The 115343-nt window shown below is 33.0% G+C and carries 78 protein-coding genes (1 of these 78 running past the window's edge); 54 read left to right on the forward strand and 24 right to left on the reverse strand.

Features of this window, described 5'->3' with window-relative positions; genetic code table 11:
• Nucleotides 1-347 precede the first annotated feature (347 nt).
• Both NH26_RS14405 and NH26_RS14410 read right to left on the reverse strand, forming a co-directional pair.
• A complete protein-coding gene (locus NH26_RS14405) occupies nucleotides 348-1925 on the reverse strand; it encodes a hypothetical protein (protein ID WP_044227258.1) in 1578 nt (525 codons plus the stop codon).
• Nucleotides 1926-2195: 270 nt separating this feature from the next.
• Nucleotides 2196-3146, reverse strand: coding sequence for a succinylglutamate desuccinylase/aspartoacylase family protein (locus NH26_RS14410; protein WP_044227260.1), 951 nt, complete (start codon nucleotides 3144-3146; stop codon nucleotides 2196-2198).
• 211 nt (nucleotides 3147-3357) lie between these two features.
• Between NH26_RS14410 and NH26_RS14415 the strand changes: the two genes are divergently transcribed.
• The 8 genes from NH26_RS14415 (at nucleotide 3358) to NH26_RS14450 (ending at nucleotide 11451) form a co-directional block, all read left to right on the forward strand.
• Nucleotides 3358-3678: a hypothetical protein gene (locus NH26_RS14415; protein WP_044227263.1), complete on the forward strand. Its 321-nt coding sequence runs from the start codon at nucleotides 3358-3360 to the stop codon at nucleotides 3676-3678.
• Entirely contained in the window at nucleotides 3675-5246 is a 1572-nt protein-coding gene (locus NH26_RS14420; RefSeq protein WP_044227266.1) for a tannase/feruloyl esterase family alpha/beta hydrolase, read from the forward strand. Before NH26_RS14415 ends, NH26_RS14420 begins: the two co-directional genes overlap by 4 nt.
• A gap of 11 nt (nucleotides 5247-5257) precedes the next feature.
• Nucleotides 5258-5935: a MarC family NAAT transporter gene (locus NH26_RS14425; protein WP_044227270.1), complete on the forward strand. Its 678-nt coding sequence runs from the start codon at nucleotides 5258-5260 to the stop codon at nucleotides 5933-5935.
• 189 nt (nucleotides 5936-6124) lie between these two features.
• Complete coding sequence (locus tag NH26_RS14430) at nucleotides 6125-6931, forward strand: hypothetical protein (protein ID WP_139263079.1); 807 nt, start codon at nucleotides 6125-6127, stop codon at nucleotides 6929-6931.
• Between the two features lie 26 nt (nucleotides 6932-6957).
• Nucleotides 6958-8226, forward strand: a complete 1269-nt coding sequence (locus tag NH26_RS14435; protein ID WP_044227272.1) for a DUF1254 domain-containing protein — start codon at nucleotides 6958-6960, stop codon at nucleotides 8224-8226.
• A 44-nt stretch (nucleotides 8227-8270) separates the two neighbouring features.
• On the forward strand, nucleotides 8271-9710 hold the full coding sequence (locus NH26_RS14440) for a DUF1214 domain-containing protein (protein WP_084812187.1): 1440 nt from the start codon (nucleotides 8271-8273) through the stop codon (nucleotides 9708-9710).
• 65 nt (nucleotides 9711-9775) lie between these two features.
• Nucleotides 9776-10915 carry a hypothetical protein gene (locus NH26_RS14445; RefSeq protein WP_044227278.1) on the forward strand — a complete coding sequence of 380 codons (1140 nt, stop codon included), beginning with the start codon at nucleotides 9776-9778 and terminating at the stop codon, nucleotides 10913-10915.
• Between the two features lie 11 nt (nucleotides 10916-10926).
• The gene (locus NH26_RS14450; RefSeq protein ID WP_044227280.1) at nucleotides 10927-11451 is read left to right on the forward strand and encodes a mechanosensitive ion channel domain-containing protein; all 525 of its coding nucleotides are present in this window, start codon (nucleotides 10927-10929) and stop codon (nucleotides 11449-11451) included.
• Nucleotides 11452-11576: 125 nt separating this feature from the next.
• On the opposite strand, the gene NH26_RS14455 is transcribed toward NH26_RS14450, so the two are convergent.
• Nucleotides 11577-13337 carry an AMP-dependent synthetase/ligase gene (locus NH26_RS14455; RefSeq protein ID WP_044227283.1) on the reverse strand — a complete coding sequence of 587 codons (1761 nt, stop codon included), beginning with the start codon at nucleotides 13335-13337 and terminating at the stop codon, nucleotides 11577-11579.
• Nucleotides 13338-13624: 287 nt separating this feature from the next.
• Here NH26_RS14455 and NH26_RS14460 point away from each other — a divergent pair, with 287 nt between their 5' ends.
• Nucleotides 13625-14245, forward strand: a complete 621-nt coding sequence (locus NH26_RS14460; RefSeq protein WP_044227380.1) for a class I SAM-dependent methyltransferase — start codon at nucleotides 13625-13627, stop codon at nucleotides 14243-14245.
• 42 nt (nucleotides 14246-14287) lie between these two features.
• Here the strand turns inward: NH26_RS14460 and NH26_RS14465 are convergent, their stop codons facing one another.
• Nucleotides 14288-14728, reverse strand: a complete 441-nt coding sequence (locus NH26_RS14465; RefSeq protein WP_052432214.1) for a BLUF domain-containing protein — start codon at nucleotides 14726-14728, stop codon at nucleotides 14288-14290.
• Between the two features lie 120 nt (nucleotides 14729-14848).
• Nucleotides 14849-15847, reverse strand: a complete 999-nt coding sequence (locus tag NH26_RS14470) for a helix-turn-helix domain-containing protein (RefSeq protein ID WP_044227286.1) — start codon at nucleotides 15845-15847, stop codon at nucleotides 14849-14851.
• A gap of 160 nt (nucleotides 15848-16007) precedes the next feature.
• On the opposite strand from NH26_RS14470, the gene NH26_RS14475 reads away from it, so the two are divergent.
• Nucleotides 16008-17516, forward strand: coding sequence for a DUF1254 domain-containing protein (locus tag NH26_RS14475; RefSeq protein WP_044227290.1), 1509 nt, complete (start codon nucleotides 16008-16010; stop codon nucleotides 17514-17516).
• A gap of 79 nt (nucleotides 17517-17595) precedes the next feature.
• Here the strand turns inward: NH26_RS14475 and NH26_RS14480 are convergent, their stop codons facing one another.
• Nucleotides 17596-18675 carry an LA_2272 family surface repeat-containing protein gene (locus NH26_RS14480; protein ID WP_052432215.1) on the reverse strand — a complete coding sequence of 360 codons (1080 nt, stop codon included), beginning with the start codon at nucleotides 18673-18675 and terminating at the stop codon, nucleotides 17596-17598.
• Nucleotides 18676-18991: 316 nt separating this feature from the next.
• Here NH26_RS14480 and NH26_RS14485 point away from each other — a divergent pair, with 316 nt between their 5' ends.
• Nucleotides 18992-19405, forward strand: coding sequence for a hypothetical protein (locus NH26_RS14485; RefSeq protein ID WP_044227293.1), 414 nt, complete (start codon nucleotides 18992-18994; stop codon nucleotides 19403-19405).
• A 125-nt stretch (nucleotides 19406-19530) separates the two neighbouring features.
• Here NH26_RS14485 and NH26_RS14490 read toward each other — a convergent pair whose 3' ends face one another.
• Entirely contained in the window at nucleotides 19531-19887 is a 357-nt protein-coding gene (locus tag NH26_RS14490; RefSeq protein WP_044227296.1) for a winged helix-turn-helix transcriptional regulator, read from the reverse strand.
• A 292-nt stretch (nucleotides 19888-20179) separates the two neighbouring features.
• Between NH26_RS14490 and NH26_RS14495 the strand changes: the two genes are divergently transcribed.
• The 5 genes from NH26_RS14495 (at nucleotide 20180) to NH26_RS14515 (ending at nucleotide 29839) form a co-directional block, all read left to right on the forward strand.
• Entirely contained in the window at nucleotides 20180-20779 is a 600-nt protein-coding gene (locus NH26_RS14495; RefSeq protein ID WP_044227299.1) for an NAD(P)H-dependent oxidoreductase, read from the forward strand.
• A 141-nt stretch (nucleotides 20780-20920) separates the two neighbouring features.
• On the forward strand, nucleotides 20921-21832 hold the full coding sequence (gene cysK, locus NH26_RS14500) for a cysteine synthase A (RefSeq protein WP_044227302.1): 912 nt from the start codon (nucleotides 20921-20923) through the stop codon (nucleotides 21830-21832).
• 122 nt (nucleotides 21833-21954) lie between these two features.
• Nucleotides 21955-22395 carry a GNAT family N-acetyltransferase gene (locus tag NH26_RS14505; RefSeq protein WP_044227305.1) on the forward strand — a complete coding sequence of 147 codons (441 nt, stop codon included), beginning with the start codon at nucleotides 21955-21957 and terminating at the stop codon, nucleotides 22393-22395.
• Nucleotides 22396-22438: 43 nt separating this feature from the next.
• Nucleotides 22439-28390 (forward strand): alpha-2-macroglobulin family protein, encoded by a 5952-nt coding sequence (locus tag NH26_RS14510; RefSeq protein WP_044227308.1) that lies wholly within the window; start codon nucleotides 22439-22441, stop codon nucleotides 28388-28390.
• A 276-nt stretch (nucleotides 28391-28666) separates the two neighbouring features.
• Entirely contained in the window at nucleotides 28667-29839 is a 1173-nt protein-coding gene (locus tag NH26_RS14515) for an MFS transporter (RefSeq protein ID WP_044227310.1), read from the forward strand.
• A gap of 76 nt (nucleotides 29840-29915) precedes the next feature.
• On the opposite strand, the gene alaS is transcribed toward NH26_RS14515, so the two are convergent.
• Together alaS and NH26_RS14525 are read right to left on the reverse strand one after the other, a co-directional pair.
• Nucleotides 29916-32522: an alanine--tRNA ligase gene (alaS, locus tag NH26_RS14520; protein ID WP_044227313.1), complete on the reverse strand. Its 2607-nt coding sequence runs from the start codon at nucleotides 32520-32522 to the stop codon at nucleotides 29916-29918.
• 184 nt (nucleotides 32523-32706) lie between these two features.
• Nucleotides 32707-32889, reverse strand: a complete 183-nt coding sequence (locus NH26_RS14525; RefSeq protein WP_044227316.1) for a hypothetical protein — start codon at nucleotides 32887-32889, stop codon at nucleotides 32707-32709.
• A gap of 425 nt (nucleotides 32890-33314) precedes the next feature.
• Between NH26_RS14525 and NH26_RS14530 the strand changes: the two genes are divergently transcribed.
• The 5 genes from NH26_RS14530 to NH26_RS14550 all read left to right on the forward strand — a co-directional run bounded on the left by NH26_RS14530 (nucleotide 33315) and on the right by NH26_RS14550 (nucleotide 39879).
• Entirely contained in the window at nucleotides 33315-36026 is a 2712-nt protein-coding gene (locus tag NH26_RS14530; RefSeq protein ID WP_052432216.1) for a family 14 glycosylhydrolase, read from the forward strand.
• A gap of 232 nt (nucleotides 36027-36258) precedes the next feature.
• The gene (locus NH26_RS14535; RefSeq protein WP_084812188.1) at nucleotides 36259-36912 is read left to right on the forward strand and encodes a DUF4136 domain-containing protein; all 654 of its coding nucleotides are present in this window, start codon (nucleotides 36259-36261) and stop codon (nucleotides 36910-36912) included.
• A gap of 4 nt (nucleotides 36913-36916) precedes the next feature.
• On the forward strand, nucleotides 36917-37522 hold the full coding sequence (locus NH26_RS14540) for an outer membrane beta-barrel protein (protein WP_044227318.1): 606 nt from the start codon (nucleotides 36917-36919) through the stop codon (nucleotides 37520-37522).
• Between the two features lie 605 nt (nucleotides 37523-38127).
• Nucleotides 38128-38889, forward strand: a complete 762-nt coding sequence (tpiA, locus tag NH26_RS14545; protein ID WP_044227395.1) for a triose-phosphate isomerase — start codon at nucleotides 38128-38130, stop codon at nucleotides 38887-38889.
• Between the two features lie 162 nt (nucleotides 38890-39051).
• Entirely contained in the window at nucleotides 39052-39879 is an 828-nt protein-coding gene (locus NH26_RS14550) for a hypothetical protein (RefSeq protein ID WP_044227321.1), read from the forward strand.
• Nucleotides 39880-39911: 32 nt separating this feature from the next.
• On the opposite strand, the gene NH26_RS14555 is transcribed toward NH26_RS14550, so the two are convergent.
• From NH26_RS14555 to NH26_RS14570, 4 genes are all read right to left on the reverse strand, one after another.
• Nucleotides 39912-40694 carry an alpha/beta hydrolase gene (locus NH26_RS14555; RefSeq protein WP_044227323.1) on the reverse strand — a complete coding sequence of 261 codons (783 nt, stop codon included), beginning with the start codon at nucleotides 40692-40694 and terminating at the stop codon, nucleotides 39912-39914.
• Nucleotides 40695-40731: 37 nt separating this feature from the next.
• Nucleotides 40732-40944, reverse strand: a complete 213-nt coding sequence (locus NH26_RS14560) for a hypothetical protein (RefSeq protein ID WP_044227325.1) — start codon at nucleotides 40942-40944, stop codon at nucleotides 40732-40734.
• A 247-nt stretch (nucleotides 40945-41191) separates the two neighbouring features.
• Nucleotides 41192-42475 carry an amidohydrolase family protein gene (locus tag NH26_RS14565; RefSeq protein ID WP_394331096.1) on the reverse strand — a complete coding sequence of 428 codons (1284 nt, stop codon included), beginning with the start codon at nucleotides 42473-42475 and terminating at the stop codon, nucleotides 41192-41194.
• A gap of 12 nt (nucleotides 42476-42487) precedes the next feature.
• The gene (locus NH26_RS14570) at nucleotides 42488-45481 is read right to left on the reverse strand and encodes an amidohydrolase family protein (RefSeq protein WP_044227332.1); all 2994 of its coding nucleotides are present in this window, start codon (nucleotides 45479-45481) and stop codon (nucleotides 42488-42490) included.
• Between the two features lie 136 nt (nucleotides 45482-45617).
• Here NH26_RS14570 and NH26_RS14575 point away from each other — a divergent pair, with 136 nt between their 5' ends.
• From NH26_RS14575 to NH26_RS14670, 20 genes are all read left to right on the forward strand, one after another.
• The gene (locus NH26_RS14575) at nucleotides 45618-46499 is read left to right on the forward strand and encodes a TIGR01777 family oxidoreductase (RefSeq protein ID WP_044227334.1); all 882 of its coding nucleotides are present in this window, start codon (nucleotides 45618-45620) and stop codon (nucleotides 46497-46499) included.
• A 523-nt stretch (nucleotides 46500-47022) separates the two neighbouring features.
• Nucleotides 47023-50202 (forward strand): SusC/RagA family TonB-linked outer membrane protein, encoded by a 3180-nt coding sequence (locus NH26_RS14580; protein WP_044227338.1) that lies wholly within the window; start codon nucleotides 47023-47025, stop codon nucleotides 50200-50202.
• Between the two features lie 9 nt (nucleotides 50203-50211).
• On the forward strand, nucleotides 50212-51690 hold the full coding sequence (locus NH26_RS14585; RefSeq protein WP_044227342.1) for a SusD/RagB family nutrient-binding outer membrane lipoprotein: 1479 nt from the start codon (nucleotides 50212-50214) through the stop codon (nucleotides 51688-51690).
• A 700-nt stretch (nucleotides 51691-52390) separates the two neighbouring features.
• Nucleotides 52391-55519 carry a SusC/RagA family TonB-linked outer membrane protein gene (locus NH26_RS14590; protein ID WP_052432220.1) on the forward strand — a complete coding sequence of 1043 codons (3129 nt, stop codon included), beginning with the start codon at nucleotides 52391-52393 and terminating at the stop codon, nucleotides 55517-55519.
• 12 nt (nucleotides 55520-55531) lie between these two features.
• On the forward strand, nucleotides 55532-57007 hold the full coding sequence (locus tag NH26_RS14595) for a RagB/SusD family nutrient uptake outer membrane protein (RefSeq protein ID WP_044227344.1): 1476 nt from the start codon (nucleotides 55532-55534) through the stop codon (nucleotides 57005-57007).
• A gap of 529 nt (nucleotides 57008-57536) precedes the next feature.
• Nucleotides 57537-60635: a SusC/RagA family TonB-linked outer membrane protein gene (locus NH26_RS14600; protein ID WP_084812189.1), complete on the forward strand. Its 3099-nt coding sequence runs from the start codon at nucleotides 57537-57539 to the stop codon at nucleotides 60633-60635.
• A 5-nt stretch (nucleotides 60636-60640) separates the two neighbouring features.
• Entirely contained in the window at nucleotides 60641-62137 is a 1497-nt protein-coding gene (locus NH26_RS14605) for a RagB/SusD family nutrient uptake outer membrane protein (protein WP_084812190.1), read from the forward strand.
• A gap of 142 nt (nucleotides 62138-62279) precedes the next feature.
• The gene (gene guaA, locus NH26_RS14610) at nucleotides 62280-63812 is read left to right on the forward strand and encodes a glutamine-hydrolyzing GMP synthase (RefSeq protein WP_044227352.1); all 1533 of its coding nucleotides are present in this window, start codon (nucleotides 62280-62282) and stop codon (nucleotides 63810-63812) included.
• A 313-nt stretch (nucleotides 63813-64125) separates the two neighbouring features.
• Nucleotides 64126-71838 carry a T9SS type A sorting domain-containing protein gene (locus NH26_RS14615; protein ID WP_044227355.1) on the forward strand — a complete coding sequence of 2571 codons (7713 nt, stop codon included), beginning with the start codon at nucleotides 64126-64128 and terminating at the stop codon, nucleotides 71836-71838.
• Between the two features lie 12 nt (nucleotides 71839-71850).
• Nucleotides 71851-75495, forward strand: a complete 3645-nt coding sequence (locus tag NH26_RS14620; RefSeq protein ID WP_084812191.1) for an FG-GAP-like repeat-containing protein — start codon at nucleotides 71851-71853, stop codon at nucleotides 75493-75495.
• Nucleotides 75496-75500: 5 nt separating this feature from the next.
• Complete coding sequence (locus NH26_RS14625; RefSeq protein ID WP_084812192.1) at nucleotides 75501-77027, forward strand: OmpA family protein; 1527 nt, start codon at nucleotides 75501-75503, stop codon at nucleotides 77025-77027.
• Nucleotides 77028-77041: 14 nt separating this feature from the next.
• Nucleotides 77042-77527: a hypothetical protein gene (locus tag NH26_RS14630; RefSeq protein WP_139263081.1), complete on the forward strand. Its 486-nt coding sequence runs from the start codon at nucleotides 77042-77044 to the stop codon at nucleotides 77525-77527.
• A gap of 25 nt (nucleotides 77528-77552) precedes the next feature.
• Nucleotides 77553-79283, forward strand: coding sequence for a TonB-dependent receptor (locus tag NH26_RS14635; protein ID WP_044227364.1), 1731 nt, complete (start codon nucleotides 77553-77555; stop codon nucleotides 79281-79283).
• Between the two features lie 29 nt (nucleotides 79284-79312).
• Nucleotides 79313-84034 (forward strand): hypothetical protein, encoded by a 4722-nt coding sequence (locus NH26_RS14640; RefSeq protein ID WP_044227366.1) that lies wholly within the window; start codon nucleotides 79313-79315, stop codon nucleotides 84032-84034.
• A gap of 4 nt (nucleotides 84035-84038) precedes the next feature.
• Complete coding sequence (locus NH26_RS14645; protein WP_139263083.1) at nucleotides 84039-86129, forward strand: fibronectin type III domain-containing protein; 2091 nt, start codon at nucleotides 84039-84041, stop codon at nucleotides 86127-86129.
• Nucleotides 86130-86157: 28 nt separating this feature from the next.
• Nucleotides 86158-86862, forward strand: a complete 705-nt coding sequence (locus tag NH26_RS14650) for a hypothetical protein (RefSeq protein WP_044227371.1) — start codon at nucleotides 86158-86160, stop codon at nucleotides 86860-86862.
• 74 nt (nucleotides 86863-86936) lie between these two features.
• On the forward strand, nucleotides 86937-87647 hold the full coding sequence (locus NH26_RS14655) for a hypothetical protein (protein ID WP_044227373.1): 711 nt from the start codon (nucleotides 86937-86939) through the stop codon (nucleotides 87645-87647).
• 40 nt (nucleotides 87648-87687) lie between these two features.
• On the forward strand, nucleotides 87688-93591 hold the full coding sequence (locus NH26_RS14660) for a polymorphic toxin-type HINT domain-containing protein (RefSeq protein WP_052432221.1): 5904 nt from the start codon (nucleotides 87688-87690) through the stop codon (nucleotides 93589-93591).
• 17 nt (nucleotides 93592-93608) lie between these two features.
• Nucleotides 93609-94310, forward strand: coding sequence for an imm11 family protein (locus tag NH26_RS14665; RefSeq protein ID WP_139263085.1), 702 nt, complete (start codon nucleotides 93609-93611; stop codon nucleotides 94308-94310).
• Nucleotides 94303-94695 carry a hypothetical protein gene (locus NH26_RS14670; protein WP_139263087.1) on the forward strand — a complete coding sequence of 131 codons (393 nt, stop codon included), beginning with the start codon at nucleotides 94303-94305 and terminating at the stop codon, nucleotides 94693-94695. Before NH26_RS14665 ends, NH26_RS14670 begins: the two co-directional genes overlap by 8 nt.
• Before the next feature lie 510 nt (nucleotides 94696-95205).
• Here NH26_RS14670 and NH26_RS14675 read toward each other — a convergent pair.
• The 5 genes from NH26_RS14675 to hemC all read right to left on the reverse strand — a co-directional run bounded on the left by NH26_RS14675 (nucleotide 95206) and on the right by hemC (nucleotide 98499).
• A complete protein-coding gene (locus tag NH26_RS14675; protein WP_044229612.1) occupies nucleotides 95206-95520 on the reverse strand; it encodes a YbjQ family protein in 315 nt (104 codons plus the stop codon).
• Nucleotides 95521-95585: 65 nt separating this feature from the next.
• The gene (locus NH26_RS14680) at nucleotides 95586-96380 is read right to left on the reverse strand and encodes an RDD family protein (RefSeq protein ID WP_052432315.1); all 795 of its coding nucleotides are present in this window, start codon (nucleotides 96378-96380) and stop codon (nucleotides 95586-95588) included.
• Nucleotides 96381-96417: 37 nt separating this feature from the next.
• A complete protein-coding gene (locus NH26_RS14685; protein WP_044229615.1) occupies nucleotides 96418-96906 on the reverse strand; it encodes an NADH-quinone oxidoreductase subunit C in 489 nt (162 codons plus the stop codon).
• Nucleotides 96907-96911: 5 nt separating this feature from the next.
• The gene (gene nuoB / locus NH26_RS14690) at nucleotides 96912-97436 is read right to left on the reverse strand and encodes an NADH-quinone oxidoreductase subunit NuoB (RefSeq protein WP_044229617.1); all 525 of its coding nucleotides are present in this window, start codon (nucleotides 97434-97436) and stop codon (nucleotides 96912-96914) included.
• A gap of 136 nt (nucleotides 97437-97572) precedes the next feature.
• Nucleotides 97573-98499, reverse strand: coding sequence for a hydroxymethylbilane synthase (gene hemC / locus NH26_RS14695; RefSeq protein ID WP_044229620.1), 927 nt, complete (start codon nucleotides 98497-98499; stop codon nucleotides 97573-97575).
• A gap of 400 nt (nucleotides 98500-98899) precedes the next feature.
• Here hemC and NH26_RS14700 point away from each other — a divergent pair, with 400 nt between their 5' ends.
• Nucleotides 98900-99301, forward strand: a complete 402-nt coding sequence (locus NH26_RS14700; RefSeq protein ID WP_044229622.1) for an ArsR/SmtB family transcription factor — start codon at nucleotides 98900-98902, stop codon at nucleotides 99299-99301.
• 22 nt (nucleotides 99302-99323) lie between these two features.
• Nucleotides 99324-99851: an RNA methyltransferase gene (locus NH26_RS14705; protein ID WP_044229624.1), complete on the forward strand. Its 528-nt coding sequence runs from the start codon at nucleotides 99324-99326 to the stop codon at nucleotides 99849-99851.
• A 68-nt stretch (nucleotides 99852-99919) separates the two neighbouring features.
• Here the strand turns inward: NH26_RS14705 and NH26_RS14710 are convergent, their stop codons facing one another.
• The 3 genes from NH26_RS14710 to NH26_RS14720 form a co-directional block, all read right to left on the reverse strand.
• Nucleotides 99920-100864 (reverse strand): hypothetical protein, encoded by a 945-nt coding sequence (locus NH26_RS14710; protein WP_044229626.1) that lies wholly within the window; start codon nucleotides 100862-100864, stop codon nucleotides 99920-99922.
• 114 nt (nucleotides 100865-100978) lie between these two features.
• Nucleotides 100979-101557, reverse strand: coding sequence for a non-canonical purine NTP diphosphatase (locus tag NH26_RS14715; RefSeq protein WP_044229630.1), 579 nt, complete (start codon nucleotides 101555-101557; stop codon nucleotides 100979-100981).
• On the reverse strand, nucleotides 101550-102062 hold the full coding sequence (locus NH26_RS14720; protein WP_199880243.1) for a GNAT family N-acetyltransferase: 513 nt from the start codon (nucleotides 102060-102062) through the stop codon (nucleotides 101550-101552). The genes NH26_RS14715 and NH26_RS14720 overlap by 8 nt, the downstream gene beginning before the upstream one ends.
• A gap of 160 nt (nucleotides 102063-102222) precedes the next feature.
• Here NH26_RS14720 and NH26_RS14725 point away from each other — a divergent pair, with 160 nt between their 5' ends.
• The 9 genes from NH26_RS14725 to NH26_RS14765 all read left to right on the forward strand — a co-directional run bounded on the left by NH26_RS14725 (nucleotide 102223) and on the right by NH26_RS14765 (nucleotide 109948).
• Entirely contained in the window at nucleotides 102223-102849 is a 627-nt protein-coding gene (locus NH26_RS14725) for an L-threonylcarbamoyladenylate synthase (protein ID WP_044229633.1), read from the forward strand.
• A gap of 24 nt (nucleotides 102850-102873) precedes the next feature.
• Nucleotides 102874-103809 (forward strand): UDP-glucuronic acid decarboxylase family protein, encoded by a 936-nt coding sequence (locus NH26_RS14730; protein ID WP_044229636.1) that lies wholly within the window; start codon nucleotides 102874-102876, stop codon nucleotides 103807-103809.
• Nucleotides 103810-104037: 228 nt separating this feature from the next.
• Entirely contained in the window at nucleotides 104038-104409 is a 372-nt protein-coding gene (locus tag NH26_RS14735; RefSeq protein ID WP_044229638.1) for a hypothetical protein, read from the forward strand.
• A gap of 130 nt (nucleotides 104410-104539) precedes the next feature.
• On the forward strand, nucleotides 104540-105265 hold the full coding sequence (lipB, locus tag NH26_RS14740) for a lipoyl(octanoyl) transferase LipB (RefSeq protein ID WP_242427332.1): 726 nt from the start codon (nucleotides 104540-104542) through the stop codon (nucleotides 105263-105265).
• Between the two features lie 11 nt (nucleotides 105266-105276).
• Nucleotides 105277-106485 (forward strand): 3-phosphoshikimate 1-carboxyvinyltransferase, encoded by a 1209-nt coding sequence (locus NH26_RS14745; protein WP_044229643.1) that lies wholly within the window; start codon nucleotides 105277-105279, stop codon nucleotides 106483-106485.
• Nucleotides 106486-106494: 9 nt separating this feature from the next.
• A complete protein-coding gene (locus NH26_RS14750; protein WP_071397177.1) occupies nucleotides 106495-107073 on the forward strand; it encodes a MarC family protein in 579 nt (192 codons plus the stop codon).
• A 220-nt stretch (nucleotides 107074-107293) separates the two neighbouring features.
• Nucleotides 107294-108121 (forward strand): GWxTD domain-containing protein, encoded by an 828-nt coding sequence (locus NH26_RS14755; protein WP_084812193.1) that lies wholly within the window; start codon nucleotides 107294-107296, stop codon nucleotides 108119-108121.
• A gap of 69 nt (nucleotides 108122-108190) precedes the next feature.
• Nucleotides 108191-109303 (forward strand): bifunctional histidinol-phosphatase/imidazoleglycerol-phosphate dehydratase HisB, encoded by a 1113-nt coding sequence (gene hisB, locus NH26_RS14760; RefSeq protein WP_044229695.1) that lies wholly within the window; start codon nucleotides 108191-108193, stop codon nucleotides 109301-109303.
• Nucleotides 109304-109405: 102 nt separating this feature from the next.
• Nucleotides 109406-109948, forward strand: a complete 543-nt coding sequence (locus tag NH26_RS14765; RefSeq protein ID WP_052432323.1) for a DUF2911 domain-containing protein — start codon at nucleotides 109406-109408, stop codon at nucleotides 109946-109948.
• A 1-nt stretch (nucleotide 109949) separates the two neighbouring features.
• On the opposite strand, the gene NH26_RS14770 is transcribed toward NH26_RS14765, so the two are convergent.
• Complete coding sequence (locus NH26_RS14770; protein ID WP_052432322.1) at nucleotides 109950-110579, reverse strand: transglycosylase domain-containing protein; 630 nt, start codon at nucleotides 110577-110579, stop codon at nucleotides 109950-109952.
• A gap of 344 nt (nucleotides 110580-110923) precedes the next feature.
• On the opposite strand from NH26_RS14770, the gene uvrC reads away from it, so the two are divergent.
• Entirely contained in the window at nucleotides 110924-112732 is a 1809-nt protein-coding gene (uvrC, locus tag NH26_RS14775) for an excinuclease ABC subunit UvrC (protein WP_044229691.1), read from the forward strand.
• Between the two features lie 18 nt (nucleotides 112733-112750).
• On the opposite strand, the gene NH26_RS14780 is transcribed toward uvrC, so the two are convergent.
• Together NH26_RS14780 and NH26_RS14785 are read right to left on the reverse strand one after the other, a co-directional pair.
• Complete coding sequence (locus NH26_RS14780) at nucleotides 112751-113713, reverse strand: ion channel (RefSeq protein ID WP_052432321.1); 963 nt, start codon at nucleotides 113711-113713, stop codon at nucleotides 112751-112753.
• A gap of 17 nt (nucleotides 113714-113730) precedes the next feature.
• Nucleotides 113731-114588, reverse strand: coding sequence for an aldo/keto reductase (locus tag NH26_RS14785; RefSeq protein ID WP_052432320.1), 858 nt, complete (start codon nucleotides 114586-114588; stop codon nucleotides 113731-113733).
• Between the two features lie 121 nt (nucleotides 114589-114709).
• Here NH26_RS14785 and NH26_RS14790 point away from each other — a divergent pair, with 121 nt between their 5' ends.
• On the forward strand, nucleotides 114710-115343 hold the 5' end (the start) of the coding sequence (locus NH26_RS14790; RefSeq protein ID WP_071397179.1) for a PAS domain S-box protein. It continues 2276 nt past the right edge of the window; only the first 634 of its 2910 coding nucleotides appear in the window; its start codon is at nucleotides 114710-114712; the stop codon falls past the right edge of the window.

The following is a 115343-nucleotide window of genomic DNA, read 5'->3' on the forward strand; positions in this document are numbered from 1 at the left end:
TATTGATGATTACCCTATCAATAAACTAGAGGAACTACTGCCTGTTAAATAGTTGGTGTAGACAAGTGCGGGTTTGCCGACTGCTTACCTCTAATTAGTTCTTTGGGTAGTAGCATTATTTAATGAAATTTGCTTTAAAGTAAATTATTTTTTGAAGCACAAATCTTAATACTTTTTTTTAAAAAAGAAAAAGTCACCTTAAATAGAATTGTATACTTATATTATTTCATGAAAAAATCACATTTAGTTTATAAATGTGATTTTGAATTATATTACTTTTAACGAAACTTATATCCAGAATTTATTTATCATATTGAATAATGAAAAGAACCTCTGGAGATAGATAATCATTTATTATTTTTAAAACCTGCTTTTTCCAAGCCTTCCATTATATGTTTTGCTAGTGCTTCTTCTTTTACAAACCTTCTGATAATCTGACCACTATTTTGAGCAAAATCTGGTCTAAGTTTTAAAAGTTCTTCTAGATTTTGTTGTGCTTCTTTCATTTTACCAAGCTGTGCATAACATATTGTTCTCAAAAAAGGACCCCAAAAAAATGATGGGACATGATAATTATTGGCTTCTATTAGTGCCTTTTCATAATCCAATTTTCTATAATGCCCTAGACTTTTCACACCACAAAGCCAAACAGGAAAATCTATATTGTTTTGGTAGATCCTATCGAACAATTCAATTCCTTTATCCCATTCACCATAAAGACATAAATATTGAGCAAGAATACCCAAACGAAGTGGTGTATTGGTGGCTGTTTTTAAGCTATTATTGACGATATGAAAAAAACGTTCTTTTTCATCGAAAATAAATGTTTTATAAGCCATCATGATTTGAACTATTTGACTTTTAGGATTGAGAATATATGCTTTTTCAATTAACCTTTCGCATTCTTTTTTATCGTGTTCAGTACCAAGTGCATTAAGGTATATAGCTCCATGTATGTTCTCTAATAAAGCGTTGATAATTGCTGAATCTGGATCTTCTTTAAGTGATGCTTGTAAAGTGGCTAAAAACTGTTTGTGTGTTTCATTTGTAAAACGTGATAAGTAGAAATACCACATCAATAACACCTGATCTTCTTGATAAGTAGTAGGTTTACTAGCAATTAATTCTTTATATCTTTTTTCATTGATATGCCCCGTTTCTGACCCTAAATGAGTAGCAATTTGAGCGGTAATATTTTCTTGAATATCAAAAAGATCATCATCTTGAAGATTAAACTTATAATGTTCTCCCCATGAATGCGAGTTATCACTAAGGTCTGTCATATGAATAGAGATTTTGGCTTGATTCCCCATCACTTTCATATCGCCTTGTATGGCAAAACGAACATTTTGTTTTTTTAGATTATCAATAAATTTTTGATCGTAATTGATGTTATCAAAAGGCAATGTTGACCCCATGATTTTTATATCATCATATTTTGATAACTGAATCGATAACTCCTGAGAAAATCCAAAACAGAAGTATTCTAGATCTGTATTATTAGATAAGTTTTTAAAAGGTAAGATAGTAACACATGCTTTATCCTCTAATTTAATATTAGCGGTTTTAATGGTTGTTTTTTCCTCTTCCTTTTGCTCTTCAATCACTGTAACTAATGGAATATATTTCCCTTTTGGAATTTCAATCTTTAAGGGATCATTTTTTCCGTCCTCCAAATAGTACAACTTTAGTAATCTCCTTAATCTTCCTACATTTATTCTTACTAAAGCATTTTGATCTGGATCAAAGTTATCTCCTTGATCAAATACATCAATACCAATATTATATCCTTTTAATTGATCACCTCTTTCTTCCACAAATTCAGTAATGATATATTCTAAGAGTTTTTTCATCTTGGGTTTATTGATAAACTCTTCACTTTTAATGATTTTTTGAAGTTGTTCAAGGATTTGAGTATTGATCATATAAAAAGATTTTGGTGTGTTGTAATTTTTAGTTGTTTTATTAGTAAAACGGTAAAAATAGAATAGAGTTGAGGACTTCTATTTCATATTCATTATTGGATGATGTTAAACAAAATGAAAGATTGTTTAACTGTTTGATAAAAAGTAAATTACTTGAATGTTGTTACGGAATCAAGTTGTATGAGTATAAATTTTAATGAAAGTGAATAAAAAAACCTTAAACTTGAAGTAATCTCTGTTTAAGGCTATATAATAAAAAACAGTAGTAGCTTATTTATTTACACTAACATGAAATAGTGCATCACCTTTGTAAACATTGGGAGCTGTATTTAATCCAAAAATATGGCAATCGAAAGGCGCATATATTTTCTTTTCAAACTCTCCAAAAGGATCAGAAACTCTTCCTATCAAAGTCTTTTTTGTGACGTATTCACCATTGGAAATCATCGCTTCAAAAATACCCGAATAAGGAGCTCTTAACCATTTACTTTTTTGAATTAAAATAGGTTTTTGGCTGCTATTTAGGTCGCCTTCTTGCATATTAAGGTACTTCATCACATTTAATGCACCATTTACACCACATTCAATAACATCTTTATCTAATGATAGAGATTTACCACCTTCAAATAATATGATTGGTTTACCCATTTTATGAATGGTTTCTCTAATTGAATGATGAATATAAGTAGAGTGCATCATAAACGGCGCATTGAAAGCTTTGGCTAAAGCCACTTCTCTTTCTTCTTTAAAATTGCATCTAATGTTAGGGAAGTTACTTCTATCGCTTCCTCCAGTATGGAAATCCAAAACATAGTCTACAAGAGGGGCAATTTCTTTTGTAGACTTATAAGCAAACTGACTGGCTAATGAACCTCCTTTATTTCCAGGGAAAATTCTATTTAGATCTCTACCATCAGGAAATGCCCTTGATAGATTGAGGTAGCCAAACATGTTAAAAATAGGAATACAAATTACTGTACCCTTTTTAGGTTTATGGTATTTTTTACGAATGATATCTCGCACAATAGCAACTCCATTAGATTCATCGCCGTGGACACCTCCAAGCAATAATAATACAGGACCATCTTTTTTACCTCTTTCTACTATTACAGGTACTTTTAGGCTATTACGGGTATGTAATTTAGCTACTTCTAATTCTAAGACAGCGCCTTTTCCTTTTTTAATTTCGGTACCCAAAAGGATAAATTTTTCACTAGACATCTTATTTACTAATCATAAATAATAACAGATAAGTTTCAATTTTGAGACTTCTCAAAACTCTATCGAGATCTAGTATTACGGGATTTAAAATCAGAGAGTTGCAAGTATTCAATAAATAAGCACAAAATATTCATCTTCTCTTTTTACCAATGATTCAAGCAGACCAATATTCCCTTTCGGACTTAACCGTAACATACGGTTATTAACTAACATGGGACGGTTTTACTTCTCAAATTTGTCTCAAGATAAAACGAAAAAAATGGAAGAAGTTGTTGAGACCTTCTGGAAAAATGAACTGAAAAAAGATTTCCCAGAACACGAGAAAACATTAAACCATCTCTTCGAAACGCTTGATCATATTTTGGATCTAGCAAGAGACTATTATCTGTGTAAACATCAGATCAGAATTCTTGAAAGAAGAGAGAAAGAAGAATTATGTAATCAATATCAAGAGACTCTTGATGAATTGCATAATGAGTTAAGCTACTTCATAAAAAAATATAGTAATCAAATAAATTATAAGTCAAAATGAACAAGGGAAGATTATTTCTTATGAAAGCCTTAATGCTTGCAATAGCTGTAACAGCATTAGTAGGTTTTAAATATGCATCAGAAGATAAAAAGAATAGAAATGTTGATAATATTCCAGATCTACCAGATGTAAATATTACTTCAGTTACAAAAGAAGACGCCATGGCTCCCCATTACAAAGTGGCAGGAATTATTGGAGAAAAAGTGAAATTTGAATTATTACTTCCAGACGATTGGAACGGCAAGTTTGTCTTCGGCGGCGGCGGCGGATATGTAGGTTCTGTTGTCAATGTAGCATTAGGTTATAAAGCTTTAGAAAAAGGATATGCTACGGTAGGAACAGATACAGGGCATGAAGGCGCCAATGCAATTGACGGTAGATGGGCTCAAGGAGATTTGGAAGCCATTGTCAACTTTGGCCATATGGCTGTGCATAGAACAACAGTAGTTTCTAAAGCAATTATTGAGGCTTTTTATGCTCAAAAAATTGATTATAGCTATTTTGTTGGCTGTTCAAGAGGTGGTGGTCAAGCCATGATGGAAGCACAAAGATATCCAGATGATTTTGATGGAATTGCTGCGGGTGCACCTGCTTATGATTGGACAATGGGATTAGGAATGGGTATGGTACACAATATGATTAACATGTACCCAGATCCAAATAATTTAGATGAACCATTAGTGAGTGTAGATGATTTAAAATTAATAGAAGATGCTTACTTAGAAATGTGTGATGAACTTGACGGTATTAAAGATGGAATTCTGAATGATCCAAGACTATGTGATTTCGATGTCGCTTCTTTATTATGTGATGGAGAGAAAAAAGAAGACTGCTTATCTCAAGAACAAATAAATGCTTTAAAAGCCATTTATGAAGGACCAAAAGATAAGGACGGTAGTATGTTTTATGGTTTTCCTTTTGGAGGAGAAACACATAAAGACGGTTGGTTTAAATGGATTACAGGAGGTTTAAACAATGTAGATGCACAAGCTACTTTTCACCAAGGAATTGAGAATGATTCATCAGATGAGTTTCCACTTCCTCCTAACTTCCAACATGCTTTTGGTACTCATTTCATGAAGTTCTTTGTTTACCAAGATTCTACATGGACTTATGAAGACTTTAACTATGATACATTCAGAGATGATGCTTTGTTGGTTGGAAAAACATTGAACGCAACGAGTCCTGATTTATCAAAATTTAGAGCCAATGGAGGCAAACTATTAATGTACTCAGGGTGGTCTGATACTGCTATTACCTCTTTAGGAACTATAGGTTACTATGAAGATGTCATCAATTTTGATGAAACAGCAGCGGATGATGTAAAATTATTTATGATGCCGGGTGTATTGCACTGTGCAGGTGGTGATGGCCCTTGGTATGTAAACTGGATTGATGAAATAGACAATTGGGTAGCGAATGATAAAGACCCAGATCAAATCACAGTTTACTTTATAGATGAGCAAATGAAACCGGCAGGTTCTAGGTTATTATGTCCATACCCAGAAGCAGCACAGTATGATGGTGAAGGTGATACACGTGATGTCAAATCTTTTGGATGTAATTAAATAAAGAAATTATGATAGGTATAATAGAAATTGCACTAATCACCTTTTTAGCATTACTGCCCATATCTAACCCTTTTAGTTCAGTGCCTTTGTTTTTATCATTAACAAAGGGGCATACTAGAGAGTGGTCGAATAAGCAAGCCTTAATGGCCAGTATTTTTATGGCAGGGATTCTCCTTACTTTCTTATGGTCGGGAGCGATAATTATAGAGTTTTTCGGTATCTCTATTCCAGCCATTCGAGTAGCAGGTGGATTGATCATTATGAAAGTGGGCTTTGGTATGTTAAATCCCAAAGAAACAGAAGAACTTTCTGATGAGATCAAAGAAGAATCTAAAACGAAAAGTGATATATCTTTCACACCCTTGGCCATGCCTTCATTGGCTGGCCCAGGGTCGATATCAGTAGTCATCAGTATGGCAGCCGGGTCTGATAATTTACCAGGTTACATCGCCATTTCATTAGGTGTTTTAATGGTAGTATTAGTGGCCTACTTATCTATGAGAGGAGCACCATTTATATCAAAAATATTAGGAGTAACGGGATTAGATGCCCTTACAAGAATTATGGGATTCATATTAATCTGTGTCGCCTTCCAGTTTGTACTTGATGGTATAGGCGGATACATTGAAAGTAAAGATTTTCTAGAACCTATAATTAAAATGATTAAATCAATAACAACATCGTAGTAGTTTTTTGTGGTATTATATGAATGATTCATAGTCGCTTCTGATTTTATTGGGAGCGACTTTTTATTTGATAATCAGTTTTTTAGGGGTACTAATGTTACCGTTACATACGGTTTTTAACTTACATAAGACCTCTGTTATTATGACATTTGTAGAGTAATAAAAATAAAGAAAACAAATAGATACAAAATGAAAATAATAACAAAAAGACTCACTTTTCTAATGTTACTAGCAGTGAGTGCACTGGCTTACAGTCAAAACAAAGCGGATGAAATTGCACAAAAATTACAGAATCCACTATCAAATATCTCAGCTCTTCCAATCCAAAGTAATTTTGGAATGAACCCAGATAATACAATGAGTTATGGTTTGTCTTTCCAGCCAATTCACGCTACAAGCTATGACAAATTTAATATCATTCATAGAGCAGTAATTGGTGTAAACTATATGCCAGGAATGGATGCGGGTCCTGAATTAGGAAAAATTGATGGACAGTGGGGATTAACGGATATCAATTATTCATTCTTATTCTCCCCTAAGACAGTTAAAAAAGTAGCTTGGGGTGTTGGACCATCAATTAACCTTCCAACTGCCACAAATGATTTCTTAGGCTCAGGACAATGGAGTGGTGGTTTATCTGCCGTAGTAGTTTATCAAACAGGTAAATGGACTTTTGACGGTGTTGTTCGTCAAACATGGTCTTTTGCAGGAGACAATAGTAGAATAGGAGTTAATCAAATGGTTTTACAGCCACTTATTGCTTACAGTTTAGGTAATGGTTGGGTTGTAAATACTTTCCCTACAATCATGGCTAACTGGGATCATGAGAAAGGACAACAATGGACGGTTCCAGTGGGTGCAGGTTTAACAAAAGTGGTATTTATGGGTAAAATGCCTGTAGCAGTAGGTGCTCAATATTACAAATATGTAGTGAGACCAGACCTTGCTCCAACACAAGAATTTAGGCTAATGGCCAACTTTATTTTCTCTAAATAATTATCAAAAAAAATCTACATACGAACATGAAAACTATAAGTTATATCATCGCATTTACTACGCTACTATTTAGCTTTAGCTGTCAACAAAAGACAACTAAAGAGGAAAATTTAAAAGAGGTTGCCTATGAGGCATTCATCTATGCTCACCCTATGATGGAACAGGTAAAAACCCTGAATGGAATGTTTGATTTTATGGGTATGAAACCAAACGTTCCAGCCATGAACGATAAATTCCCCATGGACAATATTGGCTTGCCTATAGTAGCTCCTAACTTCACATCAATGACCGGTGGCGTATTTATAGATATCTCTGAAGGCCCTGTAACCGTTGAAATTCCAGAGGTTAAAGACCGATACATTGTTTACCAATGTGTAGATGTATTTACCCATAATTTCTATTACATGGGAACTAGAGCCAATCAAGGGGAAGGAGGTCAATTCACATTCTACAATAAACACCAGGTTGTATCTAATGATGGTTCTACTCCAGTATTGATGGAGGGAGATCACGCACTGATAATAAACCGTATTGACATTAAAGACCGCAGTGAATTAGAGCGAGTAAGAGAAATCCAAAATGCTATTAAGGTAGTAGCTGCTCCTGAAAAGACAAAAGCTTATCCTGCTTACGACAAGGAAAAAGCTTTCTCGCCTCGTTTTGTGGAGTATGTAAACGATTTGCTGATTACAGTGCCAGAACCTGAAGTAGACCTATTCGATCGATTCAAAGCCATAGGTATTAAGAATGAGGTAGCATTAAGTAAAGAACAACTAAGCGAAGTGCAAGCGGGAATTGATTCAGCTTATCAGGCTATTAAGAATGAAAACAAAAACCTAGAGATTGGTAATGGTTATTTTACGAGTAATGACATCTTCGGAACACGTGAGTTTTTGGATGGCTACTATATAGGAAGAGCAGCTGGTGCAGACTTTGGTTTGTGGGGAAATTCAAAAGAAGAAGCTAACTATTTCATGTTGTATACTGAAGGTGAGGGCGAAATCAATTTCAAATCTGACGAATTACCTCCTTTAACTAAAATAGGATTCTGGTCAATTGCTGTACATGATGAAAACGTATTGGTAGCTAAAAATAAATACGATTCTTATGTACTAACCATGGATCAGATGCAATTTGAAGAGGACGGGTCTTTAACGCTCAAAATATCTTCTAAACCAGAAGAAGGCAACTGGCTTTACACCCCAGGAGGCAAAATGGTTATCGGTATTCGTGCTTATCAGGCTGATCCAGAAAAAATTGGAGATTACGTACCACCAGCATTCATCAAAGGGTAAAACTCTATAAATCAAATCACAGAAATATAAACTGTACTAAAGTGATGAAAAATATTAAAGTAATTTATACCGTTTTCCTAAGCCTATTTGTGTCAAGTGTTTTTGCAAATGATATCAATAAAAAAACGGTTGAAATAGATAAAAACGGCTATGCTATTTTAACAGATAGTCAAATTAAAAACATTGTAGAACGCTCCTACCAATATGTAGCGATGTACAATGTGAATAATAAATACACAGCTTCACCAAAGTCCAATTTTACTACAGGTGGTTGGAACAAAGCATTTACCAATACCGAATTGTATGATCATCATGTTAATTTAGTGGCTAGACCAAATAATGATGCCTTGTATCAAGTAGCTATGTTAGACTTACAGGATGATGCTATTGTAATTGAATTTCCATCATTTAACTCGAAGTATATTTCTCTGATGGTTTCTGGTTACGATCATTACGTGGATATGCCTTTATCAACTGTAAGTGGTGACTTTGATAAGCCAACCAAAATACTTTTCCATTCTGAGAGAACCAAGGGTTATAATGGAGAGCCAATAGAAGGTATTGATCATGTCTATGAAGCTTCTGGTGATTTTATTATCGCTGCCCTACGTATCATGCCGCATGCAAATGAGACAGAAAGGTATAATCAAATTGTAGAGGAGATTGAGTCTATAAAAGGAATGTCTTTATCCGAGTATAAAGGAGGAGCCCCTACATCTACTCCAGAAATGGACTTTCCTGCTACAGGAGAGACTGATGAAGATGTATTTGAAAACAACCTCTTGGAGGTGATGCAATTTGTATTCAATCATACTTCGTTCGATGAAAATAATGAGATGGATCAAGAAGTATTAGCGGCATACAAACCTCTAGGTATTGCACCTGGTAAAACGTATAACCCCAATACAGATGTAAAAATTGATGGTGAAAAATTCAGGGACATTGCAGACAAAGTAAAGGCCGAAAACTTGGCTAAAATGCTAGATCCAGAACTTGTTAAAAAGATAGGTGCGAAAATCTTTCAACCTAAAGGCAAGACTGACCTTGATGCCATCCTTGCTGTTTCTATTATTGGTCCTATTGGAATACCAATGGATCAAGCCATGTATTTTCCAGTAAATGCCTCAGATGGATCGGTAATGAATGCTCAAAACGATTATGTGATCAAAATGACAAAGGAAGATTTACCACCGGCAAATGCCTTTTGGTCATTGACATTGTATGATCAAGACAGAGGGTTCTTTATTCCGAATGATAATAAGAAATACAGTGTAGGTGAAAATGCAGGTTTCAAATTAAATGAAGACGGTGGTATAGACATCTATGTATCTGTAGAAAAACCTGACGGTGTACCAGAAGAGAACTGGCTGCCCATTAACCTTCAAGATCAGAATTTAGATATCCTTTGTCGTCTTTATGCACCGAACCTTGAAAAGATAAAAACATGGACAGTGCCAAAAGCAGAAAAAATAAATCGAAAATAGTTTGATCGAAAAGACTTTGTACTAGAATAGCAATATTCTAGTACACTACTTCAACCAATTTAAAAATGATGAAGTTCACTCAAGTTCTCCTTGCTATTTTATACTTATTTCTTTTTGAAAGTGAAATGTTATTGGCTTCTGAAGTACCAGATTCCACGGAGGTCGTAACTCCTCAAAAAGAAATGAATGTTCCGAAATTCACCTATCAATTTTCAGGTCGAATTCATAAGTCATTGATGATGGTGAATGATGGAGGAGGGAGTTTAGAAGGTCCATATGTAATGGATTCTGATCAATCTCCTTCAAGACTAAAGCTTTTAGTTCAAAATAAAGATTCCTCACCATTTTTTCTAGGGGCAAATATAGAAGTAGGGTTGCACAGTAAAAGGCCATCCCACATTTCTCAAGAGCAAACCAACCCAGAACCTGTCATTAGAATTATGGCAAGCGAGCTGACTTTTGGACATGAAAAGTATGGTTACATCGACATAGGAATAGGGTTAACGTCCTCTACTATGTTTTTGGAAACAGATTTAAGTGGTATAGCGAATAGCAATCTTCTGATTGTAGGTTTAGCCTCACAAGGGCTCTACTTTAGAGATCGGGAGACGGGAGAACTGAGTGATACTCAAATTGTAGATTATTATTATACAACGGGCAGAATGCTCATTACGGATAGAGTCAGATACAGAAGCCCCATTTTATTTGATGGTTTTCAAATTCAAGGTGGAGTGGCTACAGACGGAAAATGGGATGCAGCAGCAAGGTATTTTAAAACGTATGAAAAATGGGATTTTAGATCATATATCTCTTATGAACATGCACCATCTCCAGCCTTTACTGGAAGAATGGTTGTGGGTGTATCAGGAAAGCATCATGCTTCAGGAGTGAGTGTTTCCTCTTTATTTTCAAATGGAGGCGTTACAGAAAATTATAGAAAACCATACGCATATACAATAAGGTTAGGTATAGAGAAGAATTGGTGGAAATATGGCTCAACATCTTTTGCTTTTGATTATAGTGACGGTAGAAATATTAGAAATGCTTACGATAAAGCAGAGAGTATTGGAGCATTTGTCCAACAAAAAGTCACCTCATTAAATTTTGATGTGTATGCTGGTCTTAGAACATATAAAGTTTACAGTCCGCAAGAAAAATTAATGCCTATTCAGACAGCTACTTTAGGCATGGTGTTCGTTTTTTAAATAATAAAAATATGAATCAATATTTCCATAATATCAGTCTTGACATAGGGAACATATTATCTACCCTACTCATCATTGTGCTTGCCATAGGGTTAAAGTTGGGTTTTCTAAGATTACTAGAGAAGAATAATAAAGGACAATCTGGATTTCATTCAAGAAGAAAAATCTTGATTTCTAAGATTGTTAATGTAGGAATAGTTGCTTTTTGTATACTCTTGGTACTAGGTGTGTGGGAGGTGAAACCTGAAGATTTGGCAATATATTTTACATCAATTTTTACCATTATTGGTGTAGCCTTTTTTGCTCAGTGGTCTCACTTATCCAACATAACAGCAGGCGTTATTTTATTCATGACAAGTCCTTTAAAAATAGGGGACAATATAGTGGTGTACGAAGGAGAAAAATTAAGAGGTGTGATTACAGATCTAGGATTGTTTTTTATTACAATCATTACAGAAGAAAATCAAAAATTAATGTTGACAAACACTTTCTTTTTACAGAAGATGTGGTCTGTAAAATTAACCAATGTGAAATAATCGATCAGTTATTTTTCAGTTGAATCGAGATAGTAAAGTTAGTAGAAATTATAAGCATCGGATTTTGTCTGATGCTTATTTGTTTAAAAAAAGCCTGAGATTTCTCACAGGCTTTTTGATTTGAATTAAGAATAGATTTTCTCAATCTCTTTTTCATATTTTTGATGTATGATTTTACGCTTTGGTTTTAACGTTGGCGTAACTTCACCAGTATCTACAGTCCACTCATTTTCGAGCAAACTAAACTTTTGTACTTTTTCGTATCGAGCAAATGATTTATTTGCAGCAGCAATTTCCTTCTTAAACATTTTAACCACAACAGGATTACCGATTAAGTTCTGAGGATTTTCTTCGAAAATATTATTGTCTTCACACCAATTTGAAAGTGCATCAAAGTTAGGAACTATAAGTGCGGCAGGGAATTTTTGATTACTACCAACAACAGCTACCTGTTCTATATAGAAAGATTCCTTCAATTTATTTTCTAAGAATTGCGGAGAAATGTATTTACCAGCAGATGTCTTAAATAATTCTTTTTTACGATCAGTGATTTTTAAGAATTTACCATCAATTAATTCTCCAATATCTCCGGAGTGCAACCAGCCATCTATGACAGTTTCATCTGTTAATTCAGGTTGTTTGTAATAGCCCATCATTACATTGGGTCCTTTGATTAAAATTTCACCATCACTGGCAATCTTCACATCAATTCCTTCTAAAACAGGCCCAACAGTTCCGATCATCATATCTTCAGGGTCGACTCTATTTACACACACCACAGGTGCTGCTTCAGACATACCATATCCTTCGCAGACTTTAATACCTGCTGCCCAAAAAGAACGGATTAAACGAGGTTGAAGAGCCGCAGCTCCAACATTCATATTTCTTATCTCACCACCTAACGCCGCTCTCCATTTTTTGAAAACTAGCTTATCGGCTATAAAATGCTGTACTTTTTGCCATAAAGACTGTTTTTCTCTTGGGTTATAGCGTAAGCCTAAATTTAACGACCAGAAGAAAATAATCTTAGTCAAACCTTTTGTGGCCATTCCTTTATTAAGAATAGTATCGTATACTTTTTCTAAAAGACGAGGAACGGTACAAAATACATGTGGCTTTACCTCTTTTAGGTTATCAGCTACTTTGGCCACATTTTCTGCAAAATAGACAGAAACACCTCCACAGAGATAAGAAAATAAACTTGTTCTTTCGTAAACATGAGAAAGAGGCAAGAAACTTAACGCTCTTGCATTGCCTTTATCTACAGGTAAGGTAGCCGATGCAGCAATAGCATCTGTTACCACATTTCTGTGAGATAACATGACCCCTTTTGGATTTCCTGTAGTTCCAGAAGTATATACAATTGTATAGAGGTCTTCCTCTTTTACATCGTCTCTTAATGTATTGATATGGTCAATTTCATCTTGAGTAGCACTAAGTAAGCTTGTCCAAGATGTTTCTTCTTCCACATCATTAAATGTGTAGATCTTTTCTAATTCTGGTAGTCGATCACCAACTTTTCGGATCTTATTTACCAAAGCTTTTGTCTCTAGAAAAGCTACTTTAATTTCTGCGTGATTAAAGATGTATAGATAATCTTCTTCAGTAATTGTAGGATAAATAGGCACAACAGTTACTCCAATCTGAGCACAGGCCAAATCTACAAAACTCCATTCCGGACGGTTATCCGATACAATAGCTACTTTATCGCCTTTTTTAAGGCCGTAACGAAGTAAACCACTACCTAATTGATAGAGAATTTCAGAGGTCTTATCTGTAGAATAAGTCTCCCATTCTTCGTTTACTTTATTAGCAAAACACACATTTAAACCACCGTAAAGTGATTTCTGTTGGTCAATAAAATCAAATACTCGTTTTGGTTCCATGAAACGATTGATAAATATGCTTATATGCTGAGTAATACTCAGGTTTTAATATGTTTTCTAGTTGTAATTACTGTGACGGTGTAAGCACAGTTACTACAAATTAAGAAGTTTTTGTAGTAATACAAGGTGATTTATGTTAAGATTTTCATCCTTAAAAGGGTTATTTTTCTGATTTTCAGTTTTATAATAATGAGTGAATAGTCATTTAATATAATATATTAACCGAATAGAGCTAAATAGAACTAATAGATAAGTATCTTTGCCTTACCGATTTTTTAAACATGGTTATGGAAGTATTTGACAAGAAAGAACATTGGGAAAATATTTATCAGAATAAAGCGATAACAGAAGTAAGTTGGTATCAAAAAGTACCGGAGACTTCTTTAGACTTTATCGAGCGTTCTGTTTTACCCAAAAGATCTTCAATTATAGATGTTGGAGGAGGAGATAGTTTATTGGTTGATCACCTTTTAAAAAAGGGGTATACCAATCTCTCTGTATTAGATATTTCTTCAAAAGCATTACAACGTGCTCAAGAAAGATTAGGTGATGCCTCAGAGCAAATTCAATGGATAGAAAGCGATGCAAGCCAATTAGAAATAGACCAAAAATTTGATCTATGGCACGACAGGGCTGCTTTCCATTTTTTAACGGAGGACAAAGATATTGAGAACTATAAACGTGTGGTGTCTCAATATATAAAAACAGATGGTATTTTAATTATTGGTACATTTTCAGAGAATGGACCCAAGAAATGTAGTGGAATACCCATCAAACAATATTCTGTAAAAAAACTAGCAAAGGTATTTGAAGATAATTTTGAATTGATCAACACTCTAAAAGTGGATCATACAACACCTTTTGATACCGTACAAAATTTCTCATTTTGTTGCTTAAGGAAAAAATAAAAAAATGGCTGTCTTGAAATATTTTAAGGCAGCCTTTTTATATTATGAAGGTATATTGAGCTTTAACTTATTTATACCATTCAACGATTTAAGGTATTCAATAACATAGTGATTTTTACCTTTAAGGTAGTTTTCTAAACTACTGCCTTTATTATAAGTTGTGACCAACCCAACTTCTTCGAGATCATCCCAATGGATTTCATGAAATGCCATATCCCAAGAGACAAAATTTCTTTGATCTATTTCTCCTGAGTATATTTTTTGAATTGTATTGTGTCGGGTATCATTAGATATTATCTTGTAAAGATCATTGACTACTTTTTCATCACCTTCAAGTATTTGAATAAATTTATTATCGAGTAATAATAATAGTCCTGTAAGCTCTTTTTCTTTATTTTTCTTACGACTATGTACTAAAATTTCTTTTAAAATATCATCATCTAATAATTCCTTCCTTGTACTGATATAGCATAGACAATACATATTGATATTACTTTAATGGTTTTCGTTAATGTCATGATAATCAATTAGTTTTTGACTTTTATTAGATTGATGGTTTTTTATTTGATAGTTAATAATAGATCTTTAAAACTGAAAATTGATTTATTTTTTTTGATGTAACGCAGAGATATCCTTTGGAGAGATTTGATACTTTTCTTTAAAATTTTCAGAAAAATTAGAAATACTCTTAAATCCAAATTGTCTACTTACCTCAGTCACTGATATATTATTTTGAGATAATGCCTTGTAAGCTAATTCTAATCGATAATTTAAATGAAAACGCGGTATTGTAGTACCAAAAGCACTTTCAAAATCTCTCTTTAATTTTGATAAAGAGACTCCATATTTATCAGCAAAGAAATTTAAGGATGGAGTTTTATCCATGAGCATTATCAATTCATGATTAATTTTTTGCATCCTTTGAATATCATCAATATGTAAATTGGTATTTCGAACCATTCCTTGGTTACGCTTAATGATGATATCCAAAAAGAAACCTAAAGATTCCACAGATCTGGCTAATACAATTCCATTTTTATAAGGAGGAGTCCATTCAGGATCTATATAAAAAAGGTCTTTTAATAAAAGCTGAATTTTGGTAGGAATTATAGCATAAAACACCCATGGATTTTTTATATCAAACACTTTACCTATGTACGTTTCCATATGAGACATATATTCATGAAAATAGTCTTTTGATATCCTAACAGACACCCATTTACTTTCTTCATTTACTTTGGCTTGTGACTCTAAGTTGATCATGGTGCTTTGCATACTCATTAACCTACCTGAAGTGTTGATTAATTCCGATGCATCAGAAGTTGATTTAGGAGCAATATTATTTGTAAAATCAAATTGAAAATAAATAAAAGCTTCGGTTCCTTCTTCTTTTAAAACCTTAATATTCATCTCTTCTAGAAAGGTCACCTCATGAATTCCTATTTCAATTCCATTAAAGGGACTATACCATTGAAAATTGAGATAAAGACTGCTGTCTTCAATAATTAATTGATTCTTTTCTTTTGATTGATTAGTGTAAAGCTGTTCTAATTGTTGGATTGTACTCTTTACCGAACCTGTTTTTAATACAACTTCTTTCATATAAGAATGATGATTACTTTATACATCAATTAAACCTTTAATATTTTACTAAATTCTTCAATTTGATCTTTTGAATATAAGAGTTGAGCTAATTGATATAATCTAATATAAGCGATAAGTGGTATACTATACTATCATTTAAAAATAAAAAACAAAGAAAATGAAATCTAGTATAATACCCTTTATTGGTGCTACATTTTTAGCTTACTCTAGTATTTATTCAGTAAATGCTCAATCTACTTTATCTGATGCAAAACTTGAAGGAAACGAACATATATCTACTGTATATGGAGACGTAGAATTAGAACATAGTTTTGTAAATAAAGGGTCGGAAGAATTATTTTATGCAATGGATTTCCAAAGAGCTTCTCAAGCTTATATTTGGTCTACACCTATTGTATCTATGAAAACTTGGGGCGATAATGAAGATGCTGCATTTGATGTTGCAGGGTTAGAAAATTTTGTCATCCTTAAATCATTAAAAGAGAAAAGAGGGATAGTCACTGGTAATTTAACTACTCCATATATTTTCACTTTCTCTAATCTTAAAGATGGGGCTGTAAAATTAGATTATCCTAAAGGAATGACTGCGGGAGCGTTTCTTGATTTATGGCAAAGACCAGTAGTTGATTTAGGATTAACAGGTCCTGATAAAGGGCAAGGAGGTACTTATATTATTTGTGGTCCTAATGATGATCCTAAAAATTATGAAGGTCAAGCAGACTTTGTAGTACAATCAGAAACAAATAATTTCTTTATCGGATTAAGAATTTTAGAAGAAGACCCTAAAGCGGTTGATAAGTTTAAATCAAAATTAAAATTAGGAAAAGTAGAAGGAGCATTAAAAGATGCCACTTTTGCTGAAGATAAAGATATCGAATGGTCTGCTACAGCACCAAGAGATATGGATTACTGGAGAAAGTTACATACGCTTATTCATGAAGAACCAGTTAGAGAACAAGATAAGGTATGGATTGCTATGTTAAAACCACTTGGTTTAGAAATTGGTAAGCCATTCAACCCAACAAAACAACAAGAAAAAGTTTTAATAGAAGGTTTAAAAATGGGAGAGTTGATGTTGAGAAACTTACAAACAAACCCAAGATTTACAGAACCATATTGGACAGGAACAAATTGGTTCAAATCATTTGACTTTAATATTCCTCAGATAAACGAAACAATGGTCTACCTAGACGAAAGAGCTGTCTGGTATTATGAAGCAGTAAGTTCGACAAAAGGAATGGTAGAGCCTACACCTGGATATGGTCAAATTTATATGACCTCTAAAAGAGACAGTAAAGGTGATTTATTAAGAGCAGATCAAACTTATAAATTGACAGTTCCTGCAGATGTTCCGGTAGAACAATTCTGGTCAGTAACTCTTTACAGCGAAAACACAAGAAGACCATACGATAATGGTGGTGATAAAATTTCTGATGTGGGTATTAATTCTAGAAGAAAGGATGTGACCTATAACAGCGATGGAACAATAGATATTTATATAGGATCAGAATGTCCAAAGGGTGTAAACCCTGCTAATTATCTAAAGACAGTTGGTAACGATGGTTGGTTTATTTATTTCAGGTTATATGCACCTAAACAAGCGTTTTTTGATAAAACGTTTCAACTACCTGATTGGGAAAAAGTAATTGTTGGATTAAGTAAATAATTCTTTACCCCAATAAAAAGTCGAAGGCAATTGTATCTGATAGATGTCAATTGCCTTCTTTTTTTATGACAATATTTTTTTAAAAATTGATATTGATACCTGCTTGTCCACCAATCCATAATGTAGTTCTAATTTCTTGATTATTAGTTTCATCATAGAAAGCATGCTCTGGAATCTGTAATGAACCTGCTTGCTCATTACCATTTACTTTTTGATCGACTGTATAGACATTAAATGAAGGACCAGCGAAGATGCTTAAGTTTTTTGTGATGTGAAATTGAACGTTTAAATCAGCTTTGCTTAGAATATTTAGGCTATTGGTATCAAAGTTATTATCGTATATAATTTGATTGGCAGAGAGGTCTAAAGCAAGACTAACATGCTTACTTAAATCATGCATAGTACCAAAACCAAGACCAAAAGTATTTACATTCTTATTTTCAAATTGACTGTATCCGCCTTTAAAAATAGTATAGAATTTCTTTGTACCCATTTTGAAGCTTACATTGCCCCATACTGTTTCTCCGGCACCCACTTCAATAGCATAATAACCATTTTTTACTACGTTAATTAATCCAATAGGTGTGCCATCAGCATTTGCAGAAACAACATTAATTAAACCAATTTGAGTACCTACTAACGAATCTGCATGGTTAATTAGTCCAATTTGTGCACCTGTTATTTTATTTCTAGTTGTATTGGTTAAACCAATTTGTGCCCCATTCATATTTTGATTAACCACATTAGATATACCTGAAATTTGAGCACCACTAGCATCTTCTTTTACAAAGTTGTTGATACCGGCTATTTGCATACCATCTAAGCTTTTATGAGTAAAGTTGGTAATACCCGCAATGATAAAACCATTATTCTCACCAGTAGTAACATTAGTAATACCAGCTATTTGAAAACCGTTAACGTCTCCTTTATTTACATTGGCAATACCCCCTAGTTCAAAATAATTTACCCCAGAGTTTATTCCCCAAAGAATATTGAATGATACATCGTTATTCATATTCGTATTTAAACCATTTGTTCCTAAGGGATAAAGGAAGGAAACTTGTCCTTTAAATTGATTGGTTTGTGTGGAATCTGATTGTGCTATTGAATATTGTAAGCCAAGGATAAATACTGCGATATATATTAATAATTTTTTCATGATCTTTTTTGAATTTGTCTCTTATTTAATTGAAAAGCCTTAGACGTCTTTACTGCTTTTCATATAAGAGACCCCTCAAGATTTAATTACCCCTATTGAATGATTAAAAAAAATCAGTTTTTTTTAATCATTTGATTTTCAGAAGTAAAATGAATACAACATTAACTTTATCTTCCTGTTTATCAGGTATTTACGTTCACTTTTTGATTGTTTTTCAATTTTTGTTTAAACAAATATTGTCTATCACTTGTTTGTAGGGTATAAATTATATAAATTTGTTTAAACAAATAAAGTTGTAACAATTCAAAATACAAATATGTCATCACAATCAATCTCTAGTTCAGAAGTAAAAAGTACAGAAGAATCAAAAGTAACAATGGTAATAAGATATTTATTGGCATTTATGATGATTGTATTTGGAGCAAATAAGTTTGCTCAATTTATACCAATGCCTCCTGCAAACGAGCAGGTAGAACAAGTTTTTGGAGCATTAATGATGATGGGAATTTTACCAATTGTCGGAGTTCTAGAAATTTTTGGTGGAATAATGTTAGCCATTAAAAAGCAAGTACCTGTAACATTGATTGTTCTTGGAGCCATAGGTTTCAATGCGGTGCTATTTCATGCAACATTAGATCCTGCAGGTATTGGTGGATCAGTGGTTTTTCTAGGTATGGTTATTTATTTAGCCTATGCCTATAGATCAAAATATATATCATTAGTTAGATAATCTAGTAGTTTGTTATTGTACATCCAACCCATTTCAATCAAAAAACATTTAGCAGTAAGAGAGAAATATTTAACTTATCGTAGATCAATTAGAGAAAAACAGTCACTTTTTAGTGACTGTTTTTTTTATTCTAGAATTTGTACCTTTTCATCTATACTTGACGCTTGTTCTCCCCATAGTGATATAGCGTCTAGTACTGGAATTAATGTTTTTCCAAAGTCAGTCATAGAATATTCTACTTTTAAAGGAGGCTTATTAGTAGCTAAAACTTTTCTATTAATTAAACCATCTTCTTCTAATTGCTTCAGCTGAAGACTCAATGTTCTTTCGCTAATGGTAGAAATAATTTTTTTTAATTCATTATAACGATGGGGGCCATTTTTTAAATGAATAAGAATAACCGACTTCCATTTTCCACCAATATATTTCATGGTTAAACTGGTACAACATGGGTATTCTTTATTATCAACTTTAAATTTCATAATTGTATTTTTTTCTAAATATATTAAACTAACAAAAGTATAGCAACTTTATTTAGTGATGTTTGAAATTGATGTAAAAAAAATAAATGTTAATTTTTAAACTAACCTTTTTGTCCGTTATTGCTTCATAAATAAACGACACTTATGTTTGTAACTATCAAAAGTATAGTAGCATTAATAATTAATGTAAACATTTTGATAGTAACGTGAATAAAATTTAATTAAGGTGATTTGTTTAAACAATTATAATTCATTGCCGTTGAAACAAACATCAATCTAAAAAAAAATAATTATGGAATTCATTGACATCGCTAAATCGAGATATACCACAAAAAAATACGACGCATCGAAAAAAGTAAGTGCTACTGATATTGAAACAATCAAAGAAATTTTACAATACAGTCCTTCATCCATCAATTCTCAACCTTGGAAATTTACTATAGTAGGAAGCCAAGATATAAAAGAGAAGCTAGGTAAGGCTTCATTCTTTAACGAGGAAAAATTGGTAGAAGGATCACATGTAGTAGTCTTTAGTGCTGTAGATAATTTGGCTAATTTTGAAGGGAAAATGGATAGCTATCTTGCTGAGGGAGCAATAGGATACTATAATAATTTCTTAAAGCCACAGGGTGAAGAAGCGATTAAAACATGGATGTCTAAGCAAGTATATTTGTCAATAGGCTATTTCCTTTCTGCAATTGCATCTATGGGTATAGATTCAACACCAATGGAAGGTATTGAAAACGATAAATACAAAGAAATTTTAGGACTAGATGGTTACCAGCCATTAGTTGCGGTTATGATCGGATACCGTGATGAAAAAGATGGAAATCAACCTATAAACACTGCAAAATCAAGATTAGATTTAGACAGTGTGGTAGAAGTTCTATAATCGAGTGACATTTTTCTGCAAAAGGCAACGGAATTATTTTCAGTTGCCTTTTTTGTATCGATAATAATATAGTAACTTTATTAACTTACTAGAGTAATGATTTTTAATCAACTCAGTATTAATAACCAAAATCTAACAATAATGATTTACAACGACGTCCTAGAAAGTATTGGGGGAACACCCGTAATTCGTATCAATCAACTTTTCGGAAGCGATCATGAGGTTTACATGAAAGCTGAAAAATTCAATCCAGGTGGCAGTATCAAAGATAGAATTGCTTTATCTATGATCAATCAAGCTGAGAAAGATGGGTTAATTAATAAAGAAACTTCACTTATTGAGCCTACTTCTGGAAATACAGGAATCGGTCTAGCAATGGTAGCAGCAGTAAAAGGTTATTCTCTTACTTTAGTAATGCCTGAATCTATGAGTATAGAAAGAAGGAAACTAATGGCTGCTTACGGTGCAAAATTGGTTTTAACACCAAAAGAAGGCGGAATGAAAGGAGCTATCGCAAAAGCACAAGAACTATTTGAAGAAAGTGATAATGCTTGGATTCCTTCTCAATTTGATAATCCTGCCAACGTAGCCATTCATGAAGAAACTACTGCACAAGAAATTATCGCAGATTTTCCTAATGGTATCGATTACCTTATCACAGGTGTAGGTACAGGTGGTCATATTACAGGTGTGGCAAAAGTCTTGAAGAAATTCTGGCCGAATCTAAAAGTTCTTGCTGTAGAGCCAGAGGGTAGTGCAGTAATTGGAGGAGGAAGTCCAGGACCACACCCACTTCAAGGTATCGGACCAGGTTTTATACCAGGTAACTTAGATGTAGAACTTTTAGATGGTGCTATTGGTGTAAACAACGATAGAGCCAAGCAATTAGCAGCAGAGTTTGCTTTAAAAGAAGGATTTTTAGGTGGTATCTCTACAGGAGCATCATTGGCTGCAATCGAGAAAAAATTACCAGAAATACCTAAAGGAAGTAAAGTATTATCATTTAACTATGATACAGGAGAGCGTTACCTTTCTGTAGAAGGTTTGTTCTAGTAACCTGTGGAATATTTTTCACTGAACTCAGGTTCGTAGGTATTGAAAAATAATAGTAAATTTATAGCACTCAATTGATTCATCAGTTGAGTGTTTTTTTAATCTAACTAATTTTCACAGCAATGACTAGAAAAGCAACTCTTCAAGATCTAGAGCAATTAACAATACTTTTTGATAGCTATAGAGTATTTTATAAAAAACAGTCAGATATTAAAGCTGCTAGAAATTTCTTACAAGAACGTTTAGAATTAAACGATAGTTTAATTTATGTTCATGAGCAAGAAGGTATACTAACAGGGTTTACTCAATTGTACCCTTTATTCTCTTCTACAAGAATGAAAAAACTATGGTTACTGAATGATCTTTTTGTGAATCCAAAGTATCGAGGACAAGGCATATCGCTTCAACTTCTTGAAAGTGGGAAAGAATTAGCGAAGAAAACCAACGCTTGTGGAGTGATGTTAGAAACAGAAAAGACAAATGAGATTGGGAACCAACTTTACCCAAGAGCAGGTTTTGAATTAAATGAAGGCTCCAATTTTTATGAATGGACGACTAGTTAATCAATAAAAAAGCAAACGACAACAAACTTAAGCCAACAGTTTCATGCACTTTATAAAAACGACTATTCGATTAATTTCTGTATTACTTTTTCTATCTCAAATCACTTTAGGACAAACTTTAAATGATAGTAGAAAAACGAGTGTGAATACCTATGTTTTTCAGCTATCCCCAAAGGAGGCTAAAACGGTATACAAAATGGGAGTTTCAGAAATTGATTCTACCTATTTTCATACCCTAATCGACTCCTTTGCTACCGATGGATATTATGCTAAAAATCTACCTGAAGGTCATTATCTCTATGCTTTTGCAAAAGGCGGAGAATTGGAATCGAGTGTGGTTACTGTAGAAAACCTCGATGTATTTATAGTACAAAATAGTACGGACCTTATTGTTCAGTTATTTGATATTAACGGTGCATTGGTGACAGATGCAGAAGTGAAAGTGAAAAATAAATCACTTCGTTTTGATAAAAAACTGAAAGCGTTTGTTGATAAAAAATCGGATAGAAAGGGATTATTAGAAGTGACCTATAAAGGATTTACTACTTATCGAAATCTAGAGAAAGATATTAAGTACTCTAGGTTTAGAAGAGGTATTAATAATGTTCTGTTCCGTTCACCTTTAAAGTATGTCACAATCCCTGTCAATTTTATCATACATATTCCCATTGATGGGGTGAAATCCATTTTCAGACGTGGAACATATGGTAGCATAAGTAAAATAAAATACTTTTCAATAAGAACCTTCGAAAGGTTCGCCTGCAAATTCGATGATTATTATTGTAATGGAAGTAGTAATAATCGAAAGAGATATGACGGTTATTTTACATTAAGTCAGCCAAAGTACAAGCCAGGAGATACTTTAAAGCTAAAGGCCTTTATTACGAATAAAAAAGGAAAACCAATTAAAGGAAATGCTCACCTCTTTATAAGAGATGGATATGGTTATAGTTCATCGAATAAAAAGCCAGTGAAAATGATTGTTCCATATGTAAAAGGCGGGTATAGCTTTGAATTTCCTCTCGATTCTTTAAACCTCACTTTAGATAAACGATATACGCTATCGCTTGAAACGGAATATCAAAGAGAATTTCTTTCGACATATTTCTATTTTGAGGACTATGAGTTAGGGAAAAATAAGATGCATGTTCGAACAGATTCAGATAAACAATACAAAGGAGAAGATCTGAAAATGTACATCAAAGGGACAGATGAGAATGATTTACAGTTGATGGATGCGAGAGTAGAAATTGATGTGTTTTCGGGTTCAGTACTAAGGTATTTTGATGATTCTATATTTATTTCCAATAAAATCACATCAATAGAAAAAGATCTTAAACCTCAAGGAGAAACGGAGATTATCATTCCAGATAGTTTATTTGAGAATGTAAATATGAAGTACAATGTTCATGTGAAGATGTTCACTTCTGATAATGAATATATACTAGAGAAAAGAGACTTTCATTATTTCTCAAAAGAACAATATTTTGATATATCACTTCAGGCAGATTCTATTCACTTTGACTATTTTGAGAACGGAAAGTCAAAAGTAGAAAAAGTAGAAATAATGGCATATGATAACTTTGGAAATCACACCTCTATTTTTGAAGGGAACTTGCCATTTGCTACTGCAGTATCTCCTTACTATTCAGGTTATAGAGTGAAGAATGATAGTCTTTCGGCAGATTTAGGATTGTACCAAGAGTCTGCAATGCTATCTTGTTACACCCATAGAACAGCAGACTCTGTATTTGTGCAAGTAGATAACCCTAGAAAATTAGCCTTCGATTATCACATTTATAAGAAGAATAATAAAAAGGCAGAGGGATATTCTGATAGTCTCTACTATACTAAAAAGGTAGCTCATCTTCAGAACTACTACATTATGCTGAATTATTTATGGGGAGGAGAAATGAAGACTGAAACCTATCTTATTCCTATTGCAGAGAAGAAACTAAATGTAGAAGTAAAAGAACCATCTTTGATTTACCCAGGTCAGAAAGCAGAAATAGAAGTATTAGTAACGGATTATAAAGGAAAACCGGTGAAGGATGTTGATGTTACGGCTTATTCTTTAACGAATAAGTTCGATGCACAAGCACCTGAGTTAAAAGATTTCTCAAAAAGGAAAAAGGATAAAAAGTTGATCAATAATTTTTCTTTGAAAGATATACAAACTCATAAAAGCTCATTGATATTAGATTATCCTACTTGGAATGCTTTGGCTGGTTTAGATTCTATCGAATACTATCAATTTCTTTATCCATCCGACAGTATGTATTATACTTCTTATGCGGTGGAAGATAGTGTGACTCAGTTTGCTCCTTTCATCATAAATAATGGAAAAGTAGAACCTATCAAAGTGGTGTATGTAGATGGTAAACCTGCTTATTTTTCTTTCACGAGTGTTGCAAAACCCTATTCCATTTCTGTGAGTAGTGGAAAACACAATCTTAGAATCAGAACAGAAAGACAAGAAATACACATTGATTCGGTTTATTTCGAAAAAGGTAAGAAAACGATTATCAGTGTGGTAAATGAACATGGAAATGAGCGTGTTCAAGTGAGGGAGAAGTTAACATTTCCAACGTCTTCAGAAGAGAATAATTTAAAGAGGTATCTGTTCTCTTATAGAAATACCTTTTATGGTAAATATGCTTTTCTTGAGAATTACGATGAACTACATTTATTGGGAACATCTTTGGGGAAATCTAAAACTAAAAGATTTACTGCAGGTCCTGTATTAGGAGACTACAAGTTTAATCTCATCGATGAATATGAAACTCATTTTAATCAAGATTATCAATTTGAATTTGAGTTTGGTAAACAGCTTCTCAAAATGAGAGAAGTGAATCGATATGATTTTGGTATAGATAATTGGGATTATCAATTAGATGATGAGGTATACACCTTGGAGAAAATCAAAAAAATGTGGGAACTTGAGGTAGCACTTTCAAAAATAAAAACCCCAACATATCGCAATCCTAGCTATACAGAACAAGGTAAAGGTACGCTCACTTTTAAACTGGAAACCTACGGAAAGAGAACGAATGATTTACTATTAAATGTGGTCGTGATGAAAAATGACGACATCAATTTTATAAGAGTGTATCCGGGGGGGAATAAAGATTATTCGATAAAAAACCTCAAAGAAGGTAGCTATAAATTGATCTTCTTATTCAATGGAGAAAAGTACCATATAGAAGATGAAATTTGGGTGAAAAAGGATGGAATAAATTATTACTCTTTTGATTTTCCTAAAGAATTTAAGAAAGATACTTTCAGTAAAGAAGTAAGTAAAATAATTGAGGAGATTATTTTTAATCCGTCTAATAACTATTATAAAAAACAGGAAAACCTTCAAAATATTACTCAGAGTTACCAAAGGGAATATGGCTATACTGGAGAAGGAAAAGTGGTTTCGGGATATGTTTTAGAAAAGGATACCAACGAGCCTTTGCCGGGAGTAAATATATTGGTACAAGGAACAACTTATGGGACAGTAACTAATTTTGACGGTTATTACGAACTAAAAACACCTTACTCGGGAACTTTAGTTATTAGTTACATTGGTTATATATCTCAGGAATTCAAATTGTATGGTAGATCCATGGTGGATGTGACTTTAGAACCAGATGTAGAAGCATTAGAAGAAGTTGTTGTGATAGGTTATGGAACACAAAGAAAAAGTTACGCGGCTGCATCTGTAGCAACAGTTACTTCTAAGTCACTTCAAGGGCAAGTAACAGGAGTAAGTGTGGATGGGACTCCGGGAAGTAGTCCTGTGGTAACTATTCGAGGCGTATCTTCAATAACTGAATCTGGAGAACCATTGGTCATCATTAACGGAAAAGTATATACTGGTGATTTAACAAGCATAAATAAAGAATATATATCTTCTATGGAGGTCCTTAATCCTGAAGCAGCTTCTGTTATATATGGTAGTCGTGCTGCAAATGGAGTGATGATTATTAGTATGTCTGATGAAAAAGTCGCAAAAATGGGCTTAAAGCTAGAGGATAAGAAAGTTGAAGATCAGTTAATTGTTCAAAGTGAAGCGACAAATTCTCTAAGAGATAATTTTAGTGATAATGCATTCTGGCAACCTCAATTAACCACAGACAAAGATGGAAAAGTAAAGTTTGAGGTAGTTTTCCCTGATGATATCACAAAATGGGATACCCATTACTTGGCCATGAATAATAAAAAGCAAACGGGCCAAGCATCAAGTGCTATAAAGTCGTATAAACCGTTAATGACCCAATTGAACTTGCCAAGATTCTTGGTGGCAGGGGATACGGCAATGGTTTTAGGTAAAACATTAAACTATTCTCCTTCTGCAGTCAATGTATCAGTTGATTTCTCTATGGATGATCAAAAAATCATTCAAAAAGAAATGGAGATTAAAGACATACATATCGATACCGTTTCGGTGACTTCTAAAGCAGATTCTCTTCATTTAAAATATACCATCAATACTTCATCCGGATATTTTGATGGGGAAAAGAGAAGTATTCCTGTTTTCCCAATTGGATTGGAAAAAGCTAAAGGTACCTTTTCTGTTTTGGATAGAGATACCACTATTCAATTATTATTTGATGATAATGAGAGCAAAATCCAATTGTATGCGACATCGGATTACTTAAATATAGTAGAGGACGAAGTACGCTCATTAATTCGATATAAATACTTATGTAATGAGCAGTTGGCATCAAAATTAAAAGCACATTTGGCACAAATGAAGATTGCCAATTTTAAAGGAAAGAAGTATAAAAAAGAGGAGGATATCAAAAAGATCATCAAAAAGATTTTGGAAAGGGCAGGAGAGAATTATACTTGGGGATGGTGGCCTAATTCACAAAGTAGTCAATGGATTACACATCATGTACTTGGGGCATTAATGGAAGCCGAACGTTTAGGTTTTAAAATCGAAATAGATAAAGAGGTCATCACAGATGATTTAGTTTATCATTTAGCCACATCAAAATCTATGTATAAGCGAATTACACTTATTGAAACTTTATCGTTGTTAAATGCAAAAGTCGATTATAAAAAATCAATTGATGAAATTTATGAGATGGGGAAACTAGATCTTTATCAGAAATTGCAGTTGATGAAGATACAAACCCAGAATAACTTGTCTTATTCAATGGATTCGGTGGCAGCATTTAAGCAAGAGACTACTTTTGGTAATTATTTCTATTCGGATACGACAAAGCAATACCATTATATGTGGAGAAACCCAATTGTAAATAATGATGTGCAGAATACTTTATTGGTGTATCAAATATTAAAATTAGATTCGGTAAATGACCATTCTTTTGAATTGAAAAAGATGAGAAATTACCTTTTAGAAAAACGATCGGAAGGTAGTTGGGGTAATACGTACTCATCAGCAAATGTGGTAGAAACTATCTTACCAGATTTGTTAGAAGCTGATGGAAAAGAACGACCGACCAAGCTAGTATTATCTGGAGATATTGAGGAAACAGTATCGAAATTCCCTTTTGAAAAAACAGTAGAAAATGTGCATCAAATAACCATTGAGAAAGAAGGAACTTTCCCTGTGTATTTTAGCTCTTATCAATATTATTGGGATGAAAACCCTGAGAGAAGAGCCGATGACTTTATCGTCAATACCCATTTTGAAGGCATCGAAGATGATAGATTAGAAGCAGGGAAAAATGTTACTTTAATTGCAGAGGTAGAGGTGAAAAAGGAATCTAATTATGTGATGATCAATGTGCCAATACCGGCAGGATGTTCTTATGCTTCCAAAAGACAATCGTATTATGGCCCAGAGGTACATAGAGAGTATTTTAAGAATGAAACGGCTATTTTCTGTAAGAAAATGTCCAAAGGAAAATATACATTTAAAATAGAATTGAACTCTAGATATTCTGGGAAATATCATCTTAATCCAGCAAAGGCAGAGTTGATGTATTTTCCTACATTTTATGGGAATAATGAGATTAAAAATATAGATATAGAATAATTTATGAAGTAGTCGTGGGAGTTTCTCACGACTACTTTAGTCTCAAATTTTTGATACCCTAATACAATTTAATTCCCTTCGTTGATAGACTAATTTCAGCCCTTTGAGTGTAGTATTTCAGTTATCCGTTTAAGACTGAATTATTAATAATTTCTAATACACCCTCAATTTTATAATCCTTGTTAGCTACACATTGTTATTTAATACTTATTACAAATTCCCTTTGTTATCTTTCTGATAATAAATAAAAACTACAAACGATTAATTAAAGTATAAATGAAAAAGAATGCACTAACTAAAGCACTGCCTGTCATGTTTGGTTTTTTTGTGATGGGTTTTTGCGATGTGGTGGGGATTACTGTAGCACATGTAAAAGAGGATTTACTTACAGAATATAGCCAAAATTATCAAGACACTTTGTCCAACTTAATTCCTGTTGCGTTGTTCTCCATGTTTCTAATATTCTCTATTCCAACAGGGATGTTAATGACGAAGATTGGTCGTAAAAAGACCGTACTTTTAAGTAATGTAATCACCATTTTAGCCATGTTTATTCCGTTGATTGATTATTCTTTCGGGATGGCTTTATTGGCTTTTGCTTTACTAGGAATAGCCAATACTATTTTACAAGTATCGTTAAACCCATTGTTATCAAATGTGGTCAGCGGAGATCAATTGACAAGTAGTCTTACTGCAGGACAATTTGTGAAGGCAACGTCTTCATTTACTGCTCCATTTATAGCGGCCTTTGCAGCAAGTTATTTCAATAATTGGCAATATATTTTTCCAATTTATGCAGTGATTACTGTATTGTCTACAGCTTGGTTGTACATGACTCCAATAGAAGAAGAACAAAGTACAGAGAGACCGAGTACCTTTTCAGAAGTAATAGGTATCCTAAAAGATAAAACCATATTATTATTGTTCTTAGGTATTGTATTCGTGGTAGGGATTGATGTAGGTATTAACACCGCGTCTCCTAAAATATTAATGGAGAGATGTGGGTTAACCTCAATCGAAGCTGGATATGGACCAAGTGTATATTTTGCATTCCGTACCCTGGGAGCCTTTTTAGGTGCTTTTATTTTGGCTAAAATATCGCCTTCGAAATTCTTTAAATCAAGTATGGTAATCGCAGTTTTAGCTATTGGGGCATTACTGTTTGCCTCTGATAAAATGAGTATTTTCATTCTCTACGGCATTGTAGGTTTCTTTATGGCAAATGTCTTTGCTATTCTTTTTGGAATGGCCTTAAAAGTGCATCCCGATAAAGCCAACGAAATCTCAGGATTGATGATTACAGGTGTTTTCGGAGGAGCTATAATACCTTTCGGAATGGGGTTATTATCAGATGCTATGCATTCACAAATAGGTGCTGTAATTATTATTTTGATTAGTGCAGTTTATTTATTGGTTTCAGCATTTGCTTTGAAAACAAAACAATCATAGTTTCCATAGAGTTACAAAAAAACGCCTTTCTCAATAAAGAGAAAGGCGTTTTTTTTATATTTTGATTAGCTAATAATTAAGCTAACTCTTGTGCTTTTACAACAACAGCATCTAAGCCGTTGATATCTTTACCACCCGCAGTAGCGAAGAAAGGTTGTCCACCTCCACCGCCTTTGATTTCTCTCGCTAATTCCTTAACGATTTTACCAGCGTGTAAGTCTTTTGATTTCACCAACTCTTCGTCTATCATTACAGCTACTTGAGGTTTACCATCAACATCAGCTGCTAAGATCAAGAACATGTTGTCTACAACCGCTTTTAAGTCGTAAGCCAACTGCTTTAAACCTTGTGCATTTGCAACAGCAACTTTGGCAGCAATAAAGTTGAAACCATCTTTGGCAACCACTTTAGAAGCCAATTCATTTTTCACTGCTTGCAACTCTTTATTACGAAGAGTTTCTACCTCTTTCGATAAAGCCGCTTTTGATTCTACTAAGTCTGCAACAGCTTTCTTAGGATCTTTTGCTTTTAATAGTTCTTTAATCTCTTGTAGTAAACTGATTTGCTCATCTACAAATTCTTCAGCAGCATCTGCAGTGATAGCCTCAATACGACGTACACCCGCAGCTACTGATGATTCAGCAGTAATTTTAAATAAACCAATTTTACCAGTTGCAGGAACGTGAGTACCGCCACAAAGTTCTACAGAGTAAGAACTATCAAAAGTAATTACACGAACGAAGTCACCGTATTTCTCACCGAATAATGCAGTAGCGCCCATAGCTTTTGCATCTTCGATAGGCACATCTCTTTGCTCGTTTAATTTAATATTTTGACGGATTCTTTGGTTAACGATTTTCTCGATTTGTGCCAATTCTTCAGCTTCAACTTTTTGGAAGTGAGAGAAGTCAAAACGCAAATGCTTATCATTTACCAATGAACCTTTTTGAGCTACGTGATCACCCAATACTTCTTGCAAAGCAGCGTGTAATAAGTGAGTAGCAGAGTGGTTGTTCTCTGTTAATGATCTACGTGTAGCATCTACTTTAGCAAGTACCGGAGCAGAAGGGTTAGAAGGTAATTTATTAGCGAAGTGAATAATCAAATCGTTTTCTTTCTTTGTATCGAAGATTGCGATTGTTTCCTCTCCAGAAACTAAAGTACCTTTGTCACCTACTTGTCCACCACTTTCAGCATAGAAAGGAGTTTGATCAAGTACTAACTGTATAATTGTTTTCTTCTTCTCTGTTACTTCACGGTAACGTAAGATAGAAGCATCTGATTCTAATGCATCGTAACCCAAGAATTCTACCGAGTCACCATCGTTTACATCAATCCAATCACCTTTTTCTGAAGCAGAAGCAGCTCTAGCTCTGTCTTTTTGCTCTTTCATTGCTGCATCGAATCCTGCTGTATCAACAGAGAATCCGTTTTCAGAAGCGATTAGTTCTGTTAAGTCTAATGGGAATCCGAATGTATCGTATAAAGTGAAGGCTTCTTTACCATCAATTACTTTATCCGAAGCATCCATTGCTTTTTGAAGAATCACTAGACCTTTTTCTAATGTTCTTAAGAAAGCAGATTCTTCTTGCATGACCACTTTCTTGATGAAATCTCTTTGAGAAATTATTTCTGGGAAAGTTTCTTCAAATTGATCAGAAAGGATATCAACTAACTCATACATAAATGGCTTGTTGAAATCCAAGAAAGTATAACCGTAACGTACTGCTCTACGAAGAATACGACGAATTACATAACCTGCTTTATTGTTTGATGGTAATTGACCATCAGCAATAGCAAATGAAATAGCACGGATATGGTCTGAGATTACACGGATAGCAATATCTGTTTTCTCATTTTCTCCATATGCCTTACCAGATTTCGCTGCTAAGAATTGGATCATTGGTTGGAAAACGTCTGTATCGTAATTCGATTCTTTCTTTTGAATCGCCATACATAAACGTTCGAATCCCATACCAGTATCGATATGTTTGTTAGGAAGAGAAACTAAAGAACCATCTGCTTTACGGTTAAATTGCATAAATACAAGGTTCCAGATCTCTACTACTAATGGATGATCTTCGTTGACTAAAGCTAAACCATCATGTTTTGCTCTTTCCTCGTCGTTACGAAGGTCAATATGGATTTCAGAACAAGGACCACAAGGACCCGTCTCACCCATTTCCCAGAAGTTATCTTTTTTGTTGGCAGGAATAATTCTTTTTTCATCGATTAATCCTTTCCAGATATCAATAGCTTCTTGATCTAGTTCAGTACCGTCAGTATCATCACCTTCGAATACTGTTACATATAATCTATCTTTTGGTAGGCCGTAAACTTCAGTAAGAAGTTCCCATCCCCACTCAATTGCTTCTTTTTTGAAATAATCTCCGAAAGACCAGTTACCTAGCATTTCGAACATAGTATGGTGGTAAGTATCAATACCTACTTCCTCCAAATCGTTGTGCTTACCAGATACACGCAAACATTTTTGAGTATCGGCGACACGTGTGTCCTCGGCGGCTTTGTTACCTAAAAAGTAATCTTTGAACTGATTCATACCTGCGTTGGTAAACATCAACGTAGGATCGTTTTTAATTACAAGGGGTGCCGAAGGAACGATGGCGTGCTGCTTGCTTTGGAAGAATTCCAAGAACGTGCGGCGAATACTTTTTGCGTCCATGTATATCTCTACTGAGTAGTTTAAATTTTTTTAATCACGCAAAAATATAATTTTTTATCAATTGATTTAATGAAACGATAAAACTATCTACTGATAATAAGGATCTTTAAGTAAAAAAATGTTTTACAAAGAAAAATCAGGGGAGATTTTTTCGGAATAATTACATTTAATCCTAAAGTCTTTACTAGATAGAAGTATTTGCAGAAGCGTTATTTTCTACAACATCTTTATCGATTTTTAATTCTTTTTCAAATTGTTGCATGGATTGTTTTTCCTCCTTCTGCTTTTTATCAGATGTGAGAGAAAATAGATTAATCATCACTAATAATAGGAAATTGATAATTACTAGGGTAAAAATATTTTTCATGGGTAAAAGAAGTTTGATAGTTGAATCTCAAAAGTATGATAAAGAACACAGTATAAATTTATAACAGGTTATTTAAAAAGGGGAAGTACTGTGTGTTATTATAATAATTTTGAGTTAGGTTCATTATAAAGAAATCACTGTAAAAATAATTGATTATGAATGAACTATCAAAAAACTATGCTTAATTTATAATAATATAAGAAAGCTTTATGAAGGGAATTTTGTTTAAAAATTTTTGAAAAAGCAGTTGTTATCAAATTTTTTTCACCGCAAACGGTTGAAAGGAAATGATAATACTCAATCCTCTTTTATCCTTTAAATTCTTCCCTATATTTGTTTTCTGTTAAAACTAAAAAGCGATTGAGTGTCAAAATAATGTACTTTTTGATCACTTAAATATAATAGTACCTCATCTTATTACATTTATGAAAACTTTTGAAATCAGACTACCCTATTCTATTCTTGAAACGGACACTTGTTTCTCTCAAAAAGAGCCAGATTGGAGTGAATTAGAAAAGTGGATAGTAAGAGCCAAAAAAATTGGTGTTAAAAGAGTTCTCGTTCCTATTCTATGGAAATTAGTTGAAGGAGAGGGAAAAGCTTCAGACGATCCAGCACATCATATTCAATATGACTGGGATTATTATCACAGTCTTGTCAATACATTAATTGGTTTTGATTTACAATTAGCTGTGGAATTCAATTTCCATATGATCAATAATTATGAACAGAACTTTCTTTGTACACTTCCCGATTGGTTGTGGGGCACATTAATGGCCGATAATCAAGAAATTAAATATTTAAGTCAGCTTAAATATGTAAATATGGCAGGAGGCAGTACACATGATGCTGTATCGCTTTGGGCAGATCACTATGTAATGCCTTATTATGAGGGATTAATTCAGTCTTTCAAAAATAACTTTAAAAGTCAATCTCAACATTTCTCAAAATTCATTATATCAACAGCTCCACAAGGAGAATTGAGTTACCCAATTAATGAATGTTCTTTTCCGAGAAGAAATATGCAATGTTACTCTTCTACGGCATTAGACAGTTGGGATGATTTTGTGAGAAGAACCTATGAAAGCTATGAAAATGCGGGTGCTTCTTGGGAGATGAAAATCAATAATAAGGAAGATCTTATTAATGCTTTCAAATCAATTGATGTTTTATCGAGTAGAAAATATAATGATACTCTGTATGGAAATGATGTAACAAAGTGGTATAACGAATGCTTACTTACTCATGGAAACAGAGGTTTACATATTCTTCAATCAACATTCTCAGACCATGGATTTGAGAGTTCATTGCTTTGTTTAAGGTTACCGATCGCTTACGCGGAAAAAAACCTAAAAAATATGCCTAACCAAACAGAAGTTGGGGCAGGTATTATTGCAATTAGTAAAGGTGTTGATCATAAAAAAGCGTTTCAACATACTTTATCCGTTCTAGGAGAAAATATTGATAGCAAACGCCTTGGATTTATTATTCCAACGAAAAGTAGAAAAGAATATAAGATAGATTCTTCTCATGCTCAAAAGGTAAAAGATATTCTAGATTTTGCGAATGATTCAAAAGCGAATTTCTTTTTTGAGAATGAAAGTATTGAGGGAATTAATTCTCATTTAATATGGGATAATGCAGCATTATGGTTATTGAAACAAAATAATATCAATGGTATCATTGTCAATAACCTAAAAGCAATTTTTGATAAAGTCACCACAGGTAGTGCTCGTCTACAAGAGTTGATCTCTAAAGTACGCGACAGAGATGGATACATAGAAAGGAAACAAAAATCCTTTAGAGTAATGGGTCCTCTACACGTGAAAACACATAATGCTAGAAGATTATTAGAAGATCGAGATTGGCAAACAGTATCTAAGCAATTAGATCGTATGAGAGATATTGGTGTAAGTGCCGTATCAATTGATATTTGGTGGGGACTAGTAGAGGGATCTCAATCTAATGTGTTTGATTGGAGTTATTATGATAATATGGTAAAACTTATTGAATCTAAAGGATTAAATTGGGTACCTATTTTATCATTCCATCAAGCTGGAGGTAATGTAAACGATGACTTTACACAAATGATACCTCTTTGGTTATGGGGTAAAATTGTTGAAGAAAACGATACATTGGAAACAATTGAAGATCTACAGTATGTTTCCGAAACGGGAGATGTAAGTGTAGAGTATGTTTCTTTATGGGCAGATACATTCGTAGTTCCTTACTACAGAAGGTTTATGGAGGCTTTCAAGCAACGTTATAAAAAGTATGCTTGGATGACGGATGAGATTAATGTGAGTTTAGGACCTGCAGGTGAGTTAAGATATCCTTCTTACAACTCTCATGATTGGGGTGATTATCCTAACAGAGGAACACTACAGTGCTATAGTAGATTAGCTAAAGATGATTTCCAGCGTTATATTCTTAAAGCTTACCGTAGCTTAGACTATGTAAATGAACTGTGGCAAACTAAATATGAAGATGTGACAGATATACAGATGCCAGAAGCGGAAGAATTATTTAAAAACAATAATTATTCAACATCTCGTATCGGTATTGATTTCTTTAATTGGTATAACCAATGTTTGGCTGATCATGGTAATAGAGTTTTACGTGTAGCTATGGATACGTTTAACGATGATGATTTTAGAACAATACCAATTGGTTTTAAAATGCCTGGTATTCACTGGAATATTTCCGATCCAAACCAACCAAGAGTAGCCGAAATTACAGCTGGTTTAATTGCTCCTTATCCTGGTATAGGTGCTGTTGATAGAGGGGAGTATAAAGATATGCTGAAGAAAATTATTGATAAGGATTTTAAGGAGAGAACAGTGCTTCACTTTACTTGTTTAGAAAAGATGAATAAGGACTGGGAAGGGTATTCAAGAGCCGAAGACCTTGTGATGTGGTTCAGTAATTCTGCTAAGGAATTAGACATTCAGGTAATGGGAGAGAACGCTCTTTACCATGAACTATATTCAGCTACCGGATGGGAACAAATAGAAAAAGCTTTAACAAGAGCCAATACAAGTTATTCAGGAATTACAATTCTTAGAATGCAAAACTTATTCTCTGATAATAACTTTGCTATTGAACGTTATGGGGATCTTATCAATAGATTAAGATAACCCTTGTAGAAAGTCGTCTTCTTAAAAGACCTACTTTTTATCGGACTGATAATTAAATAGCTAAAAGGCTGTCTCATTAATATATGAGACAGCCTTTTTTTATACCTAATATGGCACTTATAAAAGTTCCGTCAATCTGAAGTTTAATCATTTTTTGATAGTAAAAAAACAAAATATAATATATGACGAATGATGTGTAACGTTAACTAAATCAAATAAATAACAAAACATCATGAAAATAATTATCAGATCATTCATTAAAGTCTTTTTGAGTAGCTTGGTTTTGATAAGCTGTAATAATCAAGACTACCCTGAAGAAATTTCAGATTATGATACTGTGGTTACAAAATATGAACCCAGTATGTCAGAACAGTTTGGGACAGCTAAAACATTCAGCTTACCTAATTATGTGATACACCCGGGGGAGGATTCCGTAACTAACCCAATAGTAAACCCTTTAGATGAAGTAATCCTAGCAGAAGCTAAAAGCCAAATGGAAATGGCGGGGTATCAATACGTAGACGCCAATAATGCTGAAAGTGCCGACTTAGTGGTATTGCCATATGGTATTGAGGTAACCTATGTAGGTACTTGGAATATGTATGATTACTGGGGAGGCTATTGGTGGAACTATTGGGGGTGGTACGGTTACCCTCCTTATTATGGCTACCCTGTATCAGGAGTTTATTCTTTTACACAAGGATCTGTGGTATTGGAAATTGTAGACAATAGAGCAACAATTCAAGAAGGAGACAAAGAAAAAATACCTGTTCTTTGGCAAGGCATAATTAATGGATCTAGTACAAATACTTTAGATAATAAAGTAAGAGTTGAAGAAGGAATTCATCAAATGTTTGCTCAATCACCTTACATCCAAACAAAATAATATTATGAAAAAAATACATAAATTTTTGATGGTTGTGGCATTGATGATTATCAGTTTAACATCATCACAGGCTCAAGACGATAAATTCATTGGAGTATCATACAGTATGGCTTCACCATCTAATGGTATGAGTAATTATATGTCTAATGCATCCTTTACGGGTGGGAATATAGAATACCGTCAGTTTTTAAATAACAACCTTTCTGTAGGTTTCAATTTTGGGATGAATACCTTTAACCAAGGGAATGGATATAAAACATACCATGGCGAACAAGGAGCTATTTCTGGAGAGGAATTTAGAGATTTTGCATCATTATCAACTTATGCCACCGTGCATTATTATTTTGGAGAAAAAGGAGGAATACGCCCATATGTAGGAATGGGAATTGGTGCTTCAGGTCAATATTTTGATAATCAAATAGGAGGTGTTTTAGTTACTGATCAGTATTGGTCTTTTTCAATAGCACCAGAAGTGGGTGTTTTAGCACCCTTAGGTGACAGTGGAATTTCTTTACTGTCTAATGTGAAATATCAATATGCAGCTCCCAATTCTGGATATCAAGGAATGGGAATGTGGTCTTTTAACATTGGGATAGCTATCGGTATTTAACCGTACATAAATATATAGTGAGAAGAGAAACAGTCAATTATGAATTGGCTGTTTTTTTTCATTTATGATAATATGAATAATTAAGATCTAATATATTAAAGTTATTTTTTGATAGTTGTGGCCACATCATCACCGTTTATGTATATATGATTAGGTAATTGATAATAGTAATAAATGATTGAGGAAAGACAGGTACTGTATAGTGCCTGTTTTTTTGTTATTCGATAAAATAAAAAAAAACACTCAAAAATAATTTCAAGTGTTTTTCCACAGCTGGTTAATGTTACTGGTGTATCATGCCATACAATAGGTGACTAACCTATGATTCTTTACCCAATAAGTAATATTCACTAACTGTGCCACTAAGTGTAAATAAATTAAAATACCCTTTTTTAGGTGCTTTAGAGCTGTTTTATACTTTTTGTTTAAATCATATTGTTTCATTTTGAAACTTATTTTCCAAAAATTGGAAAATAATATTTATTAAAATAATGGCTTCTTTATTTAACTTACTTAGACACTATGACGAAACTCATTTTGTAAGCATTTCAAGGTATGTATATTCGCACTCGACTTTAAATTATATACGTTCAAAAAATAAAACTATGAGACAAAAGATTGTTGCAGGTAACTGGAAAATGAACCTGAATAAAGAAGAAGCTGAAATTTTAGCATCAGAAGTAGTAAACATAGCGAAAGATGAAACTCCATCAGACGTTAAAGTAATTATGTGTACTCCTTTTATTCACTTAAGCAAGGTTAAATCATTAATCGGTAATGCTGCTAACGTTTTTGTTGGTGCTCAAAACTGCTACACTGAGCCAAAAGGTGCTTACACTGGTGAAATTTCTGCACAGCAATTAGCATCTTACGGTATCGATTATGTGATCTTAGGTCACTCTGAGCGTCGTGAGTATTTTGGTGAGTCTAACGAGATGTTAGCTACTAAAACTGATGCAGTAATTGCTAACGGTATGTTACCAATCTTCTGTTTTGGTGAAGTATTAGAAGAGCGTGAAGCAGGTACTCAAAAAGCAGTTGTTGAGAAGCAATTATCAGAAGGTTTATTCCACCTTTCTGCTGAAGACTTCGGTAAAGTAGTTTTAGCATACGAGCCAGTTTGGGCTATCGGTACTGGTAAAACAGCTACTTCTGCACAAGCACAAGAAATGCACAAAGATATCCGTGATATGGTTGCTGCTAAATATGGTCAAGAGGTGGCTGATGCTACTTCAATCCTTTACGGTGGTTCTGCTAAACCAAGCAACGCTCAAGAGTTATTCGCTCAGCCAGATGTTGATGGTGGTTTAATTGGTGGTGCTTCTTTAGTATCAAGAGACTTTATTGATATCTCTAAATCTTACTAATTAGATTATACAGGCTTTAAGCCAAAAGTTATATATTAAGACTGTCCTTTGGGCAGTCTTTTTTTTTGTACTATTCTTTTATTAATTTGAGATGACTAAACAAATAAAGTGATTTTATGGTATTAATAATATATCACCAAACAAAACACTAGAATAACTATTATGAAAACTCTCTCCTTATTTACTTTACTGATATGCTCCTTTATTGCTTCAGACATTTTTGCTCAAAAATCAAAGAAGCAGAAAAAAGAAAAAACACTCATTACAGAAGCACAAGATGATATTGAAAAACAAGGTACTTTTGAAAGAGATAGCTCTGTTTTTTATTTTGATAGTTGGATGAATGGAAACGTGTGGTATAAAAGTGGTAAAGTTGTCAAAGATGTACCGGTTTTATTTGATTTGGAACACGATCAAGTAGAAATAATGGAGGTTTACCCTCAACAAATGTATGGAGGTTTAGAAATGATGGATACGGTTATTAAAGTGATAGAAGTAAGCGATTTGAAGCAATTCTCGATTACTTTTGTAGATGATAGCGAAAAGAATATTACGTCAACCTCAGAGTTTTTGTTTGTTAATGGAGATCAGTTTACGAGGGAAGGAGTTCCTGCTATAGGTATCTATCAGTTAACAACAGGAGGAAATGGTGAAATGGGAATACTAGCCTATCCATATCTTTTAAAAACAACGCATATGTATAATTCTTTTGATAGAGATCGAAATAGAGAACAACGCCAAAGGTATAGTAACTATGCGATGAATAATCCAGAAACCTATTATACTTATGATTTAAAAGAACGTTATTATCTTCTTACACCAACGAATGAAATGATTCCTGTCGAAAATTTGAAAAAGAAGACATTGGTTAAAGAGTTTGTAGGGAGAGAAGAAGAAATGAAAGAATATTTAAGTGACTTAAAAATCTATTACAAATCAAAAGAAGGGTTAAGTCAATTAGTAAACTATTATAATAATTACTTCAAATAACGAATTATTGAAGATGCATAGGTGATGTTGGCTTATGATTTATTAAGCCAACCTTGTATGTAATCTCCGACTTGTTTCCAGTGTGGCTCATACATAAACATGTGTGCCATTTTTTCAAAAATCTTTGATTCATGCCCATAAAATGAAGCTGTTCTTTCCACTTCTTCAGGAAAAATTATTTGATCACTCTTGAATCCTATATGGAGCATAGGAACGGTACTTTTTAAAGGATCTATTTCAAAGTCCTTAATAATCAATTCCAATAAAGCTCTTAGAGATTCAGATTGCATATTCTGACCTATAAAGTATTGCAATTTTTTAGAAGGAGGAGTATAATAAATCCCTTCAGGAGCATCAGTATCTACATATTTTAAAATTGGAAATACAGTAGAAACCATAAACTTTCCCCAGCTAATAGGACTTTTAGCCCAATATTTAAATGAGGAACTAAGCATACCGTAGGGAGGTACAGAGGCAAGTAATATTACTTTTTCTAAAGATATTTGTTGAGCTACAATTTGTGAGATGATTCCTCCCATCGAATATCCAATAAGAATAGGTTTTTCTTCTAATTGGGTAATAAGTTGGATGACATCATCTACAAAATCATTAATACCATAAAAATTAAGCATTAGTTTACTTGCCTCAACTCCATGTCCACTTAACGTAATAGAATACGTTTCATAGCCTAGTTGAGGGAAATATTCTAAGAAATTTCCTTCCCATATTTTCCCATTAAACAATGCACCATGTACAAGTAGTATGGGATGCTTATACTTTTTCTCTTTTGGAGAAATGTGAATGATATTACTCATTCAGTAAAACTATTGAAATTTGATCAATATTGATCTACTAAGCCTTGAATAAACGCTTAATATAAGTACTGATTTTTTCATCCGAATTGTTATTTACAAAATAGATGTAAGTGGATGATGAGATTAAACCAATACAGAAAAATTCAATAAGTATAGATACTTCTTGAGAAATTCTACCTGTTAGATTTAATATCATAACTCCAATCAGTAAAAGGATACCAATAACTAAAGGGGCTTTGTCTTGTTTCATGTTAATTAGTCTATTAAAAGTCAGTTCAAATTAGTTTGCTATCTATCAATTAATACAAAAAATACTATTGCGGCATGATAGTTTAAAGTCTGATTCTGTTTAGCGGATCAAATTTGGATAATTTTAATTTTTTTTACAAATCTTGTGAAAGAAAAAATGTTAATATCATTGATGCAAAAGTTTATAAATGCTACCCGGTATCAAATGGAAATTCCAATTTGATACCAGATATATTTTGCATTAAAAATTAGTTCTCATATTTTCCTTTGAACTTCTTATAAAGCATCTCATGCTTATTATTTAAGTCAATTTGTCTTCCATCAATAAAAGCGTGCTCTATTATGCTACTTCTCATATCCAAGAAATCGCCTTTTGTAATGATTAGAGTAGCAGATTTACCTACTTCTAAAGAGCCGTAATTTGCCTCAATACCTAATATTTCAGCGGTATTATAAGTAATCATTCTTAGAGCATCTTCTTTGTTTAAGCCATAAGCTACACAAGTACCCGCATAAAAAGGAAGGTTTCTTGAGTTGGAAGCAGAACTATGCGTTAGTCCTACCTTCACACCGGCATCGTTTAAGAGTTTTGCACGTTTAAAAGGTAAATCTACATCGTCATGTTCTAGGCTAGGAAGGCTGTGTACATCAGAAAGTAATACAGGGATATCATGATTTTTCAAAAAGTCTGCGATGATCCAAGCATCATTCCCTCCAACAATTACAATATTTTTCACCTTAAATTCTTGTGATAGTTGAATTGCTTCAATAATACTTTTAGCATCATTGACATGAATAAATAATGTTTCATCTCCTGTAAAAAGATTTTTAATTGCCTCTAACGGGAAATTGGGAGTTTCGTGTTTTTCTGCTTCTGCATAAGCTAATCCATCCATTAGCACCTGACGAATAAATTTCACTCTCTCTCCATAATACTTATTTGGTTTTACACCTTTATCAGGATTCATCCAAGAAGGGTGTCTATATTTTGAAGGCCAGTGTAAATGCTGTCCATCATTTTCTTTAATGATGGCCTCTTCCCAATTCCAAGCGTCTAATTGAACGATAGAAGACCTACCAGAAAAAACACCTCCAGAAGGCATCACTTGTTCAATAAGAATACCATTGGCTCTTACAGTTGGTATTACATGAGAGTCCGTATTGTAAGCAACAATAGAACGTACCTCTGTATTTACATACCCCGTTTCTCTATCATCATTTGAGGCAGAAACAGCATCTATTTCAATTAATCCTAACTGAGATGTAGGAAGAATGGCTCCAGGGTATATATGTTTTCCTGTGGCATCTATCACTTGGTATTCTTCAGTAGATATATCATTACCAATAGCAGTAATTTCACCTTCTTTGAAAGCGATTATACTATTTTCTATCACCAAACCTTTTCCATCATGAAGTGTACCTCCTTTAATAAGAATAGGTTTTGATTGAGGTTTTGCTGGAGTAGGTACCTGACCATAAGTCAAGCCTGATATCATCCCCAAAATAATATTGAGGAGAATTATTTTTTTCAATACTTTCATTTTTTAGTCTAGGTTAAGGTGATCACAGTGCATATGATGCGTCATTTTTGGTGCAATGTCTTTTACTTTCTCTCCATTTTTCTCAGCTTGTTGCATTTTTTGCACAAGACGATTGCGTTCTTCATTCATTTGTTGACGCAATTTTTGATCATTTTCTAAAGAGAAATACACTGTTCCATCAATTATAGTGAAGGCAGATTTGGCATATATTGATAAAGGGTGGTCTGTCCAAAGTACCACATCAGCTGATTTTCCTACTTTGATAGAACCGACTTGATTGTCTATATGTAGAAGTTTGGCAGGGTTAAGTGTCACCATTTTTAAAGCTTCCTCTTCCGACATATCAGCATACTTCACAGATTTTGATGCTTCTTGATTTAGACGTCTACCCATTTCTGCATCATCAGAATTAATGACTACAGTAAGACCTTGATTGGCCATAAGTGCTGCATTTTGAGGAATTGCTTCATATACTTCGAACTTATAAGTCCACCAATCTGAGAATGTAGAAGCTCCTGCACCATGTGCTTTCATTTTATCTGCTACTTTATAACCTTCTAAGATGTGCGTGAATGTATTGATGTTAAAATCAAATTCATCGGCTACATGCATCAGCATATTTATTTCTGACTGTACGTAAGAGTGACAAGAAATAAAACGCTCTTTATAGATAATTTCTGCTAAAGCGTCTAGTTGTAAATCTTTTCTTGGTGGTACTCCGTTTCCATCAAAGCTATTTTGATCTTCTCTGTATTTTTTTGCTCTACTAAACCCATCCATAAAAACAGCTTCAACTCCCATTCTTGTTTGAGGAAAACGATGTGACATAGGCCAAGAAGAACGTTTTACATTTTCACCTAAAGCAAATTTGATAAAAGGATCAGCACCTTCAAATAATAAATCTTCAGGATTGGATTTACCCCACCTGAGTTTAATAATAGCTGATTGACCTCCAACAGGGTTGGCAGAACCATGTAATAACTGTGCTGATGTAACACCACCAGCTAACTGACGGTACATATGTACATCATGTGGATTTAACACATCTTCCATTCTTACCATTGAAGACATAACAGCAACATCGTTTACAGAAAAAAGCGCTATATGAGAGTGTTCATCAATAATTCCAGCTGTTAAATGTTGGCCAGTACCATCAATTACTTTTGTTTTTTTACTGCCTTTGAGGCCTTTCCCAATTTTTGCAATTTTACCGTCTTTTAAAAGAACATCAGTATTTTCAAGAATACCCTCTGCTTCATTGGTCCAAACTGTAGCGTTTTGAATTAGAATACTTTCTTGCTTAGCCGTTTCTGTATCGCCGTAGGCTGCAAAAGGATATATAAGCTGACCAATTTCTTCTTTTGATTCTTCTTTATCCTTTGACTTGGCAATTTCTTTTTTTCCTTCTTTTTCTTGTTTTACTGCAGACCAAGAAATCCATTGGTTGTTGATATCTTTTCCTTCTCCGGTAAACTTACCTTCATAGTCTAACCAACCTGATAATCTTACTCGGTTAGCCTTTTTTGTTGTGTCTTGTGTAAAGGTTAAAGTGATAAGATCATTCTGAAAACTACCATTTGTAGTTAGTTTGGTAGAATCTTTCTTTACTACATATTTTAATGATGAGATATTTTCTCCTGTAATATCAAGTAGATACTTTTGCTCTTGAACTGTCAATTGATAAGTGCCTCTTACATCATTTTTATTCCAATGTTTTACAACAAAGCGTTTACCTTTGATCCAGTTTTCAAGAACATCGCCTTTCTCAAAAATATTGTCTGAAGTAATAATGAAATTGGCTATTTTTCCTTTTTCTAGTGTACCTAAACGGTCTTGCTCATTGATATAAGATGCCGGAACAGTAGTTAAAGCGGCTAAAGCTTTTTCTTCTGACAAGCCTCTTTTAATAGCTAATCTTAAATTTTTGAAGAAATCAGATGTTTTATCCAATTTACTAGCAGTAATAGAGAAAGTGATGTTTTCATCTGCTAGCATTTTTAAATTTGATGGAGCTAATTCCCAATGTTTTAAATCGGAAAAACTAGCGTTTCTTGCATCTAGAGGATCTTTCACATTGAAAGCTTGAGGAAAATCAACGGGTATAATCAAATTACTTGAAAGTTCCTTTAAAGCCGCTAAATTTTGATATTCATCTCCGTTGCCTACGTAGATATATTGTTTGTTGAACTCTTTTGCAATCTTAGCAGCACGTAAAACATCGAATACATCTTTTGTATCAAAAAACTGAGGAAGAGACTGTGTTTTATTAAATGCCTCTAGAGTAATATCGGTAAAAGCTTTATTTCCTCCTTTTGCATACCAATCCGCATCATAATATGTTTGACGAAGAAGAGCAACATATCCCATAGTACTTACAGGGTACATTTGTTTAGAAGAACCTTTATCGAAAGCATAATGGGCGGCAGCTTCAGACTTTAATATTAAATCGTTGGCTTTTCCTTTCCCAAAGGTAACTAAGGCAGAAGTACCTCTAGATACACCGTCTGCTTGGAAAGTGACGGCCGTTCCAAAACCAATACTTCTCCAACTTTTGGCTTCTGTTTCATCAGCTTTAAATAATTCTGATGCAGAAGTGTTAGCATGAATGGCATCATTGGCATTATAGGCTTTAGGATTCTGAGACCCAATTTTTTCTGGTTCTGAAAATGTCCAAAAGCTTCCTGATTTTACTTCAGGCATTCCATAATTGGAATTGGTATCAATAAACGACGGATATATATGTTTTCCATCTACGTTGATTTCAGCAGCACCTTTTGGCACTTCACCATTTTTAATTACCGAAACCACCTTGCCTTCTTTAATAATTAAAGTAGCGTTTTCAATAATTTGTTGAGGAGAGACATGCACCGTTGCGTGGGTGAATGCATAATAGAGATTGCGATGATCCTTAATACCATTGATGGTAAAAGTTTCTTGAGCAAAAACCATCTTCCCCAAGATCAATAATGATAAGAGTAAATAATTGAATTTTGACATCTTGAATTGGAAATTGGATGTTTGTTAAATATATCCTCCTAACTTAGTAAGGTAGAAGTCATAATCAAACATTTATTGTATCAATTTGGTTTGAAATAATAATTACAAATTAAATTTCTTTATAATTCTTCAAACTATGAAAGTATTAATAACTGGAGGATCTGGGTTGGTAGGAAAAGATATCTCTCAGAAATTATTAAAAAGAGGGGATGAGGTAGTGTGGTTAAGTCGAAAAGAAGATCTTACCTCCTCTATCAAAAGATATCAATGGGATATAAATAAAGGCTATATCAATCCAAAAGCTTTTGATGGGGTAGATGCAGTGATTCATCTAGCAGGTAAATCTGTTGGCGATGGCCGTTGGACTGCATCAGTTAAAAAAGAAATTTTAGAGAGTAGAATTTTATCTACACGTTTATTAAATCAATATATATCACAACTTGAATATCCTCCCAAAGTAGTAGTATGTGCTTCTGCTGTGGGTATTTATGGAGATACTTCTGATACAACAGCAGACGAAAACTCTTCTTTTGGTCATGATTTTCTTTCTGATGTAGTAGTGAAATGGGAAGAAGAACAGCAGAAGATAGCTATTGATCGATTAGTACAGTTAAGAATCGGAGTAGTGCTATCACAAAAAGGAGGGGCATTACCTAAAATTATGGCACCAATTAAAATGTGTGTGGGTTCTGCTTTAGGTAGTGGTGATCAATGGATGTCATGGATTAGTTTAAACGATTTATCAAACATGTTTATCTATACTTTAGATCATAAAGTAGAGGGGGTATTTAATGCAGTTTCTAAAACACCAATTACAAATTCGGGTATAACAAAAGAAATTGCTTCGGCGATCAATAAGCCATTTTTTCTTCCTAATGTACCCTCTTTAATATTAAAGGTGATGTTAGGAGAAAGTGCTGCATTGGTCTTAAATAGTAGTAAAGTAGTTTCATCAAAAAAATTAGGTTACGTATTCGAAGAACATACAATTAAAGATGTTCTTGAAAAGGAAATTTAGAAAAAGAACATTTATTGACCATATACATTATTTATTGATAAGCGATAATAACATTCTACATATAATAAATTATACTATTTTAATATTGGTGAACTGCTCAAGTAAAGTTCACCTTTTTTTTTGTCTCATTTATTTAATTATATCTAGTTATAATTGCATATATTTAATTTAATAAACTGATTGTCAGTGATTTTATTAAAAAAAACTTAATTTTAATATGTCGTATAATCAACGTACTACAATTAAATAATAAATACATCAATCTTATTTAAATAACAATTTGATTCAACTCGTTAATCTATCTTTCTCTTTATATTATTTCGAAATGAATCAAAGTGTACTAACCCAAGAAATATTACTAAATGATTTGCTATTACAATTCTTCATGAAGGTATGTTTTTAACATTTCTACTTTTGTAAGCAATTTTTGAGAGGGTATTCAATCAATTAAATAACACTTTAAAAATCTCTCCTCATTAGCTGTTTACTATTTGCCTAAAAAACTATTTATTACTCAAATTTTATGAAAAAGCACATTTTACTATTTGTGTCGCTACTAACCTTGTTAGTGGGTGTATCTTACGCCCAAGAACGAACTGTAACAGGAACTGTAGCAGATGGCACTGAACCTTTGCCAGGGGTAACAGTAATTGTATCAGGAACATCTACAGGTACAATTACAGATTTAGATGGCAACTTCTCCATTTCTGTTCCCGAAGGAGCGTCGCTAACTTTTAGCTTTATAGGATATACTTCTCAAACTATTCCAGTAGGTACCCAATCTAAGATTAGTGTTGGGATGGAAGTCGATGCGGAAGAATTAGATGAAGTAGTTGTTACTGCCCTTGGACAGCAACAGGATAAAAAATCTTTAGGTTATGCCGTTCAGGGAGTGGATACTGAAGATTTAACACGAACAGGTAACTCTGGTTTAGCAGGGTCAATGCAGGGTAAGATCTCTGGTGTAGATATCAAACCTTCTTCTGGTATGCCAGGAGCTTCTACTCAAATTAATATTCGTGGAGCAAGATCATTTACGGGTAACAATGCACCATTATATGTAGTGGATGGAATGCCAATTTCATCTAATCCAGATTTTAGTACTGGTAACTCAGTGTCAGGGGCAGATATCTCTAACAGAGCAGTAGATATTGATCCTAATGATATTGAAAGTATCAATGTATTAAAAGGTCAGGCTGCCGCAGCCTTATATGGTATTCGAGCTTCAAATGGTGTGATTATCATTAAAACAAAAAGTGGTAAAGGACAAAGAGGTGGTAAACCGATTGTTAGAATATCTAATTTCACCAGTTTTGAAACGGTTTCAAGAAAACCGGAGTATCAAACAACTTACGCACAAGGTTTTAATGGTGCACATAGTCAAGGTTCTTCGATGGCTTGGGGGCCACTTGTTTCTGATTTACCTGATGACCCAACATATGGTGGTAATTCTCAAGGAAGACCAGGTTTGTATCGTGTTTCACAAAGAGAAAGAGCAGGTCTTGATCCATGGGTAGCACCCAATACTTATGATAATTTCGGAGATTATTTTAAAACAGGTTATACTATTAATACATCAGCTAGTGTGAGTCAAGCTACTGAACATGCCAACTATAGTGTAGGTTTGTCAAATGCTACTCAGGATGGTGTAGCTCCTAGTACTGGAATGGATAGATGGAATGCGAAAGGTAAATTCGATGCTACATTAAATGATCACTTTACTACAGGTGTAAGTGCAAATTTTGTCACTACAACCATCACTAAATTATCTGCAGGTAATGATGCCTCTCTGGCAGGTGTTTATGCAGCTCCAACATCATATGATCTAAAAGGTATTCCAGACTCAGAACCAGAAGATCCATACGCTCAAATATATTATCGTTCTCCTACTTTTGATAACCCTTATTGGGCCGCAAAAAATAATGAGTTTGTTGAATCAACAGATCGTTTTTATGGTAATGCTTATATTCAATATGAGACGGACATTAAAGATAATATGGATATTAGATTCAAATATCAATTAGGTATTGATTCTTATACATCACATTATCAAGATATTTTTGAATATGGTCATAGAGCAGGAGCAGGTTATATGTCTAACTATGGGGTAACAAGTGGAGTTGTCAACTCTTTAACTACCTTAAACTTTAATTGGGATATTTCTACAGATTCTAAGTTCCAGGCAATTATAGGTAATGAAATAAATGATACTCGTAAAAAGACTTATCAACAAGATGGTAACTCATTTAACTTTGGAGGGTGGAAACATATAACAAATACCAATGTAATTACTGCTAATGAGAATCAAAGGAATACTAGAACAGTCGGATTTTTTGCATCATTGACTTACTCTTACCGTTCTATGGTTTATTTAACTGTTACAGGTAGAAATGATTATGTATCAAATATGCCTTCAGGAAATAGATCATTCTTTTACCCATCGGTTTCTGCATCAGTTGTACTTAGTGAGATGGATTTCATGGATAATATGGACAAAGTATCTTTATTTAAAATTAGAGGTTCATTTGCACAAGTTGGACAGGCAGGGGATTATGTAGATAACTATTATCAAACACCTACTTATGGTGGTGGTTGGTGGTCTAATCCATACCCTATACAGTATCCATTAAATATTAATAATAATAACGTTAACTCGTTTACACGCTATACTCAAATTAATGATCCAAATTTAAAACCTCAGAATACAGCTTCTTATGAAATAGGTACAGATTTAGGATTTTTAAATGATCGTATTACACTTAGTTATACTTACTCAAGACAAAATGTAACAGATCAGATTTTTGCTGTTCCATTATCTGCTTCAACAGGTTTTTCAGAGCTATATACTAATGGTGGTAAATTACATACCGATGCTCATGAGGTTATCTTAAATGTAATACCTGTTCAAACGACAGACTTTAATTGGGCCATTAATGTTAACTTCTCAAGAATAGTTTCTTTTGTTGATGAGCTAGCTGAAGGAGTAGAAAGTATCTTCTTAGGTGGTTATGTTACTCCTCAAGTAAGAGCGGCAGCAGGTTATGCTTATCCAGTTATTTACGGTTCTACTTTCTTAAGAGATGATCAAGGTAGAGTATTAGTAGAAGAGGATCCAAATAGTCCATATAGAGGTATGCCATTAGCAGGTCCTGCGGGTATTATCGGAGATGTAAACCCTGATTTCATTCTAGGATTTACAAATACTTTTGGATATAAAAACTGGACATTAGGAGCTACTTTCGAATGGAAAAATGGTGGAGAAATGTATTCTGGATCTAACGGTTTGACCAACTTATACGGAGTATCTAAAAAGACAGAAGATAGAACATCTACTTTTGTTTATGATGGGTATAAAGCAGATGGTTCTAAAAACAATATAGAAAGAGGCGGAGCAAATGATCCTCAGGCAATGCAATATTTATATTCAGATGTGGAAGGTAATATTGATGAAGCTTATATCTATGATAACTCATTCTTGAAATTAAGAGAATTATCATTGGGTTATAAATTCCCTAAGAAGTTGATTAAAGGAACAACAACATTAGGCTTATCAGCATTTGCAAGAAATATTTTGATTTGGACAGCTTTACCAAACTTTGATCCTGAATCTTCTCAGGGTAATACAAACATGGGTGGATCATTTGAAAGATTCTCTATGCCTAATACAAACAGTTTTGGTTTTGGTGTTGATGTAACTTTCTAATTAAACAAAATGAAAAAGTTTTTATATATAATATTATTGATGTTAGGAACATCGATTACCTCATGTACAGATGAGATAATGGATGAAATCAATAAAAATCCAAATAATCCTAACGACGTGCCCTCTAGGTTAGTAATTACAGATGCAATGAATAGTTCTATTGTATCTGTTTCTAATGGCGATTATGCTTTTTACGCATCCTTATTTATTGAACATCATGTAGGTGTTTTCAATCAGTTTTATAATACTGAAGTAAGAAATGATGCTTCTGTAACTTCAGCTACCACTTATAATAATGCATGGGTAAGTTCTTACAGAACCATGAGAAACTTGCAAGATGTAGTTGATAAGTGTTCGGATGGAGGTAGTGAAGCAGGTAACTTTCATACTTTAGGGATTGCTCAAATTCTAATGGCTTATAATTTAGCAGTAGTAACAGATGCTTGTGGTGATGTACCATGGTCAGAGGCTTTAGACCCTATCAATCATTTAAGACCTGTTTTAGATACGCAAGAAAGTATTTATGCAGAAGTAGAGAAATTGTTAGACGAAGGAATTGCTAATTTAGCAAAGACAACAACATTTCCTGCTTTGGGTGCCCAAGATGTAATATATGGTCTTCAAACAAACCCAGTAGATTATTGGACAAAATTGGGATATGGATTGAAAGCTAGATATGCGATGAGGTTAGCACATAAAGGAAAATATACGTATGATGATGTTATCACAAATGTAGGTTTATCATTTACTTCTGCAGATGATGAAGCAAAGTATCTTTACAATGGGGCGACTTCGTTTAACCCGTATTATTTATTGTTTACTCAAAGAGATATGTATGGTTCAAGTAAGAGTTTAGATTCCTTAAATATGAATGAATTTGATCCACGAAAAGCCAAGTATTTTATACCTCACCCAGATAATAAAGATACTGATGGTAATCCGGTATTCGAATTTGCTCCTAATGGATCCCCTGATCAGATTCAAGGTAGATATGGTATTTCTTCATATTTTAATGATCCAGTGCAAACTACTTACATCATGAGTTATCATGAGTTGAAGTTCTTAGAAGCTGAAGCCAATGAAAGAAAGGCTGCAGGCACTGGTAAAGTGATAGCACAAGCTGCAATTACTGCTGCAATGACAGCGGCAAAAATAGAACAAGATTCGATTACAAGTTATTTAGCAAAAGTGGATAGTATTGAAAATTTAAATGAAATAACTTTTGATGTTAAATATATCTTGAAAGAAAAGTACATCGCATCCTTTATAGTCGAACCTTTAGAAGCTTATGCTGATTATAGAAGAATGCAATCTTTAGGGGAATCAGATTATATTGAATTATTGAACCCTCAAACTGCAAAATTCCCATTAAGGTTTACTTATGGAGCAGATGATGTTAACAATAATGAGAATGTAAGGAAAGCTCAAGAAAAAGATAACGGACAATTTGTTTATACAGATCCTGTTTGGTGGGCTAGTCCTAATTAAAGGTAAGTAGTTGCACATTTAATGTTGGGATAAAAAGGCTAAAAAATAAAAGCTAAAATCTCTGATTTTTATTGTACGACTTCTTTATAAATAATTCAACTATATAGTAAACTAGAGGCTGCCCTATACTAATGGGGTCAGCCTCTTTTTTTGAAATTTTTTTAAGAGAATTTCTATATATAAAATTCAAAATCACTCCATTTATGTTAATAAAAAGGTGTAATAAAACCACTAGTTTAATTTTATTTATAAAACCATGTTAATACATGAACAAAGTGGTGGTTTGCACTCTATTATTTTGACTATGCTTAGAAAGAAAGAAGAATCAATTGTTTTTAGAGTTGTTATTGGAATAATATAATGAAAAGCACTAGTCGTGTACAGTGTTAAGAGTAGTGTTTTTTTGTGAAAAAATGCATTTAACATAATGTGTTAAGCAATTGATTATCAAGGTTTAATAAATAAACGATCCTTTTATTAGCAAATATTAACTAAAAATAACCCAATTTTTAAAACTAAATTATCTAATATTGCTGCATCCAATAATTTAATAGAGAGTATTGATTATTACTAACCAAAATCTATTCATTCTCTTTTTTAAATCAATTCAATTATAACATATTCATCTCGTACTTTCATTTGGTATTAAACATTCTATTTCAGAGCACTTGATGTTTATTTCGCTTAATTTTTTTAATTTATGTACAAACGACTTCTATCTTTATTAGTACTTACACTAGCATTTTGTGTAAGTGCTTTAGCACAAGAAAGAACAGTGTCAGGTAAAGTATCAGAGGCTGGTCAAGCCCTACCTGGTGTAACTGTCTTAGTAAAAGGTACTACTATAGGTACCATAACTGACATTGATGGTAAATTCACAGTAAGCACTACTAATGATGCTACATTGGTTTTCAGTTTTGTTGGTTACTCAACACAAGAAATTGTTGTAGGAACACAAACAGATATTAATGTTATTTTAGAACAAGATGCAGAACAACTTGATGAAGTTGTTGTTATCGGTTACGGAACAACTGAAAAGACTTCATTTACAGGTTCAGCAACAATGGTGAACTCAGAGCAGGTAGAAAATATTCAAACTGCTAACCCTCTTGCTGGTTTAGAAGGTTCAGTTCCAGGTCTTCAGATGACAGGAACTAGTGGTCAACCAGGTTCAAGTCCTTCAATTAATGTTCGTGGATTTTCTTCAATCAACCAATCAAATGATCCATTAATTATTGTTGATGGTACTCCTTTTGATGGTCAACTGAACGCAATAAACCCTAAAGATATTGAATCATTTTCAGTGTTAAAGGATGCGTCAGGTACTGCAATCTATGGTTCAAGAGCTACAAATGGTATTATCATGATTACTACTAAAAGTGGTAAAGGTAGTCAGCCAAAAATAAACTTATCGGCAAGAGTAGGTGTAACTGAAAGAGCTTTCCCTGAGTATGACCGTGTGAATGCAAGTCAATACTATGAAGGTATGTGGGAAGGATACAAAAATAGAGCATTAAGTAATGATGCAACAGATGATGAAGCAAGACAATTAGCTAGTCAAAATGTTGTTGCAGAGTTAGGTAATTACAATGCGTATAATGTTGCAGCAGATCAATTAGTTGGATTAGATGGTAAATTAAATCCAAATGCTCAAATGTTATACAATGACGATTGGCAGGACGAAATGTTTGGTACAGGTCTTCGTCATGAATATAACTTATCAATGAGCGGAGGTGGTGAAAAAACAGACTATTTCTTATCTACAGGTTATTTAAACGAAGAAGGTATTGTTGATAATTCAGGTTTTGAGAAATTAACAGCTAGATTGAAAGTAAATACTGATGTTAAACCTTGGTTAAGAATGGGAGCAAACATCAACTACGGTTATACTGAGTCTGCTTTTATGGGTGCTGATGGAACAGCAACTTCAAACCCATTCTATTCAACAAGAATGATGGGACCGATTTACCCAGTATACTTAAGAGACGAAAAAGGAAATTACGTTCATGATGACCAAGGTGAAAGAGTATATGACTATGGTGCTGGTGAAATGAACGGTTGGGTGAGACCATATGCAGCGAACTCAAATGTTGTTGCTACTACAAGGTTAGATTACAACAAAAATAGAAGACATAATATTGGAGCAAGAGGTTATGTTCAAGTATCATTCTTGAATGATTTTAAATTCACATCGAACATTTCGACCGATATATTTAATACTTCTGCGATTGAAAATCAAAATAAGAACTTCGGTGATGCTGCATCATTTAATGGTAGATCAACTAAAACAGGTTCTACAGCAATGTCTTACACATTTAACCAAGTTTTAACTTATCAAAAGAAAATAGGTAGACATAGTGTTTCAGGAACAGTAGGACATGAGGCTTACAAATACCAATATGACTACTTAACGTCAACAAGAACGGGATTCTCTGTTCCAGGTATGGTAGAATTAGGAGCTGCATCATCAACTGAATATGCTAGTTCTTACTTTAATGAGCATGCAATAGAATCATATTTTGGTAGAGCAGAATATAATTTTGATAATAAGTATTTTGTATCTGGTTCAGTTAGAGCGGATGGTACTTCAAGATTTGCAGAATCGTCTCGTTGGGGTAACTTTTGGTCAATTGGTGCTTCATGGAGACTTTCTGAAGAAGAATTTTTAAAAGATGTTAGTTGGGTAAATGAATTAAAGTTAAGAGCTTCACACGGTGCTTTGGGTAACGAAGGTGTTCTAAACGTTAATGGATCTCAAAATTATTTTCCTTGGCAAGCTTTATATGATTTAGGGTATGCCAACAACTCTTTATCAGGTGGTTATTTGGGTAACTTATCTAACCCATCTTTACAATGGGAACAAAACATAAGTTCTAACATTGGTGTGGATTTCACTTTATTGAATAGAATTAATGGTACTGTAGAATATTATATTAGAGATTCAAAAGATCTTATTATGGACAAACCAGTTGCTCCATCTTTAGGTTTTGATAATGTAATTTCAAATATTGGTGCAATTAGAAATAAAGGTGTTGAGATTAGCGTGAATGCTGATGTGGTTCAGACTAAAGATTTCAATTGGAATTTAGGTGTTATTTGGTCTAAAAATATTAATGAAATCATTGAGCTTGAATCTCCTTTCATTGATGGAAATAAATACTTAAAAGAAGGTGGTTCTATTTTCGATTTCTACTATGTTGAGTATGCAGGTGTTGATCCAGATAATGGAGATGCTTTGTATTACCAAAAAGTTAAGGATGACCAAGGTAATTTAACTGGTGAAAGAGTTAAAACTAATAATTATGATGATGCTTTAGCTGATTCAAGAGAAGTATTAGGTTCATCAATGCCTGATTTCCAAGGTTCGATATCAAATACTATTTCTTATAAAGGATTTGATCTATCAATTCTAATGACTTTCTCAAAAGGTGGGTTAATCTATGACGCAACTTATGCTAGATTAATGATGCCAGATCAAGGTAGTGCAATGCACCAAGATTTATATGATAAAGCTTGGAGACAACCAGGAGATGTAACAGATGTACCTCGTATAGAGCTTGACGAAAATCAAATTGCAAGGTCTTCTTCTAGGTTCTTAACAGATGCTTCATATTTTGGTATTAGAAATATGACATTAGGGTACAATGTTCCTGTGAATGTTGTAAATAAAATGAAGTTAGGCTCTATGAGAGCTTATGTTACTGCAGATAATTTGTGGTACTCAAATGAAAGACAAGGTTTATACATTAATCCTTCTCGAGGTGGTAATACAGGATATGGATACGTTCCAGTACGTACAGTTTCATTTGGTTTAGACTTAAGCTTCTAATTTTAGAAAAATATGAAAAAGATTTTAAAAGCAGCGTTAGTTGCTTCAACAATATTATTCTCTACAAGTTGCTCAAAAGACTTTTTAGAGGTAGCCCCAACAGATGCAATTTCAAAAGATCAAATCTTTTCTTCTGTTGATGGAGCATATGTAGCATTGAACGGTATTTATCGTAATATGTATACAATTCAATTAACAAAAGAAGGATCGTCTCGTCATCATAATTTTGGAGAAGGTGCAGTTCATATTTTCACAGATTTAAGAGGTGAAGATTTGTACCCTGCTACTGGAGGTTATGGTTGGTTTAATGATGATTATAACTTGATTGATAGATCTGCGGGTACTGGAAGACCAACTTTTGTTTGGAGATACTACTACTCTTTAATCAATAATGCAAATGAAATTATTGCAAATATTGATGGTATATCAGGTGAAGATGAGTTAAAGAATGACGTTAAGGGTCAGGCACTAGCAATTAGAGCTCATTCGTATTTTAAATTAGTGCAATTGTTTCAATTCACATATAAAGGAAATGAATCTTTACCAGGTGTTCCTCTTTATACTGAGCCTTCAGTAGCAACTACTGAACCTAAAGATAGATCAACTGTGCAGGAAGTATATGATCTAATTTTATCTGATTTGATAGAGGCAGAAACATTACTTAATGGTCAAACTCAATCTCATGTTTCTCATATTGATGAAGCAATTGTAGACGGTTTATTGGCAAGAGTTTACCTTGTGCAAAATGAGTGGGCTAAGGCTGCAGAATATGCCACAAAAGCAAGAAATGGCGTAGTTTTAAGTGATATTACATCAGGTGTTGATAGAGCCGGAAGAGATAATGGATGGTTATGGGGCTTACAAATTAATAATGAGCAACAAACTACATATGCTTCTTTCTTTTCACACATGGATAATACTACATTTAACTATGCGTCATTAGGACAACAAAAGTGTATTAACAAGAAATTGTATGATCATTTATCTGCAACTGATGTTAGAAAAGCTTTAATTCTTGACCCTGCAGATGTAGATCCGCAAGATCCTTATGCTATTAGAGAGTATATGTATTATAAATTCAGAATGTCTAACCCAACAACTTGGGATTCTGATTATGTAATGATGAAGTCTGATGAGATGCTGTTTATTGAAGCTGAAGCACTAGCAATGTTAGGTCAAGATGCCAATGCTGCAACTTTACTTCAAGAAATTGTTGGAACTAGAGATTCAAATACTGATGTTTCTGGCTTAACAGGTCAAGCTTTGATGGATGAAATTAAAATTCAGAGAAGAATTGAATTATGGGGTGAAGGACATAGGTTGTTAGACCTTCTTAGAAGAAAAGAAGATCTTGACAGAAGAGATGGAGGTCATAATGAGCCATTAGCTCAAACACTTCAATTAGCTTCAGGCCAAAAAGAATGGATTTTACAAATTCCACAAGATGAATTAGATCAAAATGGTAATATAAAAATTCAAAATGATTAATTCATACTCATATTATTTATGAGTAATTGAGCTGATGTACATAAATTATTAGCTATATATTAACAGGTCTTCAATATTTGAAGACCTGTTTTTTTTTACTAAAAAAATAAATATTGATTGGAACATTAATAGATACTAAAAATGTGACAGTTTGTTATTTCTCCAAGTAAATATCAAAAATTGTATTTTTTCTAGAAAAATATTTCACTCTTACTTGCTTTTGTTAAATAAATTGAAAAAATAATTACAATATATTTAGATAATTAAAGTTAATGTTATATAATTGCATATACCAAAAGAGAAAAAAATACTTTCTCTGCTACTTGATTCAATTATTAAACTTACTTTCTAAATATTTCATATGACAACATTCTACTATTTTAAACCGATAGCAATCAATCTATTAGCCATTATTTTTTAGCCATTATTTATTTCAATAAGATATTCTAGGAGAAAGAACCTATTAGCTACTTTTTAAATAGGTACCTAGATCTACACTTTTAAGTTCCAATTCAATTATTTTTTTATTATGAGAAAAGCACTCTTGCTAATCTCTCTTTTGATGAGCGTTGTATTTACAGCTTTTGCACAAGAGAGGACCGTAACAGGTACGGTAAAAGATGCAGCCGGCGATCCATTGCCAGGTGTTGCAGTAATTTTAAAAGGTACAACAATAGGTACAGTATCCAATGTAGATGGATATTTTAAATTATCAGTAGATGCTGAAAACCCAGTATTAACATTAAAGTTAATCGGATTTGCTGATCAGGAAATATCTGTAGGTACCCAATCTAATATCTCCGTATCTATGGAGGAGGATCTTACTGAATTAGAAGTAATTGTAGTATCAGGTGTTGCTTCTGGTACTCCTAAGAAAAAGCTTTCAGTAACTGTAGCTAAAGTTGGTTCCGATCAAATAGATCAAGTACCCGCTATATCTGCTGCAGGAGCATTACAAGGTAAGGTAGCAGGTGTTACAGTTACTTCAGGAGCTGGTGATCCGGGTTCATCTTCACGAATTCAATTACGTGGAAGTACTCAGATTTCAGGATCACAGGATCCACTTATTATTGTGGATGGTGTAATGATTGAGGGTTCTTTAGCAGATATTAATGTTAATGACATCGAATCTTATGAGGTTGTAAAAGGAGCTTCAGCAGCATCTTTATATGGTTCAAGAGCAGGTAATGGTGTTGTGGTTATTACAACAAAACGTGGTACAAAAGGTAGTGGTAAAACAAGAGTTACTCTTAGAAATGAATTCGGTATGAGTAGCTTGCCAACAAAGTTGAAACTAAATAATAGCCATAACTTTAATTTAGCTTCTGATTGGGAAAGCGAAAAGAGATACACAAAGTATGATGGGGTGACTTATCCAGATGGTTACGAAGGTGGTGCAAATAAAGCCATAGTTGGTAGTAGAACACCGAAGGATGATATGTTTATGGATAACCCTTATTCAAGAAACTTTGATGCTCAAGATGAGATTTTCAAGGGAGGTGAATTTATGACAAATTATGTTGCAGTTTCAAATAATAGTGATAAAACGAATTTCTTTGCGTCGTTCGAAAATACAGCTCAATCAGGAATTATTAAAGAAACTGAAGGTTATGATAGACAAAACTTCAGAGTAAATATTGATCATAGATTGAATGATAAGTTAACTTTTTCTGCAAGTAACTTATATATAAGATCAAAAACGTTTTTACCAGGTGGACAAAATGCATCTAATGGAGGTATCTTTTTTGAGACACTTCTTATGGATCCTGATTATAACCCTGAGTTGAGAAACCCTGATGGTCAGCCTTATTTGCTTACTATTGATCCTTGGACAAACAATACTAACCCAATGTATCCAGTTTGGAAAGAGGAAAATGAAAGAAATAGAAGTAGAATGCTTGGTAGCTATAAACTTGATTGGTCAATTTCTGATGCTTTTAGATTAGATGGTCAATATGCTTTTGAAAAAAGAGATATAAAGTATACATCATATAATCCTTATGATACTTGGACTATCGCAGGTTCAGATGCAGTTTATTCTAAGGGTAGTTTATATCAATCAAACACATCTAATTTTGCAGAAACTCTACAAGCAACTTTAAGTTTCAATAAAAAGTTTGGTGATTTTACTACTAAGGGTAAATTATCATATTTATTTGAGAATAATCAATACGAGTGGAGTGAAACAAGTGGTAACGATTTTGGCGTTCCTGGTACTCCATCTTTTGATGCTATTGAAGGTCAAATTGCTGCTAGTTCTTATGTTTCTCAAGTTAAGGCACATAACTATTTTGCTATTGTATCATTAGATTATAAAGATAAATATATTTTTGACGGGTTATTCAGAGTTGATGGTTCATCTTTATTTGGAGAAAATGAAAGATGGCAAAATTATTACAGAATATCTGGTGCATACAGAATATCAGAAGACGTAACAATACCAGGTATTGATGAATTAAAAATCCGTGCTGCACACGGTATTTCAGGACAAAGACCTAACTTTTCAGCACAATATGAAAATTATTCTGTAAATAATGGTAAGGCAAGTATTTCAACTCTTGGTAACAAAGATTTAAAACCTTCAAGATCAGTTGAAACAGAATTTGGTTTAAATGTAGATTTCTTGAAAAGATTTAGATTTGAGTTAGTATATGCAAATACAGTTACATCAGATCAATTCTTAGAAGTACCATTGCCTGCTTTCGCAGAAGCGCCTTATCAATGGCAAAATGCAGGTACATTAGAGTCTAATACTTGGGAGGCAAGTTTAGGTATTAATGTATTGAAAAAGAAGAATTTCACTTGGGATATGAATGTTATTTGGGATAGAACACGTCAACAAATAACACAATTAGATGTTCCTGCTTACTTAACTGGTCCTGAAGGACAAGATGCAAATGCGTTCTATATTAGAGAAGGAGAGACTTTTGGGATGATGTACGGAAGAACATTTGTAAAGTCGTTAGATCAGATGTCTAGCCAGTTGCCAGAAGGATCTACTGTTGATGATTTTGAAGTGAACTCAGATGGATATGTTATTGCTAAAGGTACTGAAGGTACACCAGACGAGGCACCTATTTTAGTAAGAGATGAAGATGGACAACCTATTCAAACACAAATAGGTGATTCTAATCCAATATTTAAAATGGGCTTGTCTTCTACTTTTTCATATAAAGGTTTCTCTTTATATATGTTATGGAACTGGAAAAATGGTGGAGATATCTATAATAGAACTCAACAATGGTTAACAAGAGATTCTAGATCTGCCATGATGGATCAAGCTGGAAAAGCTGATAATATGAAAAAGGTTGAATCTTACTATCAAGGGTTTTATGACGCAAATAGCATCAATGAATTTTGGGTTGAAGATGGATCATACGTTAAGTTAAGTGAACTTGCATTAACTTATAATGTAGAAAAAGCAGTCTTATCAAATTTTGTAGGAGGTGCATTTAAAGGAGTAAAAGTAAGTGTAATTGGTAGAAATTTATTGACATTCACAAACTATTCAGGATATGATCCTGAAGTTACTACTAACAATGTTTCAGGTAATCAATCATTTGCTTTTGATTTTGCAGGTTATCCTAATTTTAGAACGATTTCTGGTTCGTTAACATTAGAATTTTAATTGACATGAAAATAAAAAATATATATAAGATCTTATCTGTTTCCGCAATCCTAATGGTAGGTTGTGAGAAAATGGACTTAGATGTAACAAATACTAATACACCTTCAAGAGATCAAGTTGAACAAGGTGTAAATGATGTCGCAACATTGAATAATTATGTTGGTTTAGTAGGTGGGTCGGTGAATACTTGGTATTTATCAATGTACTCAAATGATAACCCTTCATGGATGATGAATGTTATGGCTGATAATTCTACATGTTCTTGGGGTAATTTTGGAATGCGAGACACTTCTTCTGAGCCTAGGGTATCATGGAATAATTCACCACAATATTCTAATGAGACAATGACAAGAAATTTTTGGACAAATTTATATAGTAATAATACACAGATAAATATTGTCATCAAAAATATAGAAACATTAAAAAACAGTTCTGAAGACTTAAATCAAGATGATTTATATGCTGTTGAAGCTATGGCTTATTTTATTAAAGCTATGACTTATGGTAATATAGGACTTGTATTTGATCAGGGGTATATTGTTGAACCTGAGACAGATGTTAACGTTGAGCCTGTTTCTTATTCTGAAATGATTAATGAGGCAGTTGTTAATCTTGAGAAGGCTATTGAAGTTTGTGATAATCATGATTTTACAATGCCTTCAGGTTGGTTACCAGTTGTAGATCAAACCTTAACAAATATTGAGTTTAAAAAAATGGCAAGTTCTTATGCAGCAAGATTTTTATCTTATGCACCAAGAAATGCTGAAGAAAACGAAAATGTTAATTGGGATAAAGTAGTTCAATTTGCAACTGATGGAATTTCACAAGATTTATCTATTTTAATGGATGATGTGACTTGGTATAATTTTTATGTTACTTACCTAGTTTATAACGGGTGGGGTAGAATAGATATGAGAGTTATTAATATGTTGGACCCAAATACTCCAGCTACATGGCCTGAAGATGCAACTTCTTTACCTGAATCTACTTCAGATGACGCAAGATTACTTTCTGATTTTGAATATTTGTCTTCTAATAATTTTAGACCAGAAAGAGGTATTTATCATTACTCTTCATATAGATATGCAAGATACGATGAATATGTTAGTGAATGGACTACACCACTACCAGAATTTATGGTGGAAGAAAATCGTCTGTTAAAAGCGGAAGCTCTTGCACATAAAGGAAATCTTTCAGAAGCTGCTAGTATTATTAATTCAGGTACTAGGGTAACAAGAGGTGGATTAACGCCAATTTCTTCAGGAGCTACTAAAGAAGAGGTATTGAATGCTATCCATTACGAAAGAAATATTGAATTGATTCTAACAGGACAAGGAATTCAATTCTATGAGATGCGTAAGAATGATTTATTACAGAAAGGAACTGTAAATCATTTCCCTGTACCAGGTCAACAGCTAGATGTTTTACTTTTACCTAATTATACTTTTGGTGGAAGTATTGGTATCCCAGGAATTGATTATTCAGACAAAGGCTGGAAATAAAAAGAATTTGAATTAACTAAAGCCATCTAGTTTAATAATTAGATGGCTTTTTGTTTTTGAATTATAGTTAAATATTATTATTTTTTCAATAAAAACAGCATCTTTGCAAGCATCAAAATATAATCTCTGAATACCATTCTTTATTATGGACAAGATCTTGATTTACGATTTCGGATCGCAGTATACACAATTGATTGCGAGACGCGTAAGAGAGTTAAACGTTTATTGTGAGATTTTTCCTTACAATCACGAACCTAAAATTAACCACGCTGACTATAAAGGTGTAATCCTTTCAGGTTCACCTCACTCAGTTTTAGAAGATGATGCACCAAACTTTGATGTATCAGACATTAGAGGTAAAATGCCTTTATTAGGTGTTTGCTTCGGTGCACAAATGCTTGCCCATCAGAATGGTGGAACAGTTGCACGTTCAGAGCACCGTGAATACGGTCGTGCTAACTTGGACTTTATAGATCATACTAGTCCAATGTTTAAAGGCATTCCTGCTGAATCTCAAGTATGGATGTCTCATGGTGATACAATCACTAATCTTCCAGATAATTTCAAAGTAATTGCTAGTACAAGTAGTATTCCTGTAGCAGCTTATAGACTTTTAGGTGAAGAAACTTTCGGAATTCAATTCCACCCAGAAGTTACTCACTCTAAAGATGGTAAGTTTATGCTGCAAGATTTTGTAGTAGGAGTTTGTGGTTGTAAACAAGACTGGACACCTGAATCATTTGTAGATGCTACAGTAGCCGAACTAAAAGAAAAGTTAGGCGATGATGAGGTAATTCTTGGTCTATCAGGTGGAGTTGATTCATCTGTTGCAGCAGTTTTATTACATAGAGCAATTGGTAAAAACCTTTACTGTATTTTTGTCGATAATGGTCTTCTTCGTAAAAACGAATTTGATTCAGTATTGGAATCTTACAAAGGTTTAGGCTTGAATGTAAAAGGAGTAAATTCTAAAGATTTATTCTATACTGAATTAGAAGGAAAAACAGATCCTGAAGCAAAAAGAAAAGCTATAGGTAAAGTTTTTGTTGATGTATTCGAAATGGAGTCGAAATTGGTAGAAAATGCCAAGTGGTTAGGTCAGGGTACAATTTACCCAGATGTAATTGAATCGATTTCTGTTAAAGGACCATCTGCAACTATTAAATCTCACCATAATGTGGGAGGTTTACCAGATTACATGAAATTAAAAGTAGTGGAACCATTAAACACTTTGTTTAAAGATGAAGTACGTTTAGTTGGTAAAACACTAAATATTCCTGATGAAATTTTAGGACGTCATCCATTCCCAGGACCAGGTCTTGGTATTCGTATTTTGGGTGATGTAACTGCTGAAAAAGTAGCGATTTTACAGGAAGTTGATCATATCTTTATCCAAGGTCTTAAAGATCATGGTTTGTATGATCAAGTATGGCAGGCAGGCGCAATGTTGCTACCTGTACAGTCTGTAGGTGTAATGGGTGATGAAAGAACATATGAAAAAGTAGTGGCTTTAAGAGCGGTATCATCTTTAGATGGTATGACAGCAGATTGGGTACACCTACCATATGAATTCTTAGCTGAAATAAGCAATAATATCATCAATAGAGTAAAAGGAGTAAACAGAGTTGTTTATGATATTAGCTCTAAACCACCTGCAACAATTGAGTGGGAATAATCTAGTCTTATCTATATTAACTAGTTAGCTTTTAAGAGCTAACATCAATCACAAAGGCGAAGAATTTTCTTCGCCTTTTTTATTGATTTCTATTTTTTACTAATTATATTTTTAATTATTCTTATGAATAATATAATTAATTCAATCTATTTATATTAATGTAGTTTGAATCTTATAAAAACTTAAAAATTTAACAATTTAAGTTTCTTTATTTTTCATAATTGTACTAACCTTGTGTTAATAAAGCAAAATTTGATAAGCTAAAAATTTTTTTACGACAAACTTTCGCGCCGTACAAACACGACTCAACTTCATGAATAAGCTAACTTTATTATTTCTATTTATTTGTATAACTAATTCATTTTCACAAACACATGGTGTAATTGGAGATGATTTAGGAGTGTATTGTGGTAAAGTTAAATTTCGTCCTCCTTCATTTCTAAAGAGTAGCTTCATTGGTGGAAATTATACTTTTGAAGTCTGGGCAAGAGACCCAAAATATATAATTAATGCTAATAAAGAAGATGATTTTTTAAACATTGAAGATGATGGATGGGTAAGTGTTTTCACACAAGTAGTACCGGGTAATGCAAGTGTAATTGAAACTGATGAATTAATTGGTGCAGATACAAAGTATTTAGGAAAGCAATTAAGAATCAAAGTGAAAAGATCTTCTTTCGAAAGTCAATATATGTATTTTTACATATTACCTAACTTACTAGAAGACAACTTTTCAATTAGTACAGCAGCTATTGATGAATGTAAAGGACGTTATATCGATTTGACCCTAACAAATTTAAGTTACAAGAACAAAGAACTTAATCTTATTGTATATCCTAAAAATGACAATGGCAATTGGTATACAATTGATAATAGTAAAGTGCCAAAAGTACAAGCTGTATCAATATATAGTGATGTTATAAAATTTAATGATACAGACGAACCTATTGTTAATGATCAAAATAAAAATTTAGAAATAGTAAAAATAGGTAATAAAATTAGACTCTATTTTAACGGTGATGAGGATCAAGGTTTTTTTGTTCAAATAACTGAAACATCAGGAGATACAGAACAATTTGTGACCTACAGTCAATACCTCGAAGATTTTATATCAATAAATAGTCTTCAATCTTCTTGTCCCACACAATTTGAAATAAACTTTAACGGAATAACAAAGGAAGTATTATCAGTTGAAGGAGTACAAATTAACCCTGGAAATCCTAGTTTTTATAATCATACAGAATCCACATACTATGGAATTAGTTCCATAAATTTTACTGCTTCTGGTGGTTATTATGGGAATACAAATAGTGGTTATAGAGATATAAGTCAAGATATTTCAATAGACAAAAAAGATCCAGAAGAATATAGAAGTGAACATACTATTGAAGATATAATTATATCAACTAATTGTGATCCTCGCGAAACTAGTACATTTAATATAAATTTAACAAGTCCTGACGCTCCGACTTTTACAGTAGAAGGGATAAACATTGATAATTCAAACCCGTCGGGTACCATTAATGTTAGTAATTTAAGTATTGATGATAATAATACTGATGGTTACAGTTATACGTATAAACTATTTGAAAATAATGTATCTGACCCTATTTCAGAGCTTACTGATGTAGCATATGGGATTGATTTATCTTTTGAAAACCTTCTTGATGGAGATTATTATGTAAAATTATTTGTTACTAATAATACAACACAAAATTCTTTTTGGGTAGAAAATAAAGATATAGATAACAATAGAGTAATCTATAATATTGATAACATTAGAGGACCAAGTATTTATAATATTTCCTTAGGAAGGACAATTCCACATATATCTTCTAATTCACTTTCTGTATCATATGATGTTCCCTTTTCTATATTTGTTAGTGGACAAAATGTTATTCCTGATGAAGGAATAACAGTTACTTTAATAGATGATGATGGAAATGAAATTTCTCAAAATTTTTCAGCAAGTGACTTTGGAGTAAATAATGAATTATTGGTCACATTTAACGATGTTAATGTGGGGGTATATGACGGCAATGCTTTAAATTATAGTGTACAAATTACTGAATCTATTAATGATGTAGTAACTTATTCACAAACTCAAACCATCTCTTTACAAGAAGCAGCTCCAGTTATTATTTCTGATAATGGTACAGATCCATTATATACAGAAACGCATTATTCAATGGGAAATATCCCAAATGAGCTAGCTAAATTTTCGCTAAACATTCAAGGTGACCAAGATTTAACATATTACATCTACAAATCTTATATAAATAGAGATGGAGATATTATTTGGGAACCGTTGCCAGAAAGTGTTAATATTCAACCTTCTGGAAATAATATTGATATTAGTTCACTTTATCCAGATTTTGAATATAGATTATTAATAACAGATAGACTTTATCCCAATGATACTGACAAGAATACAATTGTGAGTGCTTTGGATGAACTAGGTAAAGATGAATATGCTGGTCAATGTTGGGTGTCTTCAAGCGAATCGTTTTCAGTTGTACAAGCTGCTGTTGGTGATTTGTCGTTAAGTAGTCAACAAGCATTAACAGATGACTTTCAGATCATTTGTAATGGAGGTAATGTGTCTCTAAGCTCGACAATTACTTCCACTATTGATGGTTATCAACCTCCTTACTATTATATTGGGTCTGAAGCTCCAACTCAGGTAGATCAATTTGAAAGAATAAATACTTTAACTGATCCATTATCTTTTGACACTGAAGAAAGAGGGAATTACAAGACATTTCCTGCTGGAAACTATTCTATTTATATTTTAGAAAAACCTGTTTATGACTTACTGTCTACTAATGATTTAAGAGGATTTTATTCTGCCACTTCTTTTGTATTAAACGAACCAGAGATTATTGGTATCACATTATCTATTAATGAAGAATATAGAAGTGAGAGTGATCAAATATTTCATGTATCTAGATTTGATGGTACAGATGGTAAAGTTGAAGCTACTGTAATAGGAGGTCAGCCACCTTATGCATTAACATTACAAGATGAAAACTCCTCAGATAATTATTTTCAAAGTGATATTGCTACTTCTTATGAATATTCAGGATTGAAAGGTAGTGATTATACAATTAATACATTATCAGACAATTTAGGTTGTACAGCATCTAGTACTGTCAATTCAGTAACTTTATCTAAACCAAACCCACTTCAAATTGATCAATTTGAGTCTGTACATAATTATGGAGGTTTAGGATATGATATTTCGGAGTATCAAGGGAATGATGGAGCTATTTCTATAAGCGTATCAGAAGGTATTGAAAATTATACTGCTTACCTTTATCATAAAAATGAAGGAGAAACACAGTATACCTTAGTAAATACATCTGCAACTCCATTTTCGGATATAGAAGTGGAGGAGTTCACAGGTTTGGAAAAGGGCTATTATAAAGTGGTAGTAGTTGATAAATATTTTAATCAAACTCTTCCAACACAATTTTCAAATCTATCTACAATTGTAACAGATAACTCATCTATTTCAGGAGATATTGTAATATCAGAAGATATTGAATTGGTTGAACCTGAAGAATTAATTGTTACTATTGAGAGTCTTGAAAATTATCAAACTCATCCAGATTCATCTGCTTATCATGTACAATGTAATTTTGGAAATAAAGCTAAAAATGGTATTGCCTATTTTAATATATCAGGAGGTATTCCATTAACTCATCCGGTACCAACCGATGGTCAATATTATCAATTCACTTTTAATAGAGGAGCTGAATCTGTAACAATAAATGTAGATGTTACTAAGAATGCCGAAAATAAATGGGAAGTGGTTTCAAATGTAAATCAAATCCATGCTGGAATTTTAGAAATCACCGTTGAGGATTCGCAAAATACTATAGCAGAAACAAATACAACCTTAATCCCTCCACATGCAATAGAAGTTGCTTTCTTAAAACCTAAAGCACCGGATTGTATAGATGCTAATAATGGCACTATAAAAATGGAAATTAAAGGAGGAATTCCTGTAGCTGTTGGTCAATCTTATACATTAACTTTTGGAAATGATATTAGGATTTATGAAGATCTTGAAGATTATAATGAAGCAGAAGGTAGCAAAACATTTACTTTAAAAGATGCTTATAGTTGTCCATGTGAAATAATTGACGATACTCAAACAGAGTATGTAGAAACTTTCTATGAAATTGACCAATTAAATACTATACAAACTTTTAATCAAGCAGCAGTTGATGAAATTAATCTAGATCCAATTGTTAGAGATCAATGGTCTGGGCCTACTACTTTTATGTATTATTTATCAGATTACTTTCCATTTTCTATAGAAGTACAATCTGATTCTACTAGTTGTTTTGAAGCAGAAGATGGTTTTTTTACAATTTCAAATTTTTATGGGGGAGCAGGAGAGTTGTATTCTCTTGAGGTGAGAAAAGGAATCCAATTAATTCAAGTAGAGGAAAATATTTCAGCTACAGATCAAATAGTAATTAATAACCTTGAAGCTGGAACATATACCTTATCCTTAAAAGATGCTCTATGTACTAATTATAGAAATATTGATACAGTATTTGTTACTAGATATGTAGGTCCTACTGGAGAGACTGCTTCATCAGATCAGTTTGCTTATGGACAAGCAGCAATTAGAGAGCCTGACCCTTTAATTGCTAATATTACTCCAATACAAACCTCTTGTTATGGCACTCCATCCGGAGAATTATCAATGAATATTACAGGAGGTCATTTACCTTATACAATAACAGTCTATGTAGAAAATACAGCTAATTTAGGGGGATATGATTCTTTAGTTTATTCTCAAACAGTAGATAGTCATGATGTTATTGTAGATCAGTTATTCGGAGATAAAAAATATAGAGTTCATATTTCTGATTTAATGTCATGTGAAGTAGAAACTCGATATGAAAATGCTTTAGAAAAATTTGATGATAATTTGAAATACTATGGTGTATATTATGTTGAGGAAAGGCCAAGTATAATATTACCATTGGTTTCAAATATTGGAGCTTTAGATCAATCATGTGAAAATATTCTAGATGGTAGTCTTTGGTTCAATACCTTAGGAAACTCTTCTGGTACATTATTTAGATGGATAGATAGTAAGGGAAATTTAACTGCTGAATTAAGTGTTACAAACCCCAATTCGATTGAAAAGTTAGAATGGCAATCTTTACCATCAGGAAACTATACTTTACAATTTAGAGAAAGTGAAAGTTGTGATTGGAAGACAACAACTAGAGTGAAAAATATTGAAATCTTACCAGCATTAACTCTAGAAATTGATAAAGTACTTCATGTTAGTAATGACAATTATACTGTTTTTCTCAATGCAAATACAATAAAAGGAAGTCTGAGAATTGATAAAAAACAAGCTGATGGTAGTTGGTTGAATATACAATCTCTAACTGTAAATCATGAAGCTATATTTTTAGAAAACCTATCTGAGGGAGAGTATCAGTTTACATTATATTATGATGGAATCCCTGAATGTTCATCGGATATAAAAATATTAGATACAAATACAGCTGATATTGTAGAATTTGCAGCAATCGTTAATACGAAAGATCCTTCATGTGGGAACACACCTAATGGTACGGCATCATTTGAATTAATCAATAGAATTGCTGCTGATATAAGAAATATAAGTTGGAAGGATGAAAATAATAATATTTTAGGAACAACTTCTTCGATAAATAATCTTTTAGACGGAAATTATATTCTAGAATTAGAAGATAATAATGGAATAAAAGTTCAATCTTCTTTCACTTTAGCTAGCCCTGATGATTTATCTATTATTAATGAGTTAGCTCTCGCCCCGAATTGTGTTGATGGAATGGACGGTCAAGTTATTTTACAAGTTTTGGGAGGGGCATCAGAAAATTATAATTTTAATTGGGTAGACATTAATACATTAAGGTCAGTGTCTAATGAGAAAATTCTTACTAATGTTCCTTCTGGAACGTATGATGTAACAATTGCTGATTCAGATAATCCTACATGTACTACTTCTACAACAGTAGAAATACCGGAAGCGAAAACACTTTTTGTAGATAATATTGTGATTTCTAATCCCACTTTTAATGGAGTTAGTAATGGTAGTATTTCAATTTCGCCAAGAGGAGGAGTTGGACCATATATTGTTTTTTGGAAAGATCAACAGCAGTATGGTAATACATTAGAAAACCTTTCAATTGGTAGTTACCCAGTTTTAATAACTGATAAAAATAATTGTCAAAAAGATACAATAATTAATATAGATCAACAGCCTGAATTATTAGCTGTTACTATTCTTAATAAGGAGGATGAAGCTTGTTATGGTGCAAGAAATGGATCTGTAGAGATTGAAATAACAGGAGGGACGGCTCCTTATTTTATAGAATGGAATAATAACCAACGAGGTAACACCTTATCAGGTGTGTCTGAAGGAACATACACTGCTAAAGTAACAGATGTATCAGGGTTTTCTTCGTCTTTTGATATTAGTATTGGGGGGAATACTCCTATGGTTATAACTCTTAACCAAATTATTCATCCATCTTGTGTAGGAAGTGCTGATGGAAGTATGATTTTAGATATTACAGGTGGCACAGGTGATTATCAATTTGATTTAGGGGCAGAAGTTAAGATTTCTAATGAAGGAAGTATATATACTATTTCTGGTTTTGAAAGTGGAAGATATGATGTAAATATAACAGATGAAAAAGGTTGTTCTGCATCTATTTATGATAACCGTTTTATTGATCCAGATCCTATAGTTATAACTGATTTTATTGTAACGGAACCTTTATGTAACGGTGGTGCAGATGGAAGTATTGAACTTATTGTTAAAGGAGGTTCAGGTAATTATAATTTTGTTTGGGAGGGCTATACTTCTAATCAATCAAAACTTGAAAATATTTCATCAGGAATATATAAAGTAACAATTACTGATGAAGATAAAGGTTGTTTGGTAGAAGAGAGCTTCTTCTTATCAGAGGTTTCTCAACTTAGTGCAAGTATTGTAAATCCTAAAAATCCCTCATGTGTTGGGGAATCTGGAGGATCAATTAATGTAATGGTAACTGGAGGTACTGCTCCATATACGTATTTATGGTCTGATGGTCAAACAACTTCAACTGCAACTAACCTTGAGGCTGGTAACTATTCAGTAACGATTACAGATAAAAATCAATGCTCAATTAGTTTGGATCACACAATCATAGATCCTCAACCTATTCAGATTAATGTTCCGAACTTACAAGAATTAATAGAAATATGTGAAGGAACAACATTTTCTTTAAATGCTGGAAGTGAGTGGAGTAAAGTAGAATGGACTTCTGATAGAGGACTTTATTCTGAAGAAAGTGAAATGTTATTTACATCACCTGGTAATTATCAATTGAAAGTGACTAATACTTTGGGCTGTCAAGAAAGTGTTTCTTTTGAAGTGGTAACAAGAGATGATTTGCTAAATGCTAATTATGTGATAGAGTCATCGCCAGAGCATGGGATTGATACTTATCATATTATAGATCTTTCTTGGCCTATACCTGATAATATAGAATGGTCAATTGAACCAAAAGTAGCAATAATTGATAGTTCAGATCATGAACTAGAAATAAGATTTATTGAAAAAGGGACGCATACAATAACTCTTAGAGCAATGTTGTCTGGCTGTCTTGCTGAGATCCAAAGAGAGATCGAAGTAACGACAAGTACTAATGGAAGATTGGTGATTTTTGATCCAAAACAACAACCTGATCAACAAGAAGTAGAGGTGGTTTCAATGGATGTTTATCCAAATCCATCAAATGGTCATCTAAATATTAATATTGAATTTATTGAAACTATGGATGCGGTATTAACATTGATAACATTAGGTGATAATAAAAAGATTTGGGAAGAAAATCTGAGAAATAAGAGTAACTACTCAATGATTTACAATAATACTAAACTACCAACTGGTCTATATCTTTTACAACTCACTACAAATAATACTGTTCATGTTGTAAAAGTGATGATAATGAAATAATTAAAAACAAAAATGAAGCTAGTAAAACTATTTTTTTATTTACTAACAATTACGACTTTAAGTTTTAATCAAGTAATGGGACAGGGGTTTGAAGAGAAATTTTTCCCTAATCTCCCACTGGTAAAAAACTCTGACTTAATTTCCGTTGATTTAAATAATGATGGACAACAAGATATCATTATTGCTGGTGAAGATGCCTCAGGATCTTGGTTATTACAGGCATTACAATTTGATGGTTCACAATGGGTAAATCGAAGTAATGGCTTAACTGCTGTTCATCATCCTAAGTTAAATTCTTTTGATATTGATAAAGACGGTTTATTTGACTTACTAGTTTGTGGACAAGATGGACTAGGGAATGGGATAGTTACTGTTTACAAAAATTTAGGTAATGGTAATTGGTCTGATATCACTAATAATTTACCTCAGTTGTCTCAGTCAAATGGTTTATTTGGCGACTTCTTAATGAATGGAAACAATGGTTTGTTATTAACAGGACTTGAAAATGGAACAGCGGTAACAACATATTTTACCTATCAGCAAGGTGATAATTGGGTAGAAAATCAAATAAATTTACCTGCTGCTTATAATGCTGAAATGTTGGCCTTTGATGCTGATGGTAATGGAACTTTAGATATTTTTATTGGCGGGAATAATAGTTTTGGAGGTCTCTTGTCTCAAATATATTTAAATAATGGGAAAGGGAATTGGACCCCTGCATCTACATCATTTGCTACATTAACTTCACAAAATGTAAAATTAGCTGATATCAATAGAGACGGTAGGTTAGATATCATTCAAAATGGATTTGGAAGTGGTGGTTTATCAATTACAAAGTTATTTTTAAACTTGGCATCAGGGTGGGTAGAAACCAATTGGGATATTCCACAAATAGCTGGAGGTGATTTAACCTTTTCAGATTTTAATGCCAATACATATCAAGATATAACCATTACAGGAGTAGATAATGATGGAAATAAGCAAACTTATATTTTGTTTAATGATGGAACTAAGTTTGTGGATAGTAGTATCGCTTTATCCGATATATCTGCAGGAAAAATATTAGTAACAGATTGGGACAATGATCAGAACCTTGATTTAATTCTTACTGGAGAAACTTATGTTGGTATCAAATCTATACCCTATAATAATATTCAGAATGAAATACAACCAATAGTCAATTCACCTTCAAACCTCCAAAGCGTAACCACTCAAAATAATGTTGAAATAAGTTGGGACAATGTAGATACAGCTATTGGTTATGATATTTTACTTGGTACTTCCTCTGGTAACTACGACTTATATCAAGGTAACGTCAATTCATTATCGAAAAAAATAAGATTTCAACCATATACATACGTAAATCGACTTAACTTATTTGAATTACAAGAAGGTAAATACTTTTTGAAAGTGATTGCTAGTGGAAGTAATCATCAAATATCTTCACCTTCAGATGAGCATGAATTTACGATTTGTGATAAACCGGATTTAGGTGAAGACATTACTGTTTGTAGTGGTGTTGATTTTTCCTTATCAGAAGGAACAGTAAACGATGTGGTTGTTTGGTCAACATTAGATGGAAACCAGTTAGGCCAAGGGAAAAGTCTTACAATATCTCTTTTAGCAACTACAGATATTGAAGTAGCAATAACAAAACCACTAGGTTGTACAGTAAAAGATACTATACGAGTAAATATTTTAGAATTACCTATAGTTGATATTGAGGATCAACAATTATGTTTCAATTCTACTACTCAACTAACTGTCACCGGAGATTGGCAGAAAGTAAGATGGTTTGAAAAAGGAATAGAAGCTCCTATTGAGGAAGATAATTGGTTCATTATTATTGATGTAATAGAAACGAAAGAATATGTAGCAGAGATTACTAATCATGAAGGTTGTATTAGTTACGATACTACGAAAGTTGAAATGATCACACTACCAGAATTTACTCTCGGTGAAGACATAGAGATATGTGAGGGAAATTCAGTGATGATAGAAATAGAAAATTTAAATGTATTTGAAACGATTGAATGGTATTCTAATTTTTCAGGTAAACTTGAAAACGATAATCAATTAACTTATCAACAAAATATTTTCAGTGATGAAACTTTTTGGGTAAAAGTAACAAGTCTTGAAGGATGTGAATTTTCAGATACTATAAATGTCAATAAACTTGCCTTACCTGAGTTTTCATTAGGTGGAGATATCTCTATTTGTGAAAATGAAGTAGTTAACTTTAATATAGGGGAAGCATCTGATAAAATAGAATGGTATTTAAAAAGTACAGGCAAAGTTTCTGATAATAATGAATACACTATGACCGTTACAGAAGATGATTCTCTTTGGTGTGTTAGAACAAATGCTTTAGGATGTGTATGGTCGGATACTATTTATGTAGAGAAGCTGAAATTACCTGAATTTGATTTTCCAGAAAAGGTTGAAGTGTGTTTCCAAAATGAAGTAACATTAAATGTTGATGGAGATTGGAAAAGTACTTTATGGTTTGATATTCATGGAAAACCATTAACAGAAGAAAGTTCTAAGAATTACACTTTTACAGTGACTGATAATGCTCAAGTTATTGTGAAAGTAACTTCTTGGCAAGATTGTATAACTTTCGATACTGTGGATGTTGAAATGATTCCATTACCGATAGCAAAAGCAGGTGAAGATAAATCAATTTGTACTAGTCAATCTGTTAAAATTGGTGCTAATACTAATTCAGCTTATACATATTTATGGATCCCGTCTAATGGTTTGAGTAACGAGAATATAGCTCAACCTATAGCAAACCCTAAGTCAACAACAACTTATTATCTTAAAGTTACAGATACAAAAGGTTGTATGAGTGTTTTAGATTCTATGACTGTTTTTGTAAATGAGTTTTACTCAGTAAATGCCGGCATTGATCAAGAAATATGTAAAGGTGAAGGAGTAGAATTAGGAGGCTACCCTATTGTTGAAGGAGGTGAAAATAATTATACTTTCTCTTGGTACCCTGCAGAAGGTATTGATGATCCTAATGTTTCTCATCCTATGGTGTTTCCTGATAAAACAACTGAATATATAGTGACAGCTTCACTAGGAGATTGTATATCACATCAGGATACAGTAAAAATAACAGTAAGAGACTTGCCTACGATCACTATAAGTGAAGACGTTGCCATTGGATATAAGGGTGAAACTACTTTAGAAGCAAAAGGTGGTAAATATTATTTATGGATGCCAGATTATAATATAGATCAACCTAATATAGCTACACCAACTGTAAACCCTGAAGTAACAACAACTTACACAGTAAGAGTGATGTCAGAATTTGGATGTTCCTCAACAAAAAGTGTCACAGTACATGTAGGAAACGAAATATTCATCCCCAATCTGTTTACTCCAAATCAAGATGGTAAGAATGATTTATTTCTGGTTTACGGAAAAGGAGTTAAGTCAATTTCTATAAAAGTGACAGATCAACAGGGGGCATTAGTCTACAGTTCAGATAATGTAAATGATATTATGAGTGTAGGATGGGATGGAAAAATGGGAAGTAAAGAGCTTCCATCAGGTACCTATTTTTGGAAAATAAATGGAATCTACGAAGATGGAAGTGAAATTAGGTTTAAAGGAAATAACACAGGAACTATTAATCTATTACGCTAAAGCAAATGACTGAAATATTAAATAAAATAAAATGGTTAAGTGTTTTCATTCTTTTGCTAGTGCTTTCAATAATGAAAACAGAGGCTCAAGTATCAGGTTATGATGCATTAAGAGAGTATGCACCTTTAAGGATATCACCTGCTTGGGGAGGATTTAATACAGATGCTTCCGTTGGTTTATTACATAAATCTATTAATTATGGTGAAGGAGTTCATAGAAGTAGAAGTATTGTAACAGCTGTGCTACCATGGATAAATAAAGAGACTAAATTAGTTCAAGGCGGTGGAGGACTTTATTTTCTAAATGAGTCACCATCTCAGAGTATCGGTTTTAAAACGCAAGAAATAGGAGGCTCTTTTGCCTATACAGTTCGATTGAATAAAAATCATGATTTAGCCTTAGGTTTAGGAGGGTCATGGACTTCCATTCAACTTTCAACAGATGGTCTTACGACCGGAAGTTTGTGGCATCCAATATATGGATTCATTCCAGATGCAGAAATTAATGAAATTATTCACTCAGAAAGAAATAGTTATCTAAGTGTTTATAGTGGTCTATTATGGTCTAGTTTAGACAAATACAACCGAGAAAGACATAGATTAGGAGTAAATATATACAGAATGAATTCCCCTGAGAATAGATCTGATTTATCTTCTGATTATTTAAACCTTGGTTATAGTATTACTGCTTCAATTACCATGTGGGCTCATCCTAGTCTTTCGATTACACCTGATATGATTTTTGAATATGCAGACAATAGACAATTTATTCAAGGGGCAGTTTGGGGTGGTTATCATTTCTATAATGAAAATCCAACTGATCCAATTAGTACAGGAAGTTTAGCTGCTGCATTATCCTATAGTAATAATGGGAGTTTTGGTCTTGGATTTAAGTTTGATCAAAAAAATTATGAATTAGCCATGTTTAATTATTTTGGTACTAGATCAAATGATATATCTATGCCAAACCAATCTTCTTTTGAAGTTGCATTTAAATTAAAAAATGTACGAGGCAAAAGAAGAAGGAACAAAGAGACATATTATAAATCAACAGCTGTAAGTGATCATTCCCAAAATTATAAATACAGAACATTTAATGAAGATAGAGAAGCTATTGTAACAGATGCTGATGATATCGATCAACCTTCTTCAAATGATTTTGTAGAAAAGGAACCTAAATCTGGTAGTGTAGATAAACCCATCATTTATACTTTACAGTATAGATTAAACGAAACAAGGCTCACAAGAAACTCTCAGCTTCAGCTCGATTATACTGTAAAGCTTCTTATGGATAATCCAGATTTAAGTATAAAGATTATTGGACACAGTGATGACTTAGGAATGCCAAAAGTGAAAGCAAAGATAGCTTGGGAGAGAGCAAAACAAATCCGAGACTATTTTTGGACAAATGGGGTTGAAAAACACAGAGTTCAAGCCACTTCTAAATCAGATAATGTACCATTAGTTGATAATGATACGGATGAAAATAGAGCACTAAATAGGCGTGTCGAACTTTTAATCTTTGAAAGATAATGAGAATAACAAAAATGATTATATCGTTATTATTATTACTATTTACATTTAATAATGTAACAGGACAAGTACTTGGTGTAGATGATTATTTTGTTAGAGCCATTAGTTTTAATGCTAAGACGTTTTTTCCTTGTTCAAGAACTGATAGGGTTGGAGGTTTACCTACGACTTACTTAAAAAAAGGAACTTTATCTGGACAAATAATATTTTCATTGAAAGATTTACAAGGAGAATACATTAGGTATAAGGAAGATGGTATTAACTTTTCCGTTTGTGATCCTGGGACAGATGTTGAAGGAGGTGGAAAATGTAGGTGTCAATATGTAGAATTGACACAAGTAACAGGACCTTATGATGAAAGTTTTGGATTTACTATATCTAATCCAAACAATGATACTGAGGGAGAAATAGAATTAATTATAAATAAAGAAGGAATTAATTTTACTATTAAATTATTGTGGTATAGAATAATAGAATCAAAACCTATTAAAGTAAACTAGATTTTAAACATAATCTTTTCAAATTTTGAAAGCTCGATTTTTTATAGCGTTACTATTTTTTATTACTCTGAGCAATACTTTCTCTCAACAATTAGATAAAATTGGCAAGGAGAACCCTGTTAAAATCTCTGGAGGACTGTCTTTTAACCAAACAGCTTATAGTGCTTGGGGAATGGAAAGTAGACGAGACCCATACAGGTATATATTATCTGGTAATTTGAATTTTGATGTATATGGAATGGCAATCCCTGTTTCATTTACCTATTCAAATCAAGATTTTAATTACAACCAACCTTTTAATCAATTCTCTATTTCACCTACTTATAAGTGGTTAAATTTTCAATTGGGTTATGGTAATGTGAGTTTCTCTCCATATACTCTTGGTGGTCACACATTTTTGGGTGCTGCGGTTTCGGGTAGTCCAAATGACCGCTGGGATTTTAGTGTGATGTATGGTAGATTAAGAGACGCTGTTTTATATGATGAAGAAAATCAGAACGGGGAACCTTCATTTAGAAGAATGGGGTATGGTTTTAAGACAGAGTATCGTCATAAAACAGGTAATATAGGAGTGACCTTATTTAAGGCAAAAGATGACCCATCCTCTTATAAATCAGACAGCATTCCAGAAGGACTTCTTCCTCAAGATAATTTATCAACTAGTGTCTATTTCGGGCAAGAAATTGTGAGCAATTTGACGATTCAATCTGAGATTGGAGTTTCAATTCTTACGACAAATACAAATGCAGAAAAAGCAGCGAATAAAGGGACTGATTGGTTGTTTAATTCTAGAACATCAACTTCATCTTATTGGGCAGGCAATTTTGGTTTAAATTATCAATTTAAATCTTGGCTTTTTGGAACTTCCTATGAAAGAATAGGACCTGAGTATAGAACGCTAGGAAGTTATTATGCTAATAATGATTTAGAAACCATGAGTCTGAATATTAATGGTGCTCTGTTTAATTCGAAAGTAAATATTGGCGGTAATTTTGGAACACAAAGAAATAATATCGATGGGGAAAATAGCTCTGATATGTCCAATTTTAATATGGCATTAAACCTTAATTGGATAGTTTCAAAAAAAGTAAATACTAGTTTTAATTATTCTAATTTTCGATCATATACTGTTATCAGAGACCAGTTCGAAGTGATTAACCAATCAGATCCTTTACATCAATTTGATACATTAAACTATACACAATTAACTGATGCTGGTAATTTAAGTGTGAATTGGAATATCAGTGGATCAAAAAAAATAATTCAAAATCTTAATTTAAATCTTAATTATCAACAAACATCTGATCAACAGTCAGATCAAGCGGTAAATAATGCGAATAGTCAATTTTGGAATGGAGCTTTAGGATGGAATTGGGGGAATAAACCTTTAGATCTAAGGTTGGGATTTAGTGCGAATGGAAGTTATTCTTTTGCAGGTAATGATATTCCATCAACATTTACTGCGGGACCTACTATTAGTTGTACAAAAGGCTTTTTAGATAAAAAAATTAAAGCAAGAACAAGTGTTTCAATGAATCAAAGTAGATCAGATAATATAGTACAATCTACTGTAATTAGCTGGAGGTTAGGAGCGTCAACTACTTTAAATAAATCTCACTCTATTAATCTTTCTTCCGCTTTAATGAATAGGCAACGAAAAATTGAAGCAGAAGATAATTCTATCACAGAGTTAACTGTTACTCTTACTTATGCATATAGGTTCTCAGCCTTCAATAAAAAAACAAGAAAAAACTAACTTAAACAATAACTAATACTACTCGACTAATGAAAAAAACATTCATCATATTACTTTTTATTATTGGTATTACCAATGTTTTTGCGTCTGTAGATGATCCAATTAGTCCTGCAGAAAGTAAATCGTCAAAGTTTAAGTTTAAAAAATTTAGGTCATTTGATGTAGAATTACCAAAAGAGGAATCTTTAGAAAATAAAGAGAACTTTTTTAACGACGATAAAGAACAACCTGTATCAAAAAAAATAGCCAATATTAGAGGGGCTTTAAAGAAAGTAAAAGAAAACAAATTATTTACTTCTGTTTTTTCTGAAGCTGATCTAATTTCTTTACCTGTAGGTATTCCCAAAAAGGTAGGTAATACTGAGTTTATTATTGTAATTGATAAGGTGAGATTAACTCCTCGAGGAACTTTAATTGATGTGGGCTTAGTAATCGATTTTCCTAACTCAGATCAACAATTAGTTTTTGGAGCATTTGATGTAGCTTTTAGTCAAGAAAGGGGATTCGGAGGGCTTGGTAAATTGGCTTTGCTCAACAATTTTGAGGTCAACCTTTCAAAAGATATACGTTTAAATTTTAAAGGAACGACACAAAACGGCCAAACATTTGTCAATTGGGGATGTGATGGATACCAAGACATGGCTTTAGATTTTGAGGTAATATTTAATAAAGATCTTATTAGGCCTTGTGATGCTGAAGGGAATCCAATTCCTAAAAAAGAGATCATAGTTCCTGTTACATCACATATTGAAACTTTTGATGAATTAATCGTTGCTGTCAACCTTCCAAGATTTAGAATGGGTGAAGATCATGATCGAGGATTTATTTTTGAAGCATCAGATGTAGTATATGATCAATCTGAAACGAGAAATGCAAATATTCAATTTCCTGAAAATTATCATTCTACAGAATTTCTAGAAGAAGATACCAATCTTTGGAAGGGGTTTTATATCAGATACGCTGAAGTCACAATGCCAAGTGATTTTGATAAGGTAATGTATGAAAACCATTCCAGAGATAAGGCTATAAAAGAGGCAGAAATTATATTAACAGATCAACAGAAAGCAGAAATGGCGAAAAGTGATAGTACTGCTTTAGCCAATGCTAGTAAGCACAAAACATCTTTTCAAGTAAGTAACTTAATTATTGATGATTATGGTTTAACAGCAAATTTCCAAGGCCATCAACTACTGTCATTAGAACAAGGAAATCTTGGTGGTGGTTGGGGACTATCACTAGTACATATTGAAGTAGAAATCCTTAAAGGGCAATTCATTTTTGCTAACATGAGTGGCGACCTTCAAGTCCCAATCACAGATGATAATACACTATTAGCTTATGTAGCTGAAATAAGACATGGAGGGGATTTTCACTTTTATGCAGAAAATAGAGAAACATTACCTTTTGCTCCATTTGGTGATCAAAGTGAATTATTACTGGATAATACAATAATCACAATTGAGTTGACAGATGGTATTTTTTATGGAGCATTAGAAATTGATGGATCCATGAGTGTTAAATCCAAAGATTCGTCATTAGAATTAGCTGATATTGATTTTCAAGGTTTATTAATGGAAACTCGAGCTCCTTATATTTCTGTAGTCGCATTTGGTGCTAGTTCTGAGGCTATTGCTCAAAAATTATCGGGAAAAAATCTGACAATAAATGAAATAGGGATGTCTGCAACAGATGGTAATGTATCACTTAATGTAGATGCAACTATATCTCTTCACTCAGGATCAGAAGGTTTTGGTGGAGGAGGAGCTATTTCTGTTTGGGCTTATCGTGATAATGATGGGTGGAAATATAATGGCACTATAGTTTCAAAAATTACTATCGAAGCAAGTAAAACGGGAGTTTATGACATAAAAGGTACGATTGCAATTTTACAAGATGATGAAACTTATGGAGATGTATTTATAGGAGTTGTGGAAGCTCAACTAGGTCCAACTTGTGGCGCTAGTATTGGGATGGAAGCTACTGTAATGTTTGGTAAAAAAGACGATCTTAATTATTGGTACATAGATTGTTTGGCAATACTTCCTGAACCAGGTTTAACAGTGGGAACCATATCTTTCCAAGGTTTTGGAGGGGGCTTGTATTATGGAATGTCTAAACTTCCTTCCGATATGGTTACTGCTTCAAATATAGAATCTGCAACAGGAGGAGTTTACGTGCCAGATGCAAGTGTAAGTTTTGGTTTAAAAGCCATTATCATCTTTGCAATTCCTAAAAAAGAATCAATGCTTGCAGAGACCACTTTTGAAATGACCTTTAATAGAGGGGGTGGTATAAGGTACGCTATGTTTGCAGGTTGTGCTAGTATTATGACACCTCCTATGCCTCCAATTAAATTAGAAGAATTAGCTTCAACTGTGGATAACGAAGCCAAAAAAGATGCGAATGGAGAAAAACAAGAGGTAAAAAATATTGAGCCAGAAAAAGTGAGTTATGGAAGTGCCTATTTGAAAGAAGGAAATTCAAAGGTATTTGCTAAAATTCTTGTTGAAATGGATTTTCTAAATAATTCATTCCATGGTGAGCTTTCTGTTACAATTAATGCCGGAGCTATTGAAGGAGGAGGAGTAGCTGTTGTACATATAGAAGAAGAATCATGGTATTTACATATTGGTACCAACGAAAACCCAATTCAACTATCTTTCTTGGGAGGAGTGGAAGCATCTTCCTACTTTATGTTTGGAGATAATTTACCAAGTGGATTTAAGGCTCCTAAAGAAGTGATTGATATTTTAGGGAAAGATCCTACAGCTGATATTGATAATAGCAGAAATGAATCATTAATAAGCGATGGTAGAGGTGTAGCATTTGGAGCTGCAATTAAGTTTGGAACACCTGATCTTAACTTTTTAATGTTTTATGCAGATATAAAGGCAGGGTTAGGATTTGATTTAATGGTGAAAAACTACGGGGCAGGAGCTGTTTGTGCAAACACTGGAAGACAAATTGGTATTAATGGTTGGTTTGCTCAAGGTCAGATTTACGCTTACATAAAAGCAAAAATTGGAATCCAAGTAAACCTAAAATTCATAAATGGAAAGTTTGATATTATAGACGCAGGGTTTGCTGCCTTACTACAATTTAAAGGACCAAATCCAATATATGCTTTCGGTATAGTGGGAGGCAAGTTTAATATTTTAGGAGGGATGGTTAAAGGAGAATGTAGCTTTGAATTTACACTAGGAGAACAATGTATTATACAAGGTGCAAGCCCATTGGGTGGAATGGAGATTATAGCCTCGATGTCCCCTTCTAATCAAAGCGAGGATGTAGATGTATTTTCGGCCCCACAAGTAGTATTTAATGTACCTATTAATAAGACTATGCAACTTGTTGATCCTAATACTAATGAGAAGAAAAGCTATAAAATTAATGTTAAAAAGGTTCAATTAACTTCTAGGCAATCAGGAGATGCAATTTGTAATGTAGAATGGAATGAAGATAACACTACTTTAGTGTTACAGCCTGAAAGTATGCTAGAAAATGAAGCCGATTATGCTTTCTATATAGTGTTAGATTTTAGAGAAAAGAAAGGAGGTAAATGGGTGGCAGTTAATTCAGATGACGTCTTAGCAAAAGGTCTTAAATTTAAATCAGGAAAACGACCTGAGTATATTGACCATAGTAGAGTACTAGTAGCTTACCCGGTAGAAAGAATGATGAACCTTCATATTGAAGAATCTGATAAAGGATATCTTGAGATGGAACAAAAAGGTTGGGATTATTTATTTGAAGTAGACAATCCTGATAAATGGGAAGTAAAAGCAAGATTTACTAGTTATAATAAGGAAATCACATACGGAGATATTAATTATAATGATAATCAAAAATTAGTGTCTTTTGATATCCCAACTGAAATGAAGACAGGTAAAATTTATACTATGGACTTAGTTCATTTACCAAAAACATCATTTAATGTCGACGATAATGTTGTAGAAACTAAAGAAAATGTTCAGATAAATAACGGTGGTGAAAATAAGTCTTCTGTTGAAATAACTAAAAGAAATTCAACTGGAGAAGTGTTAGAATCTAACGAGGAAAAAGTGTTCTATACATCATCATTTAGAACAAGTCAGTGGAAAACATTCCCTGAAAAAATAAGAAATCTTCATTTTTCAGAAGGAACAACAAGTGTTTTACCAGGATCGTTTAGATTCCAAATGAGCACGTTTTTTAATGCAATAAACAATGAAACGTTGGATGATATTGAAGTAAATGGGAGTAAAAATTCTGATCCGCTAATTAATATTAAAGTTGATTTCGAAGATCCTCATTTTAAACACTTGATTACCCCTTTAATGTATTTTGAATATCCTTTGGCAGGAGCTGAATTAAATTGGAGAAATGCTGAAAGTGGTTTTGGGTGGGTAAAACCAACCAATTCTTTATATTTTGATGATAACCATGAAAAAGGCAGTCTAACATTATCCGATGATGAACTATTATCCGGTAACTTAAACTATCATAATGGTTACAGGATCTTTTATAACCCAGATTATTTTATAGGTAAAGACTTTAAAGATTTTCAAGCAGAATTGGAGGATTTAAATGATAAAGGTTTACTTAATATTACTAATCCAGTAGTTGAGAAAAAGATAGATTTGATTCGTGTTGGAATTGGAGCACCAAAATTACAGGTAGGTGAATACCATATAATCTCAACCTATACTCTACCTGGTAAAAAAGTTCCATCATCAACGTTTAAAATTAAAATGACAAATAATATTCAATAGCCTTATGCTTAATAGAATAAACTTAATATATATCCTGACTTTGGGAATTCTATACTCAATTAATGCTCAAGATGAAGTATTAATTCCTGAAATAAAGGTACTAGGTAAAGTAACAGAAAGTGAAAACCATTTGAGGTGGGCTCCAAATAATTCTTTGTCTTGGGATCTACTCAGAAAATATGGGTATAAAGTTGAAAGAATTACCACATTTAGAAATGGTAAACTTTTAGATAACCCCGAGAAAAAGTGGTTAATTAATAAGTTATTACCTAAACCAGAAGAAGAATGGGGAAAAGCATTTGATGCAGATACATCAGATATGTATATCGCAGTGGCAGCTCAAGCTATTTATGGGACGTCTTTTGATGTTTCTTCCTCATCTATGAATAATTCACCTTTAGCTTCTATAGTTCATCAAGTAAAAGAAAGAGAGGCAAGATTTTCATATGCATTATTTGGGGCAGATCAATCAAAAAAAGTAGCAGAACTTTCTGGGATAAGTTGGACTGATAGAGAAATCAAAAAAGGAGAAAGGTATTTATATAGGGTGTATTCTTTGGTACCAGATTCTATTGAAGTAATCAAAACCGGTAAGGTTTTATTAAATACAGATGATGTTAAACCATTACCCAAACCATGGAATGTAAATGCCTTTTATAGAGAAGGCCAAGTTCATATAGTATGGAATTGGTTTGTATTAAGTGATGTGTACAATAGTTATTGGGTGCAACGATCAGATAACAATGGAGCATCTTATACTGATTTAACTGAGGTGCCGTTTGTTCAACCTTCAAAAGACACACCTTCACCTAACATGTTATTTGTAGACACATTAGGTAGTCAGACAGGTGATTTTTTATATAGAATTAAAGGTAAAGATTCTTTTGGTGATTGGGGACCATATTCACCCCCTTATAAAGTAAATGTAAAAAACAGCATGAATTTTACTCCAAAGATTGATGTAAAGGAAGATGAAATTTCAGGTAATGTAAGGGTGTCTTGGGAAATAAAAGAGAATGAAAAAATTGGAGTGAAAGCTCTTTTACTTGTAAGAGGTGAAAATGATAAAGTCTTTAAGGACACACTTAGTAAAAATATACCTGTTCAAACAGGTGATTTTCTAGATATTGGGCCAGGTCCTTCTAACTATTATAAGTTAGGAGCACTTGGAGAAACAGGTGATATAAATTGGTCTTTGGTTTCTTTTTACCAGACGATTGATAGTATTCCACCTGATGCACCTAAAGGTTTGATAGCTACTATTGATTCTTTAGGTAGAGTTGATATAGAATGGGACGAAAATATTGAGTCAGATATTTTAGGGTACAGAGTTTATCGTTCAAATGAAAAAAATGGGCAATATGCACAAGTAACCAATAAAGAAATAAAAGCTATTTCTTTTCAAGATTCAATTAGTATAAAAGTATTAAATAAAAAAATCTTTTATAAGGTTCTCGCAATAGATTTAAGAGGTAATCCTTCTAACTTTTCAGATCCATTAGAAGTAGCTAGACCAGATATAATTCCTCCATCAGCACCTTTAATAGGCAAAACATCAAATACATCAAAAGGTCCTTCTTTTGAATGGTATCCGAGTGCAAGTAATGATGTAATGTATCATTTGATTTATAGAAAGGGAGCATCAAAAGCAGAGACGTGGGAACTTATTAAGGAATACCAAAATCCTCTAGGAAAGCAAACATTTACTGATTCATCAATTGTTACAAATCAGGTTCATTATTATCTAATGATTGCAGTGGATGAATCTGGGTTAGAATCTATTCCTACAAAACCTGTTGGCTTACATTCCTATGATAATAAAGTGAGGGCAGGGGTAAAAGATTTAAAGATTTCACGAAAAGAGAATGCCATTGACTTAGACTGGGTTTCTCCAATCTCAGAAGAGTTCTTTGTAGATATATATAAATCAATTGATAACGAACCTATTCGTTTTTATAAAAGGTTAGATGGTGTATCAAGTAAATTTACTGATAATGAAGTAAAAGATGGAAAGGTATATTCATATAGAGTAAAAGTGAAATATAAAGAAGGAGGATCCTCAAATTATAGTTCTAAAGTCGAACTGAAATATTAATAATATCAAATTACTGAATAAAAATACTATGAAAGTTAGAATTACTATTACATCCTTACTGTTATTTATTTTTTTCAACATAAATAATTTATTTGCTCAAATTATTTTAGAGAAAGGTAAGTACTATATAAAGCCTATGGTAAACACAAATGACCTTCCAGATGTTTCAAATTCAGAATTTTCATGTAATACTAATTCAATTGTGGTTTATGAAGATAAAATGTCATCTTCTCCTTTTACAATAGATTTTCAATATACTTTTTATCACAAATCTTATATGTACCGAGATGACACAAGAAAACCATGCTCACCTAAGGATTTGGGTACAAATAATTGTGTTTGTATTGAGTTGTCTAAAACGGAGTCGAATTTAATTTCAAAAGAGCACACCATAAATAGAGAAGGTGAGCTTTACGGGAGAATTGATAATCAGTCAGTTAATGTTAGTGGTGATGATTATAGATATTGGGTTATTTGGTATTACATAGACGAAGATAAGCCTATTAAGCAAGGTTCTAATAGTAAATTTAGAGCTCCCAATATCTTTGATAATATTAATGAGGAATATTATTGGGTATTAACTTTTCTAAATGGAGAACAAAAAATAGACTCAACTTCCAGAATCATAGACATTAATGGAATGGATCAACTTCACTCAATACAAGTTGTGTCTTCTTCATTTAAATCTAAATGTTTACTTATGAAAAATGATGATGAAATAGCTTTAAAATGATCATTATTTTATATGTTAATAAACAAAACTTATCGTAATTATCTAAGCTAAAATTATCATTCTTTGAAAGAATTATGAATAATCTCTTACTAACAATCTCGCTATATTTTTTTCTGATAATTAAATCACATGGTCAAATTACCATTCAAAAAGGACAGCATATTTTTGTAAATCATGCTATTTCAGCAATGAGTTGTTCAGACTGTAGTTTGACTTTTGATTGGATTGTTGATATGAGTTTAGACCAACAGGAATATATCGAACATGCAGGTAATACCTATATGATTACTCCAGAAACGGAGATTAATTTTAATTTTAGAATTATAAATGATTTTAGGCCTGATGATAACAACAATTGTAGCAGTTATGGACAAGACTATGAAAAAAATGCATCATGTAATTTTTGTTATCAATTTATTTATAAAAATTATTCCTATTTATGTCCTTTAAATGAATATGTGGGAATATACATACCTAACTTAGTATCACATACTCATAAGGTTAAGCCAAATTGTTTGTTGTTGACATATACTAGGGTATTAATTGAGGACGATAGACCTAAAGTAAGTTCTTTAGAGAAAGGAATAAAAGGTTATGTCCCTCCTCTAATTTTTAAAACACTTGATTTAGAGTATCATTGGTTACTAACAAGTTTTGACGGTAAAGAATTAATAATTAAAGATATTGAAGAACTAGATTCTAAATATTTGAATGATATAGTTACAATTCAAGTGGTATCAAAACAGATCCAATCACAACCATTAATATTACCAAGCATTCTATAGATTTTTTGAACTAAAAAACTAAGATTTTTTTAATACTAACATGAAGACTTTTAACTCTATTACTTTATTTATTTTAGTCTTTTTGACTTCTCTTTCAGCCTTTGGACAAAGGTATCCTGTTCAGACAACGTTCATGATAACTCCCCCTTATCCAATAAGGTTATCTGATTATGCTCAAGTTGGAAATACTAAGACCCAAGCAAGTGTTTGGTTAAAAGACTTATCGCAGCCTGATTTACCTGTTAAATTAAAGTTGAGAATAGAAAATTCTCAGAAAAGATTAATATTAGAGACAAAACCAAGTTTTTCTCCTGAACCTATTCATCTTGTTGGGGGACAAACGGAGATTTTAGATGCAATTGTTTTAGGTCAATATTTTGAGCTTAATAACTTAACAGCTATAAGTGGTAGTACTTCTTCAATTATTAATAATGGAGGACGTTTACCAGATGGTTTTTATAAATTTTCTTTAGAGGTTTTAGATTTTTATACAGGAAGAAAAATTTCAAATACAAGTACGGTTCAATGCTTTTTGGTACTAAGTGATCCTCCATTATTAGTAATGCCGATGGATAAACAAAAAGTTATTGTAACAGATCCTCAATTTTTAAATTTCTCATGGACACCTAGACATCTTGCATCACCAAATAAACCTCAAAATGTCACCTATAGATTTCAGGTTGTTGAAATTTTAAGAGATAATCAGCCTGCAGGAGATGCTTTTGCTTCTACAAACCCTATTATTGATGAGGAAGGAATTTCAGTACCAGCTTATCAATTAACAGCTTTAGATGCTCCTTTATTTCCTGGTAATAAATATGGCTGGCGAGTTCAAGCTTATGATGAAGATGAAAATGGTTTAATTAAGAATGATGGTTGGAGTGAACCGAGAATCTTTCAATTTGGCGATGCTTGTACTGAATGTGACGACTTTGCAATAGCTAATACAACACATTCAAGAGCTGAATTAATATGGTCTGGTAAAATAGAACATTCTACATATGAGGTTAGGTATAGAAGACAAGCAACAAAAGAAGATACAGATGAAATTCCTTGGAAAACAGATGAGTTTAATACTGATCAAGCAGTAATTAAACCATTGACAGATAACACCATTTATGAATTTCAAGTTCGAGGACTTTGTCTTGGAAATCAAAAAGGTAATTGGTCAGAAATAAAAACGGCAACGACTGAAACTAAACCTGAATCAACCTATAGTTGTGATGGAGGACAAGTAATTATAGCTTGGGAGAATGATGAACCATTAACTACTCCTATGAAAGTAGGGGAACAGTTTACTGCTGGAGATTTTGACATAACAGTAGTTGAAGATGATGTAAATAATGGAACACACTCTGGTATTGGAATGATAAGAATTCAAGCCTTTAATAAAGTGTTCTTTAATGTGGAATGGGATGATGTTACTGTTAATACAGATAATAGATTAATTGATGGAGAAGCATTAGTGACAGGTTCAGATACTGATATTATTCCACCGGAACTGGCGGCCGCGATTATGGATGGATTGGAGCAGTTAGATGCGGTTTTGGCAGAAGCAGAAGCAACGGCGGAGTTTATTGAAAATATTTTTGATAATCTTCCAGATGAGATAAAAAATGAAATTAGTGCAGGTAAAGCAGAGGTAGACGAAGCCAAAACAGAACTTGATAATGCGAAGGATATTTTAAAGGATGCAAAACGTTCTGGAAATGAACAGGCAATTGCAGTAGCAGAACAATCTGTAGAAACTGCAAAGGCAGCAAAAGCAACAGCAAGGGCTAGTAAGAAACAAGCTTTTGAGAAAGCATTGGATCATATCAAAAATGAGTTGCAAGAAAGTATAAAGCTTTTTGTAAAGTTAGCCAATGGAATTAACAGAACATTAAGCACGCCAAAAGGTCCAGGTAGGGCAACTGAAGCACGACGTACCATTCAAGCCGGAGATGAATTATTAGCCAAGCTAGAAAGCTTGGATGGGCTGACTTCCCAAGGTCCTTCAGATGAAGCAGAAGAGGCCGCAAAGCAAGAACAGGATGCAGCCTTAGCCGACTTAGTGAAGTTTATGGGGAATATCATCACGAGTATTCAAGGCAATGAACCATTGGATCCCTCGGGTGATGAGTTATTGACCGTAGATGAAAAATGGCAAGATGCACAAGGGGTATTGAGTAGATTTGAAGTAAAAAGTATTCCAGAAGCCTTTGAGATGACCCGTACAGCAGTATGGACGGTGAAGATGGTTTTTGAAACGATGTATGCAACGACTGCGAATGATGATGGAGAAATTCAAAGTGGTGAAGGCTGGCATGCGACGGATCGTTTGATTTTTACAAAAGCTGACAATACAGCGTATGGTTTTGATACTGGAGGGCGTGCCTTTGATATTGCGTATTATACACAAGTTGATTTATCAGCTTTTGGCGAGTCCAATTATGTTTTACCGTGGGTGGCAGCGAGTGAAATGAATTCGGTAACTGTAGGAATCACAGGAGCAACAGAAGGCGTACAATTTAAAAGTGCAGACGGTTCACTGACCGCCTCCGCTTCAGGAGAGACGGTGTCTTTAACGGCTCACAAATCTAAAAAAGACACGGAATGGATTGCTTATAAACAAGTAGAGGGAGAAGAAAAGATTGTCGGTAAAATCAATGTGCAATCCTATGAACCGCAGACAGATTACAAACTTTATATCTATGCAGTAAATGGACAAACCTTACCAGACGGGAACGCAATTCAGACCTACCTTAACAATATCTATGGTCAGGCATTGATCAATTGGACAGTAGAGGTGAAAACGGACCTTGCTTATACAGGTTGGGATACACAGAAGAATGATGGAAAAATCGAAGTAGCTGGTTCAGGACAGTTGACCGCCTATACCGAAGAACAGAAAAACATCATCAAATACTTTAGGGATAATAATGATAAACCCAGAGGCAATGAGTTTGTCTTGTTCTGGTCTCCAAAAGCAAATTACAAATCAGAAGAAGGTGAAGTTCATGAGGTAGGTGGTTTTATGCCACTTTCAAAACGTTACGGATTTATTTTTGATCCAGCTAGCCAAAAAGATGTAAATCGTACCATCGCCCATGAATTGGGTCATGGAGCCTTTGCACTTCGTCATACTTGGGATGTATTTAAAGGCATTACAAAGGGAGACTCTAAAAACTTAATGGATTATAATGATGAGGAAGATGGTACTGAAATCTGGAAGTGGCAATGGGATTTAATTCAGAATCCTGCACCTATGGTTGGGTTTGAGAATGAGGATCAGGAGGGGATGGCTTTCAAACAATATGGGACAACTTTAGCAGGTTTATGTAAAGGAGATGCTTTTAATGAGGTTATTAAACATAAAAAATTCTATTTACCTACCACAGATAATACTAAATCGGTCATAATTGATTTAGATAAAATAGAGGGTACTGTATATCCTGTTGCTTTTTATGCTATATCAGATCCAACACCTTCAGCTAGAGGTACATTAGCTGGGTTCATAAAGAATGATATTACTTATCATATTGTTGTAAATTCGGATACTGTAGTTGGTTTTAGGGATAAAGAAAAAATAGGTGAAATTATAACAGTTAAAGAAATACTCGCTGACACTCCTGATGACGCTATAAAAGTTAGTATTGATTGTGAGAGTAAGATTGTCAGTTTACCCAACAATAAGTCTTTCAATTCAGATTGTATCAGATGTAATGTTAATGATGATTGTGACCTTCTTGTTAGTAAACTAAAAGCTGAACCAAAGTATGCTCCTTTCTTTAAGGAAGGCTCAGCAATTAATACAGCAATAGAGAAAAACCCATGTATATTGAAAGGAATGTATACTTACGACGAGGGCTTGGGGTATACCACCGAATTCATGGAGGGTATTAATAAAGTAGGGGAAGGTTTGTTCGTAGGTTATACAGTTCTTTTAGGAACTACTGTACTATTACCAATGATTGCAGAAGGTATTATAGCAGAAGGTATTGAAGTTGGGGCCGCAAGTATAATAGAGTGGATGGCCAGCGAAGCTGGTAGAGCAGCAGTAAAGAAAATAGTAAAAGACATTGTTATTGATTTTGCTATTGATTATACATTAAATATAATCATTGAGCCTTTTTTCTATGAAGGTGAAATCACTTCTTTCGCTCAATTAAATGAACTAGCACTTTCGAATATCAATCCAGTTGATTTAGGTGTTGGAGCAGTCAAAGATATTGTCAAAATAGATGATAAATACGAATTAATTTTTAATTCAGTATTGGAATGTAGTGGGGGTATCTTGAGTGGAATGACTGAAGATGGAAAAAAACTAGAAATAAAAGATATATCTATGGAGGAAGGCGCATTTTTATGTCTTATGCCAGTTGTAATAGAGGTTGCAATGGATAAAGTCACAAAAAGTGAGGCCTTAAAAAGAAGATTTGACAATTTTAAAGAGTTACTTAAAGACAAGAAAAATCAACTAAAATTGATTAGCATATGTAAAAAATTAGGTATTACAGATGCACAAAAAAATAAAGTAGATGACCTTTTGATACATTTTGGTGTTGATGATGACCTCAGAAGAGAAATTATGAAAAGGTTTTGTTTTCCTGCTGGTACACAAATTTATGCTAACGGGAAACCTTTTAAAGCCATAGAGAAAATAACAGTTGGAGATGTAGTTGATGCTTATAATGAATATAATCAGTTAACTCAAGGAGTAGTCACTTCTACTTCCTTCTCATTCACAGATAGTTTAGTTACTTTATATCACCAAAATAAGAAATTACTCCAAAGTACTCCAAACCATCCAATATTTACTCCTGCAGGCTATAAACTGGCAAGAGACTTTCTTGAAGGCGATAGTATTCTAAATGTTGAAGGAGAGTACATATTAATTACTTCAACTCAAAAAGTCTATGCTCCTCAAAAGGTATATAATTTTGAAGTAGGTGAACTGCATACCTATTTTGCAGAGGGGATATTGGTACATAATAGTTGTGATATACCAGTATCTGTAAATGATTTATTATCCAAAACAAAGCATATCAATGAGGCTGAAGTAGATATTTTCTTAAATGATCTAACAAGATCTCATGATACATATGGTAATAATGTCATTAAAGAAAATATGGAAGATTTGACTGATGACATGTTGGCTGTTTGGAAAGTTTTATATGAAAAGAATCTAAAAGATTTAAAAGAACCAAAAAATGGATATAAAAGGTTAGATTTTACTTTCTTACAAGAAAATGCAGGTAAGAGTAAAGACGAAATTCTCGCTAATCTTACAACTTCAAAAAAGTTTGATGAGTATGTAGAAGCACTTGCAAAAGAATGTAGTGAATGTGCTGTTCTAGTAAGATCTAGAAGTAAGGTAAGACGAAATACATTTTCTCATTTAGATGGAGAAGGATTTGCAGATAAACTAATAGCAGCTGGTTTTGAACCTCCTAAAGGAGCAAATGAAACATGGGATAATTACTTCAAAGTAACATTAAAGAAAGCAGGTCGTAATATTTTTGAAGCACACCATATCTTCCCTGTGAACTTGTTTAAATCTTCAGAAGGATTTAAAAATTACATGAAATATTATGATGGAAGTAATAAATTATCTTTTAACGCTGAAGAAAATAACATAAATTCGATTATGCTTGAATCTTTCAGTTCTACAAATGGGAAAGGGGTACATACCAATCATCATGATTATGAAGAGAAAATTGCATCATTTTTGGATAAAAGGTGGGAAGATATTTTTAATAAATTGGAAAAAGATGGCTATACAGGAGATGCTTTATATAAAGCTACTGCTGATGATATACATTCAGAAGTCATCTCCTTAGCAAAGAACATTAAAATACTTCTAGAACAAAAATCACTAAAAGCAGAAGGTGGAGTAAACGTAAATAACATATTTGATAATATTGAAAAATTAGAAAACATAACTTCAGAAATAATAAAATAATTATGAAATTCTATGACATGACATACGGTTTAAGTTGGGGAGTAATGCATACACTACGTACCAATTTTGATTTAAATTTAGATGAAGAAATTGTGATTAATAAATTTTGGGAAAACCCTAAAATAGTTCCAATGGAAATAGTGACTAATCATCCTGATTTACAAAATAAAGAACCAGTAATTCAGGATATTTATAATTGGAAAAAAGATCATACGAAGCATTGGAGCCATCATCCTAAAGGTATATTAGAAGTAATATCTTCTCGATTAAAAGAAATTTTAGAGCAATTTCATTTACCTGAAATTCGCTTTTATGAAGTTGACATGAAGAATGCAGGTGGAGTAAAATATTATATGTTACATATGCATGGATATTTAGATTTAGTTGATTACAATAAATCCATAATAGCTCTAGTAGATAGAGACTCTAAAGAAGTAGTAAAGCGTTTCGAAGCAGGGTCGTTTAAAAGTATTGAAGATTATTTAGCAATGAGAAGAAGTTTACCAAATAGGCAAGCTAAGCCCACATTCGAAACCTTTGTCTTATTAGAGGATTATGATTTTCTTGAAAATACTCCCACTTCAAGTGCGATGGTAGTAAGTCAGCCACTGAAAGATGCCATTGAAAAAGCAGGGTTAAAAGGAATTAAATTTTCAGAATACACAGAAGAAAAAGGGGATATTCCCATCATTTTACCAAATGAATATAACAATGTCTGATTTTCTAAAAGAAATACAGCAAGTAGCATCGTTAATAACAAATAAACGGTATCCCAAATCAGAAGAAGAAATTCAACAACCTTACAAAGAAATTTTGTTTGATTATTCTGAGTATACCCTCTTTCAGACAGCTTTTTTAGCACTACTATCGGAGAAATATACCAAAGAAATATTTCCAAAAGTTGCAGAAGCAGCCAAAGAAAGGTTTATCAACTTTTTTAATGATGGACGTACAGAACAATTTATCCGCCTTCAATATTTAGAACTCCCAGAAGAAGGTAGTGAAGAATGGACGCTTTGCTATGAAAACGAGGATGCATTTGGTCCTATATCTCATGTAGATATGAAGGGGTGGGAAATGGTAGGTACAGCTCTTTCGGGATAATTAAATATTAAAAGCACACTACTGTTTTGGTTGTTAAACGCTAGTGCTACCCGGAACTTACATTTGTATGAGTTTGTAACTCATATAATAAGAACAAGGTCAAGCGAGTAAACCATAAATTCCGAAAAAAATGAACCCTTACTGCATTTTAAAACTGAGTAAGTTTTTTTTATGAACATTGAAAATGGGTCCCTCCACTGTTCGAAGGTACCGTCTTAAAACTCCATCAAATTCTGGATTACGTATTTGCTTGTTGCCTTTTGTAAAAGTTGAAATGTTGTTATAAGTTGTAAACTTATTCAATAAATAAGTTCGAAGTGACGCTGTCGCTTAACACTTCAAACAGTGTGGTATTTGTTGAACATAGAATATCAGTTGCTCCTTTGTTCAAAATTGTCATCTCTATCTTTATTTTTTATCCTTTTGATAATAAGATATATCAATGCAACCCCGCAAAAAGCGAAGAACCCGAAATAAAGAGACATCATTCCTAATCCTACAAATTCCATATTACTTTAATTTTACCGCAGTTCCATAAGCTAAAATCTCAGATGCACCTTGCATAACTGTAGATGTAGTAAGTCTAATATTTACAACAGCATCAGCCCCAAGTCTTTCAGCATCTTCTTCTAACCTTTGTAATGCTTGTTCTCTAGAGTCAGCTTGCAACTTAGTGTATTCTGAAATTTCACCTCCAACAAGGTTTTTTAAACCCGCGAAGATATCACTTCCTACACTTCGTGCTCTTACAGTACTACCTCTAGCAATACCTACAATTTCTTCAATTTGTCTGTTTGGAATAGTTTCAGTTGTGCTTATGATCATGATGTTACAGATTTAGTAATTGTTCGTAATCAAGTTAATAAAATAACAGAGTAATTTCAATGAAACTAGCTCTCACTGATTACAGTAGTATTAGAAAATCTATCATGCCACCCTTTCTTATCACCTAAAAAAGATATTTTATCAAATGGCAGCCCTCTGAAAAGTGTTCGAAGAAGAATTGATACAACACGATTTCCATTAAAACTAACATATGCATTAAATGGGAGTTTCCCTATAGTTTGTAAGAAAATTACTTCCATCATAAAATAATAAGAGAAGTAAAATACTAGGAAAAAGATGTAATTAAATAGTTCTAAAGAAATGTATTGATCGAAAATAAATCCGCCACTAAAATGATGAAAATGTAATAGATAATAATTAAGTATTAATAATGAATCTATCATTAAAATAAATGCTCTATACAATTGTGGAGTTTCATTTTCTTTATCAACTTTTACTCTTTGGTTCTTGAAGAAATAAATAATTGTAGCAAGTAATAATATTCTATTTGTATAAATGATAAAACTATTAAATAAGGTAAGATCATCAATAAGTATAAAGAAAGAATAATTTGGGCTAAATAAAGTAATAATAAACCAGAAAAATGATTGGATGAAATTAATATAAAGAGGGAATTTAAATGCAGGAGTTAATTCTAATTTTTTAATTTTAATGACTTGATAAATACCAACTATTAAATAAGTTATACTGACTAATGTTAATATTTGATTGATTAAATCAGCTACATCTCTAACAGAGGGGAATTGAAAATCAGTAATCCAATAGGGGATGTTTATGTAATATAAATCATATGGAATAACGATGATTAATAACAATAGAAGTACCTTCTGAAGATTCATAGTTAGTATTCGTTTAAAAAATTAAAAATTATTAGTGTTAATCCCTCTCATATTTAACAGTAATACCATGGTATTTTTCCTGTTCTTGATAATCTTTTTGAAGCGGATGTCCTTCCCAATCATCTGGAGATAAAATCCTTCTTAAATCAGGATGATTTTCAAACGTCATACCTACTAAATCATAAGCTTCTCTTTCATGCCAATTGGCTGCATTCCAAACGCTAACAACAGAAGGCAGAGTTGGCTTTTCTCTGTCTAACATCACTTTGATAGTTAAACGATATGATTTTGTAATGGAATAGAGGTTATATACAACCTCCATTGTATTGGCTTTAGGACCGTTATCAATACCTGTAAGACATGAAAGGTTGTCAAACATTAATTGATTGTTATTTTTTAAAAACTGACATACTTTTTCTATATCAGTATTTTTGATTAAAATTTCGTGTTGTGGTTGTTTAGTATTAACAGTAACCTCCACATTGACATTATCTTGAATTAATTGAGCAATATCTTCTGTAGTCATATTAATTAAGCTTTTTGTTTGTTTAATAGGCGTTCTACAGCTTTTGGAGCCATTAAAGTTTCCTTACGGATTTCTTCACGAAGTTTTAAAATACCACCAATTAAAGCTTCAGGCCTTGGAGGACAACCAGGTACAAATACATCTACAGGAATAATTCTATCTACACCCTTCACTACATTGTAACCATGTTCCCAATAAGGGCCACCGCAATTAGAACAACTACCCATAGAGATAACATATCGAGGTTCGGCCATTTGTTCGTACAAACGACGAACTCTATCTGCCATTTTAAAAGTAACAGTTCCAGAAATAATCATGGCATCAGATTGTCTTGGTGTACCTCTTGGAATCACACCAAAACGATCTAAATCATATGCTGAGGACCAAGTAGTAATCATTTCGATGGCACAACATGCCAATCCAAATCCTAAAGGCCAAAAAGAAGAAAGCCTTGCCCAGTTGATAAGGTCATCAACTTTTGATATAACAATTTCGCCTTGCCCAAAGCGCTGATCCATTAGACCTTTCATAGTGAGTGCTATTAGTTTTTCGTTTGTTGTTGAAGGAACGTTTTAATTGCTCCTTTGTATTTCTACAATTGAAATCTCAGGGTGTGAGTTGGAAATTTAACTAGGTTTTTATCTAGTTAAATTTCCGAAGTGGTATCTATCCTTTTAATGCAGCAAGCACTTCTTTGCCTCCGTTGGCAAGAGTATCTTTTGCAATTTGAGTACCTGTATTTTCACCTTCCTCAGGAGAACAAGTATATGTATATCTAATTTCACTAGCATTAGGTTTTGCCAAACCACCAGTAATATTGATTTTTTTATCTTCAGTCCATGTTGCTAAACAGAAAGCAGGAATACTGCAACCACCTTGTAATTCTTTTAAGAATGCTCTCTCAGAACGAACACAAGTTTCAGTAGCCTCATTGTTAATAGCATTTCTAACTGCATTTCTAACTTCTGTGTCTAAGCTTGTAGCTGATTCAATAGCTACACAACCTTGACCTGCAGCAGGAGTAAAAGTGTCTAAAGGAAGAGAATGAACAATCATATTATTATATCCCATACGGTGTACACCTGCATAAGCTAGCATAAGTACATCACACAGGCCATCTTCCATTTTTTGAATTCTTGTTTGTAAATTACCTCTTACGTCAACAATTTTAGCATTAGGAAAATGTTTTTTCAGCATAGCTACACGACGAACAGAAGAGGTTCCGATTACAAATTCTTTTTCTGTATCAACAGTAAATCCGTCTTTATGGCTTACAAAAACATCATGGCATTCTTCTCTTTCTGTAAAGGCAATTAATTCAAAATCATCACCTAAAGAAGCTTGCATATCTTTGGCACTATGAACAGCGATATCAATATCACCATTTCTAAGTTGCTCTTCTAATTCTTCTGTAAATACACCCTTAGAACCAATTTTGGATAAAGATCGGTCTAAGATTTTATCACCTTTAGTTTCAATTAGTACCAATTCACCATTTAGACCATTTTGTTCTAATAGTGTTTTAACATATTCGGCTTGCCATAACGCAAGCTTACTTTTTCTTGTACCAATTTTTATTGTTCTCTCTACCATAACATCATTTATAAAAAAGTATGTAGCCACCTAAAAAGAGGTGCATCATACTAGTAAGTGCGAAGATAATAAATTTTATAAGGTGAATAGGTTTAGAATCATCAAAATAAGTGCAACATAAAAAAAAGACATCCAACAATATTGAATGTCTTTCCACAACTGGTTAATGTTACTGGTGTATCATGCCATATAATAGGCGCAAGGCCTATTATCTTTACCTAATACAATGTTACTACTTATTTACATAACATTGAAAACATCAAGTAAAAAAAATATGGATTCTTAGAATTATACCACGCTGTTAAGCCCTAGTTTCAATTTTTTTTATTATTTCTTTCAAATATGTGTTTTAATTAAGATATCTTGCATATTTGTGAAAGCGAATTTTAAAAGATAAAACATGAAGCTAAAACACTTCAACTTGTCTATAGGTACTCAAATTATGAAGGCTCTTGGTGAAGAGTCCCGAATTAGAATTATGTACTTATTGTATACCAATAAGGAAATGTGTATTTCTGATATCGAATTGGTACTAGATTTTACGCAGACAAAAACATCTAGGCATTTGATCTATATGAAAAATGCAGGCCTTTTAGGTGTTAGAAAGATAGATCAATGGTCGTTTTATTCTATAAAGGAAGAACTTTTAGGAATTACTGAGACTATTTTCAAGTATATGGAAAGAGATACTCAATTGATTGAAGATCAAGAAACGTATAGAATTCTATCTAGCAATAGAGAATTAGCAATGAATAAAATTGAAAAAAGACGAATGAGTCATCATTACCCTGAAGGTGATTAATTCTGATTAAATACAATATGCAATGAGAAAATTAAGTATGGACGAACTCAATAGAGTGAGTGCCGAAGAATTTAAAAGCCAAGAAAAAAATAATATAGTTGTTGTACTTGATAATATTCGAAGTCTAAACAATGTAGGTTCTTCTTTTAGAACGGGTGATGCTTTTGCTATTGAAAAAGTAGTATTATGCGGAATTACTGGAAAACCACCTCATAGAGATATTCATAAAACAGCTCTAGGTGCACAAGATACCGTTACTTGGGAACATTTTGATGATACTGTTGCAGCCATTAAAAGCTTGAAAGAAGACGGCTATAAAGTGTATGCTGTAGAACAAGTAGAAGGAAGTATTTTATTACAAGATTTTCAGACGACTAAAGAAGAAAAAGTAGCTTTGGTTTTTGGAAACGAAGTGATGGGTGTAAGTGATGAAGCTATTGCTGAAGTAGATGCAGCTTTAGAAATTCCTCAGTTTGGAACAAAGCATTCACTTAATGTTTCTGTAACTATTGGTGTGGTTCTGTGGCAAGTGTTACAAAAGAAAATGTAAAAAAATAGTGTGATTAAATTGAATTAATCACACTATTATCTTTATAAGATTTTAATAAAGGGGAGTAATTACTTCCCTTTTTTTATGGGTGAATTTTCTTTACGTTCTGCTCTTCTTGAAAACTCAAATAAGCCAAGTAAAAGTAGAGAGAACATCACACCAAATGCAGCTTCAGGAGATTGTAATTGATAAAAAGCAACAATACGACCTATCAGAGAAATAAGTGTTACTGCCATACCAATTGTAATGATATTTTTAGAAAAATAAATGATACCCACTCCAGCAAATAACATCATAAATAAAATATTTAACTCTGATTGCCATGAAGGAGCTCCTTTCCAATAATCAGAAAAATATAATCCTATGATCATAAAGTAAAAAACCATGTGTGCGGGTGAATGAGTAATATATAAATCCTCTGCTTTATCATCCTCAGAATCATCATTGCTAGAAAATACTTTAAAAAGGATATAACCAAAACCTAAAGTGAATACATAAAATAGACCACCCAAAAGAGATTGTTCTATAATATCCATTGTAGGTAATTGACTATGTAATGTTAAGAAGGTATTCGCAACAGCCATTAAGACGATTACAGAGAAGCCTGCAATGAGATGTAAAAAGTTTTTAGTTTGGATAAAGTATCGAATAACTAATAATCCAAGTATCATGGCCATCCCTTTACGAGTAAGCTCATGTAAAATGTTTTCTAGGAAAACCGTTTGACCACCTTTGAATATGTATAGGTTTAGCATTACGCTTAACCAAACTCCCATGATGCCTAACCAAAATAAAGCTTTTTCTTTATATGATTTTAAAAAGGCTAACCCGAAAAACAAAAAGGTTGGTGCACCAAAAAATGAAATGATAAATCGACCAATAATATTAATTTGAAGATTATCTTGAGTGATTAGTGCGTAAATAAGTGGCAAAATTTGAACTGCCAATGATGCTAATCCAAAAGCCAACCCAAAGTTCCTATATTGTTTCTTAGTTTGTAATGTTAGTAACATGAAGTTGAATGTTTAAAAAATATTATGTTGAATCTTCGAAAGTGATAAAATTAATCAACAACAGATCACTTATTCACTTTTTGAAGTATTAAAACTAAATTAGAAAGAGGTTTTCTACAGTTTTTTTAATAATGTGATTAATTTCTCTACTGCTTTTCCTCTATGACTGATTTTATTTTTTTCATCAGCAGATATCTGAGCAAAAGTTTTTGTATAACCTGTAGGTTTGAAAATAGGATCATAGCCAAAACCGTCATCTCCAGTTCTTTCTTTAATAATGTCTCCTTCAGCAATCCCATCCACTTGTTGAATCTCTCCATTCCACACTAATGTGATAACAGTTCTAAATCGAGCAGAACGATCAGATTGTGTTTTAAGATTTTCAAGAACAAGATTCATATTATCATCACTAGATCTTTGAGGTCCAGCATATCTAGCCGAATAGACTCCTGGAGCACCATCTAAAGCATTAATTTCTAAACCTGTATCATCAGCAAAGCAACTTACCTGATAATTGTCCCATACATATTGTGCCTTTTGAGCAGAGTTACCCTCCAAAGTTTCTTGTGTTTCGGGAAGCTCTTCATTACATCCAATTTCTTTCAAACTAACTACTTGATACTGTCCTTCAAGTTGTCTTTGAATTTCTTTTAATTTATTTGGATTGTTCGTTGCGAAACAAATTTTATTCATGATATTTCTTTTTAAAATCTTCTAAATATTGTTCATCATAGGGTTCCTCTACTAATTCTTCCTTGATCACTTCAAATCCTACTTTTTCATAGTTTTTTATGGCAGAAGGATGATCATATTCGCAAGTATGTAACCATATTTTGTTTAAATCAAAGGTATCAAAAAGCGTCTTCATAGTTTTTGATAAAAAAGGAAGACCTAACTTTTTACCAATAAACTTTGGAGTGAGACCAAAATACAACACTTCTGCGCTAGCATCATCACCTATAACGTATTCTATAAAACCAGCAGTTTCTCCTTCTAATTGCAATAGGTAAAATAGCCTATTTTTAGAATGGATGCGCTCCTCTAAAATAGCTGTTTCTAATAGAGTACTTCCTGTCCATCCCCATGCATCACCTACAGCTCTATATACTTTAAGATACTCTTTATAATCTTGGGGTTGCCATGATAAAATAGTAGCTTTAGCCGGAAAAGAAAATTGTGATACTTGATTATTTTTCACTTCAAGATATGTAGTTTTAACTTTGATTGTGATGTAACCCATTAGAATCTGGTAATATTTGTATTATAGTTAGCAATATATAGTAAATCTTTTTCTAAAAGGGGAACTTTTTAAGTAAATTAATTGAACCTTTAGTTACACATATTAACTTTGATAAGTCATGGCAGAATTTTTCAGAATCAATGCAGATAATCCGCAAGAACGACTTCTCATGGAAGTGGTCAAAATACTTAAAAAAGGCGGTCTAGTTATTTATCCCACAGATACCGTTTATGGTGTAGGTTGTGATTTAAATAATACTGCAGCTTTAAAAAAGTTATTACGTTTTAAAGGTTTAAAAGCAAATAAGATGAACTTATCATTTATTTGTTATGACCTTTCGGATATTACTAATTATGTGAAGCATATAGAAACTCCTACTTTTAGGATTTTGAAAAAAGCTTTACCAGGACCTTACACCTTTATCATGAATGCAAGTAGTGCAGTTCCTAAATTAGTTGATACCAAGAAAAAAGAAGTAGGTATTCGTGTTCCTGATAATAATATTCCTAGAGAATTAGTACGATTATTGGGAAACCCTATTGTAACTACATCTCTTAAACAAGATGATGAAATTTTAGAATACCCTACAGATCCTGAGTTAATTTATGAAGATTATGAAAAACAAGTTGATGCAGTGATCGATGGAGGTTTTGGTAACATACATTTGTCTACTGTAGTTAATTTAACCAATGGAGATTTTGAGGTAGTTAGGGAAGGAGCAGGTGATATTTCCGAATTTCAATAGAAAACAATTTAATCAAAATATATAATGAAAAGAGTCCTAATAACGGGAGCAGCAGGTTTCCTTGGATCACATTTGTGCGATAAGTTCTTAGACAATGGTTTTAAAGTTGTTGGTATGGACAACTTCTTAACAGGTAGTGAAGATAATATTTCTCATTTATTTGGTAACCCAAATTTTGAGTTTTATCATCATGATGTGACTAAATATGTACATGTATCTGGAGATTTGGATTACATTCTTCATTTTGCATCGCCTGCAAGTCCAATCGATTATTTGGAAATGCCTATTCAGACTTTAAAAGTAGGTTCTTTGGCACCTTATAATCTATTAGGATTGGCAAGAGTAAAAAAATCAAGGTTTATGATTGCCTCTACTTCTGAAGTATATGGAGATCCAAATGTTCACCCACAAAAAGAAGATTATTGGGGTAATGTTAATCCTATTGGACCAAGAGGTGTATATGACGAGGCCAAAAGATTCCAGGAAGCAATCACTATGGGATATCACACTTTCCATGGTGTAAATACTGGTATGGTACGTATTTTTAATACTTACGGACCAAGAATGCGTCTGAATGATGGTCGTGCATTACCTGCATTTATGTCTCAAGCTTTACGAGGTGAAGATATTACGGTATTCGGAGATGGTTCTCAAACAAGATCATTCTGTTATGTTGCAGATTTAGTAGAAGGTATTTATCGATTGACTTTATCTGATTATCATCAGCCAGTAAATATTGGTAACCCTCAAGAGATTACAATTAAGGAGTTTGCTGAAGAGATTGTTTCTTTAACAGGATCTAAATCTAAAGTGATCTACAAAGATCTTCCAAAAGATGATCCTAAAGTAAGACAGCCAGATATCACAAGAGCAAAAGAAGTACTTGATTGGACGCCAAAAGTAGATAGAGCTGAAGGATTAAAATTAACACTTGAGTATTTTCAGAATAAAGTAAAGTAGGTGTAGATCTAGTTTAAATAATTATATTGAAGGGGTATTATGAAGAATAGTACCCCTTTTTCTATGAAAAGAGATGTATTCTTCTGTAAAATTGCATATTTATAAGTGCTTTATATACAATGAGTTAATTTTATGATTGCTCATAATAAGATAGTTTTACATTAACGTTTATTTGGTGAGATAACTTATAATGTTATATTTGTCTAGTAAACTTTGTTATTGCAATAAATGACTAGTGAAGAGAAAAAAGCTTATCTATTAATAAAATCTGTGATATTCCACTATCACGGATTAGACGAAGATGAACAGGCTATTCTTGACGAAACTGCAACAAATATTGATGGACATTCAGAATTGGAATGGGCTACTCAATTTATCGCTGAAGATTATGTAAATGCATTTGATAATGCAAAAAAATATTTATCAGAGGTAATGTTAGAGTTTCCGGCAGAAACAAGATTGAAATATATCACACTTGCTTGGGATGCGAATAATAGAAAAGGCTATATCAGTGAGATGGAAGCTACCGCTATGTTAAAATTGGCGAGCACCTTGGGTATACAAGGTGACTTTTTGTCGTATATCAAGTCTACAAACTAGAAAAATCAAGAAAAAATCAATATATCAACCTCTTCTATTTAAAGAAGAGGTTTTTTTTATGCAATTTCGCAGTTGGTAAGAACATATGGAAACATCTTCCTTAAGTGTTCTAATTGATCGGAGTAGAAATATGAATAAAAAAGTCGAATTTCGTCACCTTGGCAAAATGCGTTACGCAAAAGCATGGGACTATCAAACAGAATTATTTGATAGTATTGTTCAGTCCAAGCTCGAAAATAGAAAAAGAACTGATAGAGGAGAAAATGCAGTTTCTACCAACAATTACTTATTGTTTGTAGAGCACCCTCATGTTTATACTTTAGGTAAAAGTGGTAAAGAAGAACATTTGTTGTTAGACCAACAAGGTCTTGAAAAGGAACACGTTGAATTTTTTAAAATCAATCGCGGTGGTGATATCACTTACCATGGTCCTGGACAAATTGTTGGCTATCCAATTTTAGATTTGGATAACTTCTTTACTGATATACATAAATATTTAAGATTTTTAGAAGAAGCTGTTATGCTAACGCTACAGGACTACGGAATTAAATCTGGTAGAATTGATGGCTTAACAGGTGTGTGGATTGGAGAAGAAAATGATCCAAACCCACGAAAAATATGTGCCTTGGGCGTGAAAACATCTCGTTGGGTAACTATGCACGGCTTGGCCTTAAATGTAAATGCAGATTTAAAATATTTCGGAAATATAGTTCCTTGCGGTATCTCGGATAAAGCAGTGACCTCTATGGAACAAGAATTAGGACATCAACTTGACATGAACGAAGTGGAAGGTAAATTGAAAAATCATTTAGCCACACTTTTCGAAATGGAATTGTTTGAAAACCAAGAGAACTAACAAATTAGACTATGAAATTACATCACCCTTCAAAAAAAGTGAACTTGAATGTACCATTGGTATCTTCAAAATCAGAAAGCAATAGAGCTTTAATTATTCAAGCGTGTGCAGAAGAAAGTATTCAATTGTCAAATATCTCTATGGCTAGAGATACTCAAACAATGATGAGACTTTTGGATTCTTCAGATCATACATTGGATGTTTTAGATGCAGGTACAACAATGCGTTTTTTAACTGCATATACTGCCGCAAATAATCGTCCATCGTTAATGACAGGTACTGCTCGTATGCAAGAGCGTCCTATCGGTATTTTAGTCGATGCACTAAGAACCTTAGGAGCTGAAATTGATTATCAAAAAAATGAAGGTTATCCACCTCATGAAATTAAAAACTTTAATCAGACTTCTGAAAAAGTAAGTATTAGAGGTGATGTGAGTAGTCAATATATTTCAGCTTTACTTTTAGTGGGTCCTACTTTACCAAAAGGTTTAGAATTACACCTAGAAGGAACAGTGGCTTCGAAACCATATATCATGATGACTTTAAGTCTTATGGAACGTTTTGGAGTGAAATATACTTGGGAAGGTAATGTGATTACTGTACCTAATCAAGAATATCAATCTGGAGAATATACAATAGAATCAGATTGGTCAGGAGCTAGTTATTGGTATTCAATTGCAGCATTATCAGAAGAATGTGATATTAAAATCATGAACTTAAGAGAAGATTCTCTTCAAGGTGATAAGGCAATTGTAGAAATGATGGAGCAATTGGGCGTTAAATCTACTTTTGAGGCAGATGGCGTTCGTTTATCAAAAGCACAAAGAGCAGATAAGTTCTTTTTTGATTTTACACATTGCCCAGATTTAGCGCAAACAATTGTATCTTTAGTAGCGGCATTAGGTATGGAAGGACGCATGTTGGGTCTACAAAGTTTAAGAATTAAGGAGACCGATAGAATTGCAGCACTTCAGAATGAAATTAAAAAATTAGGCTTAGATATAGAAGTCATTGGTGATGAAGAAATTCGTGTACCAAAAGGAGGAATTAAGATAGAAGGACAAAGCATTCATACTTATGAAGACCATAGAATGGCGATGGCTTTTGCTCCTCTGTCTATGTTAGGTGAGTTAAGTATCGACGAACCAGAAGTGGTGGCTAAATCTTACCCATCTTATTGGGAAGACCTAACTGCCGCAGGGTTTGTTATTGAAGAGTAGTAGTAAAATATGGATCAAGATAGTTTAGACATCAGTTTCAAAGCAGTAGCTTCTGTAACTTTAATTCTTTTCTCTGTAATTGATATAGTAGGATCAATTCCAATTATTATTGATCTTAGAGAAAAAGAAGGTAAGATAGAATCGTTAAAAGCAACCGTCATTGCGGGTGTGATAATGGTTATATTTCTTATTGTAGGTACTCAAATATTGAATTTATTTGGTATTGATGTAAGTTCATTTGCAATAGCAGGTGCAATTATTCTTTTCTTACTCGGTTTAGAAATGATTTTAGGTATCACTTTATTTAAAAGTGAACCAGAAGATGGCTCGGGATCAATTGTGCCGTTAGCGTTTCCGTTGATAGCTGGTGCAGGTAGTATGACTACAATTATCTCGTTAAAATCGGAGTTTTCTGAATTGAGTATTTTATTAGGTATTATCATCAACTTAGTTTTTGTATACATTGTCCTTAAAAGTTCAGGATGGATACAAAATAAATTAGGTAAAGGTGGTGCAAATATCTTAAGAAAGATCTTTGGAATAATATTGTTAGCAATAGCGATTAAATTATTCAAGACAAATATTTAACATCAAATGAGATGTATTGAAAGAGGGATTCAGAAATGAGTCCCTTTTTTATTTTTTATTGATTGATGATATTGTTCAAAACTTCCAAAAAAGTTATTAACTTAATATAAAGTTTTTTTGAAGTATAAATACTTTATTAAGACAATCAGTGCAAGTGGAAGACAGTTGTTTTTTCACTGCTTAAAAAAAGACTAGATAATTACTTCATTCCATTTTTTTGATGAGACAGACAACATCAATACTCTGCCAGATATTCACTATCATATTAATATCAAATAGTGTTTTTGCTCAAAACAATTTTAGTTTACAATTGAGTAACAATACCAATTATGCAAAATATGGCGAATCGTTTTCAGTAAAAGGAAATGCAGGTGCTCCTTATTTTGTATACCATTTTTCTACAGACTTTATGCCTGCCCCTCCTCCAATGGTTGAAGATGCTAATTTAGGCAACCCTATGGTGGTAGACACATCATTTCAAGTAGCAGCAGAAGAAACAGTTCTCGTAAATAAGCAAGGACTATATTATATTCAATCGGATACTACTACAAAAGATGGTAAAGGATTTATTGGGGTAGCAGAAAATTTCCCGAAATATAAAAAGATGAAAAACCTTTATCCCACTATGGTGTACATTTCAACACAAAATGAAATGATGTCATTCATTCAGGGAGAAAGACCAAGGCTAGCTTTTGAAAACTTTTGGTTAAATGTGGCAGGTTCACCTGATAATGCCAAAAGACTTATCAAGGTATATTTTGAAAGAGTAACAGAGGCAAATATCAAATTTACAGATTATAAAGAAGGTTGGAAGACCGATAGAGGAATCATTTATATCATCTTCGGATCACCAGATACAATTAGTAATATTGATGGAGGAATACGATGGTCTTACAACAGTAATCTTAATCATGGTCAAGTAGAATTTGATTTCTTGGAAGAAGATAATCAGTTTACGGGAACACATTACGAACTGAAAAGATCTTATGATTATAAGAGAATCTGGTTTGATACAGTTAAGAAGTGGAGAAATGGAACACTTCAGTAAACACTTATTACTCATTAGTGTTATATTGCATGATTAAAAAAGTGTAATCGAAAACTACAAACAGGCTTTATGAAAAAAGCATTATTTATTGATCGTGACGGGACAATTATCGTAGAACCCCCTGTAGATTATCAGGTAGATTCTTTAGAAAAGTTAGAATTTGTTCCTTTAGCTATCTCTCAGCTTCAGAAAATAGCACAAGAATTAGATTATGAATTGGTAATGGTAACCAACCAAGATGGGTTGGGAACAGATAGTTACCCTGAGGAGACTTTTTGGCCTGCACAAAATAAAATGCTGGATACACTAAAAGGTGAAGGGATAGTTTTTGATGATATTCTTATTGATAAAACTTTCGAAAAAGAGAACGCTCCAACAAGAAAACCAAGAACAGGTTTACTTGAAAAAAAATACATGACAGGTAAATATGACCTTGAAAACTCTTTTGTAATTGGCGACCGTCTAACGGATGTAGAATTAGCTAAAAATTTAGGGTCAAAAGGTATTTTTATTGGAGAAAAAGGACAATCAAAAGACGCTGTTTTAGAAACAACATCTTGGATTGAAATCTATGAATACCTTAAAAATTATACTCCCGCAGGTAGAATTGCACGTGTAGAAAGAATCACTAACGAAACTAAAATTGTTATTGGTGTAAATCTAGACGGTACAGGTCAATCCGATTTATCTACAGGTATTGGTTTCTTCGACCATATGTTACATCAAGTGGCCAGACATGGTAAGATAGATTTAACTGTAAAAGTAGAAGGCGATTTATACATCGATGAACATCACACGATAGAAGATACTGGTTTAGCAATAGGGGAAGCTATCAAAAAAGCTCTTGGTGATAAAAGAGGTATTGAAAGATACGGTTTCTTTATTGCACCAATGGATGAAGTACTCGCACAGGTGGCATTAGATTTTTCTGGTAGACCTTGGTTTGTATGCGATGCTCCTTTAAAAAGAGAAAGTGTAGGTGATTTTCCTGTAGAAATGTTCTCTCACTTCTTTAAATCGTTTTCTGATGCAGCAGGCTGTAATCTGAATATTAAGACAGAAGGAGATAACGATCATCACATTATTGAAGGTACTTTCAAAGCTTTTGCTAAAGCGATGAGAATGGCAATAAAAGTAGAAGAAGGAAATAACGAAATTCCATCGACAAAAGGTGTTCTTTAAGAAGTAATACCCTTTGATCTACTAATAGACAGAAGAAAGAGATGTAATTTTCTTTCTTCTGTTTTTTATTTTATGTGATAATTGATTAAAATTATTATTGATATGAAAGCACTATATATAACATTATTATTTCTTGTAAGCACAACAGTATTCAGTCAAGAGCTTAAACATAAACCACGTAAAAGTGAAACAGGTTTGGCTACCTATAAAATGGAAGACGGTACTTATGTAAAGGTGACTTACGGTAGACCTAAAATGCGATCAGATTTTGATACTAAATTTGGGGTATCTGTACCATGGAGAAAACTATGGCGCTTTGGAGATGATGATGCCACAGAAATTACAGTTTCTAAAGATGTGACCTTGGGGGGGCAACACTTAGAAGCAGGAACATATTCTTTGTATGCTATTCCTGATACAGCAGAATGGACACTAATAGTCAATAAAGCACAAGGAGCTTGGGGTACCTATAAGTATAATGAAAAAGAAGATGTATTTAGAGTTAAACTTCCAGCATTAAATTCGTTTAGAATATTCCAAAAGTTCTCTATCTTTTTACAAGAAGACCCAGAAGGGTGTAATTTAGTAGCGATATGGCAAAGAATTTCTATTGTAGTACCTATCAGAAAGCCTGAAGAAGAATAAGTTAATTCATAAATGAATTCAATAGATTAAATCGAGCTTCAGAAATTTTATCTTTTCTGTAAGTGGCAGGCTCTACTTCAATAGGATTAGCTAAAACTGAAGCTAATTTTAATTTTTGAGTTCTTGATAAGTATTGTAAATCTTTTTTATAATAGTAGTCTGCAGCTTCACCAATACCATAAACATTATCACCCCATTCTACATAGTTCATAAAAACTTCAAAAATACGCTCTTTACCTAAAAGACATTCCATTTCTACAGCACCAATACATTCTAAGTAAGCACCTAAATTATTATTGTGTGGAATTAAGAACATGTTTCTCACAACCTTCTGAGAAATGTTTGCATTCATCAAAGGTGTTTTATGAGAAGAATATCCATTGTGAAAATAAAAATCGGGATCTTCTACACCCATAATAGCCGTTGTTAAATCAGTAGGTATACTGCTTAAAGGTCTAAATTGAGGTGTGATTATTTTTGACACATCAAAGTTAGCCCTAGCAATCATATAAGGTGATAATGTAGGGTTAGCCCACTTTATATAGAGTGTGCCTAATCCAATATATACTGCAAATACGAAGTGTAATCCTAAAATTAAATAGACTAACCTCTTTAAAAAATTTACAATCATGTAAAGTAAGGGGTATTAGGTAATAAGTATAGTGAACAAATAGTATCATCTGAAATTATCAGAAAGACTACTGAACAATGTTATTAGATAATAAATTCTATAACCCTAATTTCTGTTTTTTTTATGTAAAACAAAAATGATATTCTTTTTATAATACATTATTTATCTATTTAACTATGTAAAATTCAATTTTTTACGAATATTGTTCTTTTCTGAGGTCTATTTTTAATTATCTCAGACAGGTTATTTGAATACTTTAATCAAAGTTATTTTTGCTGAAAAGGATAAAAAAGAGATAATTTTACTAGTTTAGAATACGTTTGATATCACCTTAAACATCAATCATGCAGTCTTATAAAGAGGAATTAATGAAAGTGGTAAAAAATTTACCAATGCAACCTGGAGTTTATAAATACTTTAACGAAGATGGAAAGATCATTTATATCGGTAAAGCAAAGAAATTAAGAAACAGGGTATCCTCTTATTTTTTAAAACAATCAGGTTTAAATAGAAAAACACAAAGACTTGTCAATGAAATTAGAAAAGTGGAGTTCGTAGTAGTAGATTCTGAATACGACGCACTGCTTCTAGAAAATAATCTAATTAAAAAGAATCAACCCAAATACAATATCCTCTTAAAAGACGATAAGACTTATCCTTATATATGTGTGACTAGAGAACGTTTTCCAAGAGTATTTTCAACAAGAAATATTCAAGATAAACGACATAAGTATTTTGGGCCTTATCCCAATGGAAGGCAGATGTCTGCATTACTAGATCTGTTTAAGCAGCTATATAAAATCAGAGATTGTTCTTTCAATTTATCTCAAGAAAATGTAGCAGCAGGAAAATATAGTGTTTGTTTAGAGTATCATATCAACAACTGTTTAGGACCTTGCGAAGGAAAACAAAAAGAGGAAGACTATCAGCAAGATATAGATCAAGTACTACAAATATTAAAGGGTAACTTAAGTGTACCGAAAGAGTACTTTTCTCAAAAGATGCAGGTGGCTGTTGAACAGTTGGCGTTCGAAGATGCGCAGAAATGGAAACAAAAATTAGAATTACTAACCAATTATCAATCAAAATCTTTAGTGGTTTCTCCAACATTTAGAGATTGTGAGGTGTACGCATTAGTCTCTGATGAGAAATTTGCGTATGTCAACTTTATGAAAATCACCAATGGTGGAATAATGGTAACGGAGTCAACTCAATTAACCAAGAAAATGGATGAGTCTGATGAAGATTTACTGATATATGCTATCATGGAATTCAGAAATAGGTACAAAACCTCATCAAAAAAGATTTATACGAACATTGATATCACTGATGTGTTAGATGAAGATGAACGACTCGAATTTACTGTTCCTAAAATTGGTGATGCTAAGAAGTTAATTCAACTCTCTTTTAAAAATTCAATGTATTATAAGAGAGAAAGAGAAACATCCAGAGGTGAGATAAGTGATAAAAAAAGTAATTACCAAGTATTAGTACAGTTAAAAAATGAATTGCAATTAAGTGAAGTCCCCGTTCATATTGAGTGTTTTGATAACTCCAATATTCAAGGTACTCACCCAGTTTCTGCATGTGTCGTCTTTAGAGATGGTAGACCTTCAAAAAAAGATTACAGACATTTTCATGTTAAAACAGTAGTAGGACCAGATGATTTTGCCTCGATGGAAGAAGCTGTTTATAGAAGATACAGAAGGCTACTTGATGAAAAACAAAAATTACCTCAATTAGTGATTATTGATGGAGGTAAGGGACAGTTAAGTTCTGCAGTAACGGCATTAGAAAGATTAGGACTTTATGGTAAATTACCTGTAATAGGCATCGCTAAAAAGCTTGAAGAGATCTTCTTTCCCGAGGATCCTATTCCTTTGCATTTAAGTAAAAAATCTAGGTCATTACAATTGGTGCAACGATTAAGAGATGAAGCACACCGATTTGGAATTACTTTTCATAGAAACTTAAGAAGTAAAGGTAGTATCAATTCTAAACTAGAGGGAATACCAGGAATAGGCCCTAACACTATACAAAAGTTATTAAAGCAGTTTAAAACCATATCCAATATTAAATCGGCTCCCATAGAAGAAGTGGCTCAGGTAATAGGACAAAGTAAAGCACAAAAAGTAAAAGACGGTTTAGAATAAGTACCAAAAGAGGAGAGGTTAATTCTCTTCTTTTGGTGAAATATCTTCTCTAAGGTCTACATCATTTACATGGAGTAGAATCATACCGTCATCTGCCACATTAAAGTTTCTAATAAAACGTTTATTAGCTTCAAACTCTTCAGCAACATAAGAATGATAAGCATAGGTATCTTGACCAAAAGTTTCATCATAACCATTTAAGGTAATCAGCATTTCTGCTTGCCTTTTTACGAGTTCTTCTACTGTAATTCCATAGAGGGGGCTGTTTTTATCAATAACATGAACTATTGTCCAAGATAGAGGCATAAACATAATAGAGCTTCGCTCAAGCGATAAATCATAAAAATCCCTACGATGAGAGTAAGTTCCATCTTGATCTTCTTTTACATTAAGTGATAAAAAGACAGAAGCCTTCATATGTAAGACTGTATTTGCTCTTTTATTGATAATTCTAAACTGAATTGACATGTTGTCACTCTCTTTGTATGGAGTAAGAAGAGCAACTTCAGAAAATTTAATTTTTGATATAGGTCTTGAAAATCGTCCATACAGAATACCAGTTGAAAATGCAGAGAGAAGCAACCCATTAAAGGCCTCTAAACTAGCAATTAATCCAACAAATTGACTATCAGGAGACATAGCACCATAGCCAACAGTGGTGAAAGTTTGGACACTAAAGAAAAGTGCACTTAAATAATCGTCCCAAAACAATCCTGTTGCAGCACCTCTAATATGTTCAATACCTATTAACCAATAAATATATGCATATATAAAATTGGTCATAAGTATAATAGAAGTAATCACAACAATAAATGGTATCCATTGAATAGTAATCAGCCAATGATAGGCATCTTGGATAACATTTAAAGTACCCACTCTTCTTACATTAAATGAACCATCAGGGTTTATAATTCTCCTAGTTCTATGTCTGTAAGAGGCTCCAACCCCTGGGTCTAATATTTTTTTACTTTTATCTGACATAAATGACGTTATTCAATTTAAGGCACTTCGTTACCTTCTGCAGCCTCTAGTATTTTAAACCAATCTTCTTTTTCTAATTGTATTGACATCACTTTTGCTGCTCCTTCTATTCTTTCTGCCTTTGTTGTTCCTAAAATAGGAGTAATTCTGGCAGGGTGAGTTAAATGCCAAGCAAATATGGTTTGATCTATAGCTAAATCATACTTTTCACCTACTTGAGATAAAGTATTCTTTAAATGCAGTGTTTTTTCATCTTGTGCAGTGAAAATTCTTCCATTTCCAAGTGGAGACCAAGCCATCGGTGTAATACCACATTGTTGGCACTGATCTAATGAACCATCATAAAGAGCAGATGTTTTTAAAGGAGAAATCTCAATTTGATTTATTTTAATATCGGTTTTTGATTTAAGCATCTCCAACTGATGAGGCAAGAAATTACTAACACCAAATTCTTTTATTTTCCCTTCTTTCTTCAAATCATTAATAGTATCACTTACTTCATTGATGTTCATCAAAGGGTCGGGTCTGTGAATAAGTAAGTAATCTAATACATCTACGTTTAAATTTTGAAGTGACTTATCAACAGATCCAACAATATGTTGCCTACTTGTGTCGTAAGATTTTATAGTATGTTGCGGTCTATTAGGGTGAATTAATTTAATTCCACATTTAGTCACAATTTGGATTTTATCTTTCAAATCAGGTGAAAGAGCTAAAGCATCACCGAATAATTTTTCGATAGTATAACCTCCGTAAATGTCTGCGTGATCAAAAGTGGTAATACCAGATTCTACGCTTCTCAATATTAATTCATTGATTTGCTGAGGAGTAAGATCACCCCAATTCCAAACGCCAGTAACAATTTTTGAAATCATAATCCGTTTAATATTTTTCTTTTTATCCAATTAAATCTTTAAATTGTGCTCAACAAGAGGTTAAACAATCTATTTCTAAGTACTTCTTCTACTGCATTAATTCCCCAAGAACAGCTTTAAGATGAACTATCCCTCAAAAGTACATACTGATGACGAAAAAAAATCTCCCTTTCTGAAAATTCATAAAGGTAGTTATACATTGCTTTCGGGCTATAATGAAAAGCAGTTTTTGTTTAACGTTAGTGAACTCGATTACAAAGTAAATTCTTTTTTTGATGTTTGCCCAAAGGAATGGCAAGGGATTTTTCGAGGTGCATTTCGAGAACTTCATTCTTCTGATGAAATAAGCAAAGAATTATATAACCTAGAAGGAGATAAGTTTACAGTTCTTATAAAACAAAATGATAAGGAGTATACAATAATTTTTATCAACCCTCTGTCATCAGAAAGTATTGATTTCGATTTTGAGTACTTATTTCAAAGTATATTAAATGACTCAAAGGATGCTTTAGCCTTAATAGGCCTTGATAAAAAAATCATCAGAAAGAATGACTCCTTAGATAATTTGTTACAAAGGTTATTGCCTATATTGAAAAATACAGAGGATAGACTAGACTCATTAGTTCAAAAATCAAAACGAGTTAATTCAGGAATCAATAAAGCGCTCAATGGAGAAAAATATCAAACAGAAGTAACCTATTTCTCAACATCAAGTGATCTTGTATTTATAAAAACTGTTTATCAACCTATCAAAA

Source organism: Flammeovirga pacifica (assembly GCF_000807855.2).
Lineage (GTDB): Bacteria > Bacteroidota > Bacteroidia > Cytophagales > Flammeovirgaceae > Flammeovirga > Flammeovirga pacifica.

Coding starts and splice junctions, on each gene's coding strand:
- NH26_RS14405 (WP_044227258.1), bottom strand. CDS start 1,925: ATGATCAATACTCAAATCCTTGAACAACTTCAAAAAATCATTAAAAGT.
- NH26_RS14410 (WP_044227260.1), bottom strand. CDS start 3,146: ATGTCTAGTGAAAAATTTATCCTTTTGGGTACCGAAATTAAAAAAGGA.
- NH26_RS14415 (WP_044227263.1), top strand. CDS start 3,358: ATGGGACGGTTTTACTTCTCAAATTTGTCTCAAGATAAAACGAAAAAA.
- NH26_RS14420 (WP_044227266.1), top strand. CDS start 3,675: ATGAACAAGGGAAGATTATTTCTTATGAAAGCCTTAATGCTTGCAATA.
- NH26_RS14425 (WP_044227270.1), top strand. CDS start 5,258: ATGATAGGTATAATAGAAATTGCACTAATCACCTTTTTAGCATTACTG.
- NH26_RS14430 (WP_139263079.1), top strand. CDS start 6,125: ATGAAAATAATAACAAAAAGACTCACTTTTCTAATGTTACTAGCAGTG.
- NH26_RS14435 (WP_044227272.1), top strand. CDS start 6,958: ATGAAAACTATAAGTTATATCATCGCATTTACTACGCTACTATTTAGC.
- NH26_RS14440 (WP_084812187.1), top strand. CDS start 8,271: ATGAAAAATATTAAAGTAATTTATACCGTTTTCCTAAGCCTATTTGTG.
- NH26_RS14445 (WP_044227278.1), top strand. CDS start 9,776: ATGATGAAGTTCACTCAAGTTCTCCTTGCTATTTTATACTTATTTCTT.
- NH26_RS14450 (WP_044227280.1), top strand. CDS start 10,927: ATGAATCAATATTTCCATAATATCAGTCTTGACATAGGGAACATATTA.
- NH26_RS14455 (WP_044227283.1), bottom strand. CDS start 13,337: ATGGAACCAAAACGAGTATTTGATTTTATTGACCAACAGAAATCACTT.
- NH26_RS14460 (WP_044227380.1), top strand. CDS start 13,625: ATGGAAGTATTTGACAAGAAAGAACATTGGGAAAATATTTATCAGAAT.
- NH26_RS14465 (WP_052432214.1), bottom strand. CDS start 14,728: ATGTATTGTCTATGCTATATCAGTACAAGGAAGGAATTATTAGATGAT.
- NH26_RS14470 (WP_044227286.1), bottom strand. CDS start 15,847: ATGAAAGAAGTTGTATTAAAAACAGGTTCGGTAAAGAGTACAATCCAA.
- NH26_RS14475 (WP_044227290.1), top strand. CDS start 16,008: ATGAAATCTAGTATAATACCCTTTATTGGTGCTACATTTTTAGCTTAC.
- NH26_RS14480 (WP_052432215.1), bottom strand. CDS start 18,675: ATGAAAAAATTATTAATATATATCGCAGTATTTATCCTTGGCTTACAA.
- NH26_RS14485 (WP_044227293.1), top strand. CDS start 18,992: ATGTCATCACAATCAATCTCTAGTTCAGAAGTAAAAAGTACAGAAGAA.
- NH26_RS14490 (WP_044227296.1), bottom strand. CDS start 19,887: ATGAAATTTAAAGTTGATAATAAAGAATACCCATGTTGTACCAGTTTA.
- NH26_RS14495 (WP_044227299.1), top strand. CDS start 20,180: ATGGAATTCATTGACATCGCTAAATCGAGATATACCACAAAAAAATAC.
- cysK (WP_044227302.1), top strand. CDS start 20,921: ATGATTTACAACGACGTCCTAGAAAGTATTGGGGGAACACCCGTAATT.
- NH26_RS14505 (WP_044227305.1), top strand. CDS start 21,955: ATGACTAGAAAAGCAACTCTTCAAGATCTAGAGCAATTAACAATACTT.
- NH26_RS14510 (WP_044227308.1), top strand. CDS start 22,439: ATGCACTTTATAAAAACGACTATTCGATTAATTTCTGTATTACTTTTT.
- NH26_RS14515 (WP_044227310.1), top strand. CDS start 28,667: ATGAAAAAGAATGCACTAACTAAAGCACTGCCTGTCATGTTTGGTTTT.
- alaS (WP_044227313.1), bottom strand. CDS start 32,522: ATGGACGCAAAAAGTATTCGCCGCACGTTCTTGGAATTCTTCCAAAGC.
- NH26_RS14525 (WP_044227316.1), bottom strand. CDS start 32,889: ATGAAAAATATTTTTACCCTAGTAATTATCAATTTCCTATTATTAGTG.
- NH26_RS14530 (WP_052432216.1), top strand. CDS start 33,315: ATGAAAACTTTTGAAATCAGACTACCCTATTCTATTCTTGAAACGGAC.
- NH26_RS14535 (WP_084812188.1), top strand. CDS start 36,259: ATGAAAATAATTATCAGATCATTCATTAAAGTCTTTTTGAGTAGCTTG.
- NH26_RS14540 (WP_044227318.1), top strand. CDS start 36,917: ATGAAAAAAATACATAAATTTTTGATGGTTGTGGCATTGATGATTATC.
- tpiA (WP_044227395.1), top strand. CDS start 38,128: ATGAGACAAAAGATTGTTGCAGGTAACTGGAAAATGAACCTGAATAAA.
- NH26_RS14550 (WP_044227321.1), top strand. CDS start 39,052: ATGAAAACTCTCTCCTTATTTACTTTACTGATATGCTCCTTTATTGCT.
- NH26_RS14555 (WP_044227323.1), bottom strand. CDS start 40,694: ATGAGTAATATCATTCACATTTCTCCAAAAGAGAAAAAGTATAAGCAT.
- NH26_RS14560 (WP_044227325.1), bottom strand. CDS start 40,944: ATGAAACAAGACAAAGCCCCTTTAGTTATTGGTATCCTTTTACTGATT.
- NH26_RS14570 (WP_044227332.1), bottom strand. CDS start 45,481: ATGTCAAAATTCAATTATTTACTCTTATCATTATTGATCTTGGGGAAG.
- NH26_RS14575 (WP_044227334.1), top strand. CDS start 45,618: ATGAAAGTATTAATAACTGGAGGATCTGGGTTGGTAGGAAAAGATATC.
- NH26_RS14580 (WP_044227338.1), top strand. CDS start 47,023: ATGAAAAAGCACATTTTACTATTTGTGTCGCTACTAACCTTGTTAGTG.
- NH26_RS14585 (WP_044227342.1), top strand. CDS start 50,212: ATGAAAAAGTTTTTATATATAATATTATTGATGTTAGGAACATCGATT.
- NH26_RS14590 (WP_052432220.1), top strand. CDS start 52,391: ATGTACAAACGACTTCTATCTTTATTAGTACTTACACTAGCATTTTGT.
- NH26_RS14595 (WP_044227344.1), top strand. CDS start 55,532: ATGAAAAAGATTTTAAAAGCAGCGTTAGTTGCTTCAACAATATTATTC.
- NH26_RS14600 (WP_084812189.1), top strand. CDS start 57,537: ATGAGAAAAGCACTCTTGCTAATCTCTCTTTTGATGAGCGTTGTATTT.
- NH26_RS14605 (WP_084812190.1), top strand. CDS start 60,641: ATGAAAATAAAAAATATATATAAGATCTTATCTGTTTCCGCAATCCTA.
- NH26_RS14615 (WP_044227355.1), top strand. CDS start 64,126: ATGAATAAGCTAACTTTATTATTTCTATTTATTTGTATAACTAATTCA.
- NH26_RS14620 (WP_084812191.1), top strand. CDS start 71,851: ATGAAGCTAGTAAAACTATTTTTTTATTTACTAACAATTACGACTTTA.
- NH26_RS14625 (WP_084812192.1), top strand. CDS start 75,501: ATGACTGAAATATTAAATAAAATAAAATGGTTAAGTGTTTTCATTCTT.
- NH26_RS14630 (WP_139263081.1), top strand. CDS start 77,042: ATGATTATATCGTTATTATTATTACTATTTACATTTAATAATGTAACA.
- NH26_RS14640 (WP_044227366.1), top strand. CDS start 79,313: ATGAAAAAAACATTCATCATATTACTTTTTATTATTGGTATTACCAAT.
- NH26_RS14645 (WP_139263083.1), top strand. CDS start 84,039: ATGCTTAATAGAATAAACTTAATATATATCCTGACTTTGGGAATTCTA.
- NH26_RS14650 (WP_044227371.1), top strand. CDS start 86,158: ATGAAAGTTAGAATTACTATTACATCCTTACTGTTATTTATTTTTTTC.
- NH26_RS14655 (WP_044227373.1), top strand. CDS start 86,937: ATGAATAATCTCTTACTAACAATCTCGCTATATTTTTTTCTGATAATT.
- NH26_RS14660 (WP_052432221.1), top strand. CDS start 87,688: ATGAAGACTTTTAACTCTATTACTTTATTTATTTTAGTCTTTTTGACT.
- NH26_RS14665 (WP_139263085.1), top strand. CDS start 93,609: ATGACATACGGTTTAAGTTGGGGAGTAATGCATACACTACGTACCAAT.
- NH26_RS14670 (WP_139263087.1), top strand. CDS start 94,303: ATGTCTGATTTTCTAAAAGAAATACAGCAAGTAGCATCGTTAATAACA.
- NH26_RS14675 (WP_044229612.1), bottom strand. CDS start 95,520: ATGATCATAAGCACAACTGAAACTATTCCAAACAGACAAATTGAAGAA.
- NH26_RS14680 (WP_052432315.1), bottom strand. CDS start 96,380: ATGAATCTTCAGAAGGTACTTCTATTGTTATTAATCATCGTTATTCCA.
- NH26_RS14685 (WP_044229615.1), bottom strand. CDS start 96,906: ATGACTACAGAAGATATTGCTCAATTAATTCAAGATAATGTCAATGTG.
- nuoB (WP_044229617.1), bottom strand. CDS start 97,436: ATGAAAGGTCTAATGGATCAGCGCTTTGGGCAAGGCGAAATTGTTATA.
- hemC (WP_044229620.1), bottom strand. CDS start 98,499: ATGGTAGAGAGAACAATAAAAATTGGTACAAGAAAAAGTAAGCTTGCG.
- NH26_RS14700 (WP_044229622.1), top strand. CDS start 98,900: ATGAAGCTAAAACACTTCAACTTGTCTATAGGTACTCAAATTATGAAG.
- NH26_RS14705 (WP_044229624.1), top strand. CDS start 99,324: ATGAGAAAATTAAGTATGGACGAACTCAATAGAGTGAGTGCCGAAGAA.
- NH26_RS14710 (WP_044229626.1), bottom strand. CDS start 100,864: ATGTTACTAACATTACAAACTAAGAAACAATATAGGAACTTTGGGTTG.
- NH26_RS14715 (WP_044229630.1), bottom strand. CDS start 101,557: ATGAATAAAATTTGTTTCGCAACGAACAATCCAAATAAATTAAAAGAA.
- NH26_RS14725 (WP_044229633.1), top strand. CDS start 102,223: ATGGCAGAATTTTTCAGAATCAATGCAGATAATCCGCAAGAACGACTT.
- NH26_RS14730 (WP_044229636.1), top strand. CDS start 102,874: ATGAAAAGAGTCCTAATAACGGGAGCAGCAGGTTTCCTTGGATCACAT.
- NH26_RS14735 (WP_044229638.1), top strand. CDS start 104,038: ATGACTAGTGAAGAGAAAAAAGCTTATCTATTAATAAAATCTGTGATA.
- lipB (WP_242427332.1), top strand. CDS start 104,540: ATGAATAAAAAAGTCGAATTTCGTCACCTTGGCAAAATGCGTTACGCA.
- NH26_RS14745 (WP_044229643.1), top strand. CDS start 105,277: ATGAAATTACATCACCCTTCAAAAAAAGTGAACTTGAATGTACCATTG.
- NH26_RS14750 (WP_071397177.1), top strand. CDS start 106,495: ATGGATCAAGATAGTTTAGACATCAGTTTCAAAGCAGTAGCTTCTGTA.
- NH26_RS14755 (WP_084812193.1), top strand. CDS start 107,294: ATGAGACAGACAACATCAATACTCTGCCAGATATTCACTATCATATTA.
- hisB (WP_044229695.1), top strand. CDS start 108,191: ATGAAAAAAGCATTATTTATTGATCGTGACGGGACAATTATCGTAGAA.
- NH26_RS14765 (WP_052432323.1), top strand. CDS start 109,406: ATGAAAGCACTATATATAACATTATTATTTCTTGTAAGCACAACAGTA.
- NH26_RS14770 (WP_052432322.1), bottom strand. CDS start 110,579: ATGATTGTAAATTTTTTAAAGAGGTTAGTCTATTTAATTTTAGGATTA.
- uvrC (WP_044229691.1), top strand. CDS start 110,924: ATGCAGTCTTATAAAGAGGAATTAATGAAAGTGGTAAAAAATTTACCA.
- NH26_RS14780 (WP_052432321.1), bottom strand. CDS start 113,713: ATGTCAGATAAAAGTAAAAAAATATTAGACCCAGGGGTTGGAGCCTCT.
- NH26_RS14785 (WP_052432320.1), bottom strand. CDS start 114,588: ATGATTTCAAAAATTGTTACTGGCGTTTGGAATTGGGGTGATCTTACT.